The following is a 113,324-nucleotide window of genomic DNA, read 5'->3' as shown; positions in this document are numbered from 1 at the left end:
AAGCGGCTGGCCTCGCCGTACCGGGAGATCACCCGGCCGATCCTGCAGTACGTACGCGACATCCGGCGGCAGTCGCCGCGGGACGTGGTGATGGTCTACATCCCGGAGTACGTCGTCGGCCACTGGTGGGAGCACATCCTGCACAACCAGAGCGCCCTGCGGCTCAAGGGGCGGCTCTTGTTCACACCTGGTGTCATGGTTACGTCGGTTCCTTACCAGCTGATCTCGGCGAGTGACGCGGAGGAGCGGCAGGATCGGGTGGAACGGGTGGCCGGCCAGGTACGGCGTGGGGCCCGCAAGGCGTCAGGAGATCGGTGACAGACGAGGACATCGTCGGGACGGTAGTCGAGCTGGAAGTAGGCCCAGTCGCGCACGGGGGCCACTGTGTGGCCCGGCACGAGGGGCAGGTGGTGTTCGTCCGGCACGCGTTGCCGGGTGAGCTGGTCCACGCTCGCATCACCGAGCAGAACGCGAAGTACCTGCGGGCGGACGCCGTCCAGGTGCTGACGCCGTCACCGCAACGGATCGAACCGCCCTGCCCGTACGCCGGGCCCGGACTGTGTGGCGGCTGTGACTTCCAGCACGCCAACATCGTGGAGCAGCGACGGCTGAAGGCGACCGTGGTGTCGGACACGCTCCGGCGCATCGGCGGTATCGAGCGCACGATCGTGATGGAGTCCCCAGGCGACGACGGCCTCGGCTGGCGGACCCGGATGCGGTACGCCGTGGTCGACGGGCGACCGGGGATGTACGCGCACCGCTCGCACGACCTGGTCCCGATCGACCGGTGTCTGATCGCTCACCCGGGGACTCCCGACGTACTGAGTGATCGGTGGCCCGGTGTGTCGTCCGTGCAGGCTGTGGTGTCGTCCGAGGGCAAGACCGCCGTACAGACGGACGAGGTGCCCGGTGGACGGGTTGTCGAGGTGGTGCGGGGCCGGCGGTTCCGGGTGGAGGCCGATGGGTTCTGGCAGGTGCACCCGGCGGCTCCGTCGACGCTGGTGGACGCTGTCATGAGCGGGCTCGAGCCGATGGCGGGGGAGACGGCGCTGGATCTCTACTCCGGCGTTGGGCTGTTTGCGGCGTTTCTGGCTGAGGCCGGGTGCCCGGTGCTGGCGATCGAAGGGGACAAGGACGCCGTACGGAACGCGCGGCGGAATCTGCATGACCTGCCGGACGTGACGCTGGAGACCGGCGATGTGGATCGGGTGCTGAACACGGCCGCCGGGAAAGGGCTGGAGCATGTCGATCTGGTCGTGCTGGACCCGCCGCGGACGGGGGCCGGGAAGGACGTCGTACGGCGGATCGCGGCGCTGGGACCGCGCCGAGTGGCGTACGTGGCGTGTGACCCGGCGGCGCTGGCGCGGGATCTGAAGACGTTCGGGCGGCTCGGGTACGGGATCGCGTCGCTGCGGGCGTTCGACCTGTTCGGGATGACGCATCACATCGAATGCGTCGCCATACTCGAGCCTGTGGACAGTACTGATGCCACGCCTCCGGCGCGGCGTGTCATGGGGCTGTAACTCCGCCCTTCCCTCGTCGCTCCAGTCGCTTCGCTCCCTGCGCTCCTCAGCCCAGGCCGGGAGGCCCCATGACAGCGAAGTGGTGACCGGGGGTGGGCTCGGGTAGCGTTCTGGCATTCCAATGCGCTGGAGACCTGATGCCGCTCGTTGACCTGGACGACCCGGAGGAGCTGCGCGCCCGCTGGACCGCACTCGCCGCGGTCGCCCATGCCACGGGCTTCGACCGGCGGTGGTACGCCGACGCCGACGGGTATCACCATCAGGACGAGACCGCGTCGGTGCTGCGGATGCTGCGGCTCGAGGACGGGCGGGCGGTGCTGTTCGGGTTCCACACGCAGCACAGCCAGACCGCGGGCGCCGACCTGCTGGCCGGGTCGCCGGACTGGATCGGGCAGCCCGAGGTGCGGCAGCGGATGGCCGCGGGCGAGCTGGGGTTCGTGTACGGCGCGTTCAACGGGACGTGGGCGCGGGCGTCGTACCCGGGGGATCCGTGGCAACCGGTGGAGGACGGGTTCGCGCCGATCGGCCAGTGGGTCACCTCGGACGAGGCGGCCGCGGACGAGATGATCGAGTGGGTCGCGGAGTGGGCTGACTACCTCGGCGGGCTCGACGAACTGCGGCCTTTCGGGGTGCAGCTGATCCGGAGCGTGGGTGCTTCGGGTGTCACCGCCGGCGCCTTGCAGTCCTTCTTCGATCGCTTCGAGATCGACCCGCGCTCGCCGGTGCAGCCCGACCTGCCCGCCGGGGTGGTCGCGGGGGAGGACTTCACCCGGAACTTTGCGGAATCGGAAAGTTTCTCCGACGAACCTGACACTGCCGAGGTCTCGGTCGTTGAGGATGTCGTGATTGGAGCATCCGACAGCGGGCCGGGCGACGACGAGGAAGAGTCGTTCGTCGTCCCACCTGGCATCAGCCCGTTCACGGGCCAGCCGATCGACGACCCGCCACCCCGGATGACGCCGGCTTCCTATGACGAGGCGCCTGCCGCCCGTGACCCGGCTCCTGTCCATGACGAGGCTCCTGCGCGTGACGAGGCGCCCGCCCGTCAAGAGGAGTACGGCGTCACGGCCAAGAAACAAGGCTGGCTCCGCCGCCGCAAACACGACGACGCCACCGAGTCCGACGCCGACTTCCCGAGCGAGGCGGGCGCTTACCCGCCCGACGTCCCTCCCCGGGGAGGTCCCGCGCCCGGCACCTACCTGCCGGACGGCATGGCAGGCACCGGCCTCCCCATGCGTTCGGCGTACGACTCACCCCTCCCATCCTCCGAGCCGCCCCGCGTCGGCGGCGGTGTCCACGAGGGCGACGACTTCTACGCCAGCCTCTTCGCCGACGCCCCCGCCGCGGCCGGCTACCAAGACACCCCCGCCGCCGACGAACAAGACTGGGAAACCGCCGAACAACCGGCCTGGTCCGACCAAGACGCCACCAGCGAGTACAAGCCCTTCGCCGACGAACCCCCCACCGACCCCCACCGAGACTGGGTAGGCGGCGCCTGGATCAACGGCGAATGGGTAGAAGACCCCACCACCCACCGCCCCAACACCCCACCCCCGAACTCTCCGCCACCCCCCTCACCCTTCGACGCCCCCACGGCCGACACCCCCTACCTCCAACCGCCCGAGCGTCCGTCCGCGGGGTCCCCGTTCGCCCCCGCCAATCCCGCGCAGGCTGGATCCCCGTTCGCCCAGACCCATCCAGCGGACGCACCCACGGCCGACACCCCCTACCTCCAACCGCCCGAGCGCCCGTCCGCGGAGTCCCCGTTCGCCCCCGCCGGCCCCGAGCCGGTCGGGTCCCCGTTCGCCCAGACCCATCCAGCCGACGCCCCCACGGCCGATACCCCGTTCATCACGCCAGCGGATTCGCCGTCGACCGCCTCGCCGTCCGCCCCCAGCGGATCAGCTGACTCAGCGCCGGCCGACTCCCCGTTCGCTCCAACATCCGCTGCCGCCGATCTCGAAGACGACGACGCCCCCACCGCCGAGATCGCCGCTGTCCTGGACACAGACCCAGCCGAAGAAGAACCGTCCTCCTTCACCGGCCCGTCCCCGTTCGCCCCGGTCCCACACCCGGAGCCCACGACCACTGCACCCACCCACCCCGACACCCTCCACCCAACAGACCACCCCTCAACCCCTGCCGCCCACCCGAGCGACCCGTCAACAGCGCCCGGCACTCCAGCCGCCCGTCGCACAGAACCCCAGACACGGCCCGCTGCTCATCCGACGGCCCTCGAGGCACGGCCCGCCGACCGTCCGACGGACACCGGCGCGCAGCCCGCTGCCCGTCTAGGCGACCCATCCTCAGCGCCCGGCACTCCGGCCGCCCGTCCGATAGAGACCGAGGCACAGCCCACCGGTCGCCTAGGTGCTCCGTCCTCAGCACCCGGCGCTGCGGCCGCCGGTCCGACGATGACTGACGCGCAGTCCGCTGGACGTCTAGGCGACCGTTCGACGGCACCCGGCACTCCGGCAGGCAGTCAGACCGACCTCGCAGCCCAGTCCGCCGCAGGCGACCGCCTCTCGGCCCCGTCCACTTCCGCCTCACCCTTCTTCTCGGCCCCCCACGCAGACCCTGCTGCTGAGCCCGCTCCGGACGCCCGTTTCTCGCCCCGGACCGCCGACCCCGCCGCCCCAGCCGCACGTTTCTCGGGTTCGTCCGCGGAAGCCGACTACGCCGACGACCAGACTGCCGAGATCTCCGCAGTCCCGGCCGACTCCACCGAGACAGTTGCGGGCGAGCATCAAGTACCTACTGCAGCGCAGCAGCCTCAAGCACCCACAGCCGCGGAGGCGCACCAAGCTCCCGCAGCAGCGGAGGCACATCGAGCACATGCGACAGCGCAGGCGCATGAAGCATCTGCGGCAGCCGACGAGCATCAAGCACTCACAGCCGCGGACGAGCATCACGGGTCCGCACCAGCTGAGGAGACCTACCGGGCAGCCGGGGACGGGTTGGCGGGCGGTGTGCGCCCGGGGCTCCGGTTCAACGTGGTGGGCGAAGACGACGAGGAGCAGGGCTACGACGTACCGGCTCCAGCGGCTAAAGCTCAGGTCGAGCCTCACCCTCAACCCCAGCCATGGCCCCAGCCCCAACCGCACCCGGAGCCCTGGCCGCAACCCGAGCCCCACCCAGCCCCCTGGCCCGAGCCCGCTCCACCGAGCCCCGAACCGATCCCAGCCCCCGACCCATACCCCACACCCACCCCAGGCCCCGACCCGTACCCCGCACCGCCCACCCCAGGACCGGAGCCTCACCCGCATCCGACCCCCGGCCCAACCCCGGACCCAATCCCAGGCCCCGACCCTCAACCAGAGCCGCAACCGAACCCGAACCCAGAGCCCCAGCCCTGGCCGGACCCAGAACCGGTCCCACAACCCGAGCCCGAGCCAGGACCACGCCCCGAGCCCGAGCCAGCCCCCTGGCCGGACCGAGAGCCAGACCAAGCCCCACGCCCAGAGCCCACTGACCACGTAGCGCACGGGCAATGGCCGGACGCCGACCCGCACTCGCCGCAGCAGGACTCGACGCACCGGCCGGAGCGCACGACGCAGGTGGCGCACGGCGACTGGGTGGACGGTGGCGGGTCGGAGTCGTCGCGGGAGGTTGACGCGGCGAGTCGCCTTGAGCGCATGACGCAGGTGGCGGACGGCGACTGGGTGGACGGTGGCGGGTCGGAGTTGTCGCGGGAGGATGACCTGGCAAGTCACCTCGAGCGCACGACGGATGTCGCGCGGGCCGGCTGGGCAGAGGACTCGGGGGCAGCGGAGCACGCGGGCGCCGAGGCGTCGGCTGGGTTTGCGGCAGATGAGGATGACGAGCCGACTGGCTTCGTGCCCGTGATCGGTGATGACTGGCCGACTGGATCCTTTCCCGCGGTCAACGGGTTCGCGGATGAGGCGACGGAGGCGGATGAGCACAACGGGGATGAGCGGAACGGCGCGCCACACGGGACGCGTGGGGAGTCGGCTGCGCATGTCGTGGCTCGGATGTCTATTCCCGGGTTGGGGCTGGTGGGGGCGGACGGGCCCCGGATCGCCCCTCCGCCGGGGTCGATCGAGGAGGCTATGCGCTCCGAGGTCGAGCGGCCTCGGCCGCGGCCGCAGGAGTCGGACGCTGTGAAGGCGCTGCATGCGTGGTGCCGGGCGAGGACCGCGATCGTGCCGTCCGGGTTCACCATCCAGATTCAGGTGCTGGACCCGAGCGCCCCGTCGTACCGGTTCGACCTGGAGCCGCCGGATGTGGACGACCCGGAGTTCGCGATGGACAAGCTGAGCGGTCTGCTCGGTGACCTTTGGCAGACCGAGGCGCAGAGCGACGTGGGCGGTTGGTTGTTCGCCCGCATCGACGCGGCCGGCCGGACCCTGCGGATCGACCGGTGGTACGACCAGGTCCCGGACTGGTGGGACAACCCGATCGAGCCGCGCCTCGACGTACACGGTCTGGTACGCCGCCTGTACAACCGCGGTCCCCAATGGCAGCCGTCGTACCTGGAGAAGCTGTACACCACCGCGAGATAGCGTGGGCGCCATGCTTCTCAGGATCTTCACCGAACCTCAGCAAGGTGCCTCGTACGACGATCTGCTCGCGGTCGCACGCAAGACCGAGGAGAACGGCTTCGACGCGTTCTTCCGGTCGGACCACTACCTCGTGATGGGCGAGGACGACGGCCTGCCCGGACCGACCGATGCCTGGATCACCCTGGCCGGACTCGCCCGCGAGACCAGCCGGATCAAGCTCGGCACGCTGGTCAGCTCGGCCACCTTCCGCAACCCGGGTGTCTTGGCGATCACGGTCGCCCAGGTCGACCAGATGAGCGGCGGCCGCGCGGAGCTCGGGCTCGGCGCCGGCTGGTACGAGACCGAGCACAATGCGTACGGCTTGGACTTCCCGGACACGCCCGGCAGGTTCGACCTGCTGACCGAGCAACTCGAGCTGATCACCGGTCTGTGGGACACGCCGGTGGGGGAGAAGTACAACTTCCAGGGCGAGCACTACCAGCTGACCGACTCGCCGGCGCTGCCGAAGCCGGTCCAGCAGCCGCACCCGCCGGTCATCGTCGGCGGCGCGGGTAGGACGCGTACGCCGTCTCTCGCGGCCAAGTTCGCGAGTGAGTTCAACGCCGGCTTCCGCTCCGTCGAGCTGACCGAGACGCTCTTCAAGCGCGTCCAGGCCGCCTGCGCCGAGATCGGCCGCGACCCGAAGACCCTCAACCTCTCCACCGCGCACACGGTCGTCGTCGGCAAGGACGACGCCCAGGTCAAACGACGTGCCGCCGCCGTCGGCCGCGACGTCGAAGACCTCAAGGCCAACGCCATCGCCGGCACCCCCGCCGAGGTCGTCGATCGGCTCGGCCAATTCGCCGCCGTCGGCTCCCAACGCCAGTACGTCCAGATCATGGACCTCCAGGACCTCGACCACCTCGACCTCATTGCGGCCGAGGTCCTCCCACAGGTGTCCTGACCGGGGATTCGGGGAGGGTTTTGAGCCCGGATCGGGCAGAAACCCTCCGTGGATCGCGCAAAAACCCTCCCAGGTCGCCGCCTAGGTCGGAATAACGCCGGCGCTATTCCGACTTAGGGGACGCCGGAAGGGTGATCGCGGGGACGTTCGCGGAACGGGCGCGCAAGTGACTCGATGTCGTGTATCTTGATGTCGAGAGAGTTTGGGGCGAGGTTAGGGGAGCCTGATCTCGCGGCCGGGCGGTGTGCTCGGCAGGATGGGCTCAGCGGAACTGGACTGGACAGAGGAGCAGGTTGATGGCGAGCGTCGACAGCTTCGGTGCCAAGGGTGCACTCGAGGTCAACGGTCAGTCGTACGAGATCTTCAGGTTGGCGGGCATCGAGGGTGCGGACACGCTGCCGTACTCCTTGAAGGTCCTGCTGGAGAACCTGCTGCGCACCGAGGACGGCGCGAACATCACCGCCGAGCACATCACCAAGCTCGGCAACTGGGACGCGAACGCGGCGCCCGACACGGAGATCCAGTTCACCCCGGCCCGGGTGATCATGCAGGACTTCACCGGTGTGCCGTGTGTCGTCGACCTGGCCACGATGCGCGAGGCGGTCGCGGAGCTCGGCGGCGACCCGACCAAGATCAACCCGCTCGCTCCGGCCGAGCTGGTCATCGACCACTCGGTCATCACCGACGTCTTCGGCCGCCCGGACGCGTTCGAGCGCAACGTCGAGTTCGAGTACCAGCGCAACGGCGAGCGGTACCAGTTCCTCCGCTGGGGCCAGACCGCGTTCGACGACTTCAAGGTCGTCCCGCCGGGCACCGGCATCGTCCACCAGGTGAACATCGAGCACCTCGCGCGGACGGTCATGGTCCGCGACGGCATGGCTTACCCCGACACCTGTGTCGGCACCGACAGCCACACCACGATGGTGAACGGCCTCGGCGTGCTCGGCTGGGGCGTCGGCGGCATCGAGGCCGAGGCGGCCATGCTCGGCCAGCCCGTGTCGATGCTGATCCCCAAGGTCGTCGGGTTCAAGCTGACCGGCTCGGTGCCGGCCGGTGCGACCGCGACCGACGTCGTACTCACGATCACCCAGCAGCTGCGCAAGCACGGTGTGGTCGGCAAGTTCGTCGAGTTCTACGGCGAGGGCGTCGCGGCCGTGCCGCTGGCGAACCGGGCCACGATCGGCAACATGAGCCCGGAGTTCGGCTCCACCTGCGCGATCTTCCCGATCGACGACGTCACGCTGGAGTACCTGCGGCTGACCGGCCGCAGCGACCAGGACGTTGCGCTGGTCGAGGCGTACGCCAAGGAGCAGGGCCTGTGGCACGACGTCTCGGTCGAGCCGCGGTTCTCGGAGTACCTCGAGCTGGACCTGTCGACCGTCGTCCCGTCGATCGCCGGCCCGAAGCGGCCGCAGGACCGGGTCGCGCTGACCGAGGCCAAGGAGGCCTTCCGGGGTGCGCTGACCGACTACGCCACCGAGGAGCTGGATGTCGACCCGTCCGAGACCGGGAGCTTCCCGGCCAGCGACGCGCCGAACGGGCACGGCGATGTGAACGACGAGCCGCACGTTCCGCACGGTGGTCCGGGGCGTCCGTCGAAGAAGACCAAGATCACCATGAACGGCGCCGAGACCGAGCTCGACCACGGCCACGTCGTGATCGCCAGCATCACCTCCTGCACCAACACCTCGAACCCGTCGGTGATGCTCGCCGCCGCGCTGCTCGCGAAGAACGCGGTCGACAAGGGCCTCGCGTCCAAGCCGTGGGTGAAGACGTCGCTCGCGCCCGGGTCGAAGGTCGTCACCGACTACTACGACAAGGCCGGCGTCACGCCGTACCTGGAGAAGCTCGGCTTCCACCTGGTCGGCTACGGCTGCACCACCTGCATCGGGAACTCCGGCCCCCTGCCGGAGGCTGTCTCGGCCGGCGTGCAGGAGGCCGACCTGGCGGTCGTCTCGGTGCTGTCCGGCAACCGCAACTTCGAGGGCCGGATCAACCCGGACGTGAAGATGAACTACCTCGCCTCGCCGCCGCTGGTGATCGCCTACGCGCTGGCAGGGACGATGGACTTCGACTTCGAGACCGATGCCCTGGGCCAGGACACGGACGGCAACGACGTGTTCCTGAAGGACATCTGGCCGGCCGCGGACGAGGTCGAGAAGGTGATCGCCTCCTCGATCAGCAAGGAGATGTTCACGAAGGACTACGCTGATGTGTTCGCCGGTGACGAGCGCTGGCAGTCGCTGCCGACGCCCGAAGGCAAGACGTTCGCCTGGGACGCCGAGTCGACGTACGTGCGCAAGCCTCCGTACTTCGAGGGCATGGCCAAGGACCCGTCGCCGGTGACCGACATCGCCGGCGCCCGGGTGCTGGCCAAGCTGGGCGACTCGGTCACCACCGACCACATCTCCCCGGCCGGTTCGATCAAGGCCGACAGCCCGGCCGGGACGTACCTGGCCGGCCACGGCGTCGACCGCAAGGACTTCAACTCGTACGGCTCGCGCCGGGGCAACCACGAGGTGATGATCCGCGGCACGTTCGCGAACATCCGGCTGCGCAACCAGATCGCGCCCGGCACCGAGGGCGGCTTCACCCGGGACTTCACCAAGGACGACGCGCCCGTCACGTCGATCTACGAGGCCGCGCAGTCGTACGCCGAGGCCGGCACGCCGCTGGTGATCCTGGCCGGCAAGGAGTACGGCTCGGGTTCGTCGCGTGACTGGGCCGCCAAGGGTACGGCGCTGCTCGGGGCGAAGGCCGTGATCACCGAGTCCTTCGAGCGCATCCACCGGTCGAACCTGATCGGCATGGGCGTGCTGCCGCTGCAGTACCCGGAGGGTGAGACCGCGGAGTCGCTCGGCCTGACCGGCGAGGAGACGTTCGACATCACCGGCGTCACCGCGCTCAACGAGGGCTCGATCCCGAGCACGGTCCACGTCAAGGTCACCTCGCCCGACGGCGGCGAGAAGGAGTTCGACGCGGTCGTCCGGATCGACACCCCCGGCGAGGCCGACTACTACCGCAACGGCGGCATCCTGCAGTACGTGCTCCGTTCGCTCCTCGCGGGCTAATACGCGCAGCAGAAAGGGCCGGTCCGTGCCGCGGGCCGGCCCTTTCTGTCGGTCGAGGGCGCTTTACTGTGGGCGTGGGACATCCGCGAGAGGTTGCGCTGGCAGCCTGCGCCGCGCACGGCCAGGACTCCGTGATCGACTGGTGCATCGCCTTCCTCACCAGCGAGATCTCGGGGGAGGAGGCGTACGGCGCCGAGCTGCCGAAACTAGTCGCGATCACGGGGAGTCCGAACCCTGGCGGCTGGTCCGCGCCGGTCGACCCGGTGAACTACTACTGGGTCCGGGTCTGGGCTGCTCGGGTGTTCCTGTACGTCTGGCGTGACGACGCGGTCGACGCTCTCCTGGTCGCCGTGAAGGATCCCGCCTGGCGCGTCCGCGAACACGTCGCCCGTATCACCGCGCAACGCGAGCTCGGCCAGCTGGCCGACGCGTTGCTGCCCGATCTCGAGCATGAACTCCCGAGAGTGCGCGCCACCGTGGCCCGCGCGCTCGGGGCCGCCGGCGAGGCCGAGCACGCCGAAGCTCTGTGCAGCCTCCTCGACGACCCGGACGGCACCGTCCGCGCGGCCGCCGAGAAGGCCCTCGACAGGCTGGAAGCCAGACTCGACCGCAGCTTGCGCTGACCCGCCGCCGGCGAGACGCACTCCAGGAGGAGAACGCAATGAAATACCTGATGCTGATCTACGGCAACGAGGACGTCTGGAACAGCTTGGCGCCGGACGACCTGGCCGCCCTGATCGACGAGGTCGACGGCTTCAACGAGGAGTTGCGCGAGTCCGGAGAGCTGCTCAGTGCCGAAGGGCTCATCTCCCGGCCGCGATCGGTGCGGTCGGTCGCCGGCGAGGTGATCCTCACCGACGGTCCCTACATCGAGTCGAAGGAGTTCGTCGGCTCCTACTTCGTGGTCGAGGTCGACCGCGAGCAACGGGCCGGCGAGATCGCGAGGTCCTATCCGGGGCTGCGCTACGGCGGCGGAGTGGAGGTCTGGCCGCTGATGGCGAGCGGATGGACGAGCGTTGAGCCGTGACGAGACGGTCGAGCAGCTGCTGAGGTCTCTGGCGTCCCAGGTGCTCGGTGCGCTGATGCGGCGGTACGGCGATTTCGCTCGGTGCGAGGACGCGGTCCAGGAGGCTCTCATCGCCGCGAGCGAGAGCTGGCCGCAGGCTGGTGTTCCGGCTCGTCCGCGGGGCTGGCTCACCACCGTCGCGGTGAACCGTTACATCGACTCCGTGCGGTCCGACAGTGCCCGCCAGCGTCGGGAGCGGGCCGCTCTGGATGCCACGCCGCGTGATGCCCTGGTCGTCCCACCGCCGGACACGGAGGAGGTCCGGGACGACCTGCTCGAGCTGCTGTTCCTGTGCTGTCATCCGGCCTTGACCGCCCCGTCCCAGCTCGCGCTGACGCTGCGGGCGGTCGCCGGACTGACCACGAGTGAGATCGCCGCGTCCTTCCTCGTGCCCGAGAAGACGATGGGTCAGCGCATCTCCCGGGCCAAGCAACGTCTACGCGAGACCGGAGCCCGATTCGCCGTACCCGCGGAGCCAGAGCTGGAGTCCCGGCTGCAGGTCGTCCTGCACGTGCTGTACCTGATGTTCAACGAGGGCTACAGCGCCAGTTCCGGCGCGCACCTGCGACGCCCCGACCTCACCCGGCCGGCCCTGACTCTGGTACGGCGGTTGCACGCGCGGCTACCCGAGTCCGGCGAAACCTCTGGACTACTGGCGTTGATGCTGCTCACCGAGGCCCGCAGCGCGGCACGAACCGGCCCGGACGGTGTCCTGATCCCACTCGCGGAGCAGGACCGCGCGACCTGGGACAGCGCCGCCATTGCCGAGGGCACCGAACTCCTCACCGGCACGCTGGCCGCCCGCCCGCTCGGTCCGTACCAGGTGCAGGCGGCGATTGCGGCGATCCACGACGAGGCACCGTCGACGGACGCCACCGACTGGCGGCAGATTCTGGCCCTGTACGGGATCCTCGAGCGCCTGCAACCCCACCCCGTCACGACCCTCAACCGGGCGGTGGCGCTGGCGATGGTGCGTGGACCTGACGCGGGGCTGGCGTTGCTGAAGGAACTCGAATCAGGTGCGCTCGCCGGCCACCATCGGCTGCTGGCTGTTCGCGCGTACCTGCTCGACCAGGCCGGCGAGAGCGCGGCCGCCGCCGCGGAGTACCAGGAGGCCGCACGTCTGGCGGGCAGCAAGCCCGAGCAACGGTTCCTCCTGCAGCGTGCAATCCGATGCCTGGGCACGTAGAAAACCGGTCCGTGGCTCCGATCCTCCTGTGAGCAGCTCAAATCTGGAGCTGCCGGAACAGGAGCGAAGCGAAATGACAAAGGTCACGGCTCAGATGTCGGTGTCGCTCGACGGCTGTTACGCCGGCCCGCGCCACGAAGGCGACGACAGCGAGTGGATGCAGTCGGCGGAGGCGGCAGGGTTCTTCCGGGTCACCCGCTGGGTGATCGACGCGATGGCCTGGCGGGAACGGCTTGGCTTCGCCGGAGGCGAACGCAACCCCGACTCCGACATCGTCGCCGAGTCGTTCGACGCCGCCGGCGCCTACGTGATGGGGCGGCGGATGGCTGACGGCGGTGAAGTGCCGTGGGGTGAGACCCCGCCTTTCCGTGCGCCGGTGTTCGTGGTCACCCACCGCGCCCGCGAGCCCCTGATGCGGAAGGGCGGAACCAGCTTCACGTATGTCACGGACGGGATCGTCAAAGCCGTGGAGCAGGCGCGAGCAGCAGCCAACGGTAAGAACGTCGCGATCGCCGGCGGCGGAACCCTGGTGCGCCAGGTACTCGCGGCCGGTCTGCTGGATGAGCTGGAACTGCACATCGCCCCGGCCGTCCTGGGCGGAGGCATGCGCCTGCTCGACGGGGTGGGACCGGCCGGCGAGGAAGCGATCGAGCTCACGCCGACCAGAGTTGTTCACAGTCCCGGGGTCACCCATCTTCGCTACACGGTGAATGGACGAGCGACCCTCGTCCTCGATGACCGCGGCCGGGAGGCGGGCCTCGCCTGAGATGGCCGGCGGCTTACACCAGTTATCCGGCCAGGGCGGCTCGTAGTTTTCCGGCGTACTCGGCGGCTTCGGCGTCGTCGGCGTACTTGGTGCGGGGCCAGAAGAAGCCGCGCAGTCCGTCCCCCTTCGTCCGTGGCACCACGTGCACGTGCAGATGTGGGACGGACTGCGACACGATGTTGTTCACGGCAACGAACGAGCCCTGCGCGTCGAACGCCGTACGCACGGCATCCGCGACCGACCGCGCCGCTCCGAAGAACGGCACCAGCAACGCGTCCGGCAGCTCGACCAGCGTCGGCACGTGCTCGCGCGGCACGATCAGCGTGTGCCCCTTGAACACCGGCCGTACGTCGAGGAATCCCACGACGTCCGGTGTTTCCAGCACGATCTGCGCCGGCGTCGTACCGGCGATGATGGAACAGAAGAGACAGTCGGCCATCAGCCGAGTTTCTCGTCTACGAAGCACCAGCGCCAATTCTCGCCTGGTTCGAAGCTGCGCATCACCGGGTGTTCGGTCTCGTCGTAGTGCTTGCTGGCGTGCTTCATCGGCGACGAGTCGCAGCAGCCGACGTGACCGCAGCCGAGGCAGAGTCGCAGGTGGACCCAGGAGCTGCCGATCGCCAGGCACTCCTCGCACCCCTCGGGTGTGTTCGGCGCGACCACCACAGGAGCTTGTTCGAGGTGCTTGCAGGCACCGCCCGGTGAGGTCTTGACCCGCAGGTCCTCGGACCGGCCGCCCACGTCGTCGTCCTCGTCGCGATCCAGGATGGACTCCTCGATGTCGAGGGCGATCTGCGCCCGCTGCAGCACCTCGTCGGCGACCAGGCCGGCATCGCGGACCTTGAGGATGTGCTCGCGCTCGGCCTCGAGCATGGCGATCCGCAGCCGGCGATAGGCCTCGCTCGGCGTCTCGTACTCGCTCTCCGGCCGCCCGAGCCGCTCCCACGCGGCCTGCGCCCGGGCCTCACCACGCTGCCGGAGCAGGTTGACCACCTCGGGCGGGTCGTCCGGTGTGACGATCTCCTGCAGCTTCTCCTCGGCGGCGCGATGCGCACCTTGCAGTACGGCGGCCTCCTGCAGCGCATCCTCCGCCGGATCCGGGCCGGGCAGCCGGAGCCGCCGTACCAGCCAGGGCAGGGTCGAGCCCTGCACGAGCAGCGTGCCTGCGGTCACGGCGAGCGCGATGAAGACCAGTACTTCGCGATCGGGGGTGTCGTCGGGGAGGGTGAAGACGGCGGCCAGGGTGACGACGCCGCGCATCCCGGCCCACGACACGACGATCAGCGCCTGCCACGACACCGGTCCCGGCCGGGACGGGCCGAGGACGCGCCGGGACAGCATCGTCGACGGGATCAGCCAGATCGGCCGGAGCAGCACCACCGTGAGGAAGACCGCGATGGTCGCGGCCGCGATCAGCCAGCCCGGCAGCGGGCTCATCGCCAGGTCGTCGAGGATCCACCGGGTCTGCAGGCCGATCAGCAGGAAGACGGTGTTCTCGAGCAGGAACTGGAAGGTCCGCCAGTTGGTCCGCTCCGACATCCGCGACTTGGCCGACTGGATGATCGGCGATTTGTGCCCGAGCAACAGGCCGGTGACGACCACGGCGAGGACGCCGGACGCATGGATCTCTTCCGCGGCGACATAGGCGATGAACGGCGCGGTCAGGCTGAGCGTGGTGTCGAGCACCGGGTCGGTGAACCGGCGGCGGACCTTGGCCAGCACGAACGCCACGGCCAGACCGATCACAACCCCGCCACCGGCCGCGCGGAGGAAGTCCAGGCCGACGTGCAGGACGGTCGGCGTGACCACTGCGGCCGCGAGCGCCGTACGCAGACAGACCAGCGCGGTCGCGTCGTTGACCAGGCTCTCGCCCTCGAGGATCGTGACGACGCGTCGGGGGAGTCCGACTCGCCTGGCGATCGCGGTCGCGGCGACGGCGTCCGGCGGCGCGACCACGGCGCCGATCGCGAATGCGGCCCACAACGGCAGCGGTTCGTGGCCCAGCGACCCGGCCACCTCGCCGAGCAGCCACCACGCGACCACGCCGACGCCGAGCGCAGTGAACACGACCAGCCCGACCGACAGCAGCCCGATCGACCGGCGGTGCTTGGAGAAGTCGACCAGGCTGGTCTTGATCGCCGCCGAGTAGAGCAGCGGCGGCAGGAAACCGACCAGGACGACCTCGGGGGCGAGCTCGACCCGGGGGACGAACGGGAGGTACGACGCCGCGATCCCGATGACCACGAGCAGCAGGGGAGCCGAGATCCCGAGCCGCCGGGCCAGTGCGGCCCCGGCCGCGACCACAGCGACAAGGGCTACGACCTCGATCGCGATATGCACGCTGCACAGTGTCGCAGCGTCGGCCCGGTTTCGGCCGCTCGGTTCGCCCTCGGCTGAGCCGGGATCTGGTCAGTGCGGGCGCGGTCGTCTAGCGTGTGCGCAGCGGGATCTGTCGATCACTGGGGGTGACTGATGCGTCGTCGTGTCGTCGCACTGGTTTGTGCGCTTGTCGTTCTCGGCTCGTCGCTCGCGGTCCCTGCCGCGGCCGCCGCCACGGTCACCAACGGCTGCGTCGTCTCGGTGCCGGAGCCCGGAACGACGACGCCGGTCCGGATCTGTTATTCGCTGTTCGAGCCCGCCGGCGCCTCGGCCGCACACACCGTGCCACTGATCTTCCACAGTCATGGCTGGGGCGGCAGCCGGACGAAGGACCCGGCCGCGTTCCAGGCCTGGCTCGACGCCGGCTTCGGCGTACTGAGCTTCGACCAGCGCAGCTTCGGCGAGAGCACCGGCACCGCGCACGTGATGAACCCGGACTACGAGGGCCGCGACGTGGTGAAGCTCGTCGACTTCGTCGCCGGTCTGGACTGGGTGACGAAACAACGGCCGGGTGATCCGCTGATCGGGGCGATCGGCGGGTCGTACGGCGGCGGGTACCAGTTCGCCGGCGCATTCACCGAGGTGCGGGACAGGGGCTGGCGAACTTCGACCACGCGCTGACCGCCCGGGCCCGGGCGCGGTCGATCTTCGTCGGGTACAACGGCGGTCACACGCTGCCGAGCGTCGTACCGCCCGGGTTCGCGACGCCGGGGGATCCGTGCTCGATCGCGCTCGGCTCGCCGAGCTTCTCCGACCTGGCGGTGCGCTTCATGACCGCGAAGCTGCTGGGGAAGGCGACCGGGCTGTCCGGCTTCGGTGTGTACCACCTGTCCACCGCCGATGGTCGTTGCCTGACGCAACGGAGTCTTTCGCCGAACACACGCCAAGCACTGGGCAAGATCCTCACCCCGACCGGCGCCGGACTGCCACTCAACCTGAAGATTGCGACCGGGCCTCTGACCATCGCGGGAACTCCTCAGCTCTCCGCGAAGGTCTACACGCTCGTGCCGGACTCCGGAGCCTTCTTCGCCCTCAGCGTCGGCGCCAACCCGCTGACCGCGAGGGTCGTGCAGAACAACACGATGCCGCTGCGGGAGAAGCACGTCGCGAAGGGCGTCCAGCGCACGTTCGAACTGCCCGCGATCGCCGACATGTACGCCGGCCAACGCGGCCCGCTCCCCGGCGCGCTGCTGCTGAAGAACGCGACGCTGACCTATCGGATCTTGTCGAGATAAGTCTTGTAGACGGTCAGGAACGGCTCCTCGTTCGCCACCGCACCGACCAGCCAGTCGCACGTCTCCTGCGCCGTCGCGATCACGTCGGCCGGATACCCGTACTTGACCTGGTGTTCGGCGAACTCGTCCTCGTCGTCGACATAGATCGTCCCGTCCCGCCGCTTGATCACGTCCAGATCGAGATCGATCATCGTGACCACGTCGTCGGAGAACTCCACCGGCGTGCTGATGTCGCAGTAGATCTCCGTCTGCCGCGGCTCGTCGTTGAAGAGCGCGGTGAACCACTTGTCCCGCGGGAACAACTGCACATGAGCCTGCTCCTGCGTCACGACCGGCTCGTCCCCGCGCTGCGACACCGAGTTCGCCGGCGCCCCCAACCACACCCCGAACGCATCCTCCCCGAGATACCGCATCCACTGATGCCAGTGCAGCTTCTCGTCGTACTTCCGATACACCACCCGAACATCACGCATGCCGGACAACTTATCCCGCCACCGGTGCGCCCGGCCGCGGACCACCAGCCGGACCTGCGGGCGTTGCAGAAGTTGCAGGTTGCTGCAAGTTTGTGGCCCGCGACCGCCGCCGACCGCCAGGATGAAGGGGCGACGATCTGGGGAGGAACGGCTGCGGGTCCTAGGTTCTCGCTGACCCTCGCCGGTGTAGGGGGGCCTTATCCGGTGGGGGTCAGCGAGCGGATCTGTTGGAGGTAGGGCTGGTAGGCGGTGGTGAAGGGCTCTGTGGTGGTGATGTGGGTGGCCAGGTAGTCGCAGGTGGCCTGGGCGGTGGCGATGACTTGGGGCGGGTAGTCGTAGAGCACCTGGTGGTGGTGGAACTCGTCCTCGTCCATGACGTGGACCGAGCCGTCGCGCATCAGGCGGATGTCGAGGTCGAGGTCGACGGTGGTGACGGAGTCGACGCCGAACTCGGCGGGCATGGTGATGTCGCAGTAGATGGCGGTCTGGTGGGGGGTGTCGTTGAAGAGGGCGCTCCACCACTGGCCGTGCGGGAACACGCGGACGCGGTGGTGGTCGATGGTGGTCCAGCTGCCGTCGGCGCGCTGGCCCTTGGTGCCGGGGAGGGAGCCGACCCAGAGGCCGTGCTCGTCTTCGCCGAGCCGGACGGCTTCCACCAGGCGGTGCGGCTGTCCGTCGTACTTGCGGAACAGCGTCCTCACCAGCTCCATGCGATCACTCTAGGTGAAAGCCGAACCATTCTGCCTGAGGAGACGTCTTGGAGTGTGAGATAGCTCCGGTCGGGGTTGCCGAGTTCGGAAACCGGGCGCGGGGTGAATAGACTCAAGCATCCGAGGACGACCGCGGGGAGGAACTCGATGCGCGTGCTGGAGACGGTCGGAGGGCCGGCGGACCTCAAGAAGCTGTCCGATCAGCAGCTCACCGATCTCGCGGCGGAGATCCGCGACGTCCTGGTCGAGACCGTGTCCCGGACCGGGGGCCACCTCGGCCCGAACCTCGGGATGGTCGAGATCACCCTGGCGATGCACCGCGTGTTCGACTCGCCGCACGACCGGCTCGTCTTCGACGTCGGTCACCAGGCGTATGTGCACAAGCTGGTCACCGGCCGGGCGCCGAAGTTCGACACTCTCCGTCAGCAGGGCGGCCTGTCCGGCTACCCGAACCAGGCCGAGTCCGAGCACGACATCATCGAGAACAGTCACGCCTCGACCGCCCTTTCGTACGCCGACGGCCTGGCCAAGGCCTACCGGTTGCGCAAGGAGGACCGGCACGTGGTCGCGCTGATCGGCGACGGCGGCCTGACCGGCGGCATGGCCTGGGAGGCGCTGAACAACATCGCCGCCGCCAAGGACCTCAAGCTGGTCATCATCGTCAACGACAACGGCCGCTCCTACAGCGACACCGTCGGGGGCCTGGCCACCCACCTGACCAGCCTGCGCACCAACCCGCGGTACGAGAAGGTCCTCGACCTGATCAAGAAGAACCTGGCCCGGACGCCGTACGTCGGCCCGCCGATGTACGAGGTGCTGCACGGGGTGAAGAAGGGCCTGAAGGACATGCTCGCCCCGCAGGGCATGTTCGAGGACCTCGGCCTCAAGTACGTCGGTCCCGTCGCCGGCCACGATCGCGAAGCGATGGAGGAGGCGCTGCGCAGCGCGAAGGCGTTCGGCGGTCCGGTGATCGTGCACGCGGTGACTCAGAAGGGGTACGGGTACGCCGCCGCCGAGGAGGACGAGGAGGACAACTTTCACCAGGTCCGCCCGGTCAACAAGCCGCGCGGCTGGACGGACGTGTTCGCCGACGAGATGATCCGGATCGGTCACCGCCGCCCGGACGTGGTCGCGATCACCGCGGCGATGCTGCACCCGACCGGCCTCGCCGCGTTCGCGGCCGAGTTCCCGGACCGGATCTTCGACGTCGGCATCGCCGAGCAGCACGCGGTGACCAGTGCCGCCGGTCTCGCAATGGGCGGTCTGCACCCGGTCGTCGGCCTGTACTCGACGTTCCTGAACCGGGCCTTCGACCAGGTGCTGATGGACGTCGCGCTGCACAAGCTCGGCGTCACGTTCGTGCTCGACCGCGCGGGGATCACCGGTGACGACGGTCCGAGCCACAACGGCATGTGGGACATGTCGATCCTGCAGGTCGTCCCCGGGCTGCGGCTCGCGGCGCCCCGTGACGGCAAGCGCCTGGAGGAGCTGCTCAACGAGGCGGTCGAGGTGAAGGACGCCCCGACAGTACTGCGCTTTGCCAAGGGCGAGGTGTTCCCGGACATCGACGCGATCGACCGGCTCGGCGAGACGGACGTGCTGAAGCGGTCCGGGACCGACGTACTCCTGGTCGGCATCGGCGCGATGGCGGCCACTGCGATGGACGTCGCGCAACGGCTCGAGGCGCACGGCTTCGGCGTCACCGTCGTGGACCCGCGCTGGGTCAAGCCCGTCGACGCGAAGCTGGTCGAGCTGGCCGCGGACTTCAACCTCGTGGTCACGATCGAGGACAACGGCCGGGCCGGTGGCTGCGGGTCGATGATCGCGCAGGCGTTGCGCGACGAGGGCGTGGCGACGCCGGTCCGCGATTTCGGCATCCCGCAGAAGTTCCTCGAGCACGCCAAGCGTCCCGCCGTACTGCAGGAGATCGGGCTGACCGGGCAGGAGGTGGCGCGGGAGATCACCGAGCTGATCGCCCGGCATCCGGGCGAGCCGCTCAGCGAGCCCGATCCGGCCAGCGGCCGTCAGGGCAGTGCCTGAGTCAGGGCGGCACTCCGCACCACCGCGGAGCCGTCACGCAGCAGTTCGCCGCCGCACCCGCGCCTGGCCGCTGTTGCTCTCCCTGGTCCTCGTCGCGGTCGCGGTTGCCGGCGGCCTGGCCCTGCACCACTCCAGCGGGCGCGCGGACGGCTCCGAAGCCGCCACCGCCACCACGCCGGACATCGATCTGGCGGCCCGGGCCGCGGCCGTGGACAAGGTGCTGAAGAAGCGCGCTCAGGCCGTGCTCACCGACAACCAGAAGGACTTCCTGGCCGACGTCGACCCGGGCAACAAGAACCTCGTCGCCCGGCAGCGGACCCTGTTCACGAACCTCCGTCAGTTCGGTTTCGCGAAACTGACCTACCAGCAGCTGTCCCAGCAGTTCGACGACGCGATCACCAAGAAGTACGGCCCGTCGACGTACCTCGTCGCGATCGCGATGACCTACCAGATCCGGGGCATCGACATGGTCCCGGTCCGCGCGATGCTCGGCTATACGTTCACCGAACGGCCGACCGGCGACTGGATGCTGGTGTCCGACACCGACCTGGACAAGCGGCTGCCGCGCGGCTCGCACCAGGAGGCCTGGGACACCGGCGAGGTGCTGGTGAAGCGCGCGCCGCGGGTGCTCGTGGTGGTCGAGAAGGGCCAGGACCGGCTCGCGACCAAGCTGGTCGGGATGGCGAGCAGCGCGGTGAAGGCGGTCAGCAAGAGCTGGCCGGGCGGCTGGAACGGCTCCGGCGTGGTGATCGGGCTCGACGACAAGATCGTGCGCGGCGCCGACTACACCCAGCCGAAGAACGCCGAGGACGCGATCGCGATGGCGACGTGGGTCTATCGCACGCTGCCCGGCGAGGTGACCGGGGAGGGACAGCGGGCCGATTCGTACGTCGTGATCAACCCGCGCAACCGTGGCAAGGTCGACGCCCGGACGCTGGCACACGAGTTCACCCACGTCGCGACCGCGCCGTACGGGCCGTATGCCCCACGGTGGCTGGTCGAGGGGGCGGCGACGTACGTCGAGTTCCTGCCGATGGACGGTGCGGAGCCGTTGGCAATCGGGAAGTACCGCCAGGATGTGCGGACGAAGTACCTCGCGAAGGCGAAGAGCCTGCCCGCCGACGCGACCTTCTTCCAGCAGTCCGACAGTTCGTACCCGCTGTCCTGGCTGGCCCTCGACTACCTCTTCACCCGGTTCGGTGGGACCGAGGTGGGCACGCTCTACCGGGAGATGGCAGCGCTCGGCACTACCCAGGCCGATCGGGACCGGATCATGCTGGAACACGTAGGCATGACCGAAGCCGGCCTCTTCCAAGCCCTCAAGGCCGCTGCGGCTGCCTGAACCGTCAGGGTCAAGTAGGGTAGCCGGGCTGCGACTGACGGGTACTCGGAGGGGATCGACCCGAAGTGAATGCGACCACGCCTGGCGCCGGACCGCCGGGCGCTCAGGTTCCGCCTGCTGGACCCCGCCGCTGGCTGGGGTTGCTGGTGGCGGTGGCGCTGGTCTCCGGCGGTGTGGCCTACACCGTTGAAGAGCGGCACGAGGACGCCCGTGCCCGGGCCGTGGCGACCCAGACCCCGGGCACGAGCCAGAGCCCGCAGACGTCCCGCACCGCCGCCGCGATCGCCGCCCGCCGCGTCGCCGTCGACACGATCCTGCTGCGCCGCGCCCAGGCCGTGCAGACCCGAAACCAGGCGCTCTTCCTGGCCGACATCGATCCAGCCAACACGAAGCTGCGCGCCGCGCAGGCGGTCCTGTTCGCGAACCTGGTCGAGATCGGCTTCACCGAGCTCGGCTACAGCCAGGCCGAGGAGCGGTTCAACCCGTCGGTGCTCCGGGCCCACGGGCGTACGACGTACCTGGTCCGGGTGCTGATGCGCTACCAGATCCCGCAGGTCGACCTCGCCCCGGTGACGACCGAGCTCGGCTACACGTTCGTCAGCCGGGCCGGCCGCTGGGTGATCACGGACGACGACGACCTGGACAACGACCTCGGCCCGGGCGCGCACCGGGAGGCCTGGGACCTGGGCCGGATCGAGGTGGAGCGCGCGCCGCGGGTGCTGGTCGCGGTGGAGAAGGGCGACACCAAGCGCGGCCGGGCGATCGCGGCCGCGGCCGCCGAGGGGCTGACCGAGGTGTCGGCGTACTGGCCGCGGAAGTGGCGCGGCTCGGTGTTCGTGATCGCGCTGGACGAGACCGAGGTCCGCGACGCCCGATTCGCCGACGAGGACATCGAGTCGGCCGCGAGTTCGGGCTCGACCTTCTCGTCGCTGCCCGGTCAGGACACCGCCGACGGCACGGTCGCCGGCGCCTACATCGTGATCAATCCGAACGAGCGCGATCGCGTCGACGAGATCCTGCTGTCGCACGAGATCACCCATGTCGCCACCGCCGACCTCGGTGGGTACGAACCGCTCTGGCTGGCCGAGGGCGCGGCCGAGTACGTGTCCTGGCGCGGGATCGAGGCGATCAGCGGAGCGGGTGAGGTCGCCAAGTGGGAGCAGGAGGTCATCGACGACGCCCTGCCGAGCCTGACCTCGCTGCCGAGCGACGCCGGCTTCTACCAGAACTCCGCCGACGTGTACGGCGTCAGCTGGCTGGCGGTGCGCTACCTGGTGCAGCGGATCGGACTCACCCACGTCGAGGAACTGTACGAGGACATGGCGATGAACGGCACCGACCAAGCCGCCCGGGACCGGATCCTGCTCAGCCGCACCGGCCTCACCGAGGCGACGTTGTGGACTTCTCTGCAGTCGTACACGCCGCCACGCTGAGTGCCGGTTTGACCTCAAGCGGTCAGACAGGCAATCTCGAGTGGTTCCGTCCACGTCGAGGAGGCGCATGTGAGTCTTGTTCGGAAGAAGACGATCGAGCAGTCGATCGCCGACACCGACGAACCGGAGTACCAGCTCAAGAAACGTCTGACCGCGATCGATCTGACCGTCTTCGGCATCGGTGTGATCATCGGCGCCGGTATCTTCACGCTGACCGGCCGCGCGGCGAAGGCGTACGCCGGACCGAGCATCGCGTTGTCGTTCGTGCTCGCCGCGGTCTGTTGTGCGCTGGCCGCGTTGTGCTACGCCGAGTTCTCGTCCACCGTCCCGGTGTCGGGATCGGCGTACACCTTCTCGTACTTCTCGCTCGGTGAGATCTTCGCCTGGATCATCGGCTGGGACCTGCTGCTCGAACTGATGCTCGGGGCAAGCGTCGTCGCCCAGGGCTGGTCGACGTACGCCGCTCTGTTCCTCGAGCAGATCGGGTTGGGCTGGCCGGCGTCGATCGGGCCTGACAGTCATGTGAACGTGTTGGCGATGCTGCTCGTGGCGGTGCTGGCGACGCTCGCGACGATCGGCATCAAGGAGTCGCTGCGGGTCAACCTGGTGCTGGTCGCAATCAAGCTGTTCGTGGTGCTGTTCGTGATCATCGCCGGCCTGTTCTACATCAAGGGCTCGAACCTGTCGCCGTTCATCCCGCCGAGCGTTCCGGCCCCGAGCGGCGACGTCACCATCACCACCCCGCTGTTCCAGGCGATGTTCGGGTTCACTCCGTCGACGTTCGGCGTGATGGGCCTGGTGTCCGGCGCGTCGCTGGTGTTCTTCGCGTTCATCGGGTTCGACGTGGTCGCGACCACCGCCGAAGAGGCGAAGAACCCGCAGCGCGACCTGCCCCGCGGCATCATCGGCTCGCTGGCCATCTGCACGGTGCTCTACGTGCTGGTCTGCATCGTCATCACCGGCATGGTGAAGTACACCGACATCAGCGGTGAGGCGGCGCTGGCCGAGGCGTTCCGGTCGGTCGGCCGGGACAGCTTCGCGACCCTCATCTCGGCGGGGGCGGTGGCCGGTCTGACCACGGTGGTGCTGACGCTGATGATCGGCGCGGCGCGCGTGGTGTTCGCGATGAGCCGTGACCACCTGATGCCGCGTCAGCTCGGCAAGACGCACGCGAAGTGGGGGACGCCGTACCGGCTGACCATCGGGATCGGCGTGATCGTCGCGATCGTCGCCGGTCTCACCCCGATCGGGAAGCTGGAGGAGATGGTGAACATCGGCACCCTGGCCGCGTTCACCCTGGTGTCGATCGCCGTACCGCTGCTGCGCAAGAGCCGGCCGGACATCAAGCGCTCCTTCACCGTGCCGGGGAACCCGGTGGTCCCGATCCTGGCGGCGCTCATCTGCATCTACCTGATGCTGAACCTGTCGCTGGAGACCTGGCTGCGGTTCGCGATCTGGATGGTGCTCGGCTTCGTCGTCTACGCCCTCTACGGCTACCGCAGGAGCCGCGTCGGCATCGAGGAGCGCACCGGCGAGGTCACGAAGGCCTGACCGTTCCGCTCGGATGGTCGGCGACCCGGTAGGATCAGCCGACCATCCGAGAGGGACACCATGAAGCACCCGAGACGCCTGCTCGCAGGCGTCGCCGCGCTGGCGCTGGCCGCGACCGCGGGTGTCGTCGCCGTCCGGGTCCAGCACGGCTCGTCGCCCGGCAGCAGCGTCGCGGTCGCGGTCGAGGCGACCGCGACGCCGGGCCTGCTCGACGACGCGCAGAAGAAGGCCCGCCAGGGCCAGGTCGACGTCGTTCTGGCTGCGCGGGCCACCGCGGTCCTCAAGGGTGATCTGCGGCGTTTCCTCGCCGCGGTCGATCCGAAGCAGCCACAGCTGGTGGCGCGGCAGCGGCTGCTGTTCACGAACCTGCGGAAGTTCGGGTTCACCAAACTGACGTACTTCGCCGCGGACGAGCGTGAGTCGCCGGAGCTGACGACGAAGTACGGGCCGGGCGTGTTCACCACCCGGGTGATGATGCGGTACCAGCTGACCGGCCTGGACGCGAAGCCCGTGCAGACGGACCTCGGCTACACCTTCGTACGGCGAGCAGGCGCGTGGATCCTGGTCGAGGACAGCGCGATCGACGGCGAGCTGAGCGCGGACGGTCATCGTCAGCCGTGGGACTTCCAAGAGGTCGCGGTGGTCCGGCGCGGCCGGGTCGTCGTCGTGGTCGACAAGCGCGAACCGGCGCTGGGTCAGAAGATCGCGAAGGTGTCGCAGGGCGCGGTCGATGCCGTACGGCGGCACTGGCCGCGACCGTGGAACGGCGCGGTGATGGTGGTCGCGATGGCCGAGCCGCGGGTGATGGCGCTGCTGTGGACCTCCGGGTCGGGCTCCGGCTGGACCATCGCCGCGAAGGCAGTCACCTTGTACGACGGGGAGCCGATCGGACCGAAGAAGACGACGCCGGTGAGCAGCCGGATCGTGGTGAACCCGGCCGTCCGCAAACAGCTCGACGAAGACCTGCTGGTGCATGAGATGACGCACGTCGCGACGGTGCCGATCGGGAACAACACGCCGATCTGGCTGATCGAGGGGCTTGCGGAGTACGTCCGTTGTGCGTCGATCGAGGACGACCCGCACTGGACGGTCGATCCCTACCGGAAGACGGTCCGGACCAAGTACCTGCCGGGGATGAAGGTGCTGCCTGGTCCGGCGGAGTTCGACGCCGATGGTGATCGGTCGTACGGGCAGAGCTGGTGGATCACGGCGTACCTGGAGTCGAAGCTGGGGGAGAAGGGGGTGGCGTCCCTGTACGCGGACCTCGCCGTCCACAGCACCAACGAGGCTACCTACACCAGCATCATCCAGAAACACACGGGGAAGACACCTGCGCAGTTGGTTGCCGCCGTCAAGAAGTTCAAAGGCTGAGAGCCCCGCCCCCGCGCTTCGCTCGGGGGCGGGGCTGTTTCAGCTGAGGCTGGCGATGCCCTTCGGGAGGAAGCGGGTGCCGTTGACCTTTTCGGAGATGCCGGTGCGGTCGAGGTACGGGGTGATGCCGCCGAGGTGGAAGGGCCAGCCGGCGCCGAGGAGCAGGCAGAGGTCGATGTCCTGGGCTTCGGCGACCACGCCTTCGTCGAGCATGATCTTGATCTCCTCGGCCAGCGCGGCCAGTACTCGGGTGCGGAGCTCCTCGGGCGTGGACGGCTTGTCGCCGACCGTGACCAGCGCCTCGACCTCGGGGTCGACGACCGGCTTGCCCTCCGGCCACAGGTAGAACGAACTCTTGCCTGCAGCAACGACCTTGGCAAGGTTCGCCGACACCGCGAACCGCTCCGGGTAAGCGCGGTTCATCGTCTCGGCCACATGCAGCGCGACCGGGAGCCCGACGAGCTGCAGCAGCACGAACGGCGGCATCGGCAACCCCAGCGCCGACAACGCCTTGTCCGCCGCGGGGATCGGCGTACCCTCGTCCACCGCCGCGCTGACCTCGCCGAGGAAGCGGGTCAGCAGCCGGTTCACCACGAACGCCGGCGCGTCCTTCACCAGCACGCACGACTTCTTCAGCGTCTTGCCGACCGCGAACGCGGTCGCCAGCGACGCGTCGTCGGTCCGGTCGGCCCGGATGATCTCGAGCAGCGGCAGCACCGCGACCGGGTTGAAGAAGTGGAACCCGACGACCCGCTCCGGGTGCTCCAGGTCCGCGGCCAGCTCCGTCACCGACAGGGACGACGTGTTCGTGGCCAGGATCGCGTCCGGCCGGATGATCTTCTCCAGGTCGGCGAAGATCGTCTTCTTCAGCTGCAGTTCCTCGAACACGGCCTCGATCACGAAGTCCGCGTCCGCGAACACGGCCCGGTCCACCGAGCCGGTGACGAGCGCCTTGAGCTGGTTCGCCTTGTCCGGCCGGATCCTGCCCTTGCCGAGCAGCTTGTCGATCTCACCGTGCACGTACCCGACCCCGCGGTCCACCCGCTCCTGGTCCAGGTCCGTGAGTACGACGGGAACCTCCATGCGCCGTACGAACAACAGCGCCAGCTGGCCCGCCATCAGACCCGCGCCGACAACGCCGACCTTGCTGACCGGGCGGGCGAGCGACTTGTCCGGCGCACCGGCCGGCCGCTTGGCCCGCTTGTTCACCAGATCGAACGCGTACAGGCCGCTGCGCAGCTCCTCGCTCATGATCAGCTCGGCGAGCGCCTCGTCCTCGGCCGCAAAGGCGGAGTCGCGGTCCCACTTGTCACAGTCCTTCGCCGCCGCGATCAGGTCGAGCGCCCGGTACGGCGCCGGGGCCGCACCGCTGACCTTGAGGTCGGCGAACCCCTTGCCCCGGGCAACGGCAGCGTCCCAGGCATCACCCCGGTCGATCTCCGGCCGCTCGACGACCACCGAGCCGGTGAGCACCTTGCTCGCCCAGATCAGCGACTGCTCCAGGAAGTCGGCCGAGTCCAGCAGGACGTCGCCGATGCCGAACTGCACGGCCTCCGGGCCGCTGAGCATCTTGTTCTGGTTCAGGGCGTTCTCGACCACGACCTTGACGGCCTTGTCGGCGCCGATCAGGTTCGGCAGCAGGAAGTTGCCGCCCCAGCCCGGGATCAGGCCGAGAAACACCTCGGGCGTCGCGAGCACCCCGGCCGCGGCGGACACGGTCCGGTACGTCGCGTGCAGCGCGACCTCGAGCCCGCCACCCAGCGCGACGCCGTTGACGAACGCGAAGCTGGGCTTGCCGCCGTCGATCAGCTTGCGCATCACACCGTGGCCGATGCGGCCCAGGTTCAGCGCCTGCTCGCGATCGATCAGCTTCGGTAGGCCGGTCAGGTCGGCGCCCGCGGCCAGGATGAACGGCTTGCCGGTGACGCCGATCGCGACGACCTCGTCCCGGGCCAGCGCCGCGTCGATCGCGGTGTTCAGCGAGGCCAGGCCCTTCGGCCCGAAGGTGTTCGGCTTGGTGTGGTCGTGCCCGTTGTCGAGCGTGATGAGAGCCATCGTGCCCGCTTTGTTCGGCAGCACGACGTCCCGCGAGTGCGCCAGCGTGACGACCTCGTCGTCCGACAGAGCGACAGCCGACTCAATCAGTTCCTGCAAGCTCATGCGGCCGCGTTCCCTTCCCAGTTCGGGTTCTCCCAGATGACCGTTCCACCCATGCCCAGGCCGACGCACATGGTGGTCAGGCCGTAGCGGACCTCGGGGCGCTGCTCGAACTGCTTGGCCAGCTGGTTCATCAGCCGGACGCCGGAGGACGCCAGCGGGTGGCCGTAGGCGATCGCGCCGCCGTACGGGTTGACCCGTGGGTCGTCGTCGGCGATGCCGTAGTGCTCCAGGAACGCGAGCACCTGGACGGCGAACGCCTCGTTCACCTCGAAGGCCTGGATGTCGTCGATCGTCAGCCCGGCCAGCTTGAGCGCCTTCTCGGTCGCGGGGATCGGGCCGACACCCATCACCTCGGGCTCGACGCCGGCGAAGCCGTACGAGACCAGCTTCATCTTCGGGGTCAGCCCGAGCTCGGTGGCGGCTTCCGCGGACGCGAGTACGCAGGCGGTGGCGCCGTCGTTGATGCCGGCGGAGTTGCCCGCGGTGACGCGACCGTGCGGACGGAACGGCGTCTTCAGCGTGGCGAGGTCCTCGACCGTGGTGCCCGGACGCATCGGCTCGTCGGTGCTGGCGTAGCCCCAGCCCTGATCGGCCGACCGGGTCGCGATCGGAACCAGGTCCGGTTGGATCAGGTCGTTGGCGTACGCCTTGGCCGCCCGCTCCTGTGAGGCCGCCGCGAAGGCGTCGGCGCGCTGCTTGGTGATGGTGGGGAAGCGGTCGTGCAGGTTCTCCGCGGTCGACCCCATCACCAGCGCGGACGTGTCGACCAGCTTCTCGGAGATGATCCGCGGGTTCGGGTCCACGCCCTCGCCCATCGGGTGCCGGCCCATGTGCTCGACGCCGCCGGCCACGACCACGTCGTACGCGCCGAAGGCGATGCCGGCCGCGGTGGTGGTGACAGCGGTCATCGCACCGGCGCACATCCGGTCGATCGCGTAGCCGGGAGTGGTGTTCGGCAGGCCGGCCAGCAGGGCCGCGGTCCGGCCGATGGTCAGGCCCTGGTCGCCGATCTGCGTGGTGGCCGCGATCGCGACCTCGTCCACCCGCTCCGGCGGGAGCTCCGGGTTCCGCCGCAGCAGCTCCCGGATGCACTTGATCACCAGGTCGTCGGCGCGCGTCTCGGCGTACTGGCCCTTGGCCTTGCCGAACGGGGTGCGAACGCCGTCGACGAACACGACATCGCGGATCTCACGGGGCACGAGGGCCCTCCTCTGGGGTCGGGAAAGCTAACCCGATGCTACCCGTCGGTAACAGAACTCCCCAAGCACCCCCGCCTGTGCGGCTGCTCACAGGGCCAGGACGGCGGCCAGCACGGTGAAGCGGCTTCGTCGGCGGCCAGATCTCGTAACCCGTGGCGCACGGCGTCGAATCGGCGCATGCTGGTGCCAGGTAGCTATGGGGAGCCGTTCTATGAACAACCTTGATCTCGCCGTACCGGTGCTGAGCCGGGGCAAGCACCGCAACCCGCGCAAGGGCGCATGCTTCATGGAGTTCGCGTCGTACCTGGCGGGGGAGCCCTGGTCGGATCACCCGGCCTGTACGCACCCGCTGCTGGCGGGCGTGGCCAGGGACGTCAACGACTGCACGACGGACAGCGGCCGGTCGCGGCTGGCTCCGCTGATCCCGTCTGTCATCGGCCTGACGCCCGACGACCCGCACGTCGTAGCACGGGTGACCGCGCGCTGCATCCAGCACGCGTTGCCGGTGGTCTCGCAGGAGCGTCAGTACATCCTGGCCGTGGCGTTGCTGGTGGGGGAGAAGCACCTCGCCGCGCTGGACGGGCGTCCGCTGGACGACCTCGAGCCGGACTCGCGCGCGGTGCTGGAGGCGGTGCCGTCCGCGACCAAGTGGGCGCGGTCCTTCACCTCGCGGGCCCACCGGGGTACGCCGGACTTCGCGCGCCGGACCGCACCACGAGCGGTGTCGTGCGCGGTCGAAGGGATCTCACAGGCCTGCGTGCCGAACCCGGACGAACGCCTCTACAACCTGCTCACCGCGGCGATCGCGGAAAGCAAGGCGTGGATGCCGGCGCCCGCACCGCTGCCCGTGCAAGAGATGCCCGTCCGCCAACAGCGCGTGGAAGTTCGGTAGGCGACCAGTACGCTTCACTGTGTGACTTTGGAGATCGATACCGGTACAGGATTGATGCCAGTCCACGAGTGGGGTTCCACTGGCGATGACACGCCGGGGCTGCTGCTCCTCCAGGAGATCTTCGGGGTCTCCGACTACATCAAGCAGCGCGCTTCGGATCTGGCCGCGCTCGGGTATTACGTGATCGCGCCCGAGATCTACTGGCGGCTGGACGACACGTCCCTGGACGAGTCCGACCCCGAGTTGCTGCAGCGCGCCATGGGCATCGTGCAGCGGCTCGACTGGGGCCAGGCCGTTACGGACTCGGTCGCCGCGCTGGACTACCTGCGTGCCCGCGGCAAGGGCACCGGGATCGTCGGCTTCTGCTTCGGTGGTGGGCTCGGGTTCAACGTCGCCGCGGCATCGTCGCCGGACGTGCTGGTCAGCTACTACGGCTCCTCGCTGCCGCAACTGATCGACCTTGCGCCGGAGGTGACCGCGACCAGCCTGCACCACTTCGGCGACGCGGACACCTATCTCAAAGCCGACGCGGTCATCCCCGCGCTGGGCGATGCCGAGATCCACCGGTACGCCGAGGCCGGTCACGCGTTCGACAATCCCATGCCTGCCTTCCACCACGCGGACGCTTCCGAGCTGGCGTGGCGGCGTACCGTCGACTTCCTTGCCCGTCACCTCCCAACCTCCCAAGGACAAGCATGAGCCTGTACGACATCCCGCTGACGACTCTTTCCGGTGCATCGACCTCGCTCGGCGACTACAAGGGCAAGGCCGTCCTCGTCGTGAATGTCGCGTCGAAGTGTGGCCTGACGCCGCAGTACGAGGGCCTGGAGAACCTGCAGAAGAAGTACGCCTCCCGTGGCTTCACCGTGCTCGGTGCCCCGTGCAACCAGTTCGGCGGGCAGGAGCCGGGGACGGCGGAGGAGATCGAGACCTTCTGCTCGACGACGTACGGCGTGAGCTTCCCGATGCTGGACAAGCTCGAGGTGAACGGCGAGGGACGCCACCCGCTCTACTCCGAGCTCACCCTGACGCCGGACGCCACCGGTGAGGCCGGCGACATCCAGTGGAACTTCGAGAAGTTCCTGATCAGCCCGGAAGGCACGGTCGCGGCCCGCTTCCGCCCGCGCACCGAGCCGGAGTCCGACGAGATCATCACCGCGATCGAGACCCAGCTCCCGAACTAGTTCCGCCTCCTCACCACCCGCCCGCCGCGTGTTCGCGGCGGGCGTTCTTTTGGCCCAGTTTCTATTGCAACACCTCTTTCGAAAGAGTACTTTCGATGGATGCCGAACCCGCATCGCCGTCTCAGCGACCCGCGTGAGCTCAACGCCCTGGCGCACCCGGTGCGGATGGCGATCGTCGAACTGCTGTCGATCAGCGGACCACTGACCGCGACCGAACTGGCCGACCGGCTCGACGAAACGCCGGCCAATTGCTCGTGGCACCTGCGCAAACTGGCGCAGCACGGGTTCGTGGAGGAGGCCGGGGGCGGAACGGGCCGGCAGCGACCGTGGCAGGTGCCAGGGCTCGGATTCCGTTGGGACGACGAGCACGCCTCGGCGTCGATCCAGGAGCGGCGGGCCGCGCAGGCCTTGTCCGAGGTGGTGATGAACCGTGCGATGGACCGGCTGCGGGAGTCTCAGCAGCGTGCCCCGGAGGAGACCGAGGAATGGCGCGCGGCGCAGACCAGCACCGAGATGGTCGCCTGGCTGACCGCGGACGAGCTCAAGGAGCTGAACGACGCGATCACTGCGGTGCTCGACCGCTATGTGGAGCGATTGACCGAACCGCGGCAGCGACCACCCGGCTCGCGGCTCTGCGAGTTCGTTGCGTGGGGCATCCCGACGTACTTCCCGGGGGTCGAGCCGGCATGAGGAAGCTGTTCGCGCAGCCCGGGTTCCCTCGCCTCTTCGGCGGGCTGAGCACGTCGATGCTCGGCGACTCGGTCATGCTGCTGGTGCTGAGCATGTGGGTGAAGACGCTCACCGGCTCCAACGCGCTCGCCGGGCTGACCTTCTTCTTCATGGTGCTGCCGGCGCTCGGCGCTCCGCTGCTCGGTGTCTGGGTCGACCGGCTGCCCCGTAAGTCGATCCTCGTCTGGGGGAACTTCGCCAGTGCGGCCGCGGTGCTCCCACTCGTGTTCGTGCGGGACGAGACCGACGTGTGGCTGATCTGGGTGGTCGCGTTCCTGTACGGCGTCTCGTTCGTCGTCCTGCCAGCCGCGGTCAACGGGCTGCTCAAGGAACTGCTGCCCGAAGACCTCCTCGTCAACGCCAACTCCAGCCTCGCCACGATCAAGGAGGGCTATCGGCTGTTCGGGCCGCTGGTCGGGGCGGCGATCTTCGCGACCGCGGGCGGCTGGCTGGTGGCGGTCGTCGACGCAGCGACCTTCGCCGTCGCCGGGCTGCTGATCGCGACGATCAAGGTGACCGAGACCCCGGCGCCGGTCAAGAGCACCTTCCGGGAAGATCTCCTCGGTGGCGTCCGCTTCCTGGTCGGCGACCGGGTGCTCCGCCACGTCGTCGCCGGGATCGCGATCGCCATCCTGGTCATCGGCTTCTTCGAGTCGTCGATCTACGCGCTGATGGACGCCTTCGACAAGCCACCGACGTTCTCGGGCGTCTTCGTGACCTGCCAGGGCGTCGGTGCGGTCATCGGCGGCCTCACCGCGAGCTGGGCCGTACGCCGTCTCGGTGAGATCGCGACCTGTGCCGTCGGCCTGACCGCGCTGGCCATCGCCACTGTCGTCTGCGCCGCCGCGCCCACCATCGCCCTGGTCCTCGTCGGTGCTGGCATCTGCGGTCTCGGGCTGCCGTGGACCTTCGTCGCGTTCACGACGCTGATGCAGCGGCGCTCGCCGGGCCACCTGATCGGCCGGGTGTCGACCGCGGTCGAGGTGCTCATTTCCACGCCGCAGGCCATCTCGCTGGCTCTCGGCAGCCTGCTAGTCAGCCTGCTCAGCTACCGCCAGATCTTCGCCATCATCGCGACGGTGATCCTGCTCGGCGTACTCCAGATCGTCCTCACCTTGCCCGCTGAGATCCGCGGCGACCTGACGAGCGGCGACCGGCAGGAGGACGCCGTGAGCCTGGAAGGAATAGAGGACTAAAGCTGTCCTGTACTGCTTCTACGGGGTGGTGGTCGGCTGATCAGTCCAGCGGTTTGGCGGGCGAGGCCTCGGAGGACATGGCGTCGGTCAGGGCCTCCCCGGTGAGGGCGACCTGCCAGCCGCGGGCGTGGTGCTCGCGCAGGAAGGTCGTCACCACGTCGAGGCTCAGGTCGGGTGGTGGCGACCAGGCCAGCCGCCGGATCGTGTCGGGGGAGAGCAGGTTCTCGGTCGGCAGCCGGTGGGCTTCGGCGATCTCCGCGACCGCGGCCCGCGCGGCGGACAACCGGGCCGCCGCATCCGGGTCCCGGTCGGCCCAGGCTCGCGCCGGTGGCGGACCGTCGTACCGGGGTCCTTGCTTGGGGAGCTCGGAGTCGGGGAGCCGGCGCGCGTGGTCGACCGCCTCCCACCAGGTCCGCATGTGGCGGTGTGCGCCGCGGCCCTTGAAGGCGGTCAGCTTCTGCAGCGTGTCCCGGTCCGCCGGCATCGCGGACGCGGCCTCGACGATCGCCGCGTCCGGCAGGATCCGGCCGGGGGAGATGTCCGCGGACTCGGCGATCTGGTCGCGGGCCTCCCACAACGCCCGTACGACGGCCAGACTCCGGCGATTGCGGACCCGGTGCATGCCGGAGGTGCGGCGCCACGGGTCGGGCTTCGGCTCCCGTGGCGGCGCCTCGAGGATCGCGGCGAACTCCTGGTCGGCCCACTCCCACTTGCCCTCGCGACGCAGCTCCTGCTCGATCGCGTCGCGCAACTCGATCAGCATCTCCACGTCCAGAGCGGCGTACACCAGCCAGGGTGCGGGCAGCGGACGGGTCGACCAGTCAGCGGCGGAGTGCTCCTTGCGCATCCGATAGCCGAGGACCTCGCTCACGAGTGAGGCCAGACCCACCTTCGGGTACCCGAGCAGGCGGCCGGCCAGTTCGGTGTCGAACACCTTCCGCGGCACCATCCCGACCTCGGCCAGGCAGGCCAGATCCTGGTTGGCGGCATGGATGATCCACTCGGCGTCGACGATCGCGTCACCGAGCGCGGACAGATCGCCGAACGGGATCGGGTCGATCAGTGCGGAGCCGGCGCCCTCGCGACGCAGTTGGACCAGGTACGCGCGGTGGGAGTAGCGGTAGCCGGACGCGCGTTCGGCGTCGACGGCGACCGGGCCGGTGGCGGACCGGAACGCGTCGACCACCTCGGTCAGTGCGGGTTCGGTGTCGATGACGTCCGACAACCCATCACGGAGCTCGAGCAGCGGCAGGTGCGCGGTCGGGTCGTCCGGGACAGGCGTCGGTTGCTGAGTCTCGGCTGGGCTCATCGGCCCCGCTGTCCGCGCCGGGTCGGCATCGCGACCACCCCCGGCGGCACCGGCGGCAGGCCGGCCGCCGTGCAGAGCACCTCGCCCCACGCCTCGGCGTGCCGGGTCACGTCCACCACGCCTCCAGGTCCCGGCACCGGGCTCCAGGACGCGCGGATCTCGATCTCGGCCGTCGCGTCGTCGTCGGCCATGCCGCCGAAGCTTTCCGATACCACCCTGGTGACGGTACCGCTAGGGGCCAGGAAGTCGGCGCCCCGGTCGGCCAGCGCCTCCATCAACCAGGTCCAGCCCACGCCGCCGAGCAGCGCGTCGGTCACCATCTCCGGCTCGACGGCGGCGCGCACGTACGCGACACAGCGGAAGGTCGACTGCCAGGCGTCGTTCCCGTCCGGGTCGTAGAGGATGACGAGGCGGCCGGTGGCGACATCGTCACCGTCGACCGTCACGTCCGCGCTGACCGCGGCCGCATGCGGAGCGATCCGCTGCGGCGCGGGCATCTCCTCGACGAATACCTCGGGCCGGAACCGGGCACCGCGTAGTTGCGTCACGGCCTCGGCGAACTCGGCGGGTGGCGCGTCGACCTGCTTGCGGGCACCCATGCTTGGCAGCCTACGACTGATTACTCACCGACGCCTGTGACGACGCGCCGGGTAACGCAGTGCTCATGGCCCTGTCAGCACGTCGACGACGGCGTGGGATTATCACTGTGTGTCTCAGCCACAGCCGCGCGCGCTCGACCGTTCCGCCTTCCTGCTCGCTGCCCGGGGCGAGCCAGCACCGCACACTCCGGTCTGGTTCATGCGCCAGGCCGGCCGCGCGCTGCCCGAGTACCGCGCGGTCCGCGAGGGCACCACGATGCTCGAGTCGTGCATGCATCCCGACCTCGTCGTCGAGATAACGCTGCAGCCGGTACGCCGTTACGGCGTCGACGCGGCGGTCTTCTACTCCGACATCGTGCTCCCGCTGAAGTCGGTCGGCTTCGACATCGAGATCAAGCCGGGCGTCGGCCCGGTGGTCGCCGACCCGGTCCGGGACCTGGCCGGCGTCGAGACCGTCCGCCCGGTCACCCCGGCGGACGTGCCCTACATCACCGACTCGGTGAAGCAGCTGGTCTCCGAGCTCGGCGGCACCCCGCTGATCGGCTTCGCGGGCGCGCCGTTCACGGTCGCGTCGTACCTGGTCGAAGGCGGGCCGAGCAAGGACCACGTCAAGACCAAGGCGCTCATGCACGGCAAACCCTCTTTGTGGCACGCGTTGGCGGACCGCCTGGCCGACGTCGCGATCGCGTACCTCTCGGTGCAGGTCGAGGCGGGCGCGTCCGCGATCCAGCTGTTCGACTCCTGGGCCGGCGCGCTGTCGCCGCGTGACTACGAGCGGTTCGTCCTGCCGCACTCCGCGAAGGTCTTCGACGCGCTGGCGTCGTACGGCGTACCCCGGATCCACTTCGGCGTGAACACGGGCGAGCTGCTCGGCCTGATGAGCGCGGCCGGCGCCGACGTCGTCGGAGTCGATTGGCGCGTTCCGCTGGACGAGGCGGTACGGCGGATCACCGCGGCCGGCGCCGGTCCGAAGCCGGTGCAGGGCAACCTGGATCCGGCCCTGCTCTTCGCGGGATGGGACGCCCTCGAGCCCGAGATCGACCGGATCCTCGCCGAGGGCCAGGCGGCTCCGGGGCACATCTTCAACCTCGGCCACGGCGTCCCGCCGGACGCCGACCCCGAGGTCCTGAGGCGCATCGCCAAGTACGTCCAAGCGAAGTCCGCCCGTGTACCTGCCTGACCACGAGGTGACGCTGGAGCGTCTCACCGCCGCGCACGCCGACGCCGTCCTCGCGTTCGAGCTGGAGAACCGCGAGTACTTCGCCGCGTGGGTGTGGGACCGCGGCGACGACTACTTCACGTCCTTCGAGGCCATTCACGCGGCCCGCCTGGCCGAGCAGGAGGCCGGGGTCTGCCAGTTCCACGTCCTGGTGGACAAGTCCGGTGCGGTGGTCGGCAGGGTGAACCTGGTCGATCTCGAGAACGGGTCGGCCGAGCTCGGCTACCGGATCGCGGAGAAGGCCGGCGGTAAGGGACTCGCCACGGCCGCGGTGCGCGCGGTCATCCAGCTCGCTGCGTCGGAGTACAGGCTGACGAGGCTGTGGGCGGGGGCGTCGGACCGCAACCCCGCGTCGCAGGCGATCTTGACGCGGGCAGGCTTCCGGCCGATCGGCAAGTCGAACACGGACCTGGGACCGGGGACGAGGTACGAGTTGATGCTGGAGGAAGTGTGAGCCGGGTGGTTGTGGTTGGTGGCGGAATCAGCGGGCTGGCGGCTGCGTACGCGCTGGCGACCGGGCCGAATCCGCCGCGGATCACCGTGCTCGAGGGGTCGCCGCGACTCGGGGGCAAGCTCGCGGGTGGTCAGGTCGAGGGTGTGCCGGTCGATCTGGGCGCCGAGTCGGTGCTGGCCCGGCGGCCGGAGGCCGTCGACCTGATCCGCGCGGTCGGGCTCGGCGACGATCTGGTGCATCCGGCCACGACCTCCGCCGGGCTGTGGGTCGGTGACCGGATCCGGGCCATCCCGCCGACCATCATGGGTGTCCCGGTCGACCCGGCGGCGACTGTCGACGTACTCGGCTCAGCGGCGGCTGACGCGGTGGCACACGAGGCGGAGTTGCCGGCGCCGGCGCTGACCGAGGACGTTGCGATCGGGCGATTTGTCGCCGACCGGATGGGGCCGGCGGTGACGGACAAGCTGATCGATCCGCTGCTCGGTGGGGTGTACGCCGGCAAGGCCGAGGAGATCTCGCTGGCGGCTGCGGTGCCGGAGCTGTACGCCAAGCTGCGGACCGCGCCGAGCCTGCTTGCGGCGACCGCCGAGCTCCGGGAGGCGGGGCAGCTCCGGGCCGGCCAGCCGGTGTTCGCGGGTGTCGTGGGCGGGATCAACCGGATCATCGAGGCGCTGGAGAAGGATCTGACGGCTCGTGGCGTCGAGATCCGGCGCACGCTCGCCGTACGGCGGATCACGCGGACGCCGGCCGGTTACGCGCTGGAGGCCGGGCCGGTCCCGGCACCGACTCTGATCGAGGCGGACGCCGTGATCATCGCCGTACCGGCGGCCCCCGCGGCCCGGATGCTGGCGGACCTGGTGCCCGCGGCATCGGCCGAGCTCGCGACGATCGAGTACGCCAGCATGGCGATCGTGACGCTGGCGGTCCGGAAGCAGGACTGGCCGGCCGGAGCTACCGGGTCCGGGTTCCTCGTGCCGTCGGTGGAAGGGCGGACGATCAAGGCGTCGACGTACTCGCACGCCAAGTGGGAGTGGTCGGGGGAGGCCGGAGGAGAGCTGGCCGTACTGCGTGCCTCGGTCGGACGGCTCGGCGAGGAGTACGTGCTGCAGCGGTCCGATGAGGAGCTGGTCGCGCTGGCCACTGCGGATCTGGGGCGGGCCATCGGGTTGCAGGCGCCTGTGGTCGGGTCGCTGGTGACCAGGTGGGGTGGTGGGCTTCCGCAGTACGCCGTGGGGCATCTGGACCGCGTTGACCGGGTGGAGGCGGCGGTGGCGGCGGAGCCTGGGCTGGCTGTTTGCGGAGCGGCGTACCGGGGTGTGGGGATCGCAGCCTGTGTGGCGTCAGGCGCTAAGGCAGCTACCCGGGTGCAGGCTCATTTAGCCACAGTGGGGACAATGGCTCCGTGACAGAGAAGCCGAAAGCTCGTGAACTCAACAATGTGATCCGGTACACCCTGTGGTCGGTCTTCAAGGTGGAGACGCCGCTGGGTGATGCGGACCGGGACGAGCTGACCGCTGAGCTGTCCGATCTGCTGGCGAAACTGCGGGCCGACGACGACGTGGTGATCCGCGGAATGTACGACGTCGAAGGATTCCGGGCGGACGCCGACTTCATGATCTGGTGGCACGCGCCGACGTCGGACGCGCTGCAGAAGGCGTACCACGCCCTGCGGCGCTCGCGGCTCGGGCGGCACCTGGCGCCGATCTGGTCGCAGTTCGCGCTGCACCGGCCGGCCGAGTTCAACAAGAGCCACATCCCGGCGTTCCTGGCCGACGAGGAGGCGCGGGCGTACGTCTGCGTGTACCCGTTCGTGCGGTCGTACGAGTGGTACCTGCTGCCGGACGAGGAGCGGCGGTTCATGCTGGCCGAGCACGGCAAGATGGCGCGCACCTACCCGGACGTGCGGGCGAACACGGTGGCGTCGTTCGCACTCGGCGACTACGAGTGGATGCTGGCGTTCGAGGCGGACGAGCTGCACCGGATGGTCGACCTGATGCGTGACCTGCGCGCCTCCACGGCACGGCGGCACGTACGCGAGGAGGTCCCGTTCTACACGGGCAAGCGGACCGAGCTCGGCGAGCTGGTCGCCAACCTGGCGTAAGCCGGTGCACCGCAAAGCGTTCCCGGTGCTCTACGTGAGCAACGTGCGCCGGTCCGTCGACTTCTACGCGCTGCTCGGCTACGAGCCGACGTACCAGTTCCCGCTCGAGGGTGATCCGCACTACGTCGGCCTCGAACGCGGCGATTCCTCACTGGGCCTCTCGGACGCGAGCTGGCCCGAGGCCCAGCTGGGCATCACGGTCGGTGCGGCGCCCCGCTTCGAGCTCTTCGTGTACGTCGACGACGTCGACGCCGAGGTGGAGTCGTTCCGGGCCGCCGGGCACACGGTCCTGCAGGAGCCGGCGACCATGCCCTGGGGCGAGCGCCAGGCCTACATCGCCGACCCCGAGGGCAATCCGGTCGCCCTGGCCACACCGATCTAGGCGACTCAGGTCCCAGGCTTCTGGAAGAGGTAGTCCTCGGCGCGCATCGACGTCGGGGGCTTGATGTCCTCCGGAAGGAGCTCGCGCAGATCCCGCTCGGTCAGGGTGTCCGGGTCGTACGCCGACAGCCGGGTCGCCTGGTTGGAGATGGCCTCCTCGAGCACGTTCCGGATGAACCGGCCGTTGCCGAAGTTGTGGGCCCGGGGAGCCGGCGGGATGACCGCGCGGAGGGCATCCAGCACGTCGCCGGTGTAGATCATGCCGTTCAGCCGGGCCTGCAGCTCGAAGATGGCGACGAGCTGGTTGGTGTCGTACTCGCTGAAGGACAACAGCTTGGGGAACCGCGACGCCAGCCCGGTGTTGGACTCCATGAACCGCTGCATCTCGCGGTGGTATCCGGCGACGATCACGATGCACTCGTCGCGGTGGTCCTCCATCAGCTTCAGGATGGTGGCCACGGCCTCGAGGCCGAAGTCGCCCGGGATGTTCTCCGGCACCAGGGTGTAGGCCTCGTCGACGAACAGCACCCCGCCGATCGCCTCGCGGAACTTCGCCGCGGTCAGCGGCGCGGTGGTGCCGACGCTGGAACCGACCAGGTCGGACCGGTCGACCTCGACCACGTGGCCCTTCTCGAGTACGCCGAGCTGCTTGTAGACCCGGCTGAGCAACCGGGCGATCGTGGTCTTGGCGGTGCCGGGCTTGCCGACGAACACCATGTGCCGGGCCCGCTCGTGACTCGGCAGACCGAGCTCCTTGCGGCGCAGGTTGGTCTTGACCTCGGCCACCATCCGGCGGACCGCGTCCTTGATCGAGTCCAGCCCGATCAGCGCGTCCAGCTCGGCCATCGGGTTGTCGGTGTAGTCGAGCGGCTCCGGCAAAGCCAGCATCTCCGGCACCGCCCGGACCTCGGCAACCTGGGCGGGCTCAGGCTCGACCTCGACGACTGGCTCGGGCACGGGCTCGACCGCAATCTGCTGCTCCGGTTCGGCCTCGCGCACCGGGGCCGGCGGGTTCGGCGTATCGAAGACGGCGTTCTGCCGGGGTTCACGGAAGAAGGCGCTCAGGTCCGGGACCTCCAGCTCCGGCCACGGTGCCCCCGCGAGTACGTCGGCCAGATGGACCGAGACCCGGGTAGCCGCCGCAGCCCAGGACCGCGCGAGCCCCTGCTGGTCGCGGCGCACCGCGCGGGCCAGCCACTCGGTGTTGGCGGCCAGCCAGGTGTGCGCGTCGAAGCCTGCCTTGAGGTCGGCGAGGGCGTTCACGACATCCCAGCCGGCGCCGCCCAGGATCTGGCCGACGGCCGGAGGCAGGCCGTCGAGCCCGATAGCCAGGATCATCCGGGCCAGCAGCTGCGCGAAGTCGCCGGCTTCGTCGTCGGGGACTTCCATCACGAGCTTGGCGTGCGTGTCCCGCAGCGTGCTGAGCGAGTAGTACAGGGCAGACGCGGTGCCCGCCAGCTCCGGGAGCACCAAGCGCTCGTCATCGCTGAGTACGGCGGTCCGCCAGAACTGAGCGATCGTCTCGTAGTCGGCGGCGGTGTGCATGTGGGTGAGATCGCGGTCCCAGAGCACCCGGTCGAACGCGCTGGTCAGGGCCCGAGCCCGGGTCGCCATCGGCGGCGCGTCGACGAAGAGGCTCACGACGTCGCGGGACAGCTGCAGCGCCTGCCGGCGAGCGTCTTCGCGGAAACCGCGAGCGCCGGACACCAGCTGCAGCGGCCAGTCGGCGTCCGCGACCCGGATCAGGTGACCGGCCCCGCCGTACCGGAGCGGCAACCGGTGGAAGTCCCGGGTCAGTACGGCGGAGATGTCGGCGTACTCTCCGTGGAGCACCGGGATCCAGCCGGTCAGGAGTGGGGCGACCTGGTGGGTGAACCACACCGCGGCCGGCGTTCCTTCGACGAACTCCGGGAAGGCGACCGGCCGCAACGTGCCCGGATCGTCACCCCACGCCCGCAGCCGGTCACGCACACCGGCCAGCCACTCCTCCGGCACCTCCCAAGGCTGGTCGGCTCCAAGAGCATCGAGAACGCGAGGTCCCAAGTCGTCAGCCACGCTGGCCAACTTTAGTGTGTCAGCGGCCGACGGCCCGCCGGCTTCAGGCGGGTTGCAGGGTGAGGCTGATGCTGTTGATGCAGTAGCGGAGGTCGGTCGGGGTCTCGTAGCCCTCGCCTTCGAAGACGTGGCCGAGGTGAGAGCCGCAGTTGGCGCAGCGGACCTCGACGCGCTTCATGCCGAGGGTACTGTCCTCGATGTACTGGACCCGGTCCTCGGCCAGCGGTGCGAAGAAGGACGGCCAGCCGCAGTGCGAGTCGAACTTGTTCTCGCTGCGGAACAGCTCCGCGTCGCAGGCCCGGCACTTGTAGACACCGACGGTCTTCGTGTCGGTGTACTCACCGGTGTACGGCCGCTCGGTCCCGGCCTTGCGCAGTACCTGGAATTCGGCGGGGGAGAGCTGCGCCTTCCACTCCGCGTCGGACTTGGTCACGGCGTACTGCTTGGTGTCATCTGTCACGACTCCAGTATCGGCGCCCGGGCAAGGAAAACCCCGCCCGGGCGACCGACGTAAGACTCCCGTGAGGTCAGTGCACCCAGGACGGCAGTGGGATGAGCCGCACCACCTGGGGGTCGTGGTCGCTGATCTGGTCCGGGAACTCCGCGTTCATGTGCACCACGTCGTACGACGAGGCCGGCTGCAGGTTCTTCGAGATCAGGATCTGGTCGAGGATCTGGCTGTTGCCCTCGAACACGTAGCTGTAGCGCTCCTTGAGCGGCAGGGTCCGCGGCAGGTCGATCAGCGCGGTCTTGCCGGCGCCGACCAGGATGTCCGCGGTCTCGGACCAGTCGAAGTCGTTCAGGTCACCGAGCACGACCACGTTCGCGCCCTTGTCCTTCGCGAGGATCTGGTCCACGAACCCACGGACCGCCTGAGCCTGCTGGTGCCGCTTCTCCGCGGTCACCTGGACCGGCGGCTGGAACCGGCCCCACAGCGGGTTGTCGCCACCCTTGGAGCTGAAGTGGTTGACCACCACGAACAGGCTCTGCCCGTGCCAGGTGAACTCACCGGCCAGCGGAACCCGCGTCGCGGCCCAGGCCGGGTTGGCCGGGTCGACCCGGCCCGGCGACGAGCTCAGGTGCGGCCGGCCGAACCGGTCGGTGGTGATCGTCGTCGGGACCGTCGAGCCGCCACCCGGGCGGTCGACGAACTTCACCGGCTTGTCCGTCCGGTACATGAACGCGACCCGGATGTTGCCGCCCGGCTCGCCACCCTCGGCGTTGTTCACCGGGTCGATCTGGCGATAGGCGTACTTCGGTCCGCCCGCGGCCTGGATCGCGGCGACGAGCGTGTCCAGGGTGAGGTTCGCCTGGGTGTTGCCGGAGTTCGTGGCGCCGTCGTTGTCCTGCACTTCCTCCAGACCGACGATGTCGGGCGAGGCGAGGTTCTTCACCACTGCCTGTGCCAGCCCGTCGAACTTGGCCGGACCGTCGGACGGGTCCAGGTTCTCCACGTTGAACGTCGCCACCGATACCTGCAGCGGCGAGGACGCCTTGGTCGTCTCGCGCTTCACGCCACCGTCGATCACGGTCGGCGTCACCGTCGGCAGGAACTTGAAGTTCCCGAACGAGTAGTCCAGGACACCCGTCACCACACCGGCCAGCTTGTCGCCGGTCTTCGCGTCCGGGATCGGCGTCAGCACGTCGTCGAGCAGGACGCGCTCGGGGTTGCTGTCGGTCTTCTGCAGCAGGATGCCGCCGCGCACGGTCCGCACCCCGGATCCGGCCGGTACGACGGACAGCTCACGGAACGAACTGGTCGGACCGGTGACCTGGGGCTCGTTGATGCCCAGCCACATACCTTCCAGCGACTCCCAGAAGTCGAGGCCGTCGTTGGCGGGGTCGAACGCCGTGCTGGTGGTCTCGACGTCACCGGCCGAGTCGTCGTCGATCACGGTCGACGGCGGGACGCGGCCACCCGGGCCGACGATCGTCGGAGCCGGGACAGCGGCCGCGCCGGTGACCGTGATCGTCGGGTTGGTGAGCTCGGTGGTGGTCAGGTTGGTGACTCCGCCCGAGCCGCCGGGACGGAACTCGGCAACCATGCCCTGCACCGTCACGGCGTCACCGACGGAGACCGTCGGCGCGGAGCTGGTGAAGACGAACAGGCCCTCGCTGGTCGCCGGGTCGGTGTCCGGCTGCGGGTCCTGGAACCAGAACCCGTTGCCGGTCTTCGCGGTCACCACACCGGTGACGTTGGCGGCCACCTTTCCCTCGAGCGGCGACCGGTGCGCGGCGCCCTGGATGTCGTGGATCTTGGCGTCGACCGGCGGCTCGGTCGGCGTCGAGGTCACCGTGCCCGGTGACGGGTTGCCGGCGGCGAAGTCGGCACTGTTGTTGTCCGTGTCCTTCGTCGCGTCGACGCGCGCGGCCGAGGTGGTGTTCGACAGCCCCGGTGCGGGAGCGGTCTCGGAGTCGTTCGCCGTCGAGCCGTAGCCCACGAAGTCCTTGACGCCGGCGTCCGCATGACAGGCTGATCCGCAGGCCAGCGCGGTCTGGTTGGTGACGAGCGCGATCTTGCCGGCGGTGGCCGACATCGCGATGGTGCCCGAGGCGTTCGGCGTCGGCATCGGCTGACCGTTCCCGGCACCGGCCCCCTCCTGGACGAGGTAGGCGGTACCCGGGGCGATGCTCCCGGTGAGGTGGGTGACCTGCCAGGTGGTTCCGGCCGCCGACGCGTACTGGATCGACCAGCCACTCACGTCGACCGGCGCGCTGGAGTTGTTCGTCAGCTCGACGAAGTCGTTCGTGTACGGGGCGCCGCTGTTGCCACCGCCGCCGTACACCTCGGTGATGACCACGTCGGTGGAAGCCGCGTCCGCCGGCGCGGCGATGAACGCCACCGCCAGCCCGGAGGCGATGAGACTCGAGGTGATCACGAGGGCGCCTAGGTGGCGCCGTGATCGGTTCTGGGCAGACATGAGCCGGATTCTCACACCCGGACCAGTCGCCGCCAAGGTCCAACACGTGAACAGCCGGTGCGCGCCCGGAAGGCACGGGTGATCATTCGCCGGGGTGCATCGCCAGCAGGTGGTGGACCTCCAGCGGCTCGGCCTTGCCCTTGAGTCTGAGCAGCCCGAGCGACTCCGTGACCGCATCCGGCAGAAGTGCCTTGGTGGCCGGCCCGATGGCCACACCACCGCCGGGAGCCTTGCCCTCGATCCGGGACGCGACGTTGACCGTGTCGCCGATGACCGTGTGCGTCCGCCCGCCCTCGGTGCCCAGCAGGCTGACCGACGCGATCCCGGTGTTGATGCCGACCCGGAACCGCGGCCAGTTCGGGTGCGCCGCCTGGACCGCGATCGCCGCGTCCTGCAGCGCCAGTCCCGCCGCGGCCGCGCGGGCGGCGTGGTCCGGCTGGTCACCACGCTTGTTGAAGGTCACCATCAGCGCGTCGCCGATGATCCGGTCCACAGTGCCGCCATGGCGCCGTACGACGGGAGGTACGACGACCTGGAAGTACGTGTTGAGCATCGCCGTGACCTCGGCCGAGTCGTGGTTCTCCGAGAACGTGGTGAACCCCTCCAGATCCGCGAACAGCACGCTCAGCTCGCGCTGCCCCGACACGGTGTCCTCCAGATACAGGTCCGCGAACCTCTCCTCGTACCACTGGAGCCGTACGCCGACCAGAACCAGTGCGAACGCGGTGAGCAGCAGCACATGCCACTCCCACCACGACAGCGCCCAGTTCTGCGCGAACACCAGCGCGACCATCGCCTCACCGAGCAGCACGTTGGCGGCGACCATCGCCAACACCATCAGCGACGGGCGCTCCCACCAGCTCCGCAGGAAACGCGCCGCCGCGATGGCGTACAGCAGCACAGCCGGTACGGCGATCACCTTGAGGATGCCGTCGGCAACCTCCGGCACGGCGGCGGCGTGCAACGGCGGCAACCGCAGGACCGAGGCCGCGGCCCACAAGGCCATCAGCGCCAGCAGGCCGGCCCGGAGCCACCGTCCCCACCGCATCGCGGACGCCACCCGGTCCCCGGAGAAGTTCAGGGTGGACACGACCGCGAACACCGAGCCGAGCGCGACGCCCACGGGGGTCGCGAGCGTGAAGCCGACGTTCGGCGTGGCGAGTAGCACCTTCGGCGTGGCCAGCGCGTGCAACCCGAGAAACCCTGCCGCCGACAGAAACGTCAGCGAGATGAACAGCACCCGGGGATCCCCCCGACGAAGCGCCGCCGCACCCGTCACGTACGCGAGTACGGCGCTCAGCCCAGCAGTAAGGAGCACCAGCCAGAAGTGCGTCGGGTGGTGCTCCCAATGCACGTTGAGCCGGGGCGCGTTCAGCAGAAGGACCAATCCAGCCAGCGGTATCAGCAGCACCAGAGCGGTCAGCGCGACCATCGCCGGGGTGTAGACGAACCGCTGCTTAGGCATCCGACGAGACCCTCAGATGAGTGTGGATCTGCGACACGACCACAGAACCCTCGCCGACCGCGGACGCCACCCGTTTCACCGACTCGCTCCGTACGTCGCCGATCGCGAACAGCCCCGGGACCGTGGTCTCGTAAGGCTGCGGCGGCCGGGCCTCGTGCCAGTGCGGATCGACGCCCGCATCCGTGCCGGTCAGGACGAAGCCACGCCGATCCCGGCCCACCTCCTCCGGTAGCCAATCCGTACCAGGCACAGCACCGATCATCACGAACAGTCCGTCGACAGCAAGCGTCTCCTCGGCGCCGGTCTCGCGGTCCCGAAGCGTGACCTTCTGCAGCCACCTGTCGCCGCCGCCGTCGACAACCTCGCTGGACACCCGCACGGTCACGTTCGCCGCGGCCTGGATCACGTCGATCAGGTACTGCGACATCCCCGCGGCCACATCCTTGCCGCGGATCACCAACGTGACATGCCGGCAGTACCGAGCCAGATCCACGACCGCCTGCCCGGCCGAGTTCCCGCCACCGACCACGCAGGCGTCGAGACCCTTCAACCCATGGACCTCCGAGACATTGGCGCCGTAGTACACACCGGTCCCCATCAGCTTCTCCAGCGACGGTACGCCGAGCCTCCGATACGACACGCCCGCCGCGAGTACGACGGCCCGTGCGGTCACCTCACCGACGTCCCCGATCACGGCGACGAAACGGTTGCCACGCTTCTCGACCCGCTCGACCGTCCGCATCAGCATGAAGTGCACGCCGAACACCCAGGCCTGCTGGTATCCGCGCTGGGCCAGCTCCGAGCCACGAATACCCCGGGAGAACCCCAGATAGTTGCGGATCAGCGACGTGGACCCGGCCTGCCCGCCGATCGACTCCCGCTCCACCACCAACGTCCGCAAACCCTCGGACGACGCGTAGACGGCCGCCGCCAACCCGCCTGGACCGGCCCCGATCACCAGCACATCGAACGACGGCTCCTCGCCGGGAGCCAGCCTCGTCGGCACCCCCCACGCCTCGGCGATCTCCACGTCGGTCGGATCGTGCAACAGGGTGCCGCCGACCGCCGGCATCCAGACCAGCACACCGTCACCGGGATCCGGCTCCCCGATGAACTCCAGTGCGTCGTTCGCCGACGCCGAACCACTCGCCCGGAAGGCGCTCGGGATGCCGTTGCGTGCGAGCAGGCTGCGCACCGCCTGGGCGCGGACCGAGTGGTCGGAGGCGATCACGACCACCTCGCGCAGGTTCGCTACCTCGGTGCGCGACCACTCCTGGACGAATTCCGCGACGGTCCGGTGGAACAACTCGTCCCGCGCGATCCACGGCTTGAGGACGTAGTAGTTGATATCGCCGACCGACATCGCGGACAGGATCGCCGCCGCCGTCGCCCGGTCCGCCCAGGCGCCCCACTCGATCAGCAACGCCCGGCGCGCGTCCGGGTGCAGCGTGCGGGCCGCCGCGAGGATCTCGGTTCGCGCGGCGTCGGCGAACGCGTGATCGACCAGGACGACGGCGACCCGCTGTCCCCACTCGTGCGCTTGCTGTAAGGAATTGATCGCAGCAGCGGCTGTCAGCTCACCGCGGACCCTGAAGTCAACGCCGAAGCCCCGCTCCAGTTCGGTTTCACAGCGCTCCAGACGCTCCGGGTCAGCGTCGGCGACGAGCAGCAGTGGCCTGGCCTCTCGAAGCCTGGCCACCTGCACTCTGGAATCTCCCCCGGGCACCCCACCCATGCATGTGACGGTAGGTGCGCCGCTCGCGGAGGGCAATGGACAAAGCGTTTGTTCGTCAATTCACGCTGACGGCGGATCAGATGGCGGCGACAGCGGCTTTTTCTGTGCTGCTTGCGACGTACAGATCGGTGGCCGCGTTGAGTGTCGCGGTCGGTGCACGGCGGTGGTGGCACTGGACAGACCGAGGGCGATAGCGTCACGCCATGGCGAAGAGCACAGGGGTGATGGTCACTGTGGGAGACCGCGAGGTCCGGGTCTCCAGCCCCGATCGGGTGGTCTACGAGGCGACCGACTGGGCTCCGGAGGTCACCAAACTGCAGGTCTGCGAGTACTTCATCGGGGTGGCTCCCGCATTCATGCGAGCCTCCGGTGACCGTCCGGTCGCCCTGGAACGCTGGCCCGGTGGGTGGCGCGAGGGGATGACGCTGTCGGTGGACTCGATCGGTCGTCAGACCGGGGACGGCTTCTACTCGAAGCGCCTCCCCAAGGGTGCTCCCGATTGGCTCCAGACCTGCCGCGTACTGACGCCGAACGACCGCCCGATCGACGAGCTGTGCCTGACCGAGCCTGCCGCTGCGGTGTGGGCCGCCCAGATGGGCACGCTGACCTTCCACCCGTGGGCGGTGCGCAGCGGCGATCTCGACCACCCCGACGAGCTGCGCCTCGATCTCGATCCACAGCCCGGCGCGACCTTCGCCGATGCCCGGCGGGTGGCCGGCGTCGCACGCGAGCTTCTCGAGGAGCTGGGCCTTCGGGGATATCCGAAGACCAGTGGCAACCGGGGGATCCACATCTACGTGCGGATCCGGCCGGAGTGGACCTTCGACGAGGTCCGGCACGCCGCGATCGGCCTCGGCCGCGAGCTCGAGCGGCGCGACGACGGTGTGACGACGGCCTGGTGGAAGGAGGAACGCGGCGAAGCCTCGATCTTCCTGGACTTCAACCAGAACCTCCGCGACCGTACGGTCGCGGGCGCTTGGTCGCTGCGACCGCGGCCGGGTGCGCCGGTCAGTACGCCGATGACCTGGGACCGGCTTGCCGAGGTGGACGACCCGCGTGCCTTCAACCTGCACACGGTTCCGGACTACCTCGCCGACGGCGATCCCTGGGCGGACATGGACGAGACGGCGTACCCGCTCGATCCGCTGCTGCGCCTGTGGGAGGAACTCCCTGGCGGAGAGCTGAACTTCCCGCCCGACTACCCGAAGATGCCGGGCGAGCCGCCCCGTGTCCAGCCGAGCAAGAAGGTTGCCGAGCACTGGGACGAGCAGGGCAACCGGATCGCGCCGGACTGACCCCAGCCGAACTCACACTTTGCCGGGCTGTCTCGTCGGAGGGGGTGTCAACAGCCAACACGGCAAGGAGAAATACCTATGGACGCCCGTATCGACTACGCGGCCAGCCCGGTCGCGGCCAAGTTCATCAAGCACGTCGTCTCGGCGAGCACCGCGGTGGCGGGGTCGATCCCGCTGGCGACGGTGGAGCTGGTGCAGCTTCGGGTCAGCCAGATCAACGGCTGCGCGGTTTGTATCGACATGCACACGAAGGACGCCGCGCACCACGGGGAGACCGCCGTGCGGCTCAACCTGGTCGCCGCCTGGCGTGAGGCCACGGTGTTCACCGAGGCCGAGCGCGCTGCCCTGCAGCTGGCCGAGGAAGGCACCCGCGTCGCCGACGCCGCCGGCGGTGTCAGCGACGAGGTCTGGGCGAACGCCTCGAACCACTACGACCAGGACCAGCTCGCCGCACTGGTGTGCATGATCGCGATCATGAACACCTGGAACCGTCTCAACATCATCACCCAGCAGCCGGCCGGCGACTACGTCCCCGGCCAGTGGGGCTGAGCCCTACAGGGCTCGGAGGGCTCCGCCGTCGATGGGGAGGATGGTTCCGGTGATGTAGGAGGCGGCGGGGGAGAGGATGAAGGCGGCGACGCGGCCGAACTCGTCGGGGTCGCCGTAGCGACGCAAGGGGATGGTCTTCTCGGAGGCGCGCCGGGCCGCCTCCGGGTCGCCACCCTTGGCGTCGAGCTCCTTCAGCCGGTCGGTGGCGATCCGGCCGGGCAGCAGCCCGTTCACGCGGGTGCCGTTCGGGCCTAGCTCGTCGGCGAGGGTCTTGGCCACCATCGCCAGCCCGGGGCGCAGGCCGTTCGAGATGGCCAGGCCGCTGATCGGGGACTTCACCGACGACGACAGCACGAAGGCGATCGACGTACCCTCCGAACCCGCGCGGGCGACCGAGCGGGCGATCCGCAGGCCGCCGAGGAAGACGCTGTCGAACGCCGCCCGCCAGTCCTCCTCGTCGGTGTCCAGGGCCGTGCCCGGCCGGGGGCCGCCGACACTGATCAGGGCGCCGTGCAATGCGCCCCACTTGGCGATCGCGGTCGCGGCCAGCCGCTCGGCGCTCTCCGGATCGGCGTTGTCGACGGGGATGCCGACGACGTTCTCGCCGAGCTGGGCCGCGGCGCGGGCGATCGACTCCTCGTTGCGGCTGGAGATCACCAGCCGGGCGCCTTCGCCGGCGAGGGCTTTCGCGGTGGCGAAGCCGAGTCCGGCGCTGGCTCCGGTGACGATGTAGGTGCGGTCGCGCAGTCCGAGGTCCACGTCACCATCCTGCCTCACCACACCCCGTAGCGCACCTCGACGGTTCGTGGCCTCCGGCAAGAACCAGTGCCTAGTACGCCGACCGGCGCAGCGGCGACTCGGCGGTGGTCAGATGCCAGGCGGTGTTGACCAGCCCCAGATGCGAGAAGGCCTGCGGGAAGTTCCCGAGCATCCGGCCGGTCGCCGGGTCGTACTCCTCCGCCAGCAACCCCACATCGTTGCGCAGGGCAACGAGGCGGTCGTACAGGTCGCGGGCCTCGCCGACCCGGCCGATCATCGCCAGCGCGTCGGCCAGCCAGAACGAGCAGATCAGGAACACGCCCTCGTCGTCGGGCAGGCCGTCATCGGTGTGCTCGGTCAGATACCGCCGGACGAACCCGTCGGCGGCCAGCTCCCGCTGCACCGCGTCGACCGTCCCGGCCACCCGCGGATCGCTGGGCGGCAGGAAACCGACCTGCGGGATCAGCAGTACGGCGGCATCCAGCGCCTTGCTGCCATAGGCCTGGGTAAAGGTGTTCCGCTCCGGGTCGAACGCCTTCTCGCACACGTCCCGGTGAATCTCGTCCGCCATCGCCCGCCACTGCTTGGCCGGTCCGCCCAGCCCGAACCGCTCGACCGCCCGCGCGGCCCGGTCGAACGCGACCCAGGCCATCACCTTCGAGTGGGTGAAGTGCTGCCGGCCGCCGCGGACCTCCCAGATGCCCTCGTCCGGCTGGTTCCAGATCTCGGAGAGGTGGCGCATCAGCCCGCGTTGCACGGCCCACGCTTCGTCGCTCGCCCCGATCTGCGTCTCCCGGGCCAGTGCGAGGACGTCCATCACCTCGCCGTACACGTCGATCTGCAGCTGGTCCGCGGCGGCGTTCCCGATCCGTACGGGCGCCGACGCCGCGAACCCGGGCAGCCAGTCCGCCTCGAACTCCCGCAGCCGCCGTTCCCCGGTCACGCCGTACATGATCTGCAGGTCGGAGGGCGATCCGGCGATCGCCCGGAGCAGCCAGTCCCGCCAGGCGTGGGCTTCCTCGCTGTAGCCGGACCGCAGCATCGCCGCCAGCGTCATCGTTGCGTCGCGCAACCAGCAGAACCGGTAGTCCCAGTTGCGCTGCCCACCCAGCGCCTCGGGCAGCGAGGTGGTCGGCGCCGCGACGATGCCGCCGGACGGGTCGTAGGTGAGCGCCTTGAGCGTGAGGATCGAGCGGGTGACCTCCTCGCCGAACTCGTTCGCGCCCTTGCTGCGAGCGATCCACTCGGTCCAGTACGTCGCGGTCGGCTCGAGAGACGCGAGGGCGTCGGTCGGCTGGGGCACCGGGTGGTGCGACGGATGCCAGGTGAGCACGAACCAGGCGCGGTCCCCGGCCGAGACCCGGAAATCCGCGTACGTCGCGAAGTCGCGCCCGTACTGATGGATGTCGGACCGCAACGACACCGCGTCCGGACCGGCGATTGCGACTACCTGGCCGTCGAGGTTCCGCACCCACGGAACCACTTGACCGTAGTCGAACCGCAGCCGCAGCTCGGACCGCATCTCCACTGTCCCGCTGATGCCTTCGACGATCCGCACGACGTCGGGCGCGGCGTCGCGTGGTGGCATGAAGTCGATCACCCGGACTGATCCCGTCGCGGTGGACCATTCGGTCTCCAGGATCAGCGTGTCGTCGCGGTAGTGCCGGCTGCTGACCGCGTCGTCGTCGCGGGGGGCGACCCGCCAGTGGCCGTTCTCGTCGGTGCCGAGCAGCGCCGCGAAACAAGCCTCGGAGTCGAACCTCGGGAGGCACAGCCAGTCGATCGAGCCCTGCCTGGACACCAGCGCGGCGGTCTGCAGGTCACCGATCAGCGCGTAGTCCTCAATCCGCCGCTCCGGTACGTGCTTCGGGTCGGGACGGTTCCGGCGATGCGGCCGCTGCGCTGTCACCCGCTGATCGTTCACCGCGTACTTCCTGTCTGGAGAAGTAGACCAGTCCACCGAGCGCCAGCAGCGCGAAGAAGAACCACTGCAGCGCGTAGAAGAAGTGTGGCCCGTCGTCGATCTCCGGTCCCGGGAACGCGCCGAACGCCGGGTCGTTGGCCGGTTCCTGCTTGTCCACGGTGATGTAGCCGTCGTACAGGTTCAGGCCGAGGGCCTTGGCGAAGTCCGGTCCGTTGATCAGTCGCGCCGTACCGTCGTCGGGCGTCCCGCCGTTGGTGTTGCCGCCGCGTTCGCTGCGCTGCAGCCGGCCGGTGATCGTCACCTCGCCGGTCGGTACGTCGGGAATCCGCAGCGGAGCGAGCTCGGCGCCCTGGCGGGCCAGGAAGCCTCGATCGACCAGGACCCCCTTGCCGTCGGGGAGCATCAGCGGGGTGACGATCTCGAAGCCGGGCCGGTCACTGACATTGCGGTACCGCATGACGATCTGCTTCGACGCGTCGAACGTGCCGGTGACGACGACCGTCCGCCACGCATGCTGGTCGCCGATCACGCCCTGCTGACCGACGACCTGGTCGAGCGGCGCCGGCGGGGCCTTCAGATTGGCCCGGGTGACGTCGTTGCGGGCCTTGCGCTCGTCCAGGCGGTGCAACTGCCAGCGGCCGAGCTGGACGCACACCGCGGCGAGCACCAGGATCGCCAGCGCGGCGGCGATCCAGCGGACATTCATCAAGCGACCCACATCTCGAACTTAAGCCATCGCCTGAAACGACTCGCGCCCGGCACGTAGGCTGAAGACATGACGGCCACGGAAGAGGTGACCCAGGCGGGTCTGGCGGACCGGTTCGGCCGGCTCGCCACCGACCTGCGCGTGTCGCTCACGGACCGTTGCAATCTGCGCTGTACCTACTGCATGCCCGAGGAAGGCCTGGAGTGGCTAGCCAAGCCCGACCTGCTCACCGACGACGAGATCGTCCGTCTGGTCGCGATCGCGGTGACCCGCCTGGGCGTACGCGAGATCCGCTTCACCGGTGGTGAGCCCCTGCTCCGCCGCGGCCTGGTCGGCATCGTCGCGCGTACGACGGAGCTGACGCCACGGCCCGAGGTGTCGCTGACGACGAACGGGATCGGCCTCGCCCGGCAGGCCCAAGCCCTCAAGGACGCCGGTCTGGACCGGGTGAATGTGAGCCTCGACACGATTCGAGCGGACACCTTCGTCGAGCTCGCCCGCCGGGATCGCCTCAAGGACGTGCTGGCCGGACTCGAGGCGGCACATGCAGCCGGGCTGACACCCGTGAAGGTGAACGCCGTCCTGATGCGCGGCGTGAACGACCGTCAGGCGCCGGAACTGCTCGAGTACTGCTTGGAACGCCGCTACGAACTGCGCTTCATCGAGCAGATGCCACTGGACGCTCAGCACGGCTGGGACCGCGCGACCATGGTCACCGCGGACGAGATCCACGAACTGCTCGACGACCGGTTCGGTCTGACGCCGACCGACCCGGCGGCCCGGGGGAGTGCGCCGGCGGAATCGTTCCTGGTGCGCGGCGGGCCACAGACGGTCGGCATCATCGCGTCGGTGACGCGGCCGTTCTGCGGTGACTGCGACCGGGTTCGCCTGACCGCCGACGGTCAGGTGCGCGACTGCCTGTTCGCCCGGACCGAGTCGGACCTGCGGACGGCGCTGCGGGCGGGTGCGGACGACGACGAACTGGCCGATCGCTGGCGGCGCGCGCTGCGCGACAAACTCCCCGGCCACGGCATCAACGACCCGAGCTTCCTGCAACCCACCCGGCCGATGTCCGCGATCGGCGGCTGACCGCCATACCGGCCCAATCCGGAAATATGCTTTTTCGGGTGCGGGCCTTTAGCCGGAGAAAGGCTCGACCTCGCGCAGGAATGACCGGCGGGCCAGGAAGTCGGACAAGCTGTCCTTGTGTTCGTCGCAGGCCAGCCAGGTCTTGCGCCGGTCGGGCGTGTGGATCTTCGGGTTGTTCCACAGCAGCGCCCAAGTGGCCGGCTGCCCGCATCCCCTGGCGGAGCAGACCGATGCGAGTGCCTCGTCAGTCATCGGGGACACCCATTCCTGTGCATGCGGGCAATTGTTCCTGACCACTCAATTATCAATGGCCTGGACGAAATGAAGCGACGTCGGACAGCCACGGGGGGAGCCGTCCGACGCCGCATCAAGTCCCTGAATTTCATCCGTGAACTTCAGAGCACGCGGGAGATTCTGACACGGATCCCGCCAAAGTTTCCAGTCCCGGCACAGATCACTTTTCGGTGTCGATCGCGGGCTCCGGATCGGGAGCCTGATCCGGTGGTGTGACGGCCGCCGGATGAGAGCCGATCGCGGGACGCGCGGGGGCCACGAACGGCTGCGCGTCGGACACCGTCGTGGTCCGTTGGGTGTTCGCCAGCACGACCGCGATGTAGGGCAGGAACACGGCCGCGACGATGAACATCCAGCGCCAGGGCGAGGGGGTGATCACGGCGAGCACGAAGCAGACGATCCGGATCGACATCATCCAGGCATACCGAGCGATCCGGCTGTCCAGATCCGCGGACCGGCCCGGCTGCGCACTCGTCACCGAGATGACGGTCTCGCCGCTCCGTTCACGACGTCTCGACATCTATCCTCCTCAACAAGAACAACGGTACGCCGCGTCGTTCGCCCCGGCGCGGCCAGGATGGAGAGGTACGTCTCATGACCGACCGCACCTACCGCGTGACCGAGATCGTGGGCACGTCCAAGGAAGGCCTGAACCAGGCGATCACCAACGGAATCAGCCGGGCCGGCGATACCCTGCGGCACCTCGACTGGTTCGAGGTCACCGAGATCCGCGGCCATGTCGCCGACAACCAGATCGATCACTACCAGGTGACCATGAAGGTCGGCTTCCGCCTCGAAGACTCCTGAAAAGCACACCTCGCCTCGCTCGGCGCGGGAGCAGGGGCACCCGCCGTCCGGACGCGCGGGCGGCGGGCGATAGCGTTCCTCCACTGGTGCCGAGTGAGGAGGGCTTGTGAGCAGGTCTGTGTTGGTGACCGGTGGCAACCGGGGGATCGGGCTGGCGATCGCGACCGCGTTCCGCGAGGCCGGTGACCAGGTCGCCGTGACGTACAACAGCAGCCCGCCGCCGGAGGGTTTCTTCGGGGTCAAGTGCGACATCACGGACCAGGAGCAGGTGGACGCGGCGTTCGACGCGATCCAGGAGGAGCAGGGCCCGGTCGAGGTGCTGGTGGCCAACGCCGGCATCACCCGCGACACGCTGCTGCTGCGGATGTCGGACGACGACTGGGACGCCGTCGTACAGACCAACCTCACCGGCTCGTTCCGGGTCGCCCGCCGGGCGGCGAAGGGGATGCTGCGGCTGCGCAAGGGCCGGATCGTCTTCATCTCCTCGGTGGTCGGCATGCTCGGTTCGCCCGGCCAGGTGAACTACGCCGCCAGCAAGTCCGGTCTGATCGGGATGGCCCGCTCGATCGCCCGCGAGCTCGGCAGCCGCGGCATCACCGCGAACGTGGTCGCTCCCGGCTTCGTCGAGACCGACATGACCGCGGTCCTGCCGGAGGAGACCCAGAAGCAGTACCTGAGCCAGATCCCGCTCGGCCGGTTCGGCCGGACCGAGGAGATCGCGCAGGCGGTCCGCTGGCTGTCGTCCGAGGAGGCCGGATACATCACCGGTGCGGTGATCCCGGTCGACGGCGGCATCGGCATGGGCAACTGACAACACACCATTTCTAGAAAGGGACGCCGGTGGGCATCCTCGACGGCAAGCGCATCCTGGTCGCGGGCGTCACGCTCGACTCCTCGATCGGCTTCGCGACCGCCAAAGTGGCGCAGGAGCAAGGCGCCACCGTGCTCATCTCCAACTTCGGCCGCGCGCTGAGCATCACCAAACGGATCGCCAAACGCCTCCCGGCCGAGCCTCCGGTGCTCGAGCTCGACGTGACGAATCCGGACCATCTGGCCGCGCTGCCGGATGCCGTCCGCGAGCACGTCGACGGCCTCGACGGGGTCGTGCACTCGATCGCCTACGGCAACCCGGAGACCATCCTCGGCGGCAAGTTCCTCGACGGCCCGTGGGACGACGTGTCCCAGGCCGTGCACGTGTCGGCGTACTCGCTCAAGTCGCTGGCGATCACCTGTGCGCCGCTGATGAGCCGCGGCGGCAGCGTCGTCGGGCTGACCTTCGACGCCACTGTCGCCTGGCCCGGGTACGACTGGATGGGCGTGGCCAAGGCCGCACTCGAGTCGACGAGCCGGTACCTGGCCCGCGACCTCGGCGCCCAGGGCATCCGCTGCAACCTGGTCTCGGCCGGTCCGCTGAAGACCCTGGCCGCGAAGGCGATCCCGGGCTTCGAGAAGTTCGAGGGGCCGTGGCTGGACCGCGCTCCGCTGGGCTGGGACCCGACCGACCTGGAGCCCACCGGCCGGACCATCGTCGCGTTGCTGAGCGACTTCTTCCCCGCGACCACCGGCGAGATCGTGCACGTCGACGGCGGCTACCACGCGATGGGAGCGTAGGTGGCCACATCGCTGGTCGAGCTCCGGGTCCTGGACGGCGCCAACCTCTACTTCAGCCGTGCGGCCGTCAAGCTCACGCTCGACGTGTCGGCCCTCGTCGACGCCCCGGCCCCGGCCGCGAAGGCCTACGGCCAGGCGATCGGTCTCGGCACCACCCGGCCCGGCCGGATCGGGTCCGGGTTCCGCCAGCGGTTCGCGATCCGTGTCGCCGGTCACGTCGTACGGCGGATCGCCCGCGAGGCCGGGATCGGCCGGATCGGTGTCCGGGTCCGCCCGGAGTCCGACGTACGGCGCCTGGTCGTGGCGTTCCCGTGGGCCCACGAGAACCGTGCGCGGGCGCTCGGGGCCGCGATCGTCGAGGTGCTGGACGCGTTCGGAGCCGACGACCTGACCGACCTGATCACGACCGTCGGCGACCGGGTCCGGAACGAACCGCCCGGCAATCCGCCGCCGACCCTGCGCCCGAAGGTGCCCGTGGTCGCGGTGACCGGGACGAACGGCAAGACCACGACGTCGCGGATGATCGCGCACATCGGCCGCGCGGCCGGCCTGCACGTCGGCTGGTCCAGCACCGACGGCGTCTACTTCGACGGCGAACTGGTCAAGTACGGCGACTTCTCCGGACCGAGTGGCGCCGGTCAGGTGCTGGCCCAGCCGGGGATCCAGCTCGCGGTCACCGAGACCGCCCGTGGCGGCATCCTGCGCCGCGGCGTCGGCGTGATCTCGAACGACGTCTCGGTCGTCACGAACGTCACCGCAGACCACCTGGGCCTCGGCGGCATCGACACGGTCGACCAGTTGGCCGAGGTGAAGGCGGTCATCACCCACATCACCCGGCCGCGCGGCTGGTGCGTGGTGAACGGCGACGACCCGCGGACGTTCGCGATGCGGCTCGGTTCGCCGGCCAAGTGCTGGGTGTTCTCGCGCGACGCCGACTCGCCCTCGATCCGGACCGTGCTGGACGAGGGCGGCCGGGCGACGACCGTCCTGGACGGGTTCATCACGGTGCTCGACCAGGCCAGCGACCCGGAGCCGTTGCTGAAGGTCGTCGACGTACCGATGACGCTGTCCGGGCTGTCGCACTACAACGTCGAGAACGCGCTGGCCGCGGCCTCGGCGGCGCTCGGGCTCGGCCTGCCGCGGGCGGCGGTGATCGAGGGGCTGAGCACGTTCGCGCCGAACGAGAACAACCCCGGCCGGATGAACATGTACTCGCTGCGCGACTTCACCGTCGTGATCGACCTCGCCCACAACGAGGCCGGGCTGGAGGCACTGCTCGAAATCATGAACGGCGTCCGGCCGGAAGGCGGACGGTTGCTGCTGGCCCTCGGTTCGCCGGGGGACCGGGCCGACGACATGGTCGCTGCACTGGGTGCCATCGGCGCACGCGGGGCGGACCGGGTGATGATCGGCCACAAGACCGAGTACCTGCGGGGCCGGCCGCCGACCGAGCTCGAGACGGTGTTCCGCGAGGGCGCCGCGTCGGTCGGGGTGGACGACGTACCGGCGTACCCGACCGAGCTCGAAGCCGCGCAGGCACTGGTCGGGGAGGCGAAGCCCGGGGATGTGGTCGCGGTGATGTCTCTGCAGGATCGGGCGAGTCTTGACGCGTGGTTGCGGTCTCAGGGAGCTACCGTCGACACACCGGAGATCTTGAAGAGCAAGGTCGAGAGAGCCCAGCACTAGCCCCGTCCGCCGTGGTTGGGGCGGGGAACGGGGTGTCATGCGTTACCTGTGGTCGATTCCGTCCGCGGTGATCGCCTGGTTCGTGGCCGGGTTCTCCGCGACGTACCTGAAGGGATTGCCGGGCGGTACGACGCTGTTCGTGCCGCCGCGGATCGATCTGCTGGTGCTGGGCGGATTCGCCGGCGGCGTCCTGGCCGGGCTCCTGATCGCGCGGGTGCGCGCCGCCGTGCCGGTGGTCCTGATCGTTGCCGGGGGCATGTGGTGGCTGACCGGGAACAGCTGGTCGGACCGGTCGCTGGTGATCACGGTGCTGGTGGCAAGCGCCGTCGGCGCGTTCTTCGGCGCCCTGGGCTCCAGAAGCTCGGTGGTCGCGGCCTTCGCGCTCGCGCTTCCGGTCGCCTGGTACGCGATGCGCCCCGCCGAGCAGTTGAGCGAGTGGCGCTGGCAGTGGCAGCTGAACGGCCTGCTCATCGCGGCCGGTCTCGCGCTGCTGCTGTACGCGGCCTGCTGGCGGCGCGGATGGCGGTCGGCATCCTTCTGGTTGCCGCTGACGGCTCTCTACCTGGCGTCATTCGGAGTCGTGGACGCGGTCCAGGTGATCAGCGACTCGAGCGGCAAGCCGATGGACGCGGTCGGCGACGCCGCCACCGAGGCGTTCTTCCAGTCCTTCGAGCCACTGCTCCGCGAGTACTGGCCCTGGCTGGTCGTCGCCGCCCTGCTCGCGATCCCGATGGTCGCCCTCAAACTCCGCGCGCTCCCACCGCCACCACCCCCGCCGGATGCGTACGCCCACAAGTCCAACGACGCCGTACTCTCGGACGACCTCGACTGGATCGACCAGGAGGAGCCCCGACGCCGGCTCCTCCCGAGACGAGACCCGGTCAGCTAGCCGGCTCATCCGGTCACTCCACTGGTACGTCGGGCTCGTCCCCGGGCTGTAGGTAGTCGGGGTCGCCGCCTTCGTCGCCCGACCGGGCGCCGGCCTGGGCCAGGTGGGAGACGGATTCGAGCTCGGCCAGCACGGTCTGGTGCTGGTCGACGCACAGGATGACCAGGTCGCCCGGGTTGGACCGGCTGAGGGCGTGGCGGACCGCGGTCAACTCGTCCAGCACGGTGTCGACCTGGCGGCAGCGGGCGCCGGTGCCCATCGCGGACCGGACGCCGGCCTCGATCAGCGCAGCGGCCTCGCCGCGCTTGCGGCCGCGCAATCGAGCGTCCTCACGGATGATGACGACGTCGAAGTGCCCGGCGGCGACCTCACCCAGTTCGCGGATGTCGTCGTCGCGGCGGTCACCCGCGGTCGCGATCACCCCGATCCGCGACGGCCGGCCGAGCTCGGACGAGGCGCTCAGACTCTCGCCCAGCCGGTCGACGAAGTCGCCGAGCATCCGCATCGCCGGCGCGTTGTGGCAGTAGTCGACGATCACCGTCCGCCCGTCGACGTCGATCTCGTTCAACCGCCCGGGCGACAGATAGTACGACGTACTGAAGGTCCGCAGGCCTTGCCGGATGTCGTGCAACGGCGCGCCGGCCGCGAACGCCGCGGCCGCGGCCGCCATCGCGTTCTGCACGTTCATCATCGCCCGGCCACCGAATGTTGCCGGGAGCAAGTGTGTCCAAGCCAGCTGCATCGACCGCCGGCCGTGCTTGACCACGATCATGTCGCCGAGATCCGAACGCTCCAGCACGACCGCCCGGCCACCCCGCCGGCAGTGCCCCTCGATGTACTCGCGCACCTCGCTGCCCGGCTCGGCCATGCTGAACCACACCACCTGGCCGGAACACCGCCGCCGCATCTTCCCCACCAACGGGTCGTCCGCGTTCAGTACGGCGTACCCGGTCCGCGGCACCGCCTCGACGAGCACCGCCTTCACATCGGCGAGTTGCTCGAGGGTGTCGATCCCGCGCATGCCGAGGTGATCCGGCTGGATGTTGAGGACAACCGCCACGTCGTTGCGCTCGTACCCGAGCCCTTCGCGCAGGATCCCGCCCCGCGCGACCTCGAAGACGGCGAAGTCGACCCGCGGGTTCTGCAGCACCATGCGCGCTGACTTCGGCCCGGAAGCGTCCTGGCGGATCACCAGCCGCTCGTCGATCACGATGCCGTCGGTCGACGTCATCCCGACCTTGCGGCCGATGCCCTTGAAGACATGGCTGATCATCCGCGCGGTGGTGGTCTTCCCGTTCGTCCCGGTCACCGCGACGATCGGGATCCGGCTGGTCGCGCCCGGCGGGAACAGCATGTCGACGACCGGCTTGGCGATGTACTGCGGTTCGCCGATCGTCGGGTTTGTGTGCATCCGGAAGCCCGGTGCCGCGTTCACCTCGCAGATCGCGCCGCCGGTCTCGCGCACCGGCTGGGTGATGTCCGGGCAGATGAAGTCGATGCCGGCGATGTCGAGCCCGATCATCCGGGCCGCCTCCTCGGCGATCTCGACGTTCTCCGGATGCGCCTCCCAGGTCCGGTCGATCGAGATGCCGCCGGTGGACATGTTGCCGGTCAGCGTCAGCTTCACCATCACGTCTTCGGGCGGTACGTCGTCCAGCTCGAAGCCCTGGCTGCGGACGAGCTCCCGCGCGGCCGCGTTGACCGTGATCCGGGTCAGGATCTTCTCGTGGCCGACACCGCGCCGCGGGTCGGCGTTGGTGATGTCGACCAGCTCGGCCACGGTGTGGACGCCGTCGCCGACGACGTGCGCGGGCACGCGTTCGGCGATCGCCTCCATCCGGCCGTTGATGATCAGGCAGCGGTAGTCCTTGCCGGTGACGAAGTTCTCCACGATCACGAAGCCGCGCCGGGACTGTTCGACCGCGATCGGGAACGCTTCGCGCAGGTCGTCCGCGTTCTGCAGGTTCAGGCAGACGCCGCGGCCGTGGTTGCCGTCGAGGGGTTTGCAGACGATCGGGTACCCGATCTTGTGCGCGACCGTGACCGCTTCCTCGACCGTGCGGACCGACTCCGATCGCGGCACCGGCAGGCCGGCGGATGCGAGCAGGCGGGTGGTGAGGTCCTTGTCGCTGGCGATGTCGACCGCGATCGACCCGGTCTCGGACGTCATCGTGGCCCGGATCCGCTTCGCGTGCACGCCCTGGCCGAGCTGGACCAGGCTGGCCTTGTTCAGCCGGATCCACGGGATGTCGCGGGAGACCGCCTCGTCCACGATCGCCTGTGTCGACGGGCCGAATGCGGTCCGCTCGGCCCGCTTGATGAACTTCTCCAGCTCGGTGGTGAAGTCGAACTCCGGGTCCGGTTGCACCAGGTGGTTGACGAACCGGACGGCCAGCTCACCGGCGGCGAGTCCGACCGCCTCGTCGGCGTACGCGTAGGTGATGTTGTAGCGGCCCGGGACGCCCTTGACCTGGCGGGTCTTGCCGCGGCGCATGTCGTGGCCGGCCTCCTGCTGGAGCTGCAGCGCGACGTGTTCGGCGATATGACCGAGCCAGGTGCCTTCGTGCAGCCGCTCGATGAAACCGCCGCGACGACCGCGTGAGCAGTGGTGCTGGTCGAGCCGGGGCAGGTACTCGAGGAGCTTCTCGGAGAAGTCCGGGATGGCGTTCGACGGGAAGTTCTCCAGCGATCCCAGGTCGACGACCAGGTGAATGGCCGGGTCGTAGCTCCACACGTTCGGACCGCGGTAGACCCGGGTCTCGATGATCTTCAGGTCGGGGGCGGGGGTGCCGGTGGTCTCAGCTGGTGCGGCCATCAATGCAGCTCACTGTCTGGTTGCGGGGTGTCGGGGTGGCTGAGTTCGGCGCCGGCCGTGATCGGCTCGGTCGCCTCCGGTCTGGACTCCCCGGCGGCGGCCGGCCTGGTGGTCTTCGCCGTACGGCGCCCTGCCCGCCGCTTGTGCTCCTCGTAGTACCTGGGTGACACCCCCTCGGCGGCGATGTCCTTGGCCAGCTTGCGCAGGTCCGCCTCGGCGGCCTCGAGCTCGGCGATCTCCGCGGCCGGCGGCTGCGGGCCGTACGACAACAGGACCCGGTCCCGCAGGTCGAACGTCGCGGTCGCGGGCAGGACGTGCAGTACGACGCCGGACGCCAGGATCGGCTCGGATCGCTTGGCGTAGTGGGCGTTGGACGTGATCCGGCTGCCGTCGAAGATCGTCACCGCGCCACGGCCGACGACCTCGAGGTGAGAGCCGCGGACGACGGCCGCGGTGTCCTCGTCCACGCCGATGCCGAGCAGGCCGGGGGACTGGGCGACCAGTGACAGCAGCCGGCCGTACCGGTTCCGCTGGGCGAAGTGCTGGTCGACGATTGCGCCCTGGACCAGGCCGAGACCGCCGGCCAGCTGGCTCATCCGCTGCCGCGGGGTCGCCCCGGACCGGCCGAACGCGATCATGTGCTCGGCCAGGATGCTCGCGCCGGCCGACGTACCGCCGACCGCGGCACCGCGCTGGTGGGCGGCGGTGACCGCGCGGCCGAACCCCGTACCGGTGACGACGCCGGCGAGCTTGAGCTGGTTGCCGCCGGTCATGAAGATCCCGGTGGCGTCGTCCAGCGGCTCGAGGAACGCCGGGTCGTCGGCGTCCTCCCGATTCTCCGGACGTACGCCGACCACACTCGCGGCCCCGAGCGCGGCGAACAGGGCGCGGTACACGTCGATCACGTCGGGCCCGAGCGCGGACGCCGTCGGCACCACCACGATCCGCGCCTTCGCCCCACCCGCCGCCTCGACGAACTCCTGCAGCACCGTCCGCTTCTTCAGCTTGTCCTCGGCGCCACCAATAGCAAACAGAGCCCCCGGCCCACCCTGCACATCAGACATAGCCGAAGAATAGGTGCTGACCCCCGCCAACCCCCCAATCCGTCACCGCGGACGGAACACGACCCGCCCCTTGATCCGCCGCTCCTGGACGAGGTCGACCAGGTCGCGGTGAGTCAGGGCGAAGGTGTTCACCCGGACGAGCGCCTCGTGGGACTGGGGCACCGGATCAGGGACCCTCCGCAGTGCTACCGAGGATCCCGCCTTGACGAGGGCCAGCATGGTTCGACGGTACGGCAGGGATTGATGACGTAATGAGAGCGCTCTCACCCCGAAGTGTCAACCGCTCGTCACGGAACGGATCAGAAGCCGGATCAGAAGGTGCTGCGGTAGACCGTCGTACTGCGGCGGACGCGCATGCCGAGGTGTTCGTACATGCCCAGAGCGCCGGTGCCCGAGTGGGTCCAGAGGATGCAGGTCCGGCGGCCGAGCCGGTGGAACTCGGCACAGGTGTCGTCGAGCATCGCCCGGGCGATGCCCTTGTTCCGGTGATCCGCGCGGACCGCGAGCTGCTCGACGTACCCCTCGTTCGTGTCCGTCAGGTCGAGGGCGATCACGACACCGACGAGCTCGTCACCGGCGTACGCGAGGGTCGAGGCATTCGGCCGGAAGCTCGACCGCTCAACGGTCAGCCGGGCCCATTCGTCGTACGACTTCCGCCGCTGCTGGAACGCGGAGAACGCGTCCTGGATGAGCTCGTGGACAGCGCGGGCCTGCGTCTCGTTGTACGGCGTGAGCGTCAGCCCTTCGGGCAGGTCTCGCAGCACCGTTAGGTCCAGCGGACGCTCGAGCAACCAGTTGGTGGCGAGTACGTCGTACCCCCGCGATCGCAGCAGGACGGTGCCGGCCTTGTCCTGGTCGTCGACCGCCTGCGCCAGCCACTCGCTGCCGGCCTCCCGCGACCGCTGCTCGGCCCAGTCGAGCAGCGCCGTCCCGATCCCGAGCCCGTGGTACGACGGATGCACCTCGATCTGCGCGCGTTTGCCCAGATGCACCCAGGCCCAGCCGGCCAGCTCACCATCAGGTCCGTGGACGAGCAGGGTGTCCTGCTCGAGTCGCAGCTCCGGCCGCCGAAGGTCCGCCGCGACCTGATCCTGCACTGCCTCGGCTCGCCCGTGCCACTCGATCTCGGCTGCCGCGATGAGCTGGTAGATCGCGTCCGCGTCGTCGACAGTCGCGGGACGACTCGAGAATCCGGGTGGCACCATGCCTCGATCTTCCCGCACCACGGCCGGGATGCGCGGCGTTTTTGCACGTTCTTGCAATCAGGCCGGGTTGTCGGCGTCCGCGGCGTCGACTTCCTCGCGGCTGATGCCGAGCAGGTAGAGGATCGTGTCCAGGTAGGGGACGCTCAGGTGGGTGTCGGCGGCCGCGCGGACGACGGGTTTGGCGTTGAACGCGACGCCGAGGCCGGCGACGGCGAGCATGTCGAGGTCGTTGGCCCCGTCGCCGATCGCGACCGTCTGGGTCAGCGGCGTACCGGAGCGTTCGGCGAACTGGCGCAGGGCCGTCGCCTTGCCGGCCCGGTCGACGATCTCGCCGATGACGCGGCCGGTGAGCTTGCCGTCGGCGATCTCCAGCTCGTTCGCCTTGGCGTAGTCGATGCCGAGCTCGGCGGCCAGCTTGTCGGTGATCTGGCTGAACCCGCCGCTGACGATCGCGAACTTGTACCCGAGCCGCTTCAGCGTCCGCACCAGCGTCCGGGCCCCGGGTGCCAGCTCGATCGCGTCGTACACCTCGTCCAGCGCCGACACCGGCAGACCTTCGAGCCGGGCGACCCGGTGCCGGAGCGACTCGGCGAAGTCGAGCTCGCCGCGCATCGCCTGTTCGGTGACCGCGGCCACCTCGTCCTGCCGGCCCGCGTGGCCGGCGAGCATCTCGATCACCTCGCCCTGGATCAGCGTCGAGTCGACGTCCATCACGATCAGCCGCTTGGCCCGGCGGTACAGCCCGCCGTCCTGCACGGCGACGTCGAGGCCCTGCCGGACACCCTCCAGCGCGAGCACGGTCCGGAGCGCGTCCGGATCGGCACCGGAGACGGCGAACTCCATCGCGGTCACGGGGTAGCGCGCCATCCGGCTGATCCGGTCGATGTTCGCTCCGGTGTCGGCGATCCGGCCGGCGATCGCGGCGAGTCCGGCGGCGGACAGCGGACGCCCGATCACCGTCACCTGGCTGCGGCCCTTGCGGCGCGGCTCGTTGTCGCCGACACCTTTCTTCACCGAGATCTCGACGTCGAGGAGGCTCGCCAGCGCCTTGAGCTCTTCCTTCAGGTCCTTGTAGTCGCGCGGTGCGGACAGCAGCACCCCGAGCACCAGCCGGCCCCGCAGGACCACCTGCTCGGCGTCGATCACCTCGAGCCCACGGGTGGCGATCGTCGACAGTACGGCGGAGGTCAGCCCCGGCCGGTCGGTGCCGGTCAACGTCACCAGCACGGTCGGCCGCTCGGCGGCCAGCTTCTCGTCCTCACCCTGTCCAGTCATGGCAGCACGAACGCTACCCATATCGGATGACGTTGCGTTGCCCGGTCCAGATCTCAGGCATGAACAGGCGGATCGCAGGCCGCGACCAGAGCGCGACGCGCCGCGGCGGCGAGGTCGAGGAGGGCGCGTCGGCGCGCGTCGGCCTCGGCTCCGGTGACCGCGGCGCCGTCGTCCTCGAGTGCGGCGTCGGCGATCGCCAGGCAGCGCCTTGCGGTGGCGGCCGCCTTCACCGCACGCGGCTGGTAGCCGGGTGCAAGATCATCGTTCCGGCCGCTGCCGATCCGGCGGATGTCGATCAGCGCGTCCGCGACTTCCGGCTTCCAGCGCGCGACGTCGAGCGCGGCCAGTGACTCGGCCGCGTCGATCAACGCCATCCGCAGACCGCGATCCGCCTCGCCGAGATCGGCCGGCAGCGGGCTCGTCGCCGGCATCACGGACCACTGCACGGCCGGCCCGACGTACGCCGGAACCAGTCCGAGGTCGGCGCCCGTGAGTACGACGGCCTCGCCGGTTTCGAGCGCGGCCTCGTTGAAGGGCGGTGGACCGGCCAGCCCGATCGGATCACCCGGGACGGGCAGCGCGAGGTGGGCTTGGGTTGCTCCTGCGGCACGCAACAGGTTCAGCGCGACCGGCAAGGTGGCCGGCTCCGGATGCCCGGTCAGACCCGCGACGTGATGACCGACGTCGTCGCCGAGAATCTTCTGTGCGGCGGTGTCGGGGTCGCAGGCGCCGGTCAGCATCGCGTTCGTCCACACGGTGAACCGGACCGAGGCGGAGGTGGTCAGCACGCCCGACAGTCTCCCACCACCAGTCCGTCCGGACGACTCCGGCAGGGTGCGCGACGATCGCACGCGGGCACCCCGTAGGTTTTGAGCATGACTGCAGTGGTGGAGCTGGCCGGGGTGTCGATCGTTCGCGGTGGCGCGCGTCTGCTCGATGGGATCGACTGGACCGTCGACGAGGCCGATCGGTGGGTGGTGATCGGGCCGAACGGCGCCGGCAAGACGACCCTGCTGCAGATCCTGGCCGCCCAGATCCATCCGACCGCCGGTGTCGCCGGACTGCTCGGTGAAGTGCTCGGTGCCGTCGATGTCTTCGAGCTGCGGCCCCGCATCGGACTGACCAGTGCCGCATTGGCCGACCGGTTGCCCAGGAGCGAGCGTGTCTCGGATGTCGTGGTCTCCGCGTCGTACGCCGTACTCGGCCGCTGGCGCGAGGAGTACGACGAACTGGACCACCAGCGGGCCAAGGAGTTGCTGGCCGAACTCGGCATCGCGCACCTCGCCGACCGCACGTTCGGCACGCTGTCCGAGGGGGAGCGGAAGCGGGTCCAGATCGCCCGCGCCCTGATGACCGACCCCGAACTGATGCTGATGGACGAGCCCGCGGCCGGCCTCGACCTGACCGGACGGGAGCAGCTGGTCCGTTCGCTGAGCTCGATCGCGACCGCGGTCGGCGCGCCGGCGATGGTGCTGGTCACCCACCACGTCGAGGAGATCCCACCCGGCTTCACCCACGCGCTGTTGCTGAAGGAGGGCCGCATCGTCGCGGCCGGCCCGATGGACCAGGCCCTGACGGCCGAGACCCTGAGCGACACCTTCGACCTGGCCCTCTCCCTGAAGCAGGAGGACGGCCGCTACACCGCCCGCGCCCTCTGACCCGGGATCCCGCACCCCGGCTGACGCGTCCAAACATCTGCTTGGAGGCCCCAACGTGGATAGGCTTGGGAAATGATGGATTGGCTGCGGGACAACATGTGGGCGGCATGGCTGGCGATCGCCGCTGTCCTCGGTCTGGCCGAGTTGGCCTCGCTCGACTTCACGCTGCTGATGCTGGCCGCCGGTGCGCTCACGGCCGCCGGGGTGGCGGCGTTCTTCCCGGGACTGTTGTGGCTGCAGATCGTCGTCGGGTTGATCACCGCCGCGGCGATGCTCGGTGCCATCCGGCCGATGATCGTCCGCAAGCTCCATAACGGCACCGAGCTGAAGACCGGTTCGGCCCATGTGATCGGGCGGACCGGGACCGTGGTCAAGGAGATCCATCCCGACGGCGGCGGCTCGGTCCGGCTGAACGGCGAGCTCTGGACGGCCCGCCCGTACGACGAGGTGTCGACGATCGAGCCGGGGACGCGGGTCGAGGTGATGTCGATCGACGGCCCGACCGCGATCGTGTACCCGGTCGGCGAGCCGTTGCACCACGAGCTCAACAGCCCCGAGCCGACCGACAATCCGGCCCCGAACCCCAATCCCTCGGACCCACCGCAGAGCTGAGCTCAGGCCCCCCGGTTGAGTGGCCCCACCTGCGCAGTACTGTCGAATTGAGGGACGGCAGAGTACCTGTGCGATCAGGCAGCCGACGCGCCGGGAACCGGTACGCCAGGTGGACCGTCGATAGGAAAGACTGTCCGTCCTGAGGGTTCTGTCGAGTGGAGGGTCAAGTGACCGCGTTCCTCATAGTGTTGGCATTGGTCGCCTTGCTGGTGATCGTCACACTGGTTAAGTCCGTCCGGGTGGTGCAGCAGCAGACCGTCGGGATCGTCGAACGGTTCGGCAAGTTCAGGACCGGTCTGCAGCCGGGGCTGAACCTGTTGACGCCGTACGTCGACAAGGTCCGCTACACCATCGACATGCGCGAGCAGGTCGTCGCGTTCCCGCCCCAGGGCGTCATCACTGAGGACAACCTGATGGTGTCGATCGACTCGGTCATCTACTTCCAGGTGAACGACCCGGTCCGGGCGACGTACGAGATCTCCAACTACATCCAGGCGATCGAGCAGCTGACCATGACCACGCTGCGAAACATCATCGGTGGCATGGATCTGGAGCAGACGCTGACCAGCCGTGAGGAGATCAACGAGAAGCTCCGCTACGTGCTGGACGAGGCGACCGGCAAGTGGGGCATCCGGGTCAACCGGGTCGAGCTGCGCTCGATCGACCCGCCGCCGTCGATCCAGGACTCGATGGAGAAGCAGATGCGCGCAGACCGGGACAAGCGCGCCGCGATCCTCACCGCGGAAGGTATGCGGCAGTCCGCGGTCCTGTCCGCCGAGGGTCAGAAGCAGTCCGCGATCCTCACCGCCGAAGGTGACAAGCAGTCCCGGATCCTGCGGGCCGAGGCCGAGCGGCAGGCGCGGATCCTGAAGGCGCAAGGTGAGGCGCAGGCCATCACCACGGTCTTCAACGCGATCCACGCCGGCAAGCCCGACCAGGGTCTGCTCGCGTACCAGTACCTGCAGATGCTGCCGTCGATCGCTCAGGGCGACGCGAACAAGCTGTGGATCGTGCCGAGCGAGATCGGCGACGCGCTCAAGGGTCTGGGCAGTGCGGTCGGCCAGGTGGCCGGCATCCCGGCGAAGGCCGAGGGCACGTGGCAGGCGCCGGAGCTCTCCAACGGCGAGGTGCCGGAGCTGGACAGCACCGGGGCGACAACTGGTGCGCCGGCCGCGGCAGTGGCCGAGGCCGACAACGCGGTCCGCGAGGCGATCGCCGCCGCCGAGAACGCCGCCGTCGGCAACCGCGGCCAGATCCCGGTGACCCCGTCGATCACACCCCCGCCGGCCGCACCCTCCCAGGAGCCCCCGGCCGCCGAGCCCCCGCAACGCTGACCATCAGACAGCTCGACAACAGAACGCCTTCCCAGGCCCACCCTGGGAAGGCTTTCTGTTGTCCAACCAGGTGCTTGTTTGTTCAACGGACGGACTGGTGAGCGGGCGGTGCGGTCAGGTGCGTAAAGTCGGGCAGCGATGACATGGTTCGAGGCGCTGTTCGTCCTGGTGGCGGGGATGGGCGCAGGCACGATCAACGCCGTGGTGGGATCGGGTACGCTGCTGACCTTCCCCGCGTTGCTTGCCGTCGGCATCCCGCCCGTGCTGGCGAACGTCAGCAACACCATCGGCCTCGCCCCGGGCACGGCCGCCGGCGCGATCGGCTACCGACGCGAGCTCCAGGGGCAACGCGGCCGCATGATCAGGCTGATCCCGGCCTCCCTGCTCGGCGGCATCCTCGGCGCAGTGCTGTTGCTGACCCTGCCCGCCTCCGCGTTCCACGCCGTCGTACCGGTCCTGATCCTGCTCGGCTGCCTGCTGGTCGCGTTCCAGCCCTTGCTCTCACGGTGGATCAGCGTGCCGACGCACGTGCACCGGGGTGCTTGGTGGGTGATTCCCGCGGTGTTCGCGACCGGCGTCTACGGCGGGTACTTCGGTGCCGCGCAAGGCGTCCTGCTGATGGCGATCCTCGGCCTCGGCCTGGACCCGAACCTGCAGCGGATGAACGGCCTGAAGAACGTCCTCGCCACGGTCGTGAACTCGGTGGCCGCGATCCTGTTCATCATCGTCGGCGACGTCGACTGGCTCGCCGCCGGGCTGATCGCGGTCGGCTCGACCATCGGCGGCTTCGTCGGTGCCCGCTACGGCCGCCGGCTGCCGCCGATCGCGTTGCGCGCACTGATCGTCTGCATCGGCATCCTCGCCATCGTCACGCTGGTCTTCTGACCTGTAACCCCGCCATCGTCACGCTGGTCTTCTGACCTGTAACCCCGCCAGCAGCAGATCCAGCCCGTAGTCGAACTGCTCGTCGCCGCCGGTCGTCCGCGCCAGCTCCGGCGCGAGCTCGACCACCGACGGGAACTCGCGCGCCGACAGCGACTCCATCGTCGTCCGGAGCCGCCGCCAACTCTGCGGGTCCCGGCGCTCGGCGGCCATCTGGATCTCCCAGGACGTTGCCCCGAGCACATAGGTGAACAGCGTGGTGTGCGTCCGCGCCGCCGTCTGCGGGTCGAACCCGGCAGCGAGCAGTACGCCGAGCAGCCCCTCGGCCACCCGGGCGGTCTCGTGCCCGCTCAACGGCCGCCCCGCAAGTAGTTGCGCAAGGCAAGGATGTTGCAGCATCAGCAGCCGCAGCGACCGGCAGACCGCGCGGACCTGGTCGGGCCACGGCGCATCCTGCGGTACGGCGGGCAGCAGCCCCATCAGGTGATCACGCACGGCGTCGTACAGGTCGTCCTTGTTGCGGAAGTAGGTGTAGAGCGCCATCGGGCCGACCCCGAGCTCGGCGGCGACGCCGCGAAGGCTGAGCGCGTCCGTGCCTTTGCCCTCCATCAGCTCGAGCGCGGTGCGCACGATCAGGTCGGCGCTGAGCGTGTTGCGCGGCGTCCGCGCCATGTGACCCATCTCCCTTCGATGCTCTTAACGTACAGTGTATAGTACGGTGTATGCGAGCTATTCAGATCACCGAGTTCGGTGGACCCGAGGTCCTGAAGGTCAGCGACGTCGCGGAGCCGGTCGCCGGTGACGGCCAGGTCCTGATCACTGTCGATCGCGCCGGCATCAACTACGCCGACACGCATCAGGTCGAGAACAGCTACCTCTCGAAGACGGAGCTCCCGCTGATCCCGGGTGGTGAGGTCGTCGGTCACACCGAGGACGGCCGCCGCGTGGTCGCCCTGGTCGGATCCGGTGGGTACGCCGAGAAGGCTGTCGCGCACGCGCCGTACGTCTGGGACGTCCCCGAAGGTGTCACCGACGGTCAGGCGCTCGCCCTCGTGCTGCAGGGCACCACGGCCTGGCACCTGCTCAAGACCTCCACGCATCTTCAGCCCGGTGAGTCCGTCCTGGTGCACGCGGGTGCCGGCGGGGTCGGCTCGCTCGCCGTACAGCTCGCCAAGTTGTGGGGCGCCGGCCGCGTGATCGCGACCGCTTCATCGGACGAGAAGCGCAAGCAGGTGCTCGAGCTCGGCGCCGACGCCGCGATCGACGGTACGCCGGACGGGCTGAAGGACCGCATCATCGAGGCGAACGGCGGCAAGCACGTCGACATCGTGCTGGAGATGGTCGGTGGCTGGACGTTCGACGAGTCGTTCGCCGCGCTGGCCCGGTTCGGCCGGCTGGTCACCTTCGGCGCCGCGTCCCGCGAGTCCGCCGCGCCGATCGACCCGAGCCGGTTGATGAAGGGCTCGAAGACGATCGCCGGCTTCTGGCTGGCCGACTGCTTCGCCAACCCCGCGTCGCTCGGTGACCCGCTGGCCGAACTGTTCGATCTGACCGCGGCCGGCAAGCTCCGCCCGATCGTCGGCGGCGAGTACGCGCTGTCCGACATCGCCACCGCCCACCAGGACCTGCGAGCCCGCCGCACGGTCGGCAAGCTCGTGCTCGACCCCTCCCACTGAAAGCTGGAGACCCAACACATGACGATCGCAGTAGAAAAGGTTCTGTACACCGCTCACGCCACCGCCCACGGCGGTCGCGACGGCAAGGTCGCGACCAACGACGGGAAGCTCGACGTCACCGTCGCGCCGCCGGTCGAGATGGGTGGCAACGGCCAGGGCACCAACCCGGAGCAGCTGTTCGCGGCCGGCTACGCGGCCTGCTTCCACAGCGCGCTGAAGGTGGTCGCCCGGAGGGCCCGCCAGGACGCCGACGGCTCGACCGTCACCGCCGAGGTGGGCATCGGGCCGATCAACGGCGGCGCCGGCTACGGCCTGGAGGTCGCGCTGGTGGTCAGCCTGCCCGGCGTCGAGCGTGCGGTCGCCGAGGAGCTCGTCGCGAAGGCCCACGAGGTCTGCCCGTACTCCAACGCCACCCGCGGCAACATCAAGGTCGACCTCAAGGTCGAGTGATCAGTCGATCCGCGCCAGGGCCTCTTTGAGCAGGCCCTCGGTCGCCGAGACGGGTGCGGCCGCGATCGTGAGCCCCTCCATGATCGCGACGTACTCGTCGACCTCGTCGAGCTTGTCCAGGTACAGCGCACTGGCCGCGTGCTCGATGTAGACGACGTCCGGCAGGTCGCCCTCGGGGAACCGCAGGATGCTGAACGCGCCACCAGCGCCCGGATACCCGATGCTGCTGAACGGCATCACCTGCAACGTGATGTTCGGCTGCGCGGCCCACTTGAGCAGGTGCTCGATCTGGGCCCGCAGGACGTCCTCGCCACCGACCGGGCGGTGCAGCACCGACTCGTCGATGACCACCCACAGGCGGGCCGGGTTCGGCCGGGTCAGGATCTGCTGCCGGGTCACCCGCAGCGCGACCCGCTGATCGACCTCCGCACTCGGCAGGTACGACTTACCGAGCTGGACGACGGCACGCGCGTACTCCTCGGTCTGCAGCAGGCCGGGGACGAACATCACCTCGTAGGTCCGGATCAGCGTCGCCGCGACCTCGAGGCCGACGTAGTTGGTGAACCAGCTCGGCATCACGTCGCCGTACCGGGACCACCAGCCCGGGTTGTTCGCGGCCCGGGCCAGCTCCATCAGCCGGAAGCGTTCCTCGTCGTCGGCCATTCCGTAGAGCTCGAGCAGGTCGCTGACATCGCGTTCCTTGAACCCGACCCGGCCGAGCTCCATCCGGCTCACCTTGGACTCGGAGGCGCGGATCTGCCAGCCCGCGTCGGCGCGACTGATCCCGGCCTGCTCGCGCATCCGCCGCAGCTGTCCGCCGAGCATGATCCTGAGCGCGGTCGGACCGCCGTCGCCACCACTCACCGTCAAGAGTTCACCCGCACCCTCGCTTCGCTCGGGGCCGGTAGAAACGCCCGCACCCGTCCACTCACCCATTTCAGCCCGCGATGCTACCGCCTGTCCACGGCAACGGGCCGGTCGGCGCTCCGCCGAGCGAGATCGCGGATCCGCCGGACCAGGTAGCGGGCGTCCCGATCGACGCCCTGGATGGTCGATGACGCGATCGCGTACTGGAAGTCCAGGCCGAGGAACAGCAGCCCCGGCTCGTCCGGCGAGACCCCGCGCACGTGCCGCGGCCGCCCGTCGTCGGAGCACACCGGCAGGTCGATCCAGCTGTGGTCCGGAACGGAACCGGTGCACCACACGACGGTTGTGACGTCCTCGAGTACGTCGCCGTCCGCCGTCACCGGCAACCCGCCACGGACGCCTGCGATCCGGCCGAGCCGGGTGATGCCGGCCGCGTCGAGGTGTGCCAGCTTGTTCCGGGTCAGCGGGAGACCGTTCTGCTCCGCGTTCGCGATCGCCTTCCGTCCGACCGACCGCGCGCGGGTGAACACGTACTTGAAGAGGAACATCACCAGCGGCGTGAACAGGCGCCCGGTGGTCGAGTCGATGTCGACCGGCACCTGACCCGGGTGGCGACCGGCGAGCAGGGTGCGATGCGTCTTCACCGCCTCGAGAGCGATGTCGGTCCCGGAGTTGGCAGCGCCGACCACGAGGACCGTCCCGTCCGCGAGCTGCTCCGGGTTCCGGTACTCCATCGAGTGCAGCTGCCGGATCGCGGGATCGAGCTCGCCCGCGAACGACGGCCGCAGTTCCTTCGTGTGCATGCCGGCCGCGACGACGACCTGATCGGCGTGCCAGGTGCCGTCACTGGTCTCGATCACGAAGCCCTGATCGTCGCGGGACAGCCGCGTGACCCGGACACCGGTCCGGACCGGCAGCTCGTGGTGAACGGCGTACCGCTCCAGATAGTCGGCCATCTCGTCGCGCGTCGGACAGTCCCGCGTGCCGATCCGCAACCCCGGCAGGCTGGCATAGCGCGGCCGGCTGAACAGCCGCAGCGAGTCGTACCGCTTCCGCCAGCAGTCACCGACTCGCTGATCGGCATCGAGTACGACGAAATCCTCGCCCGCCTGGCGCAGGTAGTAGCCCATCACCAGGCCGGCCTGTCCGGCTCCGATCACCACAGTCCCGACCCTGTTCATGAACTCACCGTAGGGCCGTCCGGTCAGCCGTACATCCACCGATCACGCCAACTCAGCCCGGAGGCGACTGGTCATTTCTACCCAGTCAACCCGTGCTCATACGCGTACGCCGTGGCAGCTGCCCGGCTGTTCACCCCGAGCTTCCCGAAGATGTTGCTGACATGCCGGGCGATCGTCCGTTCGCTGAGGAACAGCTGCTCTGCAACCGCCCGATTGGTCGCCCCTGTCGCGAGTAGCTGCAGTACCTCCAGTTCCCGCGGGCTGAGACTGCTGCTGTTGTCCGACGGGTCGGCCATTGTCAGGTCGCCGTCGGCGCCGAGGCGTTGGAAGACGGCTCGGGCGCCGTCCAGTTCCATCTGCTCCGCGTCGACGTCTCCGAGCTGCCGGCAGGCATCTGCGACCAGGAGCCGGGTGCGGGCACCCTCGTACGGCATCTCCAGCCGCTGCCACCACGTCCACGCCCGCCGCAACGGTGGGATCGCGCCCTGCGGGTCGCCGCACGCGATCCGCACCGCACCCTCGGAGTACGCCGCCAGCGCTTGCAGGTACGGCGACTCCGCCCGCGCGAACTCGTTCAACTCGGCCGCCGTCTTGCGAGCCGTCTCGCGGTCACCGCACTCGATGGCGAGCTCGACCCGCGCCGCGAGCAGCAGCGGGCGGTTCGGGGACAACGGGTCCTCGGCCAGCGCCCGCTCGAGACCGGCGATCGCAACGTCGAACCTGCCTTGCTCGGCCCGCAGCCGGGCCAGACCGGGCTGGACGTCCAGACCGTCTCCGGCTGCCAGCTGATACGCGCGTTCGGCCGCCTCGAAGTTGCCGCGCTGGCGCTCCACCTCCGCGAGCCGGTACCACGCCGATCCGACCGTGCCCGCCGACAGCCGGCGGCAGGCGTCCTCGGCCGCCTCGGCGGCCTCGCTCCAGGCGCCGCGAAACTGGAGGATCTGGGCGCGGTGCACCAGGCAGGCACCGCGGTAGGGCACCAGGCCGGACTGCGAGTCACACCAGCCGGTGAGCGCGCGCGTCCACTCCTGTGCGCGGCGGATGTCGTACATGTTCAGGCAGAGCGCGATCACCGAGCAGTACGCCATCCCGGTGACCTCGGGACCGACGCGCCCACCGGTCACGTGCACCATCGCTTCATCCAGGGCGAGGAGAGCCTCGGCCCCGCGGCCGAGCATCGCGAGGCAGTTCCCGCGACCGAGCGCGGCCAGCACGATCATGTCAGGCTCGGTCGCCCACTGCCGGCTCTGCTCGAACAAGGGCAACGCGGTAGCGGCGTCACCTGAGTTCATCGTCAGCGCGGCCTCGGCCATCGCAAGTCGACCGGTCAGCTCGACGTTTCCTGCCGGCACCAGGCGCATGATCCGCGCCTGCCAGCCGGCCGCCCGCGCGAGGTCACCGCGCTGCTGCAGGTGAAACCCCAACCAGAACGCGCTCCGGATCGCCTGCTCGACCTCTCCCTCGGCCAGGTGTCCGTCATACGCCTGCTCCCGGTAGCGGACGACTTCGTCATCGCGCCCCAGTACGAACGCCGCCACCGCCAGCCGATCCAGCTCTGCGGGCTGCAGTGGCGCACGTCGGCCGGCCGCGGTCAGCGCCGCGTACTCGGCCGGCCAGTCGTCCTGCTGCATCGCCCCCATCACCCCGGCCAGCGTACTGCGCGCGGCCTGGATGCGATGCGCCAAATCACCTCGCGGGAATTGGTCGATCGACCAATTCGCGGCCGCGATCACGCTCCTACTCTACGGAGAAGGCGACTGGAGGAGGTTCGGATGCGCACCATCAAGCACTGGCAGGGGCTGTTCGTCGCGGCGGCGGTCGTTGCCGCGGGCACCGCCTGTTCGACTGGTGCGGACTCGTCGAGCAGCACGGGCACCACCGTGCGGTACGCGATCCGCAGCGACCCCGGCGAGCTGGATCCGTCCCAGTCGACGAACTCGGCGGGCCAGCAGGTGGCGGGTCTGGCGTACGACGCCCTGGTCGCCCTGACCGGCGACGGCAAGATCGTGTCCAACCTGGCGAAGAGCTGGACGTTCGACGCCTCGTCCGCGACGTTCACCCTGAACAAGGGGGTGAAGTGCGACGACGGCCACGAGCTGACCGCGTCCGACATCGCCAAGAACTTCGAGTGGATCAAGACTCCGGCGAACCATTCGCCGCTGCTCGGGTCCGTGCTGCCCGGCTCGGGCTACACGACCACCGCCGACGACGCGGCCGGGACCTTCGCGATCAAGTACGCCGAACCGAGCGGCTTCATCCTCGAGCAGTTGTCCAAGGTGCTGATCGTCTGCCCGTCGAGCATCGGCAACCGGTCGAAGCTGGCCACCGGCAGCGACGGGACCGGGCCGTTCACGGTGACCGCCGCGGTGCCGGGCAAGTCGTACGACTTCGCCGTCCGCGACGGCTACACCTGGGGTCCGGACGGGGCCGGCACCGGTGACGCGAAGTTCCCGCACAAGGTCACCGTTGTGGTGTCGACGAACGAAACGACGGCGGCGAACCAGTTGCTCAGCGGCGAGCTGAACATCGCCGACATCCGCGGCCCGGACACACCCCGCCTGAAGGACCGGAAACTGTTCGAGCGCGGCTACTTCCACATCACGTCGGAGCTGTTCTTCAACCAGGCCCAGGGCCGGCTGCTCGCCGACGAGGCTCTGCGCAAGGCGCTGGTCCAGGGTGCCGCGCTCGACCAGGTCGCGAAGGTGAACACCGGCAATCTGGGCTCGGTGGCGACGCGGCTCACCGACGGCGGCGGCGAGCCGTGTGCGGACGACGTCACCACCGGTGTGGTTCCGGCGTACGACGTGACCGCGGCGAACGCCGCCCTCGACCGGCTGGGCTGGACGACCGGTGCCGACGGCAAACGAGCCAAGGACGGCCGGCCGCTCGAGCTGACGCTGATCTACCCGAGCAACGCCCAGAGCTCGGTCTCGGCCGGACAGTTGCTCGCCTCGTTGTGGGAGAAGAACCTGCACATCGCGGTCCGCACACAGCCGCTGACTCCGGCCGCGATCGACGGGAAATGGAGCCAGGCCGGCAACTGGGGCGACGTGGCCCTGGCCCGGGCGTCGGACCAGCTGCCGTCCAACCTGGTCGGTCAGTTCTCGGGGGCAACACCGCCCAACGGCACCAACTTCTCGGCGGTCGCCAACGCGAAGTACCGGGATCTGGCCGGCCGCGCCTACGGCCAGCCGGGACAGCAGAGCTGCGCGCTGTGGAACGAGGCGGCGAAGGCCCTGCTGAGTGCCGCCAACGTGCTGCCGGTCGCGGCCCAGAACTCGATCATCTTCGGCAACGGAGTGAGCTTCGAGGTCGGCGCCGGAGCGGTGATCCCGACCAGCCTCCGGCTCGGGTAAGGACACAACGTCATGGCCAGCACGGAGACAGCCGGCCGGCTCACCCAGTCCGGGACACAGCGCCCCGGCTGGGTCACGAGCCCCTGGCTGACATTCGCGGCGCGGCGGTCGGGGCGGCTCGTCGTCGCGACCGGCACGTTGCTCACGCTCACCTTCCTGATGCTGCACCTGGTCCCTGGTGATCCGGTCCGGTCGTCGCTGCCGCCAGGTGCGTCGGCCGAGCTGATCCGTGCCAAGCGCCACGAACTGGGGCTGGACAAGTCGCTTCCGGCGCAGTTCGTGGACTATGTCGGCGACGTACTGCACGGCCAGTTCGGGACCTCGGTCGCTACCGGCGAGCCGGTCGGCAGCATCGTCGCGAACCGGCTCCCACCGACCGTGCAGATTGCGACTCTGGCGTTTCTGACGATCCTGGTCATCGCGCTGCCGACCGGTATCGCGGTGGCGGTGCTCACCCGCAGTGGTCGGCGGCGATCGCTCGACGCACTGTTCACCTTCGGGACCGGGTTCGTCGGGGCGATTCCACAGTTCCTCAGCGCGGTCGGTCTGGTCTTCGTCTTCTCGGTCACCCTCAAGTGGCTGCCGGTGGCCGGACGGACCGGCGTACCGAGTTACATCCTGCCGATCGTGGCGTTGTCCGCGGGGCTGGCCGGACACCTCGCCCGGATCGTCCGGGTCGAGACCCTGGTCGTGCTGGAGAAGGACTACCTGCGGACCGCGCGGAGCAAGCGGCTGTCGGTGGTACGCACCTACGGACGGCACGCTTTGCCGAACATCCTGACCTCGGTTCTCACCATCAGCGGCATGATGCTGCCCGGCCTGATCGGCGGCACCGTCCTGGTCGAGAGCGTCTTCGCCTGGCCCGGCCTCGGGACCACCCTGGTGCAGGCGATCCTGGCGCAGGACTACCAGGTCGTGCAGGGCATCGTGCTGCTGCTCGGAATCATCGTGCTGGTCACCAACCTCGTGGTCGACGTCGCGCTCGCGTTGATCGACCCCCAGTCCTCGATCAGGAGTACCTGATGCAGATCAGGATGCGACGGCGCGGAACGCGCACGAGTACGGCGACGATCGGACTGGCCGGTGCGGTCGTCCTGCTGCTGGTGGCGGTGATCGCTCCACTGCTGTGGTCCGGGCGGGCGACGGTGCCGGACACCGATCACCTGCTCGAGGGCATGAGCGCACACCATCTGCTCGGTACTGACGGCCTTGGGCGTGACGTCTTCTACCGGGTGATGGTCGCGACCAGGACCAGCCTGTCGCTGGCGTTGCTGTCCGCGGTGTCCGGTGCGGTCTGCGGTGTGCTGTTCGGCGCGCTGTCGACGCTGCTGGGCCAGCGGGCGCAGCGGATGTTCTCCAGCGTGCTGGCGATCTGGCTGTCGTTCCCCGATCTGCTGCTGGTGATGTTCCTGTCCGTCATCGTCGGTGTCGGCGGTGGCGGAGCCGTGGTGGCGGTGGCGATCGCATTCGCACCGAGCTTCGCCCGGCTCGCCCAGACGCTGTCGTCGTCGGTGGTCACCCGCGACTACATCTCCGCCGTCCGGCTGATGGGCCTGTCGCGCACCCGGATCCTGATCCGGCACGTGCTGCCGAACGTGGCCGAGCCGCTCATCCTCAACACCACGTTCGCGATCGGTGGTGCACTGCTGTTCCTGTCCGGCCTGTCGTTCCTGGGACTGGGTGTCCAGCCTCCGGCGTACGACTGGGGACAGATGCTGGCGCAGGGCCTCGACAGCATCTATCTCAGCCCGCTCGCGGCCTTGGCTCCGGGGGTGGCGATCGTGATCGCCGGCGTGGTCCTGAACTTCTGCGGCGAAGCGCTCGCCGCGCTGGCCGGCCGGCGTCAGGTCAGCACCCGCAAGGTCAGTCGCTCGTCAGCGGCGTCCGAGGAGGTACCACCGGCCCTGGCAGCGGTCGGCGACCAGGTGCTGGATGTCGAGGGACTCCGCGTCGCGGTGCCGGTCGAGGACGGGATGGTCGAGGTGGTGCGGAACTTCGGCCTCCGCCTGTCCAGGGGGGAGATGGTAGGAGTCGTCGGCGAGTCCGGCAGCGGCAAGAGCATGTCCGCGATGGCCGTCGCCGGTCTGCAGCCGCCGACCGCCGAGATCCGGGCCGGGACGTTCTCGGTCGGCGGCACCGATCCCCGTCGGCTGCGGCCGGCTGCGGCCCGTCGGCTGTACGCCAGATCGCTGGGCATGATCTTCCAGGATCCGATGTCCTCGCTGAACCCGTTGATGACAGTCGGTGCCCAGCTCTCGGAGGGCGTGCGGATCCATCGCCGGCTGAGTCGGTCCGCGGCCCGGCAGCTGGCCGCCCGGCGGCTGACGGAGGTGCGGATTCCGCACGCCGAGCAGCGACTCGGCGAGCGGCCGCACCAGTTCTCCGGCGGTATGCGCCAGCGCGCGATGATCGCGATGAGCCTGATGTGCGAGCCGGACCTCATCATCGCCGACGAACCGACGACCGCGCTCGACGTGACGATCCAGGGCGAGATCATGAAGCTGCTGGCCGACGCGAACTCCGCCGGCGTCACGGTTGTCCTGATCTCGCACGACATCAGCCTGATCCTCGACGTCTGCGACCGGGTCGTGGTGATGTACGCCGGCCGGATCGTCGAGGAACTCGCGGCCCGCGACGTCACCACCGCGGCCCGGCATCCCTACACGCGGGCGCTGCTGCGCTCGGTCCCGACCATGACCACCGACCGTCAGTTGCCGCTGGCAACCATACCGGGGCGGCCGCCGACCAGGAACGACGAGGCGGCCGGCTGCCCGTTCGCTCCGCGCTGCGATCGATCCACCGAATCTTGCACCGAATCGATGCCGCCGTTGGAGCAGGTCGGTCCTGGCGCCCGCCTGGCGTGCTGGCATCCGGTGGCGACGACCAGCGTGAGCGGGGCGATGCCTCGATGACGGCCTTGGCGGTCGAGGGTCTCTCGGTTCGATACGGTTCCCGGCGCCACGGTGCGCCGGCAGTGGACACTGTCACTCTCGAGGTACCGGCGGGCGGATCGCTGGGCGTGGTGGGGGAGTCGGGATCCGGCAAGTCCACTCTGGCCAGGGCGATGGTCGGGCTGTTGCCCTCCTGCTCCGGCCGGATCGTGCTGGACGGCCGTCCGGTCGGTTCCGGTCGCGCCGAGCTGGCGAGGCTGCGGTCCGCGGTCCAGTTGGTGTTCCAGGATCCATCGTCCTCGATGAATCCGCGGATGCGGATCGGCGACGCCATCACAGAGGCGGTGCTGGCCACCGGCAGGACCACACCGGCGGCAGCACGAGCGCGGACGGCGGAGCTGCTGGATCTGGTCAGCCTGGACGCCTCGGTGGCCGACCGGCTGCCGGTCTCGTTGTCCGGCGGCCAGTGTCAGCGGGCCGCGATCGCGCGAGCGCTGGCGACCTCTCCGCGCTTCCTGATCGCCGACGAGATCACCTCGGCGCTGGACGTGTCCGTGCAGGGGTCGGTGCTGAACGTTCTGCGCGACGTACAGCGCGAGCTCGGCCTCGGCCTGATGTTCATCTCGCACAACCTGCCGGTGGTGCGGTACGTGAGCGAGCGGATCGCGGTCATGTTCGCCGGCCGCGTGGTCGAGTCCGGTCCGACCGACGCCCTGATCGACGAGCCACAGCATCCGTACACCCGCGAGTTGCTCGCCGCCGTACCCGGCAGCGGTCCGACGGCCGGCGCCGAACCAGCGCCGTCTGCGCAGATCGGGCCGGCAGAATCCGCCTGCCGGTTCGCCGCCCGGTGTCCGCAGGGCCCTGGGGTCGTCGCCGACCACGAGATCTGCCTGCGGATCGACCCGCGGGACGGCGCGGACCGGCGGGTCCATGCCGCGGCCTGCCACTTCGCCGCGGAGAACCCGGAGTTGCTGAGGGTGGGTCGCCGGTGACGATGCACGCGAGTGGAGGACCTGTGCTGTCGAACGACGGCGAGGCCGGACTCGACGAGCTGGCCGAAGTCAGCGTCGACGGGCTGACCTCGCCCACGCTGGTGGTCGACCTCGACCGGGTCGAGACGAACCTCGGCTCGATGACCGCCTCGGTCACGAGCCGGGGAGCCGCCCTCCGGCCGCACGCCAAGACGCACAAGTCGGTGAATCTGGGCCGGATGCAGCTCGAGTACGGCGCGACCGGGCTGACCGTCGCGACGCTGTCCGAGGCAGCGATGTTCGCAGCCGCCGGCATCGACGACTTGTTCGTCGCCTATCCGGTCTGGCCGACCGGCGACCGATTGCGAATGCTCACGATGCTGAGGGCATCGACGCGGCGGCTCAGGCTCGGCGTCGACAGCTCCGAGGGCGCGGCCCGGGTTGGTGCGGCAGTGCGATCCGCCGGAGCGCCGGTCGAGGTGCTGGTCGAGGCGGACTGCGGGGGTGGACGCAGTGGCGTCCGGTCGGTCGAGGCCGCTCTCGCGGTCGCGCGGTCGGCGACGGAGGCCGGCTTGGACGTCGTCGGGGTGTTCACTCATGGCGGCCACTCGTACCGCAGCCGGGACGGCGTCGGTGCGGCGGCCCAGGACGAGGTGCTCACCCTGCGCCGGTACGACGAGGCGCTCCGCGCCCACGGGTACGACGTCCGCGAGCTCAGCGCCGGATCGACGCCCACCTCGCACCAGGACGAGCGCACCGGAGTGACCGAGGAGCGGCCGGGGACGTACGTCTTCAACGACCGGTTGCAGGTCCGGCTCGGAGCGTGCGAATGGTCCGCGGTCGCACTGACCGTTCAGGCGACGGTGGTCAGCGTCGGCCGCGACCACGTGATCGTCGACGCCGGAGCGAAGGTCCTGTCCAGCGATCTTCCGGCCGGCCTGGAGGGGTACGGCGTGCTGCCCAAGTACCCGGCGGCGGTGATCAGCCGCCTCCACGACCATCACGGCGTCGTGCTGCCCGGTGACGGTCCGCGGCCGCGACTGGGCGAGACGGTGGTCGTCGTACCGAACCATGTCTGCCCGGTGGTCAACCTGGCCGACCAGGTGCAGATCGTGTCCGGTGGCAAGCGGGCCGACCCGTGGCCGGTGGACGGGCGAGGACTGGTCACGTGACGGACGCGGTATCGACGATCGGGATCCTCGGGGGCATGGGTCCGCTGGCGTCCGCCGAGTTCTACGGCCGGTTGATCGAGCTCACGCCGGCGGCCGGCGATCAGAGCCATTTCCCGGTCGTGCTGTGGTCGGACCCGTCGACGCCGGATCGCAGCGCGGCCATCCTCGGTGACGGTGTGGACCCGACCCCCTGGCTACGGCAGGGGCTGCGGGCGCTCCAGCGGCTCGGCGCGACGCTCATCGCCGTACCGTGCAACACCGCCCACCACTTCCTGCCGGCCGCAGCCGACGGGATCGCCGTGCGGGTTGTCGACATGATCCAGGAGACCTCCGACCATCTCGCCCGGCACCGTCCGCGGGTACGGCGAGTCGGTCTGCTCGGTACGCCGGGACTGATGACATCGGGCCTGTACCAGCGCCGGTTGGAGGCCGCCGGGATCGACTGCGTGACCCCCGACGAGCTGCAGTACGGCCGCATCCTGGAGGCGATCAAGGCGGTGAAAGCCGGCGACGACCTGGCCCACGCCGGCACCGTCCTCACCGAGTGCGCGCTAGCCCTGGGCGCCTGCGACGCCATCCTCGCGGCGTGCACCGAGATCCCACAGGCGCTGAGCCGGGTGGAACACGGCCTGCCGATCGTCGATCCGGGCCTGATCCTGGCGCGGCGAACGATAGATTTGGCGACGGAGCAACGAGGCCGGACAGGACGGTGACGTGCGGTGACCCTTCGAGCGCGGAAGCTCGGCGACGCCGAGCCGCCGGGTGACGCCGCCGACGAGTCGGCGGCGGTGGGAGCGACCATCCGGCGGCTCCGGCGGGCGCGGGAGATGTCGGCGGCCGAGCTCGCGCAAGCCGCCGAGCTGAGCCCGGGCGCGATCAGTCAGATCGAGTCCGGCACCACGCAGCCGTCCCTGCCCGCCCTGCGCCGGATCGCCCGTGGCCTGCGGGTGCCGGTGTTCCAGCTGCTGCTCGAGGACGAGAAACCGAACGGGCAGGTGGTCCGCCGGTCGGGGACCGGCCAGCGCGGCCGGGGCCAGATCGCGTACGACGTCCTGACCCCGGACACCGACGGTGAGCTAGAGGTGATCGAGGTCCGGCTCGCCCCGGGTCAGTCCACGGCGGATCGGCCGGTGTCGCATCCGGGGGAGGAGTGCCTGGTCGTGGTGGAGGGTGACGTCACCGTCGAGATCGGGGCGGAGACCTACGACCTGGCGCGGCGCGACGCTGTGACGTTCCGCGGCGAACGGCCGCACCGGGTCATCAACTCCGGCGCCCGTGACGCACTGGCGATCTCGATCGTGACCCGTTCGCCGCGGGCGGTCGACTGACGCCGCCGTCTGTGCGAAGACCCAACCGCGGCGTGGATCGTCGGCTGAATCCACCATCCGCAGCCCGGCTCGGCGGCCTAGCGTAGTGGTTGTGACGACATCACTGACTCCCGAGCTCATCTGCGACCTGTTGGTGCCCGAGGACGTCGCCATCTCGCGTGACGGCCACCGGGTCGCCTGGCGTGCGGCGCCGAACGGTGTCGACGACCCCAACCCGCGGGGCGGCATCTGGACCTCTGTGACCGGATCGGGTCGCGCGGAGCAATGGACGCACGGCCCCGACGACTGCTGCCCGCGCTGGTCACCCGACGGTACGGCGCTGGCCTTCCTGTCCGATCGGGCCGACCGGGGTGTCCGGTCGGTATACGTCCTGGAGACCGGTCGCGGCGAGGCCCGCGCCCTGTATGCGCTGCGCACCTCGGTGGTCAGCCTGGCGTGGTCACCGCTGGGAGATCGGCTCGCCGTACTGGTGCCGACGCCGGTGCACTTCACCGGTGGTGCGGTCGACGACGAGCAGGTGTTCGGCGAGGACTGGCGGCCGGGCGTCGTCCACGTCGTCGAGGTGGCGACCGGTGTCGGACGGGCCGTCACGGCAGTGGACCGGCACGTGACCGAGCTCGCCTGGTCACCGGACGGTGCACGGATCGCGGTCGTCGCTCAGCCCGATGTCGAGCCCGAGTCCGGTCTCCTGGCCGAGGTCGAGGTGGTCGACGTCGTCACCGGCACCCGGACGGTCGTCTGCTCGGCGCCGTGGGCCGATCACCTCGGCTGGCTGGAGCGCGACGACAGTCTCGTCTTCAAGGCGCCGCTCGACCCGCAACCGTTGTCAGCGGCAACCTTTTGGACGGTGTCCGCGACCGAGGACGCGAAACCGGTCGCCGCCGGTCCGGGGCCTGACGACACCATCTGCGTCATCGCCGTCCGTACGGCGCAGCCGGACACCGCTGTGGTGACGCTCGCCGATGGTCTGGAGACGATCGTCCGCGCGTACCCGGTCGGTGCCGAGTCGCACGACCTGGCGCGGCTGGACGGCGACATCAAGGCGTTCGACGTCGCGGACACCCATCAGCTGGGTGCGGCGATGCAGGCGCCGGGCGGCCTGATCGAGCTGTGGTCCGGCCGCCCGGACGAGCTGGTCCGATGTTCGTCGTACGGCGAGGCGCTGGCCGGTGTGGAGCTCGCCGAGGTCGGGTCGTTCGTGGCCCGCAGCGCCGACGGGCTGGAGATCGACGTCATCAGCATCGCGCCGCCGGCCCGGTTCGGTCCGGGTCCGCATCCGACCGTCGTCCTGCCGCACGGCGGCCCGTACGGCCGGTCCAATCTCGGCCTGCACTGCGCGCCGCTGGACTGGGGGCAGTTGATGGCGACGGCAGGAATCCATGTCCTGATGCCGAACTACCGCGGCGGCAACGGAAAGGGGTACCGGTTCGCGGTCGCGGCCCGTGCGGACATGGGCGGCGCGGAGTGGAAGGACGTCGAGGCGGCCGTCGACCGGGCGATCGAACTCGGCCTCGCCGACCCGGACCGGTTGGGAATCGGTGGGTGGAGCCAAGGCGGGTTCCTCGCCGCGTGGGGCGTCACCCAGACGGATCGCTACCAAGCGTCGATCGTCGGTGCGGGAGTGACCGATTGGCGGTCGCTGGTTCTGACGACCGACAAGCCGCTGTTCGAGGGAACACTGGCCGGCAGCATCCCGTGGGAACCGGCGACCGGTGACGCAGCCGGCGCCGTCGACCGGTCACCGGTCACGTTCGCCGAGCGGGTGACCACGCCGGTGCTGATCCTGCAAGGCGAACGCGACGTACGCATCCCGCTGAGCCAGGCGACGGGCTACAACCGCGCGTTGCGGGCAGCCGGTGCCGAGGTGACGCTGGTCGTGTACCCGCGGGAGCCGCACGTGATCCGGGAGCGCACCCATCAGATCGACGTCATGCGGCGAGCGCTGGCGTTCTTCCGCAGGCACCTGGTGGATTGATCATCCGGTCCGGAGCCGCAGCTGCAGCATCAGCTCGAAGCGGGTTCCGGAGTCCTCGAGGTCGATCCCGCCGACGCGGGCCACGCTCTGCATCCGGTACCGCAGCGTGTTCGGGTGGATGGACAGCCGCCGCGCGGCCCGGCCGACGTTGCCGAAGCAGTCCAGGTAGGCGTCGAGGGCATCGAGAAGGCCGGTGCTGTGGACGGCGTCGTGCTCGCGGAGGGCCTCGATCATCGCGGCCGGCGGGAGGGACTCGGCGGCAAGGTGGCGCCGCATCCGGCGCAGCAGCATCCGGCCCTGGAAGTCCGCGATCGTCGCCACCCGCTGGTCGTTCGGTTCGTTGCACAAGACATCGAGGACGCCGTCGGCATCGGCGCGCGACAGCGGGATCTCGTCGAGGGTGCGGGCCAGCCGGCCGACCGCGAGGACGATGTCGCCGTTGGGGCAGGCACGGGTCACGTGGGCGCGGGCCGCGGCCTCGGCCCGGCTGGTGTCGCGAGCCGACGACGGCAGCGGAAAGGCGGCGTACACGGTGTTGTCGGACAGGACCACCGAGACCTTCGGATTGGTCGAGGACAACTGCAGGGCGAGCGACTGCCGCAGTTTGTGCAGCGTGGCCGTCCGCTCGGCGCGCGTGTCGGCTCGCTCCTGGCCACCTGCCTCCGGTTGGCCGACGGCGCGCGCACCGATGATGCACACGACGCGCCGGTCCAGGTCCAGACCGCGAGCGGCCTCTGCCGCGGCGGCACCGCCGTCCAGGACCGCGAGCAGCAACTGCTCGCGGCGGCGCAGCTCGGGATCGATCTCGTGGCGGCGCCGGAGCAGCAGCAGGGCGGCGGAGTTCGCCGCGTTCTGGAAGGCGAGCAGTTGCTCGGCCGTCGGTTCGGTCGCGACCGCGGCCCACATCGAGCCGAGCGCCTCGGTGCCGGCCGTGATACCAACCGCGAGCCGGGCCAGTATTCCGTCCGAGGACGAGATCAGTACCGGTTCCCGGGCGCGGTAGATCCGGCCGTAGACGCCGTTCGCGCGGTACTCCTGCTGCCATCGCTCCGGAACCCGCAGCGACAGGATCGATGCCGTCCGGGCCGGGTCGACGTCCTCCTGGCCCGGGGAGAAGGCCACCACGGTCGACGAGAGGTCCTCGATCGTCACCGGCGCACCGAGGATCGAACTGACGGTGGTCGCGAACCGGAACAGATCGGCGGTAGTGGTTCCGAAGCTGTCGGTCCATCCGGCCGGCTCTGCGGCTTCGAGGAACTGCCAGGCCGCACCGGCCAGCTGCGACCAGTTGATGGCCCCGGTCGAGCGCAGCAGGGTCACGCCGTACCGCTCGGCCTTCTCGACGCAGCGCCGGTCGACCTCCGGTTTCTCGGCCAGAACCAGCGCCGCGAGGCCGTCCGGGCCGAGCACCTCGAGGAGCTCGGCCACGTGCTCGGTGCTGTCCACATCGCAGCCCAGCAGCACACCGTCCCGCACTTCGGTGCCGTCCAGCGCCCGGGCGCCGATGAGTACCTGCCGGACGCCGGTCATCCCGCCATTGGCGAGGTGTACGACGTCCACCACGGTGCTGCCCAGACGGTCCAGCAACGACTCCACGGTGCGATCGGTGGCGAACATGGTCATCCTCCCAGTGCGCTCAACGGCGCTGTATCAGGCCGATCCGCTCGCGGGCGGCCACGCCGGCGAGCAGGGACCAGATGACGATCAGCCCGAGCAACTGGGCCGGTGTGTCCACGGTCTGCCGGACCGCCAGCTCGGACACCCGCACCGAGCCCGGCAGTTGCGCCGCCAGCTCGGCGGCGGTCGGCATCGACATCTCCACCTCGGCCTCGAGCCGTGCCGGGACCGATGCCAGCGGCAACGACTGGACCGACTGCACGGCGCGTGCCGCGGCGCTGCGGATCGCGGTGGCGGCCGCGACCGGATGCACGCTGTCGATGGCGCTCCATCCCTCGGCCTCCTTGACGCAGACTGTGACCGCTTCGGGCAGGCTGGTCGCGGTCGCCTTGCACAGATCCTTGTCGCCGGTAACCAGGCCGATCGGCACTCCCTGGGACGCGGCGTAGAGCGCGTTGACGTCGGCCTCGGAGACCGCGGCGCCGTTCAGCCGGAGCCGCAGGAAGTGCGAGGAGAAGCTGTGCGCGAGAACGCCGGGGGAGCCGGCGGCCGCGTGGTAGCCGACGAAGAACGCGACGTCGAAGTCCGGCGTCAGGCCCTGCGCCATGCACTGCGCCTTCGGCGCCCCGAACACCAGCCGCGCCCGCGGGTCGAGCTGGTCGGGGAGCAGGTTGTCCATCGTGCCGTGGCTGTCGTTCACGACGACGCTGGTGGCACCGCCTTCGAACGCGCCCTCGATCGCCGCGTTGACCTCGGCGGTCATCAGCTGCTGGGCCCGCGAATACCCGAGGGCGCCGCGCACCACCTGGTCGAGGTTGGCGACGCCGGCGATTCCTTCGAGATCCGCAGAGATGTAGACGCGCATGATGAATCCAAATCTTCACTCGTGCTGATGAGAATATAGTTTTACTAAATCCGCTGTCCAGTGGAACCGGCGAAAACTCCAACCGGCCGCCGTGATCCCGGTGGAAACGACAACCCCGACGGTCGGCGGCGTTGTTAGCGTCGGGCGTCGTGGAATCCCTGGTCGGACCTGAAGAGCGTGAGCAGACGGATCGGCTCGAGCGCGCCCGGTGGCTGGTGCGAACCGACATTCCCCGGCTGCGCGCCGGCGGTCTCGAAGCGGCCGAGCGGATCGCGAGTTCGGACCGATGACCCGGGCGGCGCAGTGGGAGCCAGGCCCCGACGACGCGATCACCGATGTTCCCGGCGTCCACGTCGGACACGTGACGCTGGACGACGGGGCGGACATCCACACCGGCGTGACCGCGATCGTCCCGGCGGGTATCGGCCCCGGCTCGCCGCTGCCGGCGGGGTTCTTCAGTGGTAACGGTCGTGGCAAGTTCATCGGATCCACCCAGGTGCAGGAGCTCGGCGAGATCGAGTCACCGATCGTCCTGACCGGCACGCTGTCCGCCTTCCGGGCCGCCGACGCGCTGGTGTCCTGGATGCTCGCGGATCCGCGGCATCACGACGTACTGTCGTTCAATCCGGTGGTGGGGGAGTGTAACGACGGCCGGCTGTCGGACATCCGCGCCCGGCCCGTGACCGAGGCCCACGTCCTGCGCGCGATCGCGGACGCCAGGCCGGGGCCGGTCGATCAGGGCAGTATCGGCGCCGGCACCGGAATGGTTGCCCTTGGCTACAAAGCGGGGATCGGTACGTCGGCACGCACCGGCGAGCTGGGTGGCCGCCCGTGCACGGTCGGCGTTCTCGCGCTGGCGAACTTCGGCGGCAGGTTGCGGCTGAACGATTGCGAGCCCACCGCCGAGGGCTTGGATGATCGCCGCGACAACGGCTCGTGTGTGCTGGTGGTGGCCACCGACGCGCCCCTCGACGCGCGGCAACTGACCCGGGTCGCCCGCCGGGCCGTGTTCGGGATGGCGAGAGTGGGTAGTGCCTACGGCCACGAGAGCGGCGACTATGCGATCGCGTTTACCGTCTCGACCGACGGCGACGTACCTGATGCCGAGTTGTCTGCGCTCTTCGAGGCGACCCTGGACGCGACCGAGGGCGCCCTGATCGGCTCGCTGCTGGCGGCGCGCCCGATGACGGGTCGGGGCAACTCCGTTCCGGCGCTCCGGCTCCGGGGGCAGTGAGCGCCGTCAGTGCGGGTCGCCCAGGATCTCGTCGAGAACGGCCTCGAAGGCCTCCGGGCACTCGGTGTGCAGGTCATGGCCACCGGACAGCTCGATGAGGTTGCCATCGGCAAATACCTCGACCATCCGCCGGACACTGCCGGCGCCGATGTGGCTCTCGGTGCCACGGATCACGGTCACCGGGCAAGCGATCCCGGCTACCTGGTCCCACCAGAGCGGGTCGGGACGGTTGCGCTGCCGGCTGAAGGGCGCCTGGATGTTCCAGTCGTAGTCGAGCTCGCCGTCGGGGCGGGCGCCCTCGTCGCGCGGCGGCGACGCGGGCAGCGGTGGCGGCGCCTCCTCGAGGATCAGCCGCTCGACCTGCTCGGGGCAGCGGGCCGCGAACAGGAGCGCGACGAGACCACCCATCGAGTGACCAAGCACGGTGGCCCGCGGAATGCCGAGCGCCTGCAGGAACCGGGACACGTCGATGACGATGTCGGGCAGCTCGTACGACGAGGTCCACGTGCTCCGTCCGTGACCGCGCAGATCGAGCGCGACCACCCGGAACCGGTCCTGGTAGCGCGCGACGACGCGCTCCCAGGTGGCCGACGACGCGCCGAGACCGTGGATCAGCAGCAGGACCGGCAGGCCGGACGTCCCCGGGTCGCGATAACCGAGGCTCACACCGTCGAGGTCGACGTTGCGATAGGTCATGGGTTCGCGTCCTCAGTCGATCGCGAGCACGGCTTCGACCTCGACCGGCGAGTCCATCGGCAGACGCGGTACGCCGACGGCCGAGCGCGCGTGGCTGCCGGTCTCCTCGCCGAGGAACTCGAGGAACGTGTCCGAGGCGCCGTTCGCGACCAGGTGATGGTCGGTGAATCCGTCGCCACCCGACACAAACACGGTCAGCTTGAGCACCGCGGTGATCCGGTCGAGGGATCCCGTCTCGGCAACCGCGGCCGCGAGGACGTTGAGGGCGCACTGCCGTGCACACCACACGCCCTCTTCGAGCGTGAGTTCGGCGCCGACGCGGCCGCGGTGCGGAAAGGCACCGTCCACCACCGCGACCTGTCCGGAGATGTAGAGCAGTCCGTCGTGTGACCGCAGGGGCCGGTACTGCGCGAACGGCTGCACGGGCGCGGGCAGCGAGGACTCGGTCATCACGACCTTCCTTTCGGTGGGTGTCCGGCTCCGATGTTAGACTAAATGTCCACGGTTTAGAAGAAATGTCCAGTCGACGAGAGGTGTGATCGGTGAGCGATTCCAGATTCGACCGGGTCTCCGCAGCGGCCGACGTCGTACCGCACACGATCCGCACGCCGGCTGTGGTGCTGGACGAGGCTGCCGTCGAGCACAACATCGCTACCGTGATCCAGCTGATCGGCGGGGCCGAACGCTGGCGACCGCATGTCAAGACGGCGCGGACGCGCTGGACGGTCGACCGTCTCCGGGCCGTTGGAGTCGGTCGGTTCAAGGTGTCGACGTTCGGTGAGTTGTCCGCCCTGCTGGCCTTCGGAGTACCCGATGTCTTGCTGGCGCAGCCGGTGACCGAGGCGAGCCGGCCGATCGTGGCCGCGATGGCGGCGAGATTCCCCGGCACGGCGGTGAGTGTGCTGGCCGAGGACGCGAAGGCGGCGTCCGGCTGGGAGCAGCCCGTCGACGTCTCCGTCGATCTCGATCCAGGTCTGGGGCGGACCGGTGTATCGCTGGACGACGTGGCCGCGGCGGTCGGCGTCGCCGATGCGTTCGTGGCGGCCGGGCATCGGCTGGCCGGTCTGCACGTGTACGACGGTCATCTGGCCGATCACGATCCGGTGGCCAAACGGGAGGCGGTGTCCCGTGAGTTGGCACAGGTCTCGGCGGTCGTGGACGCGTTGCGGGCGGCAGGTCACGAGGTCGGTGAGGTCGTCGTGGGCGGCACGCACACCTTCGTGGAGCATGCGCAGCAGCGAACCAGCGTCGCCTGGAGTGAGGTGATGACGTTCGGCGCGGGCACGGTCGTCTACAACGATCAACGCAGCCTCGAGCGGTTCTCCGCCCAGGGGGAGGGCGCGGATCTCATCGCGGCCGCCGCTGTCGTCGCGCGAGTGATCAGCAAGCGGTCCGGCGGGCTGACGGTCGACGCCGGCCTCACCGCGATCCAGGTCGACGCCGGCGTACCGCATGCCGTCGTGGTCAGCGATCCGGAGCTGCACGTCGGACGTCCGTCGCAGGAGCACCTGTTTCTGGACGGAAACGGCATCCTTCTCGAGCCCGGCAGTCTGGTCGTGCTGGTGCCACGCCACATCGACACCGCGCTCGTCCAGTTCGACCGCCTGCACCGGATCGCGGCCGACGGGCGCATCACCGTCGAGCCTGTCGTCGCACCTCGCGCGGACGACCCGAACTAGGCCTGCTCGTCCTCGCGGGCCTGGGACAAGTACTTGTACGCCGACGCCCGGGACACCCCGAGGCGTTGCGCCACCGCAGTCGTTGCCTTCCGCAACTGAAACACCCCGCGCGCGTCCAGCAGCCGGAACAGCTCCAGCCGGTCCGCGGCGGACAAGCCGCGCAACGGCCGGCCGAGCGTCTGCTCGGCCTCGTTCAGCGCGGAGTCGATGATCGCATCGGGGTCGCTGCTGAACGTCGGCAGCGCGTCCTCGGCCGTCTGCTGCCCGAGCATCCGGGAGATCGCCTGTCCGGCCGACCGCAGCGCGGTCACGTCGACGTTGATGCACAACGCGCCGAAGACATGACCGCCGGGATCGCGCAGCAAGATCGTGGACGACTTGATCTGGCGGCCGTCCGGGAGCCGGGCGAAGTAGTTCAGGTCATCCTCCGCCGCGTCCCCCCGGCGGAGCATCCGCAGCCCGATCTCGCTCATCGCCGACGCCGGCTCGCGGCCGGTGACCCCACCGGCCACCGCTACGACGGACGACTCGGGCGTGCGGTAGTCGTGCAGGACGGCCTCGCAGTCGGGTCCGAAGGTGGCCTGGATGCCGTGCACGACCGGCACCATCGCGGCCAGGATCTGGTCCCGGACGTCATCCGTCGGGTGGTCCACTGCGATCCCTTCGACGTACCGGTCCTGTCTGTGGGCACCACAGTAGGGCGTACGGCGTCACCGACCGAGCAGGCTCAGTGCGGCGTCGACGACGGACCCGGCGTCGATGCCGTGGATCCGGTACGCGTCGGCCAGGTCGCTCGACTGCCCGAACTCGGTGACCCCGAGGTTCATCGTCCGGTCGCCCCGGACGCCGGCCAGGAAGGACAAGGTGTGCGGGTGGCCGTCCAGCACGGTCACGAGCGGCACCGGATGCGTGGACGGAAACAGGACGGAGGCGATGTCGCCGGCCGGCTCGGCGTACGTGCGACCGCGGGCCTGCACCGACCGATAGACGAGGTCCGGACTGGTCAGGCAGACGACGCCGGCCACGATGCCCAGCTCGTGCAGCACTCGCTCGGCCGCGACGACCTCCGGCATGATCGCGCCGGCGGCGACGAGGGTGACCTGCTCGGAGCCCGGATCGTGATCGGTGAGACGGTAGCCGCCGGCAACGGCCTGCCGCCGGCGCCGCTCGCGCAGAACCGGGTCCTCGGGGACCCGCGCGAGTTCCTGCGACAGTGGCCGGGTGGACAGCCGGAAGTACGCCGAGGTGCCGCCGGGCACACCGACCGAGTGCATCGCGGCGAGCAGGCACCACTCCAGGTCCTGGGTGAAGGCGGGCTCCCAGGCGACGCACCCTGGCTGCTCCAGGCCGATCGACGGCGTGGTGACGGACTGGTGCGCACCACCCTCGGGGGCCGCGTCACACCGGACGGCGTACCGACGAGGATGCCCTGGCCGCCCGCGTAGATGCCGTACGACCAGGGCTCGAGCGCCCTTGCCACGAACGGGTCGTACAGCGTTGCGATCGGGATCAGACGCTGACCCCAGCGGGACCACGTTGCGCCGAGTTCGCCGAGCAGGCCGACAAGATTGACTTCCGCGATCCCGAGCTCGATGTGCTGCCCACTGGTCACCTCGGACCAGCGCAACGTCCGGTCCGCGTCGTCACGGAACCAGTCCGGCCGGTCCTCGACCGACCACACGCCGGTCTTGTTGATCCAGCCGCCGAGATTCGTCGAGGACGCCACGTCGGGACTGCAGGTGACCACCCGGCCGGCGACCTCCGGAGCGACGCGATGGAGCTCGTTGAGGAACCGGCCGAGCGCCGCCTGGGTCGAGATCGCTGCGCGATGCGGGCGGTTGAGCGACTCGGGGATGGCGAGCGCCGACTGACCCGGACCGTCGGTACGGCGCAGGGCCGCCGCGCGGCCGGCGCAGCACAGTCCGGCCTGGCTGTCCGGATCGAAGGCCGCCCACGGGTCGTCGAGGTCCGCCCCGACGGCGTCCGCGAGTTGCCGGAGCTGTGTGTCGGACAGCAGCGCCGAATGGTTGCCGGGATGCGCCTCGATCGGCAGGCCGCGACCCTTCACGGTGTACGCGAAGATCACCGCCGGTCGGTCCGCGTCGATGGTCCGGTAGGTGTCCAGGAGCAGGCCGATGTCATGGCCGCCGAGATCACGGATCGCGTCGGCGAGCTCGGCCGATGTCAGCGAGTCCAGCAGCGCCGCGAGCCGGGGAGTGCCGGCCGGGCCGAGCAAACGATGGGCCAGCTCGGACGCGTCGGCGCGGAGCAGCCGCTGGTATTCCTCGTTCGGCATCCCTTCCAGCCGGCGACGAAGCTCGTCGCCGCCGGCCCGCTCGAACAGCGCACCGATGGTGCGTCCCCAGGTCAGGGTGATGACCTGCCAGCCGGCCGCTGCGAACATGCCCTGCAGCCTGCCGATCTGGATGTCCGGCACCACCCGGTCGAGGGACTGCCGGTTCAGGTCGACGATCCACAGCACCTCGCCCAACCGGGCAACCATCGGGTCGGCGATGGCCTCCCAGACCGCGCCCTCGTCGAGCTCGGCGTCCCCGACCAGGCTGACGAACCGGCCGGCCGTGGGCGTCTCTGGGAGATGTGATCGCAGGTACCGGTGGGACATCGCCGCCCAGAGCGGCGCCGTCGCGCCGATGCCGACCGACCCGGTCGAGAAGTCGACGGTGTCGGGATCCTTGCGCCGGCTCGGGTACGACTGCAGACCGTCTCTGGCCCGGAGCGTCCCGAGGTACGCCGGATCGAGATCGCCGAGCAGGTAGTTGATCGCATGCAGCACGGGCGAGGCGTGGGGCTTCACCGAGACTCGGTCCGCGGCGGTGAGCTCGGCGAACCACAGCGACACCATGATGTCCACCAGGGACGCGCTGGAGGCCTGATGCCCGCCGACCTTCACGCCCTGTGGCGCAGCCGGCCGGCGGTTGGCGGCGTCCACGATCGCGGTGGACAGCCACAACACTCGATCGGCGATCTCACGCAGTACGCCGGTGTCCGGCACGGTCAGAGGTGTCGCGGTGACAGGTACGGCGGTCATGGCCAGGAGTGTCCGTGGCGGCCGCTGCGCTGCGCAACAATGACGCGTCTATCCACCACCGCAAGCGGGGAAGTCTCGCGAGAACGCTATGCGACGCACGTTCTCGTCCTCCCGATGTACTTTTGACGCATGAGCCTCGATCAGGAACTGGACGCGACGGACCGTCAGATCCTGGCACTGCTCGTGGCCGACGGGCGCCGGACGGTCCGCGACATCGCCGACCGGGTCGGCCTGTCGCCGTCCCCGGTCAAGCGGCGGATCGAGCGTCTGGAGCGAGCCGGCGTGATCCTCGGCTACAGCACCGTGGTCGACCAGGACCGGCTCGGCGAGTCGATCGAGGCGTTCGCCGAGCTCCGGTTCAACGGCAACACCGACGTCGAGTCGATCACCGCGTCGGCGCGGCGGATCCCCGAGGTGATCGAGGTGTTCACGGTGGCCGGTGACCCGGATGCCCTCGTCCACTTCCGGGTCAGCAACGTCCAGCACCTGCACCGGCTGATCGACCAGCTGCGGCGCGACCGCAACGTGGTAGGCACCAAGACCCTGATGGTGCTCGACTCCTGGCGTCGCGGTCAGTCGCCACGATCGCCCGGCTGACGTCCGGTCTCAGTGCTGGGCCAGGTCCAGCACTGTTGCCGTTGGCAACTTCGCCAGCTCGGCGCCGTCGAGCAGCAGCTTGGAACCGCGGATGCCGCTGCCGATCACCACCGGACCGGCCTGCGCGACCGCCTTGTCCACCAGGACCGGCCAGTCCGCGGGCAGTCCGATCGGCGTGATTCCGCCGTACTCCATGTTGGTCGAGGCGACCGCGTCGTCCTGCGCGGCGAAGGAGATCTTCCGCACCCCGAGGTGCTTGCGGATCACGCCGTTCACGTCGGCCCGGTCGGTGGCCAGCACCAGGACGGCGGCGTACGTCGCCTCACCGGCCCGCTTGCCGAGCACGATCACGCAGTTCGCCGACGCGGCCATCGGTACGTCGTACTCCGCGCAGAAGGCGGCGGTGTCGGCCAGACCGGGGTCGATCGCGGCGGCGTACGCCGGAATCTCGCCGAGCGCCGCACGCACCGGCGCGGCGAGCAACCCCGGTACGTCGGCGGTCGGCTGCCACTCGACCTTGCCCAGCACAGGTGCGGTCACTGCGCCGCCTCCTCGCCGGGGTGCTTGACCAGGTCGGCGTACTCGGGGTGCTGCTCGAGATAGTCCTGGTAGAACGGGCAGGCCGGCTTGACCCGCAGGCCGAGGGCGCGGGCGTCGTCGAGCGACTTCGTCGCGATCCGGCCGGCCACGCCGCGGCCGCGGAAGTCGGGCAGGGTCTCGGCGTGCAGGAAGCTGATCACACCCGGGTGCAGCCGGTAATCGACGAAGCCCATCAGGCTGCCGTCGGTGTCCAGCGCCTCGTACCGGCTGCGCTCCTTGGCGTCGACCACCTTCATCTCGTTCTCCATGCCGCAACTCTAGCCATTCTCACTCTGGGTTTGAGATTCGTGACTCCCGGGGTGCGGGGTCGAAGGACCGAGCCGCGGAAGGAGCAGGGATGAGCGAGCACGCGTTGGAAGAAGGCCGGGCGATACCGAGTCTTGTGCCCGCGCTGGCTGATGACCCACGGCCGGATCGAGGAGGCCGAGCGCACCGTCGACGACATCGAGGCAACGGTCCGGCGCCAGGGCGGCGAGCTGCGTGAGGTGACCGACGACGAGGCGATCAACCTGGTCGACTACCCGCCGGTGACGTACCGCGAGATCGCCCGCGTGATGCTGCGCGACTACGTCGCCGATCCTTCCTCGGCTTCTCGATGATGGTCACCCAGGCGTTCCTCTGCAACGCGATCTTCTTCACCTACGCGCTCGTGCTGAAGTCGTACTTCGGGCTGAACGACTCCAGCATCGCGCTGTACTTCTTCCCGTTCGCGATCGGCAACCTGGCCGGACCGCTGCTGCTCGGCCACTTCTTCGACACCATCGGCCGGCGGAAGATGATCCTCGGCACGTACTCGGTCGCGGCCGTGGTGCTGTTCATCACCGCGCTGCTGTTCAACTCCGGCGTGCTGAGCGCCGCGACGCTGACCGGGTTGTGGTGCGTGGTGTTCTTCTTCGCCTCGGCCGGCGCGTCGTCGGCGTACCTGACGGTGAGTGAGATCTTCCCGATCGAGCTGCGCGGGCAGGCGATCTCGTTCTTCTTCGCGATCTCGCAGCTGGCCGGTGGTGTGATCGCGCCGTTCCTGTTCGCCTCGCTGATCGGTTCGGGCGACAACCCGGCCAGGGGCCCGCTGACCGTCGGTTACATCATCGGCGCCGTCGTCATGCTGGCCGGCGGCATCATCGCCTGGATCTTCGGCGTGGACGCGGAAGGCCAGTCCCTGGAGAACGTCGCCAAACCCCTGTCGGCGACCGGCGGCTCGGGTACCCGCTTCCAGGGCGCGAGGCCAAGACTGCCAAGCATCGACGAACCCTAAGATGACTGCGTGGGTTCACTGCTGATCGCCGGTACGACGTCCGACGCGGGCAAGACGACCGTGGTGACGGGGTTGTGCCGGTGGCTGGCCCGGCAGGGCGTCCGGGTGGCGCCGTACAAGGCGCAGAACATGTCGAACAACTCGATGGTCTGTGCCGACGGCGCCGAGATCGGCCGGGCGCAGTGGATCCAGGCCGTTGCGGCCGGCGCCGAGCCGGAGGCCGCGATGAATCCGGTCCTGCTCAAACCGGGCAGCGATCACCGCAGTCACGTCGTCCTGATGGGGGAGCCGTGGGGCGAGCTGTCGGCCCGCGGGTTCCTGACCGAGCGGGCCGAGCTCGCCAAGGCTGCCTTCGCGGCGTACGACGACCTGGCGTCGAGGTACGACGTGGTGATCAGTGAGGGCGCCGGCAGTCCGACGGAGATCAACCTGCGCCGGTCCGACTACGTGAACATGGGGCTCGCGCAGCACAGCAAGGCGCCGGTGGTCGTGGTCGGGGACATCGATCGCGGGGGAGTGTTCGCGTCGATGTTCGGCACGGTCGCGTTGCTGGACGCCGCCGACCAGGGGCTGATCAGCGGCTTCCTGGTGAACAAGTTCCGTGGCGATGTCTCGCTCCTGCAGCCCGGGATCGACATGCTCACCGCGGTCACCGGCCGCCCGACGTACGGCGTCCTCCCGTGGCTGCCCGAGCTCTGGCTGGACTCGGAGGACGCGCTGGACATCCCCGTCCGGCGAAGCTCACCCGCCGACCTGCTCACCGTGGCCGTGGTCAGGTTCCCGCGGATCAGCAACTTCACTGATCTGGACGCGCTGGCGGTCGAACCGACCAACAGCGTCTTCTTCACCACCAGCCCTGCCGAGGTCCGCGACGCGGATCTCGTCGTCCTGCCTGGCTCGCGGGCGACCGTCTCCGATCTGGAGTGGCTGCGGTCACACGGCCTGGCCGATGCCGTGGACGCCCGAGTTGCTGCCGGGCGGCCGGTGCTCGGCATCTGTGGCGGCTACCAGGCTCTCGGCGAGACGATCTCCGATCCTTATGGTGTCGAGGGTGGTGGCGAGCACGCCGGGCTCGGTTTGTTGCCCGTCGCAACGACATTCGAACCCGGGAAGACGCTGGCCCGCCCGGCGCCCACGGCGTACGAGATCCACCACGGCGTGGTCACGGTCAGCGGTGACGCCATCCCCTTCCCGGGCGGCTGCCGCTCCGGCAACACGTGGGGCACCATCTGGCACGGCCTCCTCGACGACGACGCCACCCGGCATGGGTTCCTCACCGAGATCGCGGACCTGACCGGCAAACCAGCGCCTGACGGCGACGTCTCGTTCGCTGCGCTCCGCGAGGCCCGCCTGGACCGGCTCGCCGACACCATCGACGAGTATGCCGACACCGCCGCCCTGATGAAGCTCATCGAGCAAGGCCCGAACTCGGTTCCCTTCGTTCCACCCGGTGCGCCGCGAACTGTCTGAGGCCTGGACTAGCGTCCTCCGCATGAAAGCCGAACTGCAGATGTACCTTCAGGGGACCCGTGCGCTGATGCTCACGAAGCTCGAGGGGTTGGGTGAGTATGACCGTCGCCGGCCGCTGGTGCCGTCGGGGACCAACCTGCTGGGACTGGTCAAGCACCTGATCGGGATCGAGTACGTCTACCTCGGGACGAGCGTGGGCCGCCCGGCGAAGGTGCTGCCGTGGGACGAGGACGGTTCGGTCTGGGGAGGCGCGGACATGTGGGCGTTGCCGACCGAATCCACGGACTACATCACCGACCTTTACCGCGAGGCTTGCGCCCACAGCGACCGGTCGATCGCCGAGCTCGACCTGGACACGCCGGCCGAGGTTCCACACTGGCCCGAGGGACAGCGACGTACGACGTTCGGCGCCTTGCTGGTCCGGGTTGTCGACGAGACCGCGCATCACGCCGGCCACGCGGACATCGTGCGCGAGCTGATCGACGGCCAGGGCGGCCCGGATGCGGACCTACTCGACGAGGCGGGCTGGTCGGAGTACTACACCAAGATCCAGCGGGCCGCGGAGAGCTTCCTGACCAGATGACCTCCATCCTCGTCACCGGCGGCACCGGCACCCTCGGCCGCCCGACTGTCGCCCACCTCTTGGCGACCGGCCACAACGTGCGAGTCTTCAGCCGTCGTGCCGGCCCCGATCGCGCCTCAGGCGACCAGCCCACCGGGCCGGACTGGATGACCGGTGACCTCGCCACCGGCGCGGGACTCACGGCCGCGGTGGACGGGGCTGACGTGATCGTCCACCTGGCGACGAGCCTCGGCCGGCGCGACATCCAGCACGCCCGCAACCTACTCGCCGCCATACCTGGTACGACGCACCTAGTGGTGATGTCGATCGTCGGCATCGACCAGATCCCGGTGTCGTACTACCGGCAGAAGCTCACGGTCGAGCACCTGGTCGCGGAATCCGGCGTGCCGTACTCCATCCAGCGGGCAACCCAGTTCCACAACCTGATTGACCGGATCTTCACGGCCGAGCGCTTCCTCCCGGCGTTGCTCGCCCCGGCCGTCACGCTCCAGCCCATTGCCGTCGAGGACGTCGCCGTACGCCTCGGCGAGCTGGTCATCAAGCCACCGATCGACGGCTACGCCCCCGACATCGGCGGCCCCGAGCGCCGTCCCGTCCCAGAACTCGCCCGCGCGTGGTCACACCGTCGCCGAGTACTCCCACTCCGCCTCCCGGGCAAGATCTTCCGTGCGTATGCGTCCGGTAGCGCTCTCGTCGACGGCACGCCGTACGGCCACATCACCTTCGAGGACTATCTCGGAGCCAAGTCATGAGGACCGACATCCAAACGGTCCTGATCGTCCGGAAGCTGACTTGACGACTGTGACAGTGGTACTGTCACAATGGCGGGCATGGGTCCACTCGAGGGCGTGAAGGTGGTCGAGCTGGCCGGCCTCGGTCCGGCGCCGTTCGCGTGCATGATGCTCGCCGAGCTCGGCGCCGACGTGCTCCGGATCGACCGCCCAGGTGGCGGCATCTCCTTCGGCCCGCCGGAGCTCGATCTGGTCAACCGCGGCCGCCGCAGCGCCGCCCTGGACCTCAAGAACCCCGCGGCGATCGACGTCGTACGGCGCCTTGCCGCCCAAGCCGACGTACTCGTCGAAGGGTTCCGGCCAGGGGTTGCCGAGCGGCTCGGGGTCGGACCGGACGACTGTCATGCGATCAACCCGCGGCTCGTCTACGGCCGGATGACGGGCTGGGGTCAGGACGGTCCACTCGCGCAGACGGCCGGGCACGACATCGACTACCTCGCGTTGTCCGGCGCGCTGCACCTGATCGGCCGGGCCGGCGGTCCGCCGCAGGTCCCGGCCAACCTGCTCGGCGACTTCGCCGGCGGCTCGCTCTACCTGGTGATCGGCCTACTCGCGGCCCTGCACGACGCCCAGCGCAGTGGGCGCGGTCAGGTGGTCGACGCCGCGATCGTCGATGGTTCGGCCCACCTGACCACGATGCTGCTGGGCGCACTCGCGGCCGGGACGTGGCGGCAGGAGCGCGGGACGAACCTGCTCGACACGGGCGCGCCGTTCTACGACGTGTACGAGACCGCGGACGGCAAGCACGTCGCGGTCGGCGCGCTGGAGCCGCAGTTCTATGCCGAGCTGATCGAGAAGCTCGGCATCACCGCCCCGGATCGCAACGACCCGGCGCACTGGCCCGACCTCCGGAAGGTGCTGACGGAGACCTTCCGACAACGCACCCAGGCCGAGTGGACCGCGGTGTTCGACGGCTCGGACGCCTGTGTCACGCCCGTCCTCCCGCTCGCCGCCGACCATCCGCATCTCGTTGCCCGAGGCACCTTTGTGGACCACGACGGCGTCCGCCAGGCCGCGCCGGCACCTCGCTTCGACCGTACGCCGACCAGCCTCGGCCGACCGCCCGCGCGACCCGGGCAACACACCCGTGAAGCCCTCACCGACTGGGGCATCGCCGATGTCGACGACCTGCTCGAAACCGGCGCCGCAATCCAGAACTGAGAGGAACCGCCCGTGGAACGACAGCTGTTCGATGCCGATCACAACGCCTTCCGGGAGACCGTGCGGGCCTTCTGCGACAAGGAGATCGTGCCGCACCACGACAGCTGGGAGGCGGCCGGCATCGTGCCGCGCGAGCTGTGGGCGGCGGCCGGTCGGGCCGGCCTGCTCGGCTTCATGATGCCCGAGGAGTACGGCGGTGGTGGGGTCCGCGACTTCCGGTTCAACACCGTGCTGATCGAGGAACTGACCCGGGCGCGCGCGAGTGGGGTCGGCTTCACGATCCACACCGACATCAACTCGGCGTACCTGCTCGACTATGCGACCGACGAGCAGAAGGCGCGCTGGTTGCCCGCGTTCTGCGCCGGGGAGACGATCACCGCGATCGCGATGACCGAGCCCGGCGCCGGCAGCGACCTGCAGGGCATCCAGACCACGGCCCGGCGCGATGGTGATCACTACGTGCTGAACGGCCAGAAGACGTTCATCTCCAACGGCATTCTCGCGGACTTCGTCATCGTCGTCGCGAAGACCGATCCGGCGGCCGGTGCGCAGGGCATCTCGCTGCTGGTGGTCGAGCGGGGGATGCCCGGCTTCGAGCGCGGTCGCAATCTGGACAAGATCGGGCTCAAGGCGCAGGACACGGCCGAGCTGTTCTTCGACAACGTCCGGGTCCCGGTCGGGAACTTGCTCGGTGCGGAGGGCAACGGTTTCAGCTACCTGATGGAGAAGCTGCCGCAGGAGCGTCTGACCATCGCCGTCGTCGCGGCCGCGGCCTGCGAGAACGTCCTCGCGGACACGCTGCGCTATGTGAAGGACCGCAAGGCCTTCGGCCGCCCGATCGGCTCGTTCCAGAACAGCCGCTTCGTCCTGGCCGAGCTGGCCACCGAGACCCAGATCGGCCGGGTCTTCGTCGACCGCTGCATCCAGGAGCTGAACGCCGGCACGCTGACCGTGGCCGAGGCTGCGATGGCGAAATGGTGGACCACCGAGCTCCAGCAGCGGGTCGTCGATCGTTGCCTCCAACTCCATGGTGGCTACGGCTACATGACCGAGTACCCCATCGCCAAGGCCTACCTCGACACTCGCATCCAGACCATCTACGGCGGCACCACCGAAATCATGAAGGAAATCATCGGCCGCACGATGGGCGTGTAGACGACGGCCACCTGCCGATGAGGAGCCGGCAGGTAGTCCGCCGTGGGCGCGCCCCCTGCGACGGGGGCCGCGCCTGATCCATCAACCGTGCGGTGAAACGCGTCCGATGCTGATAGACACAGCGCCGCGCCAACCCCTCCCAGGGGCGCGACACAACCGGCGCCAGGGTCTGGGGCGTACCTGAACAGGCTGCCTCAGCGTAGCCACCAAACCGGCACAGCGCCAGATGCATCGGTTTGGTGGGGAGTCGGAAGTATCTACTCGGGTTCGGCGGACTGGAGCCGAGGCATCGTGAGGCGGCCCTGCACGACGTCCTCGGCGACATCCGTCAACCGGCGGTTGTTGGCGCGGGCGTAGGCCCGCATCATGGCGAACGCCTCGTCGACGTCGACGGACAGGCTGTGGGTCAGGAACCCCTTGGCCTGCTCGATCAGGATCCGGCTGTTGAGGGCCGTCTGCAGTTGCTCGGTGACGATCTCCTGGCGGGCCAGGGCGCGCTGGTGCACGATGCCGATGGTGGCAGCGTCGGCCAACGCCTGCCCGAGGGTGATCGTGTCCGCGTCCAGTGTCCCGGTGGACGTGCTGAACAGATTCACTGCGCCCAGGACGGTGTCGCGCAGCCGCATAGGCATCGCCTGCACCGACAGATACCCGGCGCCGACGGCCGCCTTGGTAAAGCGGGGCCACGTGCTGCTGGCGTCCCGCAGATCGGCGTGCTGGACCGGACGGCCGGTGGTGAACGCGTCCAGGCACGGGCCTTCGAGATTCTGCAACTGGGTCAGCTCGACCAGGCGTGCCTGTTCGCTGGATGCCGCGACGAGATTCAGTACGCCGTGATGGTCGGCGAGCAGGATGCCGCAGGCCGAGACCCCCAGCAACTCGCTGCACCGGGCCGCGAGGCGGTCCAGGAATTCGATGATGTCGAAATCGTCCACGAGGGTGTCCGACAGTTCGATGAACACTTCCCGCACTCTACGGTCAGAGGCGCTCATGAGTCCTCCTCCTCTTCCGTCTCGGCATGTCCAGGGCCTGGCTCGGCGCCGTTCTGGTCGTTCTCCAGGCGGAGACGGCCGGCCATGACTTCGGTGGCGACCTGCTGCAGCGACCGGCCGCTGCTGTAGGCATGTGCGCGCAGGCGCGCGAACGCGTCGGTGACGCTGATGCTCTGCTGGGCCGCGATCCGTCCGGCGGCTTGGTGCACCTCGGCACGACGAGCGGTGAAGGCGACCTCGATCATCTCGTCCAGGTCGGCGCTGAGGCCACGACGATGGTCCAGGGTGAGGACGAACACGGCGTCGGCGAACACCAGTGCGTCGGCCAGTTGATCGGATCGCAGCGGCCCGGCCTGTCGCCGGTAGACACTCAGCACGCCGACCTTCGCGGCTCCGGCGCCGACGGGAAAAGCGAAGGTTCCCCGCACGCCCCGCTGGGCACCCGCCGCCGCGAACGCCGGCCACCGCCGGCCGGCGGCGATGCCGGCCAGGTCCGACTCCAGCACCGGCGCGTCGGCGCGGATCGCGTCGCGGCCGGGACCTTCGCCGAGGGCGAACTGCAGTTCCTCGAGTTCGCCGGACTCGGGATCGCTGGCGAGCAGCGGTTCCAGGACCCCGCCGTCACTGGTGATGGCCAACCCGGCACCGATGGCCGACAAGACCTCAGCGCAGGCGGTCACCGCATGCAACAACGTCGGGGATGCGCCATTACCGTCGGCAACGGCTCTGATCGTCCCCCACACTCTGGCACTGCGGTCGTGATCCACCCATTCCGTCCACACTCGAACCGCCCCCGGCCGGATGGTCCACTCTAGCGAGAGGATCGCCGAAGCGCTGTTCATCGCGACGCGCGCCACCAACTGTCTGTCAGGATCGCCCAATATCCGGTCCCGCGATCCTCACTCCTCCGCCACCGGCTCCTCGGTCGGCGGCACCTCGACCTCAGGCTCCGGCGCAGTCCGCTCGTCCGGTCGTCTCGGCGCGGTCCGCTCGCTCACGCCAGCCGGGCGTAGGCCGTACCACTCGCTCATCAGGGCACCTCCCGGACTTGTGGCGACGCGCGAGGCTACCGAAGTCCGGGGCAGCGTCACAGGGTTGAGATTCTAGTCCGATGTGCGGCCCGGCGCGCTGTGCTCGGGCGGGTCTCTGCCGCCGCGCGAGGAAATACGTCGCCGGAGTGGTGGGAGTTCCAGGAGTGCCGTGATTGACTGCCTTCAAGGACGTTGAGGGAGGACGCCATGGGCATCGTGTCGCCTGGCTTCACTGGTCGTCGGCGGGGTGGGTCGGAGCTGCCGCCGGGGCAGTACCTGACGCGGGACTTCCCGGTGCTGTCGGCTGGACCGACGCCGCACATCCAGACCGAGCACTGGGAGTTCACGGTCACCACCGAGACCGGGGAGAAGTACCGGTGGGACTGGGCCGCGCTGCTCGCGTTGCCGGCCGAGGAGATCACCAAGGACATCCACTGCGTGACCCGGTGGTCGAAGCTGCAGACGGACTGGAAGGGCGTTTCGCTCGACACCCTGCTCGCGGATGTCGAGACCGGCGCGGACTTCGCCCTCGCGACCAGTTACGGCGGGTACACGACGAACGTGCCGATGGACGACCTGCTCGACGGTCAGGCCTGGATCGCCTACGAGTACGACGGTGAGCCGCTGGACCCCGAGCACGGTGGACCGGCCCGCCTGCTCGTGCCGCACCTGTACTTCTGGAAGAGCGCGAAGTGGGTGCGCGGCCTGGTGCTGTCCGACACCGAGGACCTCGGCTTCTGGGAGACGGCCGGCTACCACGAGTACGGAGACCCATGGAAAGAACAGCGATACGCCGGCGACTGACCTGGCAGGTGGCCACGGTCGCCGAGGTACGACGTGAGACCGCGACCGCACGGACGCTGGTGCTCGACGTACCGGAGTGGCCCGGGCACCTCGCCGGGCAGCACCTGGACGTCCGGCTGACCGCACCGGACGGCTACCGCGCCTCCCGCTCGTACTCGATCGCCTCGGCCTGGACCGGTGACAAGATCGAGCTGACCGTCGAGCAGGTGCCCGACGGCGAGGTGTCGCCGTACCTGGTCGACGTGGTGAAGGTCGGCGACCCGCTGGAGATCCGCGGTCCGGTCGGCGGCTGGTTCGTCTGGAAGCCCGAGCAGGACGGTCCGGTCCAGCTGATCGGCGGCGGATCGGGCATCGTCCCGCTGCGCGCGATGATGCGCGCCCACGCCGCCGCGGACAGTACGACGCAGTTCCGGCTGCTCTATTCGGTACGCCGGCCTGCCTCGGTGATCTACGTGGCCGACCTGAAGGAGTTGGCCGCGTCGGACGATGTCGACGTACGACTCGTCTACACGCGCGAGGCGCCGGCGGGGGAGCCACGGGTCGGGCGGATCGACGCCGAGTTGATCGAGGGGCTGGCATTCCGGCCGGAGGACGCGGCGACGACGTACGTGTGCGGGCCGACACCGTTCGTGGAGGCGGTGGCGGACCTGCTGGTCGAGGCCGGGCACGACCCGGCCCGGGTGAGAACAGAGCGGTTCGGACCGACAGGAGACCAGCGATGACTGAGCCCACTTATCTCGACGGCAACGCCGCGGCCGGTGCGTTGAGTGAGGTGTTCGCCATGGACGTGACAGCGGCGATCACCCGGTGCGACGGCTGTGGGCAGACCGCGGTGTTCGCCGAGTCCCGCCTGTACGTCGACGCCCCCGGGCTGGTCGCCCGCTGCCCAAGCTGCGACGCCGTACTGCTTCGCGTGGTCTCCACGCCCAACGACACCTATCTCGACCTCCGCGGTCTGACCTACCTCCGCGTCCCGAGTTCGTAACCGGCTCCAACCCGACGAAACCCCCAGCCAGGTGGCCGGGGGTTTCTTTGCGTGTCGGGATCTTGACAGCGCGCACAGTTCGGACGCGAAGATCGCCTTCCTGATGCCCGACATCGCCTCGACCCGGTACGAACTGTTCGACGCGCCGTTGTTCACCGCGAAGATGAAGGAGCTCTGCGGCGGATGCACGGTGCTGTACCAGAACGCCGCCGCCGACCCGGCCAAGCAACAGCAGCAGGCGAACTCGATGCTCGCCCAGGGCGTGAAGGCGATCGTGATCGACCCGGTCGACTCCGCCGCGGCCGCGTCCATCGTCCAGGCCGCGCAGGGCCAGGGCGTGCCGGTGATCGCCTACGACCGGCCGATCCCGGCGAAGAAGGCCGACTACTACATCTCGTTCGACAACGAGAAGATCGGCCGGATGATCGCCCAGTCACTGGTCGACGACCTGAAGACGACCAAGGCGACCGGCGGCATCCTGCAGGTCAACGGCTCGCCGACCGACGCCGCGGCCGGCTTGATCAAGAAGGGCATCCACAGCGCGGTCGATCCCAGTGGCTACAAACTGCTGGCCGAGTTCGACACCCCGGGCTGGGCGCCGCCGAAGGCGCAGGAATGGGTGGGCGGCCAGATCACCCGGTTCCCGAACCAGATCGCCGGCGTGGTCGCCGCGAACGACGGGACCGGTGGCGCCTCCATCGCCGCGTTCAAGGCGGCCGGCACCAAGACCGTCCCGCCGGTGACCGGCAACGACGCCGAGCTCGCCGCGCTGCAACGGGTGATCTCCGGCGATCAGTACAACACCATCTCCAAGCCGATCGAGATCGTCGCCGACGCGGCCGCCATCGTTTGCCCAGGGCAACAAACCGGCCGGCAAGACGACCCTGTTCGACACCCCGTCCGAGCTGTTCACGCCGACAGTGGTGACCCGGGAGAACATCGCCGAGATCCTGAAGGAGCCCGGGTTCGCGGTGAAGATCGCCGACGTCTGTACGGCGGAGTACAAGGCGGCCTGCACGGAGCTGGGCCTGAGCTGATGGCGACGCTGCAGCTCACCGGCATCAGCAAGAGCTTCGGCGCCGTGGCGGCTCTGACTGACGTCGAGCTCAACGCGGGGGATCGGTTGGATGTTCGTGCTGTTCGTCGTCCTCGCGCTGGTGCTGCACTACGCGCTGACATCGACCAAGTGGGGCAAGGCGGTCTATGCGGTCGGTGGCAACGTCGAGGCGGCGCGCCGGGCCGGCGTCAATGTGCGGCTCGTCTGCGCGTCCGTCCTCGCGATCTGTACGACGCTCGCCGCCTTCGGTGGAGTGCTGGGCGCGGCGAGGCTGGCCGCGGCCAACCAGGCGAGTGGCGGCGGTGACGTCAACCTTAATGCGATCGCAGCCGCCGTCATCGGTGGCACCAGCTTGTTCGGCGGCCGGGGTACGGCGTTCGCCGCCGTGCTGGGCGTACTCGTCATCCAGTCGATCTCGAGCGGACTGACGTTGCTCAGCCTCGACTCGTCGTACCGCTTCTTCGTCACCGGAGTCGTGCTGCTCCTGGCGGTCGGCGTCGACTCACTGGCCCGCCGCAGCCGCACGATGCACGGACGTGCATGAGCGGACGCGGCCTGGTGTCGCGGGGGATACCGGCAGTATGGTGCGAACGTACGTGTGCCCTGGACCCAGGCGCTGAATGTGCCATTTCTTGGCGAGGGTTGGGGGCCGCGATGACGTCGCAGTATCTGGAGCGCCTGGCGCGTTCGGACCCGTTGGACGCGTGGAAACCCGGGGAACTGACGGAGGCGCTGGCCACCGTCGAGAATCTTGTCGCCCTCAGCAGGCAGCCGGCCGGCGAGCCGAGGGTTCTCAATCTCCGGCTGGCGATCTACCGGCGCCGGTTGCGCTACGAGCTGGCCCAGCGAGCCGACCGCGACGAAGATGCCGGCGAGCCCTGACGGCGGAACGATGGCGCGGTCTATCAGCGGCGCTGTTTGTTTTGAGTGCGGCGGATGGTGTCGCGCTGGGTCTCGCCGACGGCGCGTTCGTAGGCGAGCACGAGGCCCTGGATCGTGACCGGCTTGAACCGCTCCACCAGGTGCTGGATGTGCTCGGGCGGTCCACCCGAGTCCCGGTAGTGCGGCCAGACCTTGCTCCGGAACACCTCGGTGAGTTCCTCGGCGATCGCCCGGCCGTGCTCGGTGAAGATCCGCCCCGCGTCCTGCACCGCCTCGACCGGTAGGTCCAGGTCGAGCAACTCGACCCCGAGGCTCAGGTGGGCGGTCGCGACCTGGAAGACGTCCTCGTCGGGCGTCGGTTCGACCACGCCGAGCGCGACCAGCATCTCGATGTCGTCGTCGGACAGTTCGCGTCCGGTACGCCGTACCAGTGCGGCGCGATCGAGGGTCTCGGGCAGGTCCCGCATCCACGGCGTCAGCAGCGTGCGGTGCAGCGCGATGTCCTGCGGAGTCGCGTCGGTGGGGATGCGCTCCAGGTAGCCCTCGATCGCGGACAGGGTGAACCCGTGAGCCTGCAGCTCACGCACCAGGTCGAGCCGGGCGATGTGTTCCGGCCCGTAATACCCGACGCGCCCACGCCGGATCGGCGGTGGGATCAGCCCGCGCCCGGCGTAGAACCGCAACGTCCGTACCGTCATTCCGACCCGCGCCGACAGCTCATCGACGGTGAGGGTCGCATCCCCCGCGACTTCCGACATGGCGCAGATCATAACGACCCTCCTTGACCATCGTGACAGCATAACTGTCACAATCGGAGGGACTTCTCGACCGACGGGATCATCATGAGTAACGAAGCCTTCCTGTACGACGCGATCCGCACGCCCCGCGGCAAGGGCAAACCGACCGGCGCGCTGTACGAGGTCAAGCCGATCCAGCTGATCACCGGACTCCTGCACGAACTGCGGAACCGCCATCCCGACCTGGATCCAGACGTCATCGACGACGTCGTCCTGGGTGTCGTGACGCCGATCGGCGACCAGGGCATGGACATCGCCCGGACCGCGGTCCTCGCCGCGGGCTATCCGGAGACGACCGGCGGCGTGCAGTTGAACCGGTTCTGCGCCTCCGGCCTGGAAGCCGTGAACCAGGCGGCCCAGCGGGTTCGTTCGGGCTGGGAGGACTTCATCCTCGCGGGCGGCGTCGAGTCCATGTCGCGGGTCCCGATGGCCTCCGACGGCGGCGCCTGGGCGATGGACCCGGAGACGGCGCTGCAGACCAACTTCATCCCGCAGGGCATCAGCGCCGACCTGATCGCGACCCTCGACGGCTTCTCCCGCACCGACGTCGACACCTACGCCGCCGAGTCGCACGCACGCGCCGCGAAGGCCTGGGCCAACGGGTACTTCGCCCGCTCCGTGGTACCGGTGAACGACCGCAACGGTCTGCAGATCCTCGACCATGACCAGCTCGTCCGGCCGGGTACGACTGTCGAGACGCTGGCCGGGCTGCCCGCGTCGTTCGCGGCGATCGGGGAGCACGGCGGGTTCGACGCGGTCGCGCTGGAGAAGTACCTGACCGTCGAGCGGATCGAGCACGTCCATCACGCGGGCAACTCGTCCGGGATCGTCGACGGTGCCGCCCTGGTTGCTATCGGCAACGAGAAGGCCGGCGAGGCGCTCGGCCGGGCACCCCGCGGCCGGGTGGTCGCGGCCGCGGTGAGCGGCGCGGACCCGACCATCATGCTGACCGGACCGGCACCGGCCGCCCGGAAGGCGCTGGCCAAGGCCGGGCTCGAGGCCGGCGACATCGACCTGTTCGAGATGAACGAGGCGTTCGCGGCCGCCGTCCTGCATTTCATGGCCGATCTCGGCGTACCGCACGAGAAGGTGAACGTGAACGGCGGCGCGATCGCGCTCGGGCACCCGCTCGGCGCGACCGGCGCGATGCTGATCGGAACCCTGCTGGACGAACTGGAGCGGCGCGAGCTCCGGTACGGACTGGCCACCCTGTGCGTCGGCGGCGGGATGGGCGTCGCGACGATCATCGAGAGGCTTGCGGCATGATCTCCTGGGACCTCGACGAGGGTGTCGTCACGCTGACGATGGACGACCCCGGCGCGTCGGCGAACACGATGAACGAGACGTACCTCGCGGCGATGGGCTCGGTGGTCGAGCGCCTGCAGGCCGAGAAGGACTCCCTGCGCGGTGTCGTGATCACCAGTGCGAAGTCCACCTTCTTCGCCGGTGGCAACCTCCAGATGCTGTCGCAGATCCAGCCCTCGCAGGCTGCTGAGGTGTTCGAGACGGTCGAGGAAGTGAAGCGGCAGCTCCGGGTACTGGAGACGCTGGGCGTCCCGGTCGTTGCCGCGATCAATGGATCCGCTCTGGGCGGCGGTCTCGAGATCGCGCTCGCGTGCCACCACCGGATCGTTGCCGACGACAACCGGATCGAGATCGGCGTACCGGAGGTGACGCTCGGTCTCCTGCCCGGCGGGGGCGGGGTGACCCGCACGGTCCGGATGCTCGGCCCGCAGGACGCGCTGATGAAGGTCCTGCTGCAGGGTCAGCGGATGAAGCCCGCGCACGCTGTGAGCGTCGGCATCGTCGACGAGGTGGTGCCGGCCGACGAGTTGCTCGACGCGGCGCGCCGGTGGATCTCGTCGTACGACGGGGACGCGAGGCAGCCGTGGGATCGGGACGGCTACAAGATCCCCGGCGGTACGCCGGCCTCGCCGAAGCTGGCCGCGTTCCTGCCGGCGTTCCCGGCGAACCTGCGCAAGCAGTTGAAGGGCGCGCCGTACCCGGCGCCGCGGGCGATCATGAGCGCGGCGGTCGAGGGCAGCCAGGTCGACTTCGCCACCGCGTCGCGGATCGAGTCGCGGTACTTCGTCTCGCTGGCGACCGGGCAGATCGCGAAGAACATGATCCAGGCGTTCTTCTTCGACCTGCAGGCGATCAACGCCGGCGCTTCGCGGCCGGGCGGCGTACCTCGCTACTCCGCCCGGAAGGTCGGCGTCCTCGGAGCCGGGATGATGGGCGCGGGGATCGCCTACGTGTGCGCGAAGGTGGGCATCGAGGTCGTACTCAAGGACGTCTCGCTCGACGCGGCTTCGAAGGGCAAGTCGTACTCCGAGAAGCTGCTCGCGAAGCAGGTGCAGAAGGGCCGCCTTTCCGCTGCCGACGTGGAGGCCTTCCTCAGCCGGATCACGCCGACGGCGGATCCGAACGACCTGGCCGGCTGCGACCTGGTGATCGAGGCGGTGTTCGAGAGCGAGGAGCTCAAGCAGAAGGTGTTCGCCGAGATCGCCGGTGTGGTCGAGCCGGATGCGCTGCTCTGCTCGAACACCTCGACCCTGCCGATCACCTCGCTCGCCGACGGCATCGACCGGCCGGACGACTTCGTCGGCATGCACTTCTTCTCGCCGGTCGACCGGATGCCGCTGGTCGAACTGATCGTGGGGGAGAAGACCTCGGACCGCACGATCGCCAAGGCGTACGACGTGGTCCGGCAGCTCAAGAAGACGCCGATCGTGGTCAACGACAGCCGGGGCTTCTTCACCTCGCGCGTGTTCGGCACGTTGGTGATGGAAGGCGCGGCGATGGTCGCCGAAGGCATCGATCCGGTGACGATCGAGCGTGCCGCGACCCAGGCGGGCTTCCCGGCGCCGCCGCTGGCGATGCTGGACGAGGTCACGCTGACGCTCCCGCAGAAGATCCGCGACGCGGCCAAGGCGGCGGGCGACAGCGCAGGCGCGTTCGACGACCACCCGGGGATGGCGGTGACGGATCGGCTCGTGAACGAGTTCGACCGCCGCGGGAAGGCTGCCGGTGCGGGGTTCTACGACTATCCGGCCGACGGGCCGAAACGCCTGTGGCCAGGACTGTGGGAGCACTTCGCGCATGACGCCGAGGTGCCACTGATCGATCTGCAGGAGCGGATGATCTTCGCGATGTCGCTCGAGACGGTCAAATGCCTCGACGAAGGAGTACTACGCTCCGTCGCCGACGCGAATATCGGCTCGATTTTCGGAATCGGTTTTCCGCCGCTGCACGGGGGCGCGTTGCAGTACGTCAACGCCTACGGATTGAAGGCTTTCGTGGAGCGGTCCCATGCACTGGCAGCGTCGTACGGCCGTCGTTTCGAGCCGCCGGCGTTGCTGCTGCGCAAGGCGGCGGCCGGCGAGATCTTCGGCTGATCACGGAGCGGTATCAACTCAAGCAAACTCCACAGAATCGAACAAAGAACAGCGCGCCCGGTCTTGCGCCGGGCGCGCTTTTGCGTCATGGTGCTGCCACTTCTACAACGATTGACTTGACGGCGCCGGTATCTTCGGGCCGAAGTCTGAACACCTGGCGCCGTACCCCTGCGGCGTTGCTCCCCGGGAAGGTGGAATTCATGCCTGCTCATGTTCCGAACGCCGGTCTGACCCGGCGGGACCTGCTCAAGCGGACCGGTGGTCTGGCCGCCCTCGCCGCGTTCACCGCGGCCTGCGGAGGCAATACCGGCCGGCCCGCCTCGTCAGGCGCCAGTGGAGGCGGAGCGAAGGTCAATCTGGCCCAGTGGTACCACCAATACGGCGAAGCCGGCACCCAGCAGGCGGCGGCGAAGTACGCCAAGGCTTACACCGACGCGAACGTCGCCGTGCAGTGGACGCCGGGTGACTACGGCGCCAAGCTCTCCTCCGGTCTGCTGTCCAGCAAGGGCCCGGACGTGTTCGAGAGCCAGCTCAACATCGGCATGGTGAAGAGCAACCAGGTCGTGCCGCTGGACGACATCATGGCCGACGTGAAGGACGACTTCCTGCCCGGCGACCTGGCCACCAACACGGTCGACGGCAAGATCTACGGCATCCGGATGATCATCGACCCGCAGGTCATCTACTACCGCAAGTCACTGCTGGACAAGGCCGGCATCAAGCCGCCGGAGACGATCGATGACCTGATCGCCGCCTCGAAGGAACTGACCACGAACAAGGTGAAGGGCATGTTCGTCGGCAACGACGGCGGCAACGCCATGGGCGGGCCGGCACTGTGGTCCTCGGGCGGTTCTTACCTGACCGACGACAACAAGCCCGGCTTCACCGACCCGCGCGCGGCCCAGGCCTTCGGGAAGCTGCACGAGTTGTATGCGAGCAAGAGCATCCTGCTCGGCGCTCCGACGGACTGGTGGGATCCGAGCGCGATCAACCAGGGCCTGGTCGCGATGCAGTGGATCGGCATGTGGGCGGTGCCCGGGATGCAGAAGGCATTGGGTGACGACATCGGCGTGATCCCGTTCCCGAAG

107 protein-coding genes and 2 pseudogenes (2 of these 109 cut by a window edge) are annotated in these 113,324 nt (G+C 69.4%); 68 read left to right on the top strand and 41 right to left on the bottom strand.

Going from position 1 to position 113,324, the window contains the following annotated elements:
• The 9 genes from ACXC9Q_RS07415 to ACXC9Q_RS07375 all read left to right on the top strand — a co-directional run.
• A protein-coding gene (locus ACXC9Q_RS07415; RefSeq protein WP_457055714.1) for an APC family permease crosses the window boundary here: on the top strand, positions 1-318 show its 3' end. It extends 1,710 nt beyond the left edge of the window; the window shows 318 of its 2,028 coding nt (coding positions 1,711-2,028); its start codon lies off the left edge, out of view; its stop codon occupies positions 316-318.
• Entirely contained in the window at positions 315-1,523 is a 1,209-nt protein-coding gene (locus ACXC9Q_RS07410; RefSeq protein WP_457055713.1) for a class I SAM-dependent RNA methyltransferase, read from the top strand. Before ACXC9Q_RS07415 ends, ACXC9Q_RS07410 begins: the two co-directional genes overlap by 4 nt.
• 137 nt (positions 1,524-1,660) lie before the next feature.
• Positions 1,661-6,046, top strand: coding sequence for a hypothetical protein (locus ACXC9Q_RS07405; protein WP_457055712.1), 4,386 nt, complete (start codon positions 1,661-1,663; stop codon positions 6,044-6,046).
• A 10-nt stretch (positions 6,047-6,056) separates the two neighbouring features.
• Positions 6,057-6,989, top strand: coding sequence for an LLM class F420-dependent oxidoreductase (locus ACXC9Q_RS07400; RefSeq protein ID WP_457055711.1), 933 nt, complete (start codon positions 6,057-6,059; stop codon positions 6,987-6,989).
• Between the two features lie 296 nt (positions 6,990-7,285).
• On the top strand, positions 7,286-10,060 hold the full coding sequence (acnA, locus tag ACXC9Q_RS07395) for an aconitate hydratase AcnA (protein ID WP_457055710.1): 2,775 nt from the start codon (positions 7,286-7,288) through the stop codon (positions 10,058-10,060).
• A 74-nt stretch (positions 10,061-10,134) separates the two neighbouring features.
• Positions 10,135-10,683 (top strand): HEAT repeat domain-containing protein, encoded by a 549-nt coding sequence (locus ACXC9Q_RS07390; RefSeq protein WP_457055709.1) that lies wholly within the window; start codon positions 10,135-10,137, stop codon positions 10,681-10,683.
• 38 nt (positions 10,684-10,721) lie between these two features.
• Positions 10,722-11,087, top strand: coding sequence for a YciI family protein (locus ACXC9Q_RS07385; RefSeq protein ID WP_457055708.1), 366 nt, complete (start codon positions 10,722-10,724; stop codon positions 11,085-11,087).
• The gene (locus ACXC9Q_RS07380) at positions 11,077-12,315 is read left to right on the top strand and encodes an RNA polymerase sigma factor (RefSeq protein ID WP_457055707.1); all 1,239 of its coding nucleotides are present in this window, start codon (positions 11,077-11,079) and stop codon (positions 12,313-12,315) included. Before ACXC9Q_RS07385 ends, ACXC9Q_RS07380 begins: the two co-directional genes overlap by 11 nt.
• 73 nt (positions 12,316-12,388) lie before the next feature.
• On the top strand, positions 12,389-13,081 hold the full coding sequence (locus tag ACXC9Q_RS07375) for a dihydrofolate reductase family protein (protein WP_457055706.1): 693 nt from the start codon (positions 12,389-12,391) through the stop codon (positions 13,079-13,081).
• Between the two features lie 22 nt (positions 13,082-13,103).
• Here ACXC9Q_RS07375 and ACXC9Q_RS07370 read toward each other — a convergent pair whose 3' ends face one another.
• Both ACXC9Q_RS07370 and ACXC9Q_RS07365 read right to left on the bottom strand, forming a co-directional pair.
• Positions 13,104-13,520, bottom strand: coding sequence for an HIT family protein (locus tag ACXC9Q_RS07370; protein ID WP_457055705.1), 417 nt, complete (start codon positions 13,518-13,520; stop codon positions 13,104-13,106).
• Complete coding sequence (locus tag ACXC9Q_RS07365) at positions 13,520-15,421, bottom strand: Na+/H+ antiporter (protein WP_457055704.1); 1,902 nt, start codon at positions 15,419-15,421, stop codon at positions 13,520-13,522. Before ACXC9Q_RS07365 ends, ACXC9Q_RS07370 begins: the two co-directional genes overlap by 1 nt.
• A 132-nt stretch (positions 15,422-15,553) precedes the next feature.
• Between ACXC9Q_RS07365 and ACXC9Q_RS07360 the strand changes: the two genes are divergently transcribed.
• Both ACXC9Q_RS07360 and ACXC9Q_RS07355 read left to right on the top strand, forming a co-directional pair.
• Positions 15,554-16,081, top strand: coding sequence for a CocE/NonD family hydrolase (locus tag ACXC9Q_RS07360; protein WP_457055703.1), 528 nt, complete (start codon positions 15,554-15,556; stop codon positions 16,079-16,081).
• 149 nt (positions 16,082-16,230) lie between these two features.
• A complete protein-coding gene (locus ACXC9Q_RS07355; protein ID WP_457055702.1) occupies positions 16,231-16,695 on the top strand; it encodes a hypothetical protein in 465 nt (154 codons plus the stop codon).
• Here ACXC9Q_RS07355 and ACXC9Q_RS07350 read toward each other — a convergent pair.
• Together ACXC9Q_RS07350 and ACXC9Q_RS07345 are read right to left on the bottom strand one after the other, a co-directional pair.
• Positions 16,674-17,168, bottom strand: coding sequence for a DUF402 domain-containing protein (locus ACXC9Q_RS07350; protein ID WP_457055701.1), 495 nt, complete (start codon positions 17,166-17,168; stop codon positions 16,674-16,676). The two genes, ACXC9Q_RS07355 and ACXC9Q_RS07350, sit on opposite strands and share 22 nt — an antisense overlap.
• Positions 17,169-17,365: 197 nt before the next feature.
• Entirely contained in the window at positions 17,366-17,878 is a 513-nt protein-coding gene (locus ACXC9Q_RS07345; protein WP_457055700.1) for a DUF402 domain-containing protein, read from the bottom strand.
• A gap of 147 nt (positions 17,879-18,025) precedes the next feature.
• On the opposite strand from ACXC9Q_RS07345, the gene dxs reads away from it, so the two are divergent.
• From dxs to ACXC9Q_RS07320, 5 genes are all read left to right on the top strand, one after another.
• Complete coding sequence (gene dxs / locus ACXC9Q_RS07340) at positions 18,026-19,918, top strand: 1-deoxy-D-xylulose-5-phosphate synthase (protein ID WP_457055699.1); 1,893 nt, start codon at positions 18,026-18,028, stop codon at positions 19,916-19,918.
• Positions 19,911-21,260 (top strand): hypothetical protein, encoded by a 1,350-nt coding sequence (locus tag ACXC9Q_RS07335; RefSeq protein WP_457055698.1) that lies wholly within the window; start codon positions 19,911-19,913, stop codon positions 21,258-21,260. The genes dxs and ACXC9Q_RS07335 overlap by 8 nt, the downstream gene beginning before the upstream one ends.
• A 65-nt stretch (positions 21,261-21,325) precedes the next feature.
• On the top strand, positions 21,326-22,693 hold the full coding sequence (locus ACXC9Q_RS07330; RefSeq protein WP_457055697.1) for a hypothetical protein: 1,368 nt from the start codon (positions 21,326-21,328) through the stop codon (positions 22,691-22,693).
• A gap of 69 nt (positions 22,694-22,762) precedes the next feature.
• Positions 22,763-24,244: an amino acid permease gene (locus ACXC9Q_RS07325; RefSeq protein WP_457055696.1), complete on the top strand. Its 1,482-nt coding sequence runs from the start codon at positions 22,763-22,765 to the stop codon at positions 24,242-24,244.
• A 60-nt stretch (positions 24,245-24,304) separates the two neighbouring features.
• Positions 24,305-25,615, top strand: a complete 1,311-nt coding sequence (locus ACXC9Q_RS07320) for a hypothetical protein (RefSeq protein WP_457055695.1) — start codon at positions 24,305-24,307, stop codon at positions 25,613-25,615.
• 39 nt (positions 25,616-25,654) lie between these two features.
• Here the strand turns inward: ACXC9Q_RS07320 and ACXC9Q_RS07315 are convergent, their stop codons facing one another.
• Both ACXC9Q_RS07315 and ACXC9Q_RS07310 read right to left on the bottom strand, forming a co-directional pair.
• On the bottom strand, positions 25,655-27,775 hold the full coding sequence (locus tag ACXC9Q_RS07315) for a 3-hydroxyacyl-CoA dehydrogenase NAD-binding domain-containing protein (protein WP_457055694.1): 2,121 nt from the start codon (positions 27,773-27,775) through the stop codon (positions 25,655-25,657).
• Positions 27,772-28,974, bottom strand: a complete 1,203-nt coding sequence (locus ACXC9Q_RS07310) for a thiolase family protein (protein ID WP_457055693.1) — start codon at positions 28,972-28,974, stop codon at positions 27,772-27,774. The genes ACXC9Q_RS07315 and ACXC9Q_RS07310 overlap by 4 nt, the downstream gene beginning before the upstream one ends.
• A gap of 211 nt (positions 28,975-29,185) precedes the next feature.
• Here ACXC9Q_RS07310 and ACXC9Q_RS07305 point away from each other — a divergent pair, with 211 nt between their 5' ends.
• The 5 genes from ACXC9Q_RS07305 to ACXC9Q_RS07285 all read left to right on the top strand — a co-directional run bounded on the left by ACXC9Q_RS07305 (position 29,186) and on the right by ACXC9Q_RS07285 (position 32,975).
• Entirely contained in the window at positions 29,186-29,866 is a 681-nt protein-coding gene (locus ACXC9Q_RS07305; protein WP_457055692.1) for a hypothetical protein, read from the top strand.
• A gap of 54 nt (positions 29,867-29,920) precedes the next feature.
• Entirely contained in the window at positions 29,921-30,565 is a 645-nt protein-coding gene (locus tag ACXC9Q_RS07300) for a dienelactone hydrolase family protein (RefSeq protein WP_457055691.1), read from the top strand.
• On the top strand, positions 30,562-31,050 hold the full coding sequence (locus tag ACXC9Q_RS07295; RefSeq protein WP_457055690.1) for a glutathione peroxidase: 489 nt from the start codon (positions 30,562-30,564) through the stop codon (positions 31,048-31,050). The genes ACXC9Q_RS07300 and ACXC9Q_RS07295 overlap by 4 nt, the downstream gene beginning before the upstream one ends.
• 99 nt (positions 31,051-31,149) lie before the next feature.
• Entirely contained in the window at positions 31,150-31,740 is a 591-nt protein-coding gene (locus tag ACXC9Q_RS07290; RefSeq protein WP_457055689.1) for a helix-turn-helix domain-containing protein, read from the top strand.
• Positions 31,737-32,975 (top strand): MFS transporter, encoded by a 1,239-nt coding sequence (locus ACXC9Q_RS07285; RefSeq protein WP_457055688.1) that lies wholly within the window; start codon positions 31,737-31,739, stop codon positions 32,973-32,975. The genes ACXC9Q_RS07290 and ACXC9Q_RS07285 overlap by 4 nt, the downstream gene beginning before the upstream one ends.
• Positions 32,976-33,015: 40 nt before the next feature.
• Here the strand turns inward: ACXC9Q_RS07285 and ACXC9Q_RS07280 are convergent, their stop codons facing one another.
• Both ACXC9Q_RS07280 and ACXC9Q_RS07275 read right to left on the bottom strand, forming a co-directional pair.
• A complete protein-coding gene (locus tag ACXC9Q_RS07280; RefSeq protein WP_457055687.1) occupies positions 33,016-34,284 on the bottom strand; it encodes a ribonuclease D in 1,269 nt (422 codons plus the stop codon).
• A complete protein-coding gene (locus ACXC9Q_RS07275) occupies positions 34,281-34,883 on the bottom strand; it encodes a DUF3000 domain-containing protein (RefSeq protein ID WP_329478374.1) in 603 nt (200 codons plus the stop codon). The genes ACXC9Q_RS07280 and ACXC9Q_RS07275 overlap by 4 nt, the downstream gene beginning before the upstream one ends.
• A gap of 109 nt (positions 34,884-34,992) precedes the next feature.
• Here ACXC9Q_RS07275 and hemE point away from each other — a divergent pair, with 109 nt between their 5' ends.
• Genes hemE through ACXC9Q_RS07250 form a run of 5 tightly spaced genes read left to right on the top strand, consistent with a single transcriptional unit; the run spans position 34,993 to position 39,039 of the window.
• Positions 34,993-36,063: a uroporphyrinogen decarboxylase gene (gene hemE / locus ACXC9Q_RS07270; RefSeq protein WP_457055686.1), complete on the top strand. Its 1,071-nt coding sequence runs from the start codon at positions 34,993-34,995 to the stop codon at positions 36,061-36,063.
• Positions 36,050-36,556, top strand: coding sequence for a GNAT family N-acetyltransferase (locus tag ACXC9Q_RS07265; protein ID WP_457055685.1), 507 nt, complete (start codon positions 36,050-36,052; stop codon positions 36,554-36,556). Before hemE ends, ACXC9Q_RS07265 begins: the two co-directional genes overlap by 14 nt.
• Complete coding sequence (gene hemG, locus ACXC9Q_RS07260) at positions 36,553-37,962, top strand: protoporphyrinogen oxidase (RefSeq protein WP_457055684.1); 1,410 nt, start codon at positions 36,553-36,555, stop codon at positions 37,960-37,962. Before ACXC9Q_RS07265 ends, hemG begins: the two co-directional genes overlap by 4 nt.
• Positions 37,959-38,657 (top strand): hydrogen peroxide-dependent heme synthase, encoded by a 699-nt coding sequence (gene hemQ, locus ACXC9Q_RS07255; RefSeq protein ID WP_457055683.1) that lies wholly within the window; start codon positions 37,959-37,961, stop codon positions 38,655-38,657. Before hemG ends, hemQ begins: the two co-directional genes overlap by 4 nt.
• A gap of 4 nt (positions 38,658-38,661) precedes the next feature.
• On the top strand, positions 38,662-39,039 hold the full coding sequence (locus ACXC9Q_RS07250) for a VOC family protein (protein ID WP_329478366.1): 378 nt from the start codon (positions 38,662-38,664) through the stop codon (positions 39,037-39,039).
• Between the two features lie 5 nt (positions 39,040-39,044).
• Here the strand turns inward: ACXC9Q_RS07250 and ACXC9Q_RS07245 are convergent, their stop codons facing one another.
• From ACXC9Q_RS07245 to ACXC9Q_RS07225, 5 genes are all read right to left on the bottom strand, one after another.
• A complete protein-coding gene (locus ACXC9Q_RS07245; protein WP_457055682.1) occupies positions 39,045-41,093 on the bottom strand; it encodes an AAA family ATPase in 2,049 nt (682 codons plus the stop codon).
• A gap of 43 nt (positions 41,094-41,136) precedes the next feature.
• Positions 41,137-41,553 carry a peptide-methionine (R)-S-oxide reductase MsrB gene (gene msrB / locus ACXC9Q_RS07240; RefSeq protein WP_328521385.1) on the bottom strand — a complete coding sequence of 139 codons (417 nt, stop codon included), beginning with the start codon at positions 41,551-41,553 and terminating at the stop codon, positions 41,137-41,139.
• A gap of 67 nt (positions 41,554-41,620) precedes the next feature.
• Positions 41,621-44,014: a lamin tail domain-containing protein gene (locus ACXC9Q_RS07235; protein WP_457055681.1), complete on the bottom strand. Its 2,394-nt coding sequence runs from the start codon at positions 44,012-44,014 to the stop codon at positions 41,621-41,623.
• An 82-nt stretch (positions 44,015-44,096) separates the two neighbouring features.
• Complete coding sequence (locus ACXC9Q_RS07230; protein WP_457055680.1) at positions 44,097-45,479, bottom strand: adenylate/guanylate cyclase domain-containing protein; 1,383 nt, start codon at positions 45,477-45,479, stop codon at positions 44,097-44,099.
• Complete coding sequence (locus ACXC9Q_RS07225; RefSeq protein WP_457055679.1) at positions 45,472-47,178, bottom strand: FAD-dependent oxidoreductase; 1,707 nt, start codon at positions 47,176-47,178, stop codon at positions 45,472-45,474. Before ACXC9Q_RS07225 ends, ACXC9Q_RS07230 begins: the two co-directional genes overlap by 8 nt.
• A gap of 239 nt (positions 47,179-47,417) precedes the next feature.
• On the opposite strand from ACXC9Q_RS07225, the gene ACXC9Q_RS07220 reads away from it, so the two are divergent.
• Positions 47,418-48,509, top strand: coding sequence for a DNA polymerase domain-containing protein (locus ACXC9Q_RS07220; protein ID WP_457055678.1), 1,092 nt, complete (start codon positions 47,418-47,420; stop codon positions 48,507-48,509).
• Positions 48,510-48,587: 78 nt separating this feature from the next.
• Complete coding sequence (locus ACXC9Q_RS07215) at positions 48,588-49,058, top strand: carboxymuconolactone decarboxylase family protein (RefSeq protein WP_457055677.1); 471 nt, start codon at positions 48,588-48,590, stop codon at positions 49,056-49,058.
• Between the two features lie 3 nt (positions 49,059-49,061).
• Here ACXC9Q_RS07215 and ACXC9Q_RS07210 read toward each other — a convergent pair whose 3' ends face one another.
• The 3 genes from ACXC9Q_RS07210 to ACXC9Q_RS07200 are packed head-to-tail and all read right to left on the bottom strand — an operon-like array spanning position 49,062 to position 52,447.
• Positions 49,062-49,838: an SDR family oxidoreductase gene (locus ACXC9Q_RS07210; RefSeq protein ID WP_457055676.1), complete on the bottom strand. Its 777-nt coding sequence runs from the start codon at positions 49,836-49,838 to the stop codon at positions 49,062-49,064.
• A 49-nt stretch (positions 49,839-49,887) separates the two neighbouring features.
• The gene (locus tag ACXC9Q_RS07205) at positions 49,888-51,726 is read right to left on the bottom strand and encodes a glycoside hydrolase family 15 protein (protein ID WP_457055675.1); all 1,839 of its coding nucleotides are present in this window, start codon (positions 51,724-51,726) and stop codon (positions 49,888-49,890) included.
• Positions 51,659-52,447, bottom strand: coding sequence for an SURF1 family cytochrome oxidase biogenesis protein (locus tag ACXC9Q_RS07200; RefSeq protein WP_457055674.1), 789 nt, complete (start codon positions 52,445-52,447; stop codon positions 51,659-51,661). Before ACXC9Q_RS07200 ends, ACXC9Q_RS07205 begins: the two co-directional genes overlap by 68 nt.
• A 69-nt stretch (positions 52,448-52,516) precedes the next feature.
• On the opposite strand from ACXC9Q_RS07200, the gene moaA reads away from it, so the two are divergent.
• A complete protein-coding gene (moaA, locus tag ACXC9Q_RS07195; RefSeq protein WP_457055673.1) occupies positions 52,517-53,536 on the top strand; it encodes a GTP 3',8-cyclase MoaA in 1,020 nt (339 codons plus the stop codon).
• 48 nt (positions 53,537-53,584) lie between these two features.
• Here the strand turns inward: moaA and ACXC9Q_RS07190 are convergent, their stop codons facing one another.
• Both ACXC9Q_RS07190 and ACXC9Q_RS07185 read right to left on the bottom strand, forming a co-directional pair.
• Complete coding sequence (locus tag ACXC9Q_RS07190) at positions 53,585-53,788, bottom strand: hypothetical protein (protein ID WP_457055672.1); 204 nt, start codon at positions 53,786-53,788, stop codon at positions 53,585-53,587.
• 202 nt (positions 53,789-53,990) lie between these two features.
• Positions 53,991-54,350, bottom strand: coding sequence for a DUF3099 domain-containing protein (locus ACXC9Q_RS07185; RefSeq protein WP_328521373.1), 360 nt, complete (start codon positions 54,348-54,350; stop codon positions 53,991-53,993).
• A 74-nt stretch (positions 54,351-54,424) separates the two neighbouring features.
• Here ACXC9Q_RS07185 and ACXC9Q_RS07180 point away from each other — a divergent pair, with 74 nt between their 5' ends.
• From ACXC9Q_RS07180 to ACXC9Q_RS07160, 5 genes are all read left to right on the top strand, one after another.
• Entirely contained in the window at positions 54,425-54,637 is a 213-nt protein-coding gene (locus tag ACXC9Q_RS07180) for a dodecin (protein WP_328521372.1), read from the top strand.
• Between the two features lie 106 nt (positions 54,638-54,743).
• On the top strand, positions 54,744-55,448 hold the full coding sequence (gene fabG, locus ACXC9Q_RS07175) for a 3-oxoacyl-[acyl-carrier-protein] reductase (RefSeq protein WP_457055671.1): 705 nt from the start codon (positions 54,744-54,746) through the stop codon (positions 55,446-55,448).
• 29 nt (positions 55,449-55,477) lie between these two features.
• On the top strand, positions 55,478-56,248 hold the full coding sequence (fabI, locus tag ACXC9Q_RS07170; protein ID WP_457055670.1) for an enoyl-ACP reductase FabI: 771 nt from the start codon (positions 55,478-55,480) through the stop codon (positions 56,246-56,248).
• Positions 56,249-57,934 (top strand): Mur ligase family protein, encoded by a 1,686-nt coding sequence (locus tag ACXC9Q_RS07165; RefSeq protein WP_457055669.1) that lies wholly within the window; start codon positions 56,249-56,251, stop codon positions 57,932-57,934.
• Positions 57,935-57,971: 37 nt separating this feature from the next.
• Complete coding sequence (locus ACXC9Q_RS07160; protein ID WP_457055668.1) at positions 57,972-58,823, top strand: hypothetical protein; 852 nt, start codon at positions 57,972-57,974, stop codon at positions 58,821-58,823.
• A 13-nt stretch (positions 58,824-58,836) separates the two neighbouring features.
• Here ACXC9Q_RS07160 and cphA read toward each other — a convergent pair whose 3' ends face one another.
• The 6 genes from cphA to ACXC9Q_RS07130 all read right to left on the bottom strand — a co-directional run bounded on the left by cphA (position 58,837) and on the right by ACXC9Q_RS07130 (position 65,970).
• A complete protein-coding gene (gene cphA / locus ACXC9Q_RS07155) occupies positions 58,837-61,638 on the bottom strand; it encodes a cyanophycin synthetase (protein WP_457055667.1) in 2,802 nt (933 codons plus the stop codon).
• On the bottom strand, positions 61,638-62,702 hold the full coding sequence (locus ACXC9Q_RS07150; RefSeq protein ID WP_457055666.1) for a cyanophycinase: 1,065 nt from the start codon (positions 62,700-62,702) through the stop codon (positions 61,638-61,640). The genes cphA and ACXC9Q_RS07150 overlap by 1 nt, the downstream gene beginning before the upstream one ends.
• 42 nt (positions 62,703-62,744) lie before the next feature.
• Positions 62,745-62,921, bottom strand: a complete 177-nt coding sequence (locus ACXC9Q_RS07145) for a hypothetical protein (protein WP_457055665.1) — start codon at positions 62,919-62,921, stop codon at positions 62,745-62,747.
• A gap of 92 nt (positions 62,922-63,013) precedes the next feature.
• Positions 63,014-63,907, bottom strand: coding sequence for a GNAT family N-acetyltransferase (locus ACXC9Q_RS07140; protein WP_457055664.1), 894 nt, complete (start codon positions 63,905-63,907; stop codon positions 63,014-63,016).
• Between the two features lie 57 nt (positions 63,908-63,964).
• Positions 63,965-65,182, bottom strand: coding sequence for a phosphoserine phosphatase SerB (serB, locus tag ACXC9Q_RS07135; protein ID WP_457055663.1), 1,218 nt, complete (start codon positions 65,180-65,182; stop codon positions 63,965-63,967).
• A gap of 53 nt (positions 65,183-65,235) precedes the next feature.
• On the bottom strand, positions 65,236-65,970 hold the full coding sequence (locus ACXC9Q_RS07130) for a hypothetical protein (protein ID WP_457055662.1): 735 nt from the start codon (positions 65,968-65,970) through the stop codon (positions 65,236-65,238).
• Between the two features lie 87 nt (positions 65,971-66,057).
• Here ACXC9Q_RS07130 and ACXC9Q_RS07125 point away from each other — a divergent pair, with 87 nt between their 5' ends.
• From ACXC9Q_RS07125 to ACXC9Q_RS07110, 4 genes are all read left to right on the top strand, one after another.
• Entirely contained in the window at positions 66,058-66,840 is a 783-nt protein-coding gene (locus tag ACXC9Q_RS07125; protein ID WP_328521360.1) for an ABC transporter ATP-binding protein, read from the top strand.
• Between the two features lie 72 nt (positions 66,841-66,912).
• Positions 66,913-67,452, top strand: coding sequence for an NfeD family protein (locus ACXC9Q_RS07120; protein ID WP_457055661.1), 540 nt, complete (start codon positions 66,913-66,915; stop codon positions 67,450-67,452).
• Positions 67,453-67,619: 167 nt separating this feature from the next.
• On the top strand, positions 67,620-68,786 hold the full coding sequence (locus ACXC9Q_RS07115) for an SPFH domain-containing protein (RefSeq protein WP_328521358.1): 1,167 nt from the start codon (positions 67,620-67,622) through the stop codon (positions 68,784-68,786).
• A gap of 138 nt (positions 68,787-68,924) precedes the next feature.
• Positions 68,925-69,671 carry a sulfite exporter TauE/SafE family protein gene (locus ACXC9Q_RS07110; protein WP_457055660.1) on the top strand — a complete coding sequence of 249 codons (747 nt, stop codon included), beginning with the start codon at positions 68,925-68,927 and terminating at the stop codon, positions 69,669-69,671.
• Positions 69,672-69,689: 18 nt separating this feature from the next.
• On the opposite strand, the gene ACXC9Q_RS07105 is transcribed toward ACXC9Q_RS07110, so the two are convergent.
• A complete protein-coding gene (locus ACXC9Q_RS07105) occupies positions 69,690-70,340 on the bottom strand; it encodes a TetR/AcrR family transcriptional regulator (protein WP_457055659.1) in 651 nt (216 codons plus the stop codon).
• A 50-nt stretch (positions 70,341-70,390) separates the two neighbouring features.
• Between ACXC9Q_RS07105 and ACXC9Q_RS07100 the strand changes: the two genes are divergently transcribed.
• Together ACXC9Q_RS07100 and ACXC9Q_RS07095 are read left to right on the top strand one after the other, a co-directional pair.
• Positions 70,391-71,344, top strand: coding sequence for a quinone oxidoreductase family protein (locus tag ACXC9Q_RS07100; RefSeq protein ID WP_457055658.1), 954 nt, complete (start codon positions 70,391-70,393; stop codon positions 71,342-71,344).
• 18 nt (positions 71,345-71,362) lie between these two features.
• Positions 71,363-71,794, top strand: a complete 432-nt coding sequence (locus tag ACXC9Q_RS07095) for an organic hydroperoxide resistance protein (protein WP_457055657.1) — start codon at positions 71,363-71,365, stop codon at positions 71,792-71,794.
• Here the strand turns inward: ACXC9Q_RS07095 and ACXC9Q_RS07090 are convergent, their stop codons facing one another.
• The 3 genes from ACXC9Q_RS07090 to ACXC9Q_RS07080 all read right to left on the bottom strand — a co-directional run bounded on the left by ACXC9Q_RS07090 (position 71,795) and on the right by ACXC9Q_RS07080 (position 75,575).
• The gene (locus tag ACXC9Q_RS07090; RefSeq protein ID WP_457055771.1) at positions 71,795-72,619 is read right to left on the bottom strand and encodes a helix-turn-helix domain-containing protein; all 825 of its coding nucleotides are present in this window, start codon (positions 72,617-72,619) and stop codon (positions 71,795-71,797) included.
• Positions 72,620-72,744: 125 nt separating this feature from the next.
• Entirely contained in the window at positions 72,745-73,842 is a 1,098-nt protein-coding gene (locus tag ACXC9Q_RS07085; protein ID WP_457055656.1) for a flavin-containing monooxygenase, read from the bottom strand.
• 77 nt (positions 73,843-73,919) lie between these two features.
• A complete protein-coding gene (locus ACXC9Q_RS07080) occupies positions 73,920-75,575 on the bottom strand; it encodes a LuxR C-terminal-related transcriptional regulator (protein WP_457055655.1) in 1,656 nt (551 codons plus the stop codon).
• A 39-nt stretch (positions 75,576-75,614) separates the two neighbouring features.
• On the opposite strand from ACXC9Q_RS07080, the gene ACXC9Q_RS07075 reads away from it, so the two are divergent.
• From ACXC9Q_RS07075 to ACXC9Q_RS07040, 8 genes are all read left to right on the top strand, one after another.
• On the top strand, positions 75,615-77,198 hold the full coding sequence (locus ACXC9Q_RS07075; protein WP_457055654.1) for an ABC transporter substrate-binding protein: 1,584 nt from the start codon (positions 75,615-75,617) through the stop codon (positions 77,196-77,198).
• A 12-nt stretch (positions 77,199-77,210) separates the two neighbouring features.
• A complete protein-coding gene (locus ACXC9Q_RS07070) occupies positions 77,211-78,221 on the top strand; it encodes an ABC transporter permease (RefSeq protein ID WP_457055653.1) in 1,011 nt (336 codons plus the stop codon).
• Positions 78,221-80,110: a dipeptide/oligopeptide/nickel ABC transporter permease/ATP-binding protein gene (locus ACXC9Q_RS07065; RefSeq protein ID WP_457055652.1), complete on the top strand. Its 1,890-nt coding sequence runs from the start codon at positions 78,221-78,223 to the stop codon at positions 80,108-80,110. Before ACXC9Q_RS07070 ends, ACXC9Q_RS07065 begins: the two co-directional genes overlap by 1 nt.
• 62 nt (positions 80,111-80,172) lie before the next feature.
• Positions 80,173-81,084 carry an oligopeptide/dipeptide ABC transporter ATP-binding protein gene (locus ACXC9Q_RS07060; protein ID WP_457055651.1) on the top strand — a complete coding sequence of 304 codons (912 nt, stop codon included), beginning with the start codon at positions 80,173-80,175 and terminating at the stop codon, positions 81,082-81,084.
• 23 nt (positions 81,085-81,107) lie between these two features.
• Positions 81,108-82,235 (top strand): alanine racemase, encoded by a 1,128-nt coding sequence (locus ACXC9Q_RS07055; protein ID WP_457055650.1) that lies wholly within the window; start codon positions 81,108-81,110, stop codon positions 82,233-82,235.
• Positions 82,232-82,948: a cysteate racemase gene (cuyB, locus tag ACXC9Q_RS07050; RefSeq protein WP_457055649.1), complete on the top strand. Its 717-nt coding sequence runs from the start codon at positions 82,232-82,234 to the stop codon at positions 82,946-82,948. The genes ACXC9Q_RS07055 and cuyB overlap by 4 nt, the downstream gene beginning before the upstream one ends.
• Before the next feature lie 6 nt (positions 82,949-82,954).
• Positions 82,955-83,563: a helix-turn-helix domain-containing protein gene (locus ACXC9Q_RS07045; protein ID WP_457055648.1), complete on the top strand. Its 609-nt coding sequence runs from the start codon at positions 82,955-82,957 to the stop codon at positions 83,561-83,563.
• 91 nt (positions 83,564-83,654) lie between these two features.
• Entirely contained in the window at positions 83,655-85,538 is a 1,884-nt protein-coding gene (locus ACXC9Q_RS07040; protein WP_457055647.1) for a S9 family peptidase, read from the top strand.
• Here the strand turns inward: ACXC9Q_RS07040 and ACXC9Q_RS07035 are convergent, their stop codons facing one another.
• The gene (locus tag ACXC9Q_RS07035) at positions 85,539-87,155 is read right to left on the bottom strand and encodes a PucR family transcriptional regulator (protein WP_457055646.1); all 1,617 of its coding nucleotides are present in this window, start codon (positions 87,153-87,155) and stop codon (positions 85,539-85,541) included.
• A 19-nt stretch (positions 87,156-87,174) separates the two neighbouring features.
• Positions 87,175-88,020, bottom strand: a complete 846-nt coding sequence (locus ACXC9Q_RS07030) for a M55 family metallopeptidase (RefSeq protein ID WP_457055645.1) — start codon at positions 88,018-88,020, stop codon at positions 87,175-87,177.
• 149 nt (positions 88,021-88,169) lie between these two features.
• On the opposite strand from ACXC9Q_RS07030, the gene ACXC9Q_RS07025 reads away from it, so the two are divergent.
• Positions 88,170-88,310, top strand: a complete 141-nt coding sequence (locus tag ACXC9Q_RS07025) for a hypothetical protein (protein WP_457055644.1) — start codon at positions 88,170-88,172, stop codon at positions 88,308-88,310.
• Positions 88,307-89,254 (top strand): P1 family peptidase, encoded by a 948-nt coding sequence (locus ACXC9Q_RS07020; protein ID WP_457055643.1) that lies wholly within the window; start codon positions 88,307-88,309, stop codon positions 89,252-89,254. Before ACXC9Q_RS07025 ends, ACXC9Q_RS07020 begins: the two co-directional genes overlap by 4 nt.
• A gap of 6 nt (positions 89,255-89,260) precedes the next feature.
• On the opposite strand, the gene ACXC9Q_RS07015 is transcribed toward ACXC9Q_RS07020, so the two are convergent.
• Together ACXC9Q_RS07015 and ACXC9Q_RS07010 are read right to left on the bottom strand one after the other, a co-directional pair.
• On the bottom strand, positions 89,261-89,950 hold the full coding sequence (locus ACXC9Q_RS07015) for an alpha/beta fold hydrolase (RefSeq protein WP_457055642.1): 690 nt from the start codon (positions 89,948-89,950) through the stop codon (positions 89,261-89,263).
• A 12-nt stretch (positions 89,951-89,962) separates the two neighbouring features.
• Positions 89,963-90,400 (bottom strand): RidA family protein, encoded by a 438-nt coding sequence (locus tag ACXC9Q_RS07010; protein WP_457055641.1) that lies wholly within the window; start codon positions 90,398-90,400, stop codon positions 89,963-89,965.
• A 92-nt stretch (positions 90,401-90,492) separates the two neighbouring features.
• Between ACXC9Q_RS07010 and ACXC9Q_RS07005 the strand changes: the two genes are divergently transcribed.
• The gene (locus ACXC9Q_RS07005) at positions 90,493-91,629 is read left to right on the top strand and encodes an alanine racemase (protein ID WP_457055640.1); all 1,137 of its coding nucleotides are present in this window, start codon (positions 90,493-90,495) and stop codon (positions 91,627-91,629) included.
• Here ACXC9Q_RS07005 and ACXC9Q_RS07000 read toward each other — a convergent pair.
• From ACXC9Q_RS07000 to ACXC9Q_RS06990, 3 genes and pseudogenes are all read right to left on the bottom strand, one after another.
• Positions 91,626-92,282 carry a helix-turn-helix transcriptional regulator gene (locus tag ACXC9Q_RS07000; RefSeq protein WP_457055639.1) on the bottom strand — a complete coding sequence of 219 codons (657 nt, stop codon included), beginning with the start codon at positions 92,280-92,282 and terminating at the stop codon, positions 91,626-91,628. The two genes, ACXC9Q_RS07005 and ACXC9Q_RS07000, sit on opposite strands and share 4 nt — an antisense overlap.
• 57 nt (positions 92,283-92,339) lie before the next feature.
• Positions 92,340-92,903: a transketolase-like TK C-terminal-containing protein gene (locus ACXC9Q_RS06995; RefSeq protein WP_457055638.1), complete on the bottom strand. Its 564-nt coding sequence runs from the start codon at positions 92,901-92,903 to the stop codon at positions 92,340-92,342.
• Positions 92,904-94,054: 1,151 nt separating this feature from the next.
• Positions 94,055-94,492, bottom strand: a pseudogene (locus tag ACXC9Q_RS06990) (pyruvate dehydrogenase); the annotation flags it as partial.
• A 315-nt stretch (positions 94,493-94,807) separates the two neighbouring features.
• Between ACXC9Q_RS06990 and ACXC9Q_RS06985 the strand changes: the two are divergent.
• On the top strand, positions 94,808-95,275 hold the full coding sequence (locus ACXC9Q_RS06985) for an Lrp/AsnC family transcriptional regulator (protein ID WP_457055637.1): 468 nt from the start codon (positions 94,808-94,810) through the stop codon (positions 95,273-95,275).
• Between the two features lie 9 nt (positions 95,276-95,284).
• Here ACXC9Q_RS06985 and ACXC9Q_RS06980 read toward each other — a convergent pair whose 3' ends face one another.
• Complete coding sequence (locus tag ACXC9Q_RS06980; protein ID WP_457055636.1) at positions 95,285-95,815, bottom strand: YbaK/EbsC family protein; 531 nt, start codon at positions 95,813-95,815, stop codon at positions 95,285-95,287.
• Positions 95,812-96,123, bottom strand: a complete 312-nt coding sequence (locus tag ACXC9Q_RS06975) for a GNAT family N-acetyltransferase (RefSeq protein WP_457055635.1) — start codon at positions 96,121-96,123, stop codon at positions 95,812-95,814. The genes ACXC9Q_RS06980 and ACXC9Q_RS06975 overlap by 4 nt, the downstream gene beginning before the upstream one ends.
• A gap of 150 nt (positions 96,124-96,273) precedes the next feature.
• On the opposite strand from ACXC9Q_RS06975, the gene ACXC9Q_RS06970 reads away from it, so the two are divergent.
• The 7 genes from ACXC9Q_RS06970 to ACXC9Q_RS06940 all read left to right on the top strand — a co-directional run bounded on the left by ACXC9Q_RS06970 (position 96,274) and on the right by ACXC9Q_RS06940 (position 102,290).
• Complete coding sequence (locus ACXC9Q_RS06970; protein ID WP_457055634.1) at positions 96,274-96,474, top strand: hypothetical protein; 201 nt, start codon at positions 96,274-96,276, stop codon at positions 96,472-96,474.
• Positions 96,471-97,130 carry an MFS transporter gene (locus ACXC9Q_RS06965; RefSeq protein WP_457055633.1) on the top strand — a complete coding sequence of 220 codons (660 nt, stop codon included), beginning with the start codon at positions 96,471-96,473 and terminating at the stop codon, positions 97,128-97,130. Before ACXC9Q_RS06970 ends, ACXC9Q_RS06965 begins: the two co-directional genes overlap by 4 nt.
• Before the next feature lie 9 nt (positions 97,131-97,139).
• The gene (locus ACXC9Q_RS06960; RefSeq protein WP_457055632.1) at positions 97,140-98,600 is read left to right on the top strand and encodes a cobyric acid synthase; all 1,461 of its coding nucleotides are present in this window, start codon (positions 97,140-97,142) and stop codon (positions 98,598-98,600) included.
• Between the two features lie 22 nt (positions 98,601-98,622).
• On the top strand, positions 98,623-99,183 hold the full coding sequence (locus tag ACXC9Q_RS06955) for a DinB family protein (RefSeq protein WP_457055631.1): 561 nt from the start codon (positions 98,623-98,625) through the stop codon (positions 99,181-99,183).
• Positions 99,180-99,935, top strand: a complete 756-nt coding sequence (locus tag ACXC9Q_RS06950) for an SDR family oxidoreductase (RefSeq protein ID WP_457055630.1) — start codon at positions 99,180-99,182, stop codon at positions 99,933-99,935. Before ACXC9Q_RS06955 ends, ACXC9Q_RS06950 begins: the two co-directional genes overlap by 4 nt.
• A 78-nt stretch (positions 99,936-100,013) precedes the next feature.
• A complete protein-coding gene (locus ACXC9Q_RS06945) occupies positions 100,014-101,135 on the top strand; it encodes a CaiB/BaiF CoA transferase family protein (RefSeq protein WP_457055629.1) in 1,122 nt (373 codons plus the stop codon).
• Positions 101,136-101,147: 12 nt separating this feature from the next.
• Positions 101,148-102,290, top strand: a complete 1,143-nt coding sequence (locus ACXC9Q_RS06940; RefSeq protein ID WP_457055628.1) for an acyl-CoA dehydrogenase family protein — start codon at positions 101,148-101,150, stop codon at positions 102,288-102,290.
• Positions 102,291-102,547: 257 nt separating this feature from the next.
• Here ACXC9Q_RS06940 and ACXC9Q_RS06935 read toward each other — a convergent pair whose 3' ends face one another.
• From ACXC9Q_RS06935 to ACXC9Q_RS06925, 3 genes are all read right to left on the bottom strand, one after another.
• Positions 102,548-103,252, bottom strand: coding sequence for a GAF and ANTAR domain-containing protein (locus tag ACXC9Q_RS06935; RefSeq protein WP_457055627.1), 705 nt, complete (start codon positions 103,250-103,252; stop codon positions 102,548-102,550).
• A 26-nt stretch (positions 103,253-103,278) separates the two neighbouring features.
• Positions 103,279-103,941, bottom strand: a complete 663-nt coding sequence (locus ACXC9Q_RS06930; protein ID WP_457055626.1) for an ANTAR domain-containing protein — start codon at positions 103,939-103,941, stop codon at positions 103,279-103,281.
• 240 nt (positions 103,942-104,181) lie between these two features.
• Positions 104,182-104,313, bottom strand: coding sequence for a hypothetical protein (locus ACXC9Q_RS06925; protein WP_457055625.1), 132 nt, complete (start codon positions 104,311-104,313; stop codon positions 104,182-104,184).
• A 207-nt stretch (positions 104,314-104,520) separates the two neighbouring features.
• Here ACXC9Q_RS06925 and ACXC9Q_RS06920 point away from each other — a divergent pair, with 207 nt between their 5' ends.
• The 6 genes and pseudogenes from ACXC9Q_RS06920 (at position 104,521) to ACXC9Q_RS06895 (ending at position 108,041) form a co-directional block, all read left to right on the top strand.
• Positions 104,521-105,117 carry a sulfite oxidase-like oxidoreductase gene (locus ACXC9Q_RS06920; RefSeq protein ID WP_457055624.1) on the top strand — a complete coding sequence of 199 codons (597 nt, stop codon included), beginning with the start codon at positions 104,521-104,523 and terminating at the stop codon, positions 105,115-105,117.
• Positions 105,087-105,839 carry a ferredoxin reductase gene (locus ACXC9Q_RS06915; RefSeq protein WP_457055623.1) on the top strand — a complete coding sequence of 251 codons (753 nt, stop codon included), beginning with the start codon at positions 105,087-105,089 and terminating at the stop codon, positions 105,837-105,839. The genes ACXC9Q_RS06920 and ACXC9Q_RS06915 overlap by 31 nt, the downstream gene beginning before the upstream one ends.
• Complete coding sequence (locus tag ACXC9Q_RS06910; RefSeq protein WP_457055622.1) at positions 105,836-106,102, top strand: DUF6510 family protein; 267 nt, start codon at positions 105,836-105,838, stop codon at positions 106,100-106,102. Before ACXC9Q_RS06915 ends, ACXC9Q_RS06910 begins: the two co-directional genes overlap by 4 nt.
• Before the next feature lie 103 nt (positions 106,103-106,205).
• Positions 106,206-106,886: pseudogene (locus ACXC9Q_RS06905) on the top strand (substrate-binding domain-containing protein); the annotation flags it as partial.
• A 343-nt stretch (positions 106,887-107,229) separates the two neighbouring features.
• Positions 107,230-107,703 (top strand): ABC transporter permease subunit, encoded by a 474-nt coding sequence (locus tag ACXC9Q_RS06900; protein WP_457055621.1) that lies wholly within the window; start codon positions 107,230-107,232, stop codon positions 107,701-107,703.
• 110 nt (positions 107,704-107,813) lie between these two features.
• Positions 107,814-108,041, top strand: coding sequence for a hypothetical protein (locus ACXC9Q_RS06895; protein ID WP_457055620.1), 228 nt, complete (start codon positions 107,814-107,816; stop codon positions 108,039-108,041).
• 23 nt (positions 108,042-108,064) lie between these two features.
• Here ACXC9Q_RS06895 and ACXC9Q_RS06890 read toward each other — a convergent pair whose 3' ends face one another.
• Positions 108,065-108,799: a MerR family transcriptional regulator gene (locus tag ACXC9Q_RS06890; protein WP_329478253.1), complete on the bottom strand. Its 735-nt coding sequence runs from the start codon at positions 108,797-108,799 to the stop codon at positions 108,065-108,067.
• An 84-nt stretch (positions 108,800-108,883) separates the two neighbouring features.
• Here ACXC9Q_RS06890 and ACXC9Q_RS06885 point away from each other — a divergent pair, with 84 nt between their 5' ends.
• The 3 genes from ACXC9Q_RS06885 to ACXC9Q_RS06875 form a co-directional block, all read left to right on the top strand.
• Positions 108,884-110,104 carry an acetyl-CoA C-acetyltransferase gene (locus ACXC9Q_RS06885; protein WP_328521330.1) on the top strand — a complete coding sequence of 407 codons (1,221 nt, stop codon included), beginning with the start codon at positions 108,884-108,886 and terminating at the stop codon, positions 110,102-110,104.
• Entirely contained in the window at positions 110,101-112,236 is a 2,136-nt protein-coding gene (locus ACXC9Q_RS06880; RefSeq protein WP_457055619.1) for a 3-hydroxyacyl-CoA dehydrogenase NAD-binding domain-containing protein, read from the top strand. The genes ACXC9Q_RS06885 and ACXC9Q_RS06880 overlap by 4 nt, the downstream gene beginning before the upstream one ends.
• Before the next feature lie 200 nt (positions 112,237-112,436).
• Positions 112,437-113,324, top strand: the 5' portion of a protein-coding gene (locus ACXC9Q_RS06875) for an ABC transporter substrate-binding protein (RefSeq protein WP_457055618.1). 399 nt of this gene lie beyond the right edge of the window; the window shows 888 of its 1,287 coding nt (coding positions 1-888); the start codon lies at positions 112,437-112,439; its stop codon lies beyond the right edge, outside the window.

This window comes from Kribbella sp. CWNU-51 (genome assembly GCF_054073265.1).
This window is presented reverse-complemented; position numbering and strand designations above follow the sequence as displayed.

Excerpts from the sequence above, each read along its gene's own strand:
- ACXC9Q_RS07405 (WP_457055712.1), top strand. The coding sequence starts at position 1,661 with ATGCCGCTCGTTGACCTGGACGACCCGGAGGAGCTGCGCGCCCGCTGG.
- ACXC9Q_RS07400 (WP_457055711.1), top strand. The coding sequence starts at position 6,057 with ATGCTTCTCAGGATCTTCACCGAACCTCAGCAAGGTGCCTCGTACGAC.
- acnA (WP_457055710.1), top strand. The coding sequence starts at position 7,286 with ATGGCGAGCGTCGACAGCTTCGGTGCCAAGGGTGCACTCGAGGTCAAC.
- ACXC9Q_RS07385 (WP_457055708.1), top strand. The coding sequence starts at position 10,722 with ATGAAATACCTGATGCTGATCTACGGCAACGAGGACGTCTGGAACAGC.
- ACXC9Q_RS07375 (WP_457055706.1), top strand. The coding sequence starts at position 12,389 with ATGACAAAGGTCACGGCTCAGATGTCGGTGTCGCTCGACGGCTGTTAC.
- ACXC9Q_RS07370 (WP_457055705.1), bottom strand. The coding sequence starts at position 13,520 with ATGGCCGACTGTCTCTTCTGTTCCATCATCGCCGGTACGACGCCGGCG.
- ACXC9Q_RS07360 (WP_457055703.1), top strand. The coding sequence starts at position 15,554 with ATGCGTCGTCGTGTCGTCGCACTGGTTTGTGCGCTTGTCGTTCTCGGC.
- ACXC9Q_RS07355 (WP_457055702.1), top strand. The coding sequence starts at position 16,231 with ATGACCGCGAAGCTGCTGGGGAAGGCGACCGGGCTGTCCGGCTTCGGT.
- ACXC9Q_RS07350 (WP_457055701.1), bottom strand. The coding sequence starts at position 17,168 with ATGCGTGATGTTCGGGTGGTGTATCGGAAGTACGACGAGAAGCTGCAC.
- ACXC9Q_RS07345 (WP_457055700.1), bottom strand. The coding sequence starts at position 17,878 with ATGGAGCTGGTGAGGACGCTGTTCCGCAAGTACGACGGACAGCCGCAC.
- dxs (WP_457055699.1), top strand. The coding sequence starts at position 18,026 with ATGCGCGTGCTGGAGACGGTCGGAGGGCCGGCGGACCTCAAGAAGCTG.
- ACXC9Q_RS07320 (WP_457055695.1), top strand. The coding sequence starts at position 24,305 with ATGAAGCACCCGAGACGCCTGCTCGCAGGCGTCGCCGCGCTGGCGCTG.
- ACXC9Q_RS07315 (WP_457055694.1), bottom strand. The coding sequence starts at position 27,775 with ATGAGCTTGCAGGAACTGATTGAGTCGGCTGTCGCTCTGTCGGACGAC.
- ACXC9Q_RS07305 (WP_457055692.1), top strand. The coding sequence starts at position 29,186 with ATGAACAACCTTGATCTCGCCGTACCGGTGCTGAGCCGGGGCAAGCAC.
- ACXC9Q_RS07300 (WP_457055691.1), top strand. The coding sequence starts at position 29,921 with ATGCCAGTCCACGAGTGGGGTTCCACTGGCGATGACACGCCGGGGCTG.
- ACXC9Q_RS07295 (WP_457055690.1), top strand. The coding sequence starts at position 30,562 with ATGAGCCTGTACGACATCCCGCTGACGACTCTTTCCGGTGCATCGACC.
- ACXC9Q_RS07290 (WP_457055689.1), top strand. The coding sequence starts at position 31,150 with ATGCCGAACCCGCATCGCCGTCTCAGCGACCCGCGTGAGCTCAACGCC.
- ACXC9Q_RS07285 (WP_457055688.1), top strand. The coding sequence starts at position 31,737 with ATGAGGAAGCTGTTCGCGCAGCCCGGGTTCCCTCGCCTCTTCGGCGGG.
- ACXC9Q_RS07280 (WP_457055687.1), bottom strand. The coding sequence starts at position 34,284 with ATGAGCCCAGCCGAGACTCAGCAACCGACGCCTGTCCCGGACGACCCG.
- ACXC9Q_RS07275 (WP_329478374.1), bottom strand. The coding sequence starts at position 34,883 with ATGGGTGCCCGCAAGCAGGTCGACGCGCCACCCGCCGAGTTCGCCGAG.
- ACXC9Q_RS07235 (WP_457055681.1), bottom strand. The coding sequence starts at position 44,014 with ATGTCTGCCCAGAACCGATCACGGCGCCACCTAGGCGCCCTCGTGATC.
- ACXC9Q_RS07230 (WP_457055680.1), bottom strand. The coding sequence starts at position 45,479 with ATGCCTAAGCAGCGGTTCGTCTACACCCCGGCGATGGTCGCGCTGACC.
- ACXC9Q_RS07220 (WP_457055678.1), top strand. The coding sequence starts at position 47,418 with ATGGCGAAGAGCACAGGGGTGATGGTCACTGTGGGAGACCGCGAGGTC.
- ACXC9Q_RS07215 (WP_457055677.1), top strand. The coding sequence starts at position 48,588 with ATGGACGCCCGTATCGACTACGCGGCCAGCCCGGTCGCGGCCAAGTTC.
- ACXC9Q_RS07200 (WP_457055674.1), bottom strand. The coding sequence starts at position 52,447 with ATGAATGTCCGCTGGATCGCCGCCGCGCTGGCGATCCTGGTGCTCGCC.
- moaA (WP_457055673.1), top strand. The coding sequence starts at position 52,517 with ATGACGGCCACGGAAGAGGTGACCCAGGCGGGTCTGGCGGACCGGTTC.
- ACXC9Q_RS07190 (WP_457055672.1), bottom strand. The coding sequence starts at position 53,788 with ATGACTGACGAGGCACTCGCATCGGTCTGCTCCGCCAGGGGATGCGGG.
- ACXC9Q_RS07185 (WP_328521373.1), bottom strand. The coding sequence starts at position 54,350 with ATGTCGAGACGTCGTGAACGGAGCGGCGAGACCGTCATCTCGGTGACG.
- ACXC9Q_RS07180 (WP_328521372.1), top strand. The coding sequence starts at position 54,425 with ATGACCGACCGCACCTACCGCGTGACCGAGATCGTGGGCACGTCCAAG.
- ACXC9Q_RS07160 (WP_457055668.1), top strand. The coding sequence starts at position 57,972 with ATGCGTTACCTGTGGTCGATTCCGTCCGCGGTGATCGCCTGGTTCGTG.
- cphA (WP_457055667.1), bottom strand. The coding sequence starts at position 61,638 with ATGGCCGCACCAGCTGAGACCACCGGCACCCCCGCCCCCGACCTGAAG.
- ACXC9Q_RS07150 (WP_457055666.1), bottom strand. The coding sequence starts at position 62,702 with ATGTCTGATGTGCAGGGTGGGCCGGGGGCTCTGTTTGCTATTGGTGGC.
- ACXC9Q_RS07145 (WP_457055665.1), bottom strand. The coding sequence starts at position 62,921 with ATGCTGGCCCTCGTCAAGGCGGGATCCTCGGTAGCACTGCGGAGGGTC.
- ACXC9Q_RS07140 (WP_457055664.1), bottom strand. The coding sequence starts at position 63,907 with ATGGTGCCACCCGGATTCTCGAGTCGTCCCGCGACTGTCGACGACGCG.
- serB (WP_457055663.1), bottom strand. The coding sequence starts at position 65,182 with ATGACTGGACAGGGTGAGGACGAGAAGCTGGCCGCCGAGCGGCCGACC.
- ACXC9Q_RS07125 (WP_328521360.1), top strand. The coding sequence starts at position 66,058 with ATGACTGCAGTGGTGGAGCTGGCCGGGGTGTCGATCGTTCGCGGTGGC.
- ACXC9Q_RS07120 (WP_457055661.1), top strand. The coding sequence starts at position 66,913 with ATGATGGATTGGCTGCGGGACAACATGTGGGCGGCATGGCTGGCGATC.
- ACXC9Q_RS07110 (WP_457055660.1), top strand. The coding sequence starts at position 68,925 with ATGACATGGTTCGAGGCGCTGTTCGTCCTGGTGGCGGGGATGGGCGCA.
- ACXC9Q_RS07105 (WP_457055659.1), bottom strand. The coding sequence starts at position 70,340 with ATGGCGCGGACGCCGCGCAACACGCTCAGCGCCGACCTGATCGTGCGC.
- ACXC9Q_RS07100 (WP_457055658.1), top strand. The coding sequence starts at position 70,391 with ATGCGAGCTATTCAGATCACCGAGTTCGGTGGACCCGAGGTCCTGAAG.
- ACXC9Q_RS07095 (WP_457055657.1), top strand. The coding sequence starts at position 71,363 with ATGACGATCGCAGTAGAAAAGGTTCTGTACACCGCTCACGCCACCGCC.
- ACXC9Q_RS07090 (WP_457055771.1), bottom strand. The coding sequence starts at position 72,619 with ATGCTCGGCGGACAGCTGCGGCGGATGCGCGAGCAGGCCGGGATCAGT.
- ACXC9Q_RS07085 (WP_457055656.1), bottom strand. The coding sequence starts at position 73,842 with ATGAACAGGGTCGGGACTGTGGTGATCGGAGCCGGACAGGCCGGCCTG.
- ACXC9Q_RS07075 (WP_457055654.1), top strand. The coding sequence starts at position 75,615 with ATGCGCACCATCAAGCACTGGCAGGGGCTGTTCGTCGCGGCGGCGGTC.
- ACXC9Q_RS07070 (WP_457055653.1), top strand. The coding sequence starts at position 77,211 with ATGGCCAGCACGGAGACAGCCGGCCGGCTCACCCAGTCCGGGACACAG.
- ACXC9Q_RS07065 (WP_457055652.1), top strand. The coding sequence starts at position 78,221 with ATGCAGATCAGGATGCGACGGCGCGGAACGCGCACGAGTACGGCGACG.
- ACXC9Q_RS07035 (WP_457055646.1), bottom strand. The coding sequence starts at position 87,155 with ATGTTCGCCACCGATCGCACCGTGGAGTCGTTGCTGGACCGTCTGGGC.
- ACXC9Q_RS07030 (WP_457055645.1), bottom strand. The coding sequence starts at position 88,020 with ATGCGCGTCTACATCTCTGCGGATCTCGAAGGAATCGCCGGCGTCGCC.
- ACXC9Q_RS07020 (WP_457055643.1), top strand. The coding sequence starts at position 88,307 with ATGACCCGGGCGGCGCAGTGGGAGCCAGGCCCCGACGACGCGATCACC.
- ACXC9Q_RS07015 (WP_457055642.1), bottom strand. The coding sequence starts at position 89,950 with ATGACCTATCGCAACGTCGACCTCGACGGTGTGAGCCTCGGTTATCGC.
- ACXC9Q_RS07010 (WP_457055641.1), bottom strand. The coding sequence starts at position 90,400 with ATGACCGAGTCCTCGCTGCCCGCGCCCGTGCAGCCGTTCGCGCAGTAC.
- ACXC9Q_RS06995 (WP_457055638.1), bottom strand. The coding sequence starts at position 92,903 with ATGCACTCGGTCGGTGTGCCCGGCGGCACCTCGGCGTACTTCCGGCTG.
- ACXC9Q_RS06985 (WP_457055637.1), top strand. The coding sequence starts at position 94,808 with ATGAGCCTCGATCAGGAACTGGACGCGACGGACCGTCAGATCCTGGCA.
- ACXC9Q_RS06975 (WP_457055635.1), bottom strand. The coding sequence starts at position 96,123 with ATGGAGAACGAGATGAAGGTGGTCGACGCCAAGGAGCGCAGCCGGTAC.
- ACXC9Q_RS06970 (WP_457055634.1), top strand. The coding sequence starts at position 96,274 with ATGACCCACGGCCGGATCGAGGAGGCCGAGCGCACCGTCGACGACATC.
- ACXC9Q_RS06965 (WP_457055633.1), top strand. The coding sequence starts at position 96,471 with ATGATGGTCACCCAGGCGTTCCTCTGCAACGCGATCTTCTTCACCTAC.
- ACXC9Q_RS06955 (WP_457055631.1), top strand. The coding sequence starts at position 98,623 with ATGAAAGCCGAACTGCAGATGTACCTTCAGGGGACCCGTGCGCTGATG.
- ACXC9Q_RS06950 (WP_457055630.1), top strand. The coding sequence starts at position 99,180 with ATGACCTCCATCCTCGTCACCGGCGGCACCGGCACCCTCGGCCGCCCG.
- ACXC9Q_RS06945 (WP_457055629.1), top strand. The coding sequence starts at position 100,014 with ATGGGTCCACTCGAGGGCGTGAAGGTGGTCGAGCTGGCCGGCCTCGGT.
- ACXC9Q_RS06925 (WP_457055625.1), bottom strand. The coding sequence starts at position 104,313 with ATGAGCGAGTGGTACGGCCTACGCCCGGCTGGCGTGAGCGAGCGGACC.
- ACXC9Q_RS06920 (WP_457055624.1), top strand. The coding sequence starts at position 104,521 with ATGGGCATCGTGTCGCCTGGCTTCACTGGTCGTCGGCGGGGTGGGTCG.
- ACXC9Q_RS06915 (WP_457055623.1), top strand. The coding sequence starts at position 105,087 with ATGGAAAGAACAGCGATACGCCGGCGACTGACCTGGCAGGTGGCCACG.
- ACXC9Q_RS06910 (WP_457055622.1), top strand. The coding sequence starts at position 105,836 with ATGACTGAGCCCACTTATCTCGACGGCAACGCCGCGGCCGGTGCGTTG.
- ACXC9Q_RS06900 (WP_457055621.1), top strand. The coding sequence starts at position 107,230 with ATGTTCGTGCTGTTCGTCGTCCTCGCGCTGGTGCTGCACTACGCGCTG.
- ACXC9Q_RS06895 (WP_457055620.1), top strand. The coding sequence starts at position 107,814 with ATGACGTCGCAGTATCTGGAGCGCCTGGCGCGTTCGGACCCGTTGGAC.
- ACXC9Q_RS06890 (WP_329478253.1), bottom strand. The coding sequence starts at position 108,799 with ATGTCGGAAGTCGCGGGGGATGCGACCCTCACCGTCGATGAGCTGTCG.
- ACXC9Q_RS06885 (WP_328521330.1), top strand. The coding sequence starts at position 108,884 with ATGAGTAACGAAGCCTTCCTGTACGACGCGATCCGCACGCCCCGCGGC.
- ACXC9Q_RS06880 (WP_457055619.1), top strand. The coding sequence starts at position 110,101 with ATGATCTCCTGGGACCTCGACGAGGGTGTCGTCACGCTGACGATGGAC.